General features: G+C 68.6%; 104 protein-coding genes and 3 pseudogenes (1 of these 107 running past the window's edge). 71 read left to right on the top strand and 36 right to left on the bottom strand.

Going from position 1 to position 113,567, the window contains the following annotated elements:
- Both AAG565_RS06085 and AAG565_RS06080 read right to left on the bottom strand, forming a co-directional pair.
- Window positions 1-907, bottom strand: partial view of a hypothetical protein gene (locus tag AAG565_RS06085; protein WP_348818664.1) — the 5' portion only. 29 nt of this gene lie to the left of the window's left edge; the window shows 907 of its 936 coding nt (coding positions 1-907); its start codon is at window positions 905-907; the stop codon falls past the left edge of the window.
- A gap of 75 nt (window positions 908-982) precedes the next feature.
- A complete protein-coding gene (locus tag AAG565_RS06080; RefSeq protein WP_348818663.1) occupies window positions 983-2,689 on the bottom strand; it encodes an FAD-binding protein in 1,707 nt (568 codons plus the stop codon).
- 184 nt (window positions 2,690-2,873) lie between these two features.
- On the opposite strand from AAG565_RS06080, the gene AAG565_RS06075 reads away from it, so the two are divergent.
- The 13 genes from AAG565_RS06075 to AAG565_RS06015 all read left to right on the top strand — a co-directional run bounded on the left by AAG565_RS06075 (window position 2,874) and on the right by AAG565_RS06015 (window position 15,054).
- Window positions 2,874-3,764, top strand: coding sequence for a VOC family protein (locus tag AAG565_RS06075; protein WP_348818662.1), 891 nt, complete (start codon window positions 2,874-2,876; stop codon window positions 3,762-3,764).
- Window positions 3,765-3,900: 136 nt separating this feature from the next.
- Window positions 3,901-4,797 carry a CoA-transferase gene (locus AAG565_RS06070; protein WP_348818661.1) on the top strand — a complete coding sequence of 299 codons (897 nt, stop codon included), beginning with the start codon at window positions 3,901-3,903 and terminating at the stop codon, window positions 4,795-4,797.
- A 2-nt stretch (window positions 4,798-4,799) separates the two neighbouring features.
- On the top strand, window positions 4,800-5,609 hold the full coding sequence (locus tag AAG565_RS06065; RefSeq protein ID WP_348818660.1) for a ketoacid CoA transferase: 810 nt from the start codon (window positions 4,800-4,802) through the stop codon (window positions 5,607-5,609).
- Between the two features lie 100 nt (window positions 5,610-5,709).
- A complete protein-coding gene (locus AAG565_RS06060) occupies window positions 5,710-6,135 on the top strand; it encodes a zinc ribbon domain-containing protein (protein ID WP_348818659.1) in 426 nt (141 codons plus the stop codon).
- A gap of 136 nt (window positions 6,136-6,271) precedes the next feature.
- Window positions 6,272-7,459 (top strand): lipid-transfer protein, encoded by a 1,188-nt coding sequence (locus AAG565_RS06055; RefSeq protein ID WP_348818658.1) that lies wholly within the window; start codon window positions 6,272-6,274, stop codon window positions 7,457-7,459.
- A 55-nt stretch (window positions 7,460-7,514) separates the two neighbouring features.
- Window positions 7,515-8,594, top strand: coding sequence for a nitronate monooxygenase (locus tag AAG565_RS06050; RefSeq protein ID WP_348818657.1), 1,080 nt, complete (start codon window positions 7,515-7,517; stop codon window positions 8,592-8,594).
- The gene (locus tag AAG565_RS06045; RefSeq protein WP_348818656.1) at window positions 8,591-9,343 is read left to right on the top strand and encodes an enoyl-CoA hydratase family protein; all 753 of its coding nucleotides are present in this window, start codon (window positions 8,591-8,593) and stop codon (window positions 9,341-9,343) included. Before AAG565_RS06050 ends, AAG565_RS06045 begins: the two co-directional genes overlap by 4 nt.
- A 139-nt stretch (window positions 9,344-9,482) precedes the next feature.
- Window positions 9,483-10,649, top strand: a complete 1,167-nt coding sequence (locus AAG565_RS06040) for an acyl-CoA dehydrogenase family protein (RefSeq protein ID WP_348818655.1) — start codon at window positions 9,483-9,485, stop codon at window positions 10,647-10,649.
- A 2-nt stretch (window positions 10,650-10,651) separates the two neighbouring features.
- Complete coding sequence (locus tag AAG565_RS06035) at window positions 10,652-11,707, top strand: acyl-CoA dehydrogenase family protein (RefSeq protein ID WP_348818654.1); 1,056 nt, start codon at window positions 10,652-10,654, stop codon at window positions 11,705-11,707.
- 77 nt (window positions 11,708-11,784) lie between these two features.
- Window positions 11,785-12,933 (top strand): acetyl-CoA C-acetyltransferase, encoded by a 1,149-nt coding sequence (locus AAG565_RS06030; RefSeq protein ID WP_348818652.1) that lies wholly within the window; start codon window positions 11,785-11,787, stop codon window positions 12,931-12,933.
- A gap of 100 nt (window positions 12,934-13,033) precedes the next feature.
- Entirely contained in the window at window positions 13,034-13,912 is an 879-nt protein-coding gene (locus AAG565_RS06025; protein WP_348818696.1) for an SDR family oxidoreductase, read from the top strand.
- Entirely contained in the window at window positions 13,912-14,361 is a 450-nt protein-coding gene (locus AAG565_RS06020; RefSeq protein ID WP_348818651.1) for a thioesterase family protein, read from the top strand. Before AAG565_RS06025 ends, AAG565_RS06020 begins: the two co-directional genes overlap by 1 nt.
- Before the next feature lie 390 nt (window positions 14,362-14,751).
- On the top strand, window positions 14,752-15,054 hold the full coding sequence (locus tag AAG565_RS06015) for a helix-turn-helix domain-containing protein (RefSeq protein ID WP_348818650.1): 303 nt from the start codon (window positions 14,752-14,754) through the stop codon (window positions 15,052-15,054).
- Between the two features lie 174 nt (window positions 15,055-15,228).
- Here the strand turns inward: AAG565_RS06015 and AAG565_RS06010 are convergent, their stop codons facing one another.
- The 3 genes from AAG565_RS06010 to AAG565_RS06000 form a co-directional block, all read right to left on the bottom strand.
- The gene (locus AAG565_RS06010; RefSeq protein ID WP_348818649.1) at window positions 15,229-16,068 is read right to left on the bottom strand and encodes a metal-dependent hydrolase; all 840 of its coding nucleotides are present in this window, start codon (window positions 16,066-16,068) and stop codon (window positions 15,229-15,231) included.
- A 222-nt stretch (window positions 16,069-16,290) separates the two neighbouring features.
- Window positions 16,291-16,692, bottom strand: a complete 402-nt coding sequence (locus tag AAG565_RS06005; protein WP_348818648.1) for a type II toxin-antitoxin system VapC family toxin — start codon at window positions 16,690-16,692, stop codon at window positions 16,291-16,293.
- Window positions 16,693-16,701: 9 nt separating this feature from the next.
- A complete protein-coding gene (locus tag AAG565_RS06000; RefSeq protein ID WP_348818647.1) occupies window positions 16,702-16,983 on the bottom strand; it encodes a hypothetical protein in 282 nt (93 codons plus the stop codon).
- Window positions 16,984-17,277: 294 nt separating this feature from the next.
- On the opposite strand from AAG565_RS06000, the gene AAG565_RS05995 reads away from it, so the two are divergent.
- From AAG565_RS05995 to AAG565_RS05985, 3 genes are all read left to right on the top strand, one after another.
- Complete coding sequence (locus AAG565_RS05995) at window positions 17,278-20,115, top strand: winged helix-turn-helix domain-containing protein (RefSeq protein WP_348818646.1); 2,838 nt, start codon at window positions 17,278-17,280, stop codon at window positions 20,113-20,115.
- Entirely contained in the window at window positions 20,112-21,464 is a 1,353-nt protein-coding gene (locus tag AAG565_RS05990) for a radical SAM protein (protein ID WP_348818645.1), read from the top strand. The genes AAG565_RS05995 and AAG565_RS05990 overlap by 4 nt, the downstream gene beginning before the upstream one ends.
- Window positions 21,465-21,578: 114 nt before the next feature.
- Window positions 21,579-23,783: a serine hydrolase domain-containing protein gene (locus tag AAG565_RS05985; RefSeq protein ID WP_348818644.1), complete on the top strand. Its 2,205-nt coding sequence runs from the start codon at window positions 21,579-21,581 to the stop codon at window positions 23,781-23,783.
- 200 nt (window positions 23,784-23,983) lie between these two features.
- On the opposite strand, the gene AAG565_RS05980 is transcribed toward AAG565_RS05985, so the two are convergent.
- Window positions 23,984-26,167: a TonB-dependent receptor gene (locus AAG565_RS05980; protein ID WP_348818643.1), complete on the bottom strand. Its 2,184-nt coding sequence runs from the start codon at window positions 26,165-26,167 to the stop codon at window positions 23,984-23,986.
- A gap of 537 nt (window positions 26,168-26,704) precedes the next feature.
- On the opposite strand from AAG565_RS05980, the gene AAG565_RS05975 reads away from it, so the two are divergent.
- The 15 genes and pseudogenes from AAG565_RS05975 to AAG565_RS05905 all read left to right on the top strand — a co-directional run bounded on the left by AAG565_RS05975 (window position 26,705) and on the right by AAG565_RS05905 (window position 44,742).
- Window positions 26,705-27,397: a helix-turn-helix transcriptional regulator gene (locus AAG565_RS05975; RefSeq protein WP_348818642.1), complete on the top strand. Its 693-nt coding sequence runs from the start codon at window positions 26,705-26,707 to the stop codon at window positions 27,395-27,397.
- 246 nt (window positions 27,398-27,643) lie between these two features.
- Complete coding sequence (locus tag AAG565_RS05970) at window positions 27,644-28,873, top strand: GGDEF domain-containing protein (protein ID WP_348818641.1); 1,230 nt, start codon at window positions 27,644-27,646, stop codon at window positions 28,871-28,873.
- 120 nt (window positions 28,874-28,993) lie between these two features.
- Window positions 28,994-29,623, top strand: a complete 630-nt coding sequence (locus AAG565_RS05965; RefSeq protein WP_348818640.1) for a helix-turn-helix transcriptional regulator — start codon at window positions 28,994-28,996, stop codon at window positions 29,621-29,623.
- 29 nt (window positions 29,624-29,652) lie between these two features.
- Window positions 29,653-30,786, top strand: a pseudogene (locus tag AAG565_RS05960) (acyl-CoA dehydrogenase family protein); the annotation flags it as partial.
- A 75-nt stretch (window positions 30,787-30,861) separates the two neighbouring features.
- Window positions 30,862-32,016: pseudogene (locus AAG565_RS05955) on the top strand (acyl-CoA dehydrogenase family protein); the annotation flags it as partial.
- 7 nt (window positions 32,017-32,023) lie between these two features.
- On the top strand, window positions 32,024-32,815 hold the full coding sequence (locus AAG565_RS05950) for an SDR family oxidoreductase (RefSeq protein WP_348818639.1): 792 nt from the start codon (window positions 32,024-32,026) through the stop codon (window positions 32,813-32,815).
- Between the two features lie 71 nt (window positions 32,816-32,886).
- On the top strand, window positions 32,887-33,342 hold the full coding sequence (locus AAG565_RS05945) for a MaoC family dehydratase (protein WP_348818638.1): 456 nt from the start codon (window positions 32,887-32,889) through the stop codon (window positions 33,340-33,342).
- A 121-nt stretch (window positions 33,343-33,463) separates the two neighbouring features.
- Window positions 33,464-34,669, top strand: coding sequence for an acetyl-CoA C-acyltransferase (locus AAG565_RS05940; protein WP_348818637.1), 1,206 nt, complete (start codon window positions 33,464-33,466; stop codon window positions 34,667-34,669).
- Window positions 34,670-34,789: 120 nt separating this feature from the next.
- Window positions 34,790-35,911, top strand: a complete 1,122-nt coding sequence (locus AAG565_RS05935) for a sialidase (protein WP_348818636.1) — start codon at window positions 34,790-34,792, stop codon at window positions 35,909-35,911.
- Window positions 35,908-38,484 carry an efflux RND transporter permease subunit gene (locus tag AAG565_RS05930; protein ID WP_348818635.1) on the top strand — a complete coding sequence of 859 codons (2,577 nt, stop codon included), beginning with the start codon at window positions 35,908-35,910 and terminating at the stop codon, window positions 38,482-38,484. Before AAG565_RS05935 ends, AAG565_RS05930 begins: the two co-directional genes overlap by 4 nt.
- Window positions 38,485-38,625: 141 nt before the next feature.
- Window positions 38,626-39,726 carry an amidohydrolase family protein gene (locus tag AAG565_RS05925; protein ID WP_348818634.1) on the top strand — a complete coding sequence of 367 codons (1,101 nt, stop codon included), beginning with the start codon at window positions 38,626-38,628 and terminating at the stop codon, window positions 39,724-39,726.
- 106 nt (window positions 39,727-39,832) lie between these two features.
- Window positions 39,833-42,394 (top strand): CoA transferase, encoded by a 2,562-nt coding sequence (locus AAG565_RS05920; protein WP_348818633.1) that lies wholly within the window; start codon window positions 39,833-39,835, stop codon window positions 42,392-42,394.
- Window positions 42,395-42,441: 47 nt separating this feature from the next.
- The gene (locus tag AAG565_RS05915) at window positions 42,442-43,755 is read left to right on the top strand and encodes a GDSL-type esterase/lipase family protein (protein ID WP_348818632.1); all 1,314 of its coding nucleotides are present in this window, start codon (window positions 42,442-42,444) and stop codon (window positions 43,753-43,755) included.
- 196 nt (window positions 43,756-43,951) lie between these two features.
- Window positions 43,952-44,413, top strand: coding sequence for a hypothetical protein (locus AAG565_RS05910; protein WP_348818631.1), 462 nt, complete (start codon window positions 43,952-43,954; stop codon window positions 44,411-44,413).
- A gap of 23 nt (window positions 44,414-44,436) precedes the next feature.
- Window positions 44,437-44,742, top strand: coding sequence for a hypothetical protein (locus tag AAG565_RS05905; RefSeq protein ID WP_348818630.1), 306 nt, complete (start codon window positions 44,437-44,439; stop codon window positions 44,740-44,742).
- Here AAG565_RS05905 and AAG565_RS05900 read toward each other — a convergent pair.
- The 3 genes from AAG565_RS05900 to AAG565_RS05890 form a co-directional block, all read right to left on the bottom strand.
- Entirely contained in the window at window positions 44,731-45,777 is a 1,047-nt protein-coding gene (locus AAG565_RS05900) for a pyridoxal-phosphate dependent enzyme (RefSeq protein WP_348818629.1), read from the bottom strand. The two genes, AAG565_RS05905 and AAG565_RS05900, sit on opposite strands and share 12 nt — an antisense overlap.
- 79 nt (window positions 45,778-45,856) lie before the next feature.
- Complete coding sequence (locus tag AAG565_RS05895) at window positions 45,857-46,687, bottom strand: methyltransferase domain-containing protein (protein ID WP_348818628.1); 831 nt, start codon at window positions 46,685-46,687, stop codon at window positions 45,857-45,859.
- Window positions 46,684-47,163: a cupin domain-containing protein gene (locus AAG565_RS05890; RefSeq protein ID WP_348818627.1), complete on the bottom strand. Its 480-nt coding sequence runs from the start codon at window positions 47,161-47,163 to the stop codon at window positions 46,684-46,686. The genes AAG565_RS05895 and AAG565_RS05890 overlap by 4 nt, the downstream gene beginning before the upstream one ends.
- Before the next feature lie 178 nt (window positions 47,164-47,341).
- Between AAG565_RS05890 and AAG565_RS05885 the strand changes: the two genes are divergently transcribed.
- The gene (locus AAG565_RS05885; protein WP_348818626.1) at window positions 47,342-49,288 is read left to right on the top strand and encodes a transcriptional regulator; all 1,947 of its coding nucleotides are present in this window, start codon (window positions 47,342-47,344) and stop codon (window positions 49,286-49,288) included.
- 43 nt (window positions 49,289-49,331) lie between these two features.
- On the opposite strand, the gene AAG565_RS05880 is transcribed toward AAG565_RS05885, so the two are convergent.
- The 3 genes from AAG565_RS05880 to AAG565_RS05870 form a co-directional block, all read right to left on the bottom strand.
- Entirely contained in the window at window positions 49,332-49,907 is a 576-nt protein-coding gene (locus AAG565_RS05880; RefSeq protein ID WP_348818625.1) for a PadR family transcriptional regulator, read from the bottom strand.
- Window positions 49,908-49,920: 13 nt separating this feature from the next.
- Window positions 49,921-50,886, bottom strand: coding sequence for a nitronate monooxygenase family protein (locus AAG565_RS05875; protein ID WP_348818624.1), 966 nt, complete (start codon window positions 50,884-50,886; stop codon window positions 49,921-49,923).
- A 165-nt stretch (window positions 50,887-51,051) separates the two neighbouring features.
- Window positions 51,052-51,933 (bottom strand): crotonase/enoyl-CoA hydratase family protein, encoded by an 882-nt coding sequence (locus AAG565_RS05870; protein WP_348818623.1) that lies wholly within the window; start codon window positions 51,931-51,933, stop codon window positions 51,052-51,054.
- A gap of 116 nt (window positions 51,934-52,049) precedes the next feature.
- Between AAG565_RS05870 and AAG565_RS05865 the strand changes: the two genes are divergently transcribed.
- The 4 genes and pseudogenes from AAG565_RS05865 to AAG565_RS05850 all read left to right on the top strand — a co-directional run bounded on the left by AAG565_RS05865 (window position 52,050) and on the right by AAG565_RS05850 (window position 57,506).
- A complete protein-coding gene (locus AAG565_RS05865) occupies window positions 52,050-54,425 on the top strand; it encodes a DUF6351 family protein (RefSeq protein WP_348818622.1) in 2,376 nt (791 codons plus the stop codon).
- Window positions 54,426-54,438: 13 nt separating this feature from the next.
- A pseudogene (locus AAG565_RS05860) lies at window positions 54,439-55,219 on the top strand (dienelactone hydrolase family protein).
- 58 nt (window positions 55,220-55,277) lie between these two features.
- Complete coding sequence (locus tag AAG565_RS05855; protein ID WP_348818621.1) at window positions 55,278-56,378, top strand: NADH:flavin oxidoreductase/NADH oxidase; 1,101 nt, start codon at window positions 55,278-55,280, stop codon at window positions 56,376-56,378.
- Window positions 56,379-56,387: 9 nt separating this feature from the next.
- A complete protein-coding gene (locus AAG565_RS05850; RefSeq protein WP_348818620.1) occupies window positions 56,388-57,506 on the top strand; it encodes an AI-2E family transporter in 1,119 nt (372 codons plus the stop codon).
- On the opposite strand, the gene AAG565_RS05845 is transcribed toward AAG565_RS05850, so the two are convergent.
- From AAG565_RS05845 to AAG565_RS05785, 13 genes are all read right to left on the bottom strand, one after another.
- A complete protein-coding gene (locus AAG565_RS05845) occupies window positions 57,457-58,299 on the bottom strand; it encodes a formate/nitrite transporter family protein (RefSeq protein ID WP_348818619.1) in 843 nt (280 codons plus the stop codon). The two genes, AAG565_RS05850 and AAG565_RS05845, sit on opposite strands and share 50 nt — an antisense overlap.
- Before the next feature lie 5 nt (window positions 58,300-58,304).
- Window positions 58,305-58,682: an MAPEG family protein gene (locus AAG565_RS05840; RefSeq protein WP_348818618.1), complete on the bottom strand. Its 378-nt coding sequence runs from the start codon at window positions 58,680-58,682 to the stop codon at window positions 58,305-58,307.
- A 63-nt stretch (window positions 58,683-58,745) separates the two neighbouring features.
- Complete coding sequence (locus AAG565_RS05835) at window positions 58,746-59,621, bottom strand: hypothetical protein (RefSeq protein WP_348818617.1); 876 nt, start codon at window positions 59,619-59,621, stop codon at window positions 58,746-58,748.
- Window positions 59,622-59,636: 15 nt separating this feature from the next.
- Complete coding sequence (locus tag AAG565_RS05830; protein WP_348818616.1) at window positions 59,637-60,557, bottom strand: hypothetical protein; 921 nt, start codon at window positions 60,555-60,557, stop codon at window positions 59,637-59,639.
- 80 nt (window positions 60,558-60,637) lie between these two features.
- Window positions 60,638-61,045: a DUF2946 family protein gene (locus AAG565_RS05825; protein WP_348818615.1), complete on the bottom strand. Its 408-nt coding sequence runs from the start codon at window positions 61,043-61,045 to the stop codon at window positions 60,638-60,640.
- Between the two features lie 24 nt (window positions 61,046-61,069).
- Window positions 61,070-63,052, bottom strand: coding sequence for an alkaline phosphatase D family protein (locus AAG565_RS05820; RefSeq protein WP_348818614.1), 1,983 nt, complete (start codon window positions 63,050-63,052; stop codon window positions 61,070-61,072).
- A 29-nt stretch (window positions 63,053-63,081) separates the two neighbouring features.
- A complete protein-coding gene (locus AAG565_RS05815; protein ID WP_348818613.1) occupies window positions 63,082-64,719 on the bottom strand; it encodes an alkaline phosphatase D family protein in 1,638 nt (545 codons plus the stop codon).
- Window positions 64,720-64,740: 21 nt separating this feature from the next.
- Window positions 64,741-66,063, bottom strand: a complete 1,323-nt coding sequence (locus AAG565_RS05810) for an alkaline phosphatase PhoX (RefSeq protein ID WP_348818612.1) — start codon at window positions 66,061-66,063, stop codon at window positions 64,741-64,743.
- A 94-nt stretch (window positions 66,064-66,157) separates the two neighbouring features.
- On the bottom strand, window positions 66,158-66,649 hold the full coding sequence (locus tag AAG565_RS05805) for an Mpo1-like protein (RefSeq protein WP_348818611.1): 492 nt from the start codon (window positions 66,647-66,649) through the stop codon (window positions 66,158-66,160).
- Window positions 66,650-66,736: 87 nt separating this feature from the next.
- Complete coding sequence (locus tag AAG565_RS05800) at window positions 66,737-67,456, bottom strand: Crp/Fnr family transcriptional regulator (protein WP_348818610.1); 720 nt, start codon at window positions 67,454-67,456, stop codon at window positions 66,737-66,739.
- Between the two features lie 10 nt (window positions 67,457-67,466).
- Window positions 67,467-68,519 carry an aldehyde reductase gene (locus AAG565_RS05795; protein WP_348818695.1) on the bottom strand — a complete coding sequence of 351 codons (1,053 nt, stop codon included), beginning with the start codon at window positions 68,517-68,519 and terminating at the stop codon, window positions 67,467-67,469.
- Between the two features lie 33 nt (window positions 68,520-68,552).
- Entirely contained in the window at window positions 68,553-68,870 is a 318-nt protein-coding gene (locus tag AAG565_RS05790; RefSeq protein ID WP_348818609.1) for a CcdB family protein, read from the bottom strand.
- The gene (locus AAG565_RS05785; protein WP_348818608.1) at window positions 68,870-69,115 is read right to left on the bottom strand and encodes a type II toxin-antitoxin system CcdA family antitoxin; all 246 of its coding nucleotides are present in this window, start codon (window positions 69,113-69,115) and stop codon (window positions 68,870-68,872) included. The genes AAG565_RS05790 and AAG565_RS05785 overlap by 1 nt, the downstream gene beginning before the upstream one ends.
- 138 nt (window positions 69,116-69,253) lie before the next feature.
- Here AAG565_RS05785 and AAG565_RS05780 point away from each other — a divergent pair, with 138 nt between their 5' ends.
- The 11 genes from AAG565_RS05780 (at window position 69,254) to AAG565_RS05730 (ending at window position 83,004) form a co-directional block, all read left to right on the top strand.
- The gene (locus AAG565_RS05780) at window positions 69,254-71,407 is read left to right on the top strand and encodes a PQQ-dependent dehydrogenase, methanol/ethanol family (RefSeq protein ID WP_348818607.1); all 2,154 of its coding nucleotides are present in this window, start codon (window positions 69,254-69,256) and stop codon (window positions 71,405-71,407) included.
- An 86-nt stretch (window positions 71,408-71,493) separates the two neighbouring features.
- Window positions 71,494-73,593, top strand: coding sequence for a TonB-dependent receptor (locus AAG565_RS05775; RefSeq protein ID WP_348818606.1), 2,100 nt, complete (start codon window positions 71,494-71,496; stop codon window positions 73,591-73,593).
- Window positions 73,594-73,752: 159 nt separating this feature from the next.
- Window positions 73,753-74,190, top strand: coding sequence for a Zn-ribbon domain-containing OB-fold protein (locus AAG565_RS05770; protein ID WP_348818605.1), 438 nt, complete (start codon window positions 73,753-73,755; stop codon window positions 74,188-74,190).
- 7 nt (window positions 74,191-74,197) lie between these two features.
- Entirely contained in the window at window positions 74,198-75,364 is a 1,167-nt protein-coding gene (locus AAG565_RS05765; RefSeq protein WP_348818604.1) for a lipid-transfer protein, read from the top strand.
- A 10-nt stretch (window positions 75,365-75,374) separates the two neighbouring features.
- A complete protein-coding gene (locus AAG565_RS05760; protein ID WP_348818603.1) occupies window positions 75,375-76,343 on the top strand; it encodes an alpha/beta fold hydrolase in 969 nt (322 codons plus the stop codon).
- Between the two features lie 99 nt (window positions 76,344-76,442).
- Window positions 76,443-76,757 carry a hypothetical protein gene (locus tag AAG565_RS05755; protein ID WP_348818602.1) on the top strand — a complete coding sequence of 105 codons (315 nt, stop codon included), beginning with the start codon at window positions 76,443-76,445 and terminating at the stop codon, window positions 76,755-76,757.
- Between the two features lie 110 nt (window positions 76,758-76,867).
- Window positions 76,868-78,358 carry a class I adenylate-forming enzyme family protein gene (locus AAG565_RS05750; RefSeq protein WP_348818601.1) on the top strand — a complete coding sequence of 497 codons (1,491 nt, stop codon included), beginning with the start codon at window positions 76,868-76,870 and terminating at the stop codon, window positions 78,356-78,358.
- Window positions 78,359-78,384: 26 nt separating this feature from the next.
- Complete coding sequence (locus tag AAG565_RS05745) at window positions 78,385-79,800, top strand: alpha/beta hydrolase domain-containing protein (protein ID WP_348818600.1); 1,416 nt, start codon at window positions 78,385-78,387, stop codon at window positions 79,798-79,800.
- Window positions 79,801-79,826: 26 nt separating this feature from the next.
- Complete coding sequence (locus AAG565_RS05740) at window positions 79,827-80,288, top strand: SRPBCC domain-containing protein (RefSeq protein WP_348818599.1); 462 nt, start codon at window positions 79,827-79,829, stop codon at window positions 80,286-80,288.
- A complete protein-coding gene (locus AAG565_RS05735) occupies window positions 80,255-81,619 on the top strand; it encodes a CoA transferase (RefSeq protein WP_348818598.1) in 1,365 nt (454 codons plus the stop codon). The genes AAG565_RS05740 and AAG565_RS05735 overlap by 34 nt, the downstream gene beginning before the upstream one ends.
- Entirely contained in the window at window positions 81,613-83,004 is a 1,392-nt protein-coding gene (locus AAG565_RS05730) for an amidohydrolase family protein (protein WP_348818597.1), read from the top strand. The genes AAG565_RS05735 and AAG565_RS05730 overlap by 7 nt, the downstream gene beginning before the upstream one ends.
- Here AAG565_RS05730 and AAG565_RS05725 read toward each other — a convergent pair.
- On the bottom strand, window positions 82,994-83,485 hold the full coding sequence (locus AAG565_RS05725; protein ID WP_348818596.1) for a hypothetical protein: 492 nt from the start codon (window positions 83,483-83,485) through the stop codon (window positions 82,994-82,996). The two genes, AAG565_RS05730 and AAG565_RS05725, sit on opposite strands and share 11 nt — an antisense overlap.
- A gap of 60 nt (window positions 83,486-83,545) precedes the next feature.
- Window positions 83,546-84,112 carry an NnrU family protein gene (locus AAG565_RS05720; protein ID WP_348818595.1) on the bottom strand — a complete coding sequence of 189 codons (567 nt, stop codon included), beginning with the start codon at window positions 84,110-84,112 and terminating at the stop codon, window positions 83,546-83,548.
- Between the two features lie 210 nt (window positions 84,113-84,322).
- Here AAG565_RS05720 and AAG565_RS05715 point away from each other — a divergent pair, with 210 nt between their 5' ends.
- The 9 genes from AAG565_RS05715 to AAG565_RS05675 all read left to right on the top strand — a co-directional run bounded on the left by AAG565_RS05715 (window position 84,323) and on the right by AAG565_RS05675 (window position 92,497).
- Window positions 84,323-85,333: a Rieske 2Fe-2S domain-containing protein gene (locus AAG565_RS05715; RefSeq protein WP_348818594.1), complete on the top strand. Its 1,011-nt coding sequence runs from the start codon at window positions 84,323-84,325 to the stop codon at window positions 85,331-85,333.
- A gap of 22 nt (window positions 85,334-85,355) precedes the next feature.
- A complete protein-coding gene (locus tag AAG565_RS05710; RefSeq protein ID WP_348818593.1) occupies window positions 85,356-85,679 on the top strand; it encodes a 2Fe-2S iron-sulfur cluster-binding protein in 324 nt (107 codons plus the stop codon).
- A gap of 18 nt (window positions 85,680-85,697) precedes the next feature.
- Window positions 85,698-86,414, top strand: coding sequence for a helix-turn-helix domain-containing protein (locus AAG565_RS05705; protein ID WP_348818592.1), 717 nt, complete (start codon window positions 85,698-85,700; stop codon window positions 86,412-86,414).
- Between the two features lie 61 nt (window positions 86,415-86,475).
- Window positions 86,476-87,759 carry a cytochrome P450 gene (locus AAG565_RS05700; RefSeq protein WP_348818591.1) on the top strand — a complete coding sequence of 428 codons (1,284 nt, stop codon included), beginning with the start codon at window positions 86,476-86,478 and terminating at the stop codon, window positions 87,757-87,759.
- An 84-nt stretch (window positions 87,760-87,843) separates the two neighbouring features.
- Window positions 87,844-88,008, top strand: coding sequence for a rubredoxin (rd, locus tag AAG565_RS05695; RefSeq protein WP_348818694.1), 165 nt, complete (start codon window positions 87,844-87,846; stop codon window positions 88,006-88,008).
- A 4-nt stretch (window positions 88,009-88,012) separates the two neighbouring features.
- On the top strand, window positions 88,013-88,489 hold the full coding sequence (locus AAG565_RS05690; protein WP_348818590.1) for a DUF2505 domain-containing protein: 477 nt from the start codon (window positions 88,013-88,015) through the stop codon (window positions 88,487-88,489).
- Between the two features lie 192 nt (window positions 88,490-88,681).
- A complete protein-coding gene (locus tag AAG565_RS05685) occupies window positions 88,682-90,052 on the top strand; it encodes a DUF1329 domain-containing protein (protein WP_348818589.1) in 1,371 nt (456 codons plus the stop codon).
- Between the two features lie 68 nt (window positions 90,053-90,120).
- Window positions 90,121-90,984 (top strand): SDR family NAD(P)-dependent oxidoreductase, encoded by an 864-nt coding sequence (locus AAG565_RS05680; RefSeq protein ID WP_348818588.1) that lies wholly within the window; start codon window positions 90,121-90,123, stop codon window positions 90,982-90,984.
- Between the two features lie 16 nt (window positions 90,985-91,000).
- Window positions 91,001-92,497 (top strand): aldehyde dehydrogenase family protein, encoded by a 1,497-nt coding sequence (locus AAG565_RS05675; RefSeq protein ID WP_348818587.1) that lies wholly within the window; start codon window positions 91,001-91,003, stop codon window positions 92,495-92,497.
- Window positions 92,498-92,559: 62 nt separating this feature from the next.
- Here the strand turns inward: AAG565_RS05675 and AAG565_RS05670 are convergent, their stop codons facing one another.
- Window positions 92,560-94,014 (bottom strand): aldehyde dehydrogenase family protein, encoded by a 1,455-nt coding sequence (locus AAG565_RS05670; protein ID WP_348818586.1) that lies wholly within the window; start codon window positions 94,012-94,014, stop codon window positions 92,560-92,562.
- A 168-nt stretch (window positions 94,015-94,182) separates the two neighbouring features.
- Here AAG565_RS05670 and AAG565_RS05665 point away from each other — a divergent pair, with 168 nt between their 5' ends.
- Window positions 94,183-95,628 (top strand): wax ester/triacylglycerol synthase family O-acyltransferase, encoded by a 1,446-nt coding sequence (locus AAG565_RS05665; RefSeq protein WP_348818585.1) that lies wholly within the window; start codon window positions 94,183-94,185, stop codon window positions 95,626-95,628.
- 145 nt (window positions 95,629-95,773) lie between these two features.
- Here the strand turns inward: AAG565_RS05665 and AAG565_RS05660 are convergent, their stop codons facing one another.
- Both AAG565_RS05660 and AAG565_RS05655 read right to left on the bottom strand, forming a co-directional pair.
- On the bottom strand, window positions 95,774-96,787 hold the full coding sequence (locus tag AAG565_RS05660; RefSeq protein ID WP_348818584.1) for a ParM/StbA family protein: 1,014 nt from the start codon (window positions 96,785-96,787) through the stop codon (window positions 95,774-95,776).
- Window positions 96,788-96,854: 67 nt separating this feature from the next.
- Window positions 96,855-97,259 (bottom strand): GFA family protein, encoded by a 405-nt coding sequence (locus AAG565_RS05655; RefSeq protein WP_348818583.1) that lies wholly within the window; start codon window positions 97,257-97,259, stop codon window positions 96,855-96,857.
- Between the two features lie 44 nt (window positions 97,260-97,303).
- On the opposite strand from AAG565_RS05655, the gene dapF reads away from it, so the two are divergent.
- The 10 genes from dapF to ubiB all read left to right on the top strand — a co-directional run bounded on the left by dapF (window position 97,304) and on the right by ubiB (window position 105,631).
- The gene (gene dapF / locus AAG565_RS05650; protein ID WP_348818582.1) at window positions 97,304-98,143 is read left to right on the top strand and encodes a diaminopimelate epimerase; all 840 of its coding nucleotides are present in this window, start codon (window positions 97,304-97,306) and stop codon (window positions 98,141-98,143) included.
- Entirely contained in the window at window positions 98,131-98,835 is a 705-nt protein-coding gene (locus AAG565_RS05645) for a DUF484 family protein (protein ID WP_348818581.1), read from the top strand. Before dapF ends, AAG565_RS05645 begins: the two co-directional genes overlap by 13 nt.
- Window positions 98,822-99,760 (top strand): tyrosine recombinase XerC, encoded by a 939-nt coding sequence (locus AAG565_RS05640; protein ID WP_348818580.1) that lies wholly within the window; start codon window positions 98,822-98,824, stop codon window positions 99,758-99,760. The genes AAG565_RS05645 and AAG565_RS05640 overlap by 14 nt, the downstream gene beginning before the upstream one ends.
- Before the next feature lie 77 nt (window positions 99,761-99,837).
- A complete protein-coding gene (locus AAG565_RS05635) occupies window positions 99,838-100,125 on the top strand; it encodes a hypothetical protein (protein WP_348818579.1) in 288 nt (95 codons plus the stop codon).
- A gap of 54 nt (window positions 100,126-100,179) precedes the next feature.
- Window positions 100,180-100,722, top strand: a complete 543-nt coding sequence (gene hslV, locus AAG565_RS05630) for an ATP-dependent protease subunit HslV (RefSeq protein ID WP_348818578.1) — start codon at window positions 100,180-100,182, stop codon at window positions 100,720-100,722.
- 26 nt (window positions 100,723-100,748) lie between these two features.
- Window positions 100,749-102,074 carry an ATP-dependent protease ATPase subunit HslU gene (gene hslU, locus AAG565_RS05625; protein WP_348818577.1) on the top strand — a complete coding sequence of 442 codons (1,326 nt, stop codon included), beginning with the start codon at window positions 100,749-100,751 and terminating at the stop codon, window positions 102,072-102,074.
- Between the two features lie 7 nt (window positions 102,075-102,081).
- Window positions 102,082-102,492, top strand: a complete 411-nt coding sequence (locus AAG565_RS05620) for a DUF971 domain-containing protein (RefSeq protein WP_348818693.1) — start codon at window positions 102,082-102,084, stop codon at window positions 102,490-102,492.
- A 72-nt stretch (window positions 102,493-102,564) separates the two neighbouring features.
- On the top strand, window positions 102,565-103,323 hold the full coding sequence (gene ubiE / locus AAG565_RS05615) for a bifunctional demethylmenaquinone methyltransferase/2-methoxy-6-polyprenyl-1,4-benzoquinol methylase UbiE (RefSeq protein WP_348818576.1): 759 nt from the start codon (window positions 102,565-102,567) through the stop codon (window positions 103,321-103,323).
- Window positions 103,324-103,343: 20 nt separating this feature from the next.
- Complete coding sequence (locus AAG565_RS05610) at window positions 103,344-104,006, top strand: SCP2 sterol-binding domain-containing protein (RefSeq protein WP_348818575.1); 663 nt, start codon at window positions 103,344-103,346, stop codon at window positions 104,004-104,006.
- Window positions 104,007-104,011: 5 nt separating this feature from the next.
- On the top strand, window positions 104,012-105,631 hold the full coding sequence (gene ubiB / locus AAG565_RS05605; RefSeq protein WP_348818692.1) for a ubiquinone biosynthesis regulatory protein kinase UbiB: 1,620 nt from the start codon (window positions 104,012-104,014) through the stop codon (window positions 105,629-105,631).
- Here ubiB and AAG565_RS05600 read toward each other — a convergent pair.
- The 3 genes from AAG565_RS05600 to AAG565_RS05590 form a co-directional block, all read right to left on the bottom strand.
- Window positions 105,609-106,436, bottom strand: a complete 828-nt coding sequence (locus AAG565_RS05600) for a divergent polysaccharide deacetylase family protein (protein ID WP_348818574.1) — start codon at window positions 106,434-106,436, stop codon at window positions 105,609-105,611. The two genes, ubiB and AAG565_RS05600, sit on opposite strands and share 23 nt — an antisense overlap.
- 1 nt (window position 106,437) lies before the next feature.
- Window positions 106,438-107,781, bottom strand: a complete 1,344-nt coding sequence (locus AAG565_RS05595) for a S41 family peptidase (RefSeq protein ID WP_348818573.1) — start codon at window positions 107,779-107,781, stop codon at window positions 106,438-106,440.
- Window positions 107,782-107,937: 156 nt separating this feature from the next.
- A complete protein-coding gene (locus tag AAG565_RS05590) occupies window positions 107,938-109,092 on the bottom strand; it encodes a peptidoglycan DD-metalloendopeptidase family protein (protein ID WP_348818572.1) in 1,155 nt (384 codons plus the stop codon).
- Window positions 109,093-109,139: 47 nt separating this feature from the next.
- On the opposite strand from AAG565_RS05590, the gene AAG565_RS05585 reads away from it, so the two are divergent.
- The 4 genes from AAG565_RS05585 to AAG565_RS05570 are packed head-to-tail and all read left to right on the top strand — an operon-like array spanning window position 109,140 to window position 111,389.
- The gene (locus tag AAG565_RS05585) at window positions 109,140-109,565 is read left to right on the top strand and encodes a rhodanese-like domain-containing protein (RefSeq protein ID WP_348818571.1); all 426 of its coding nucleotides are present in this window, start codon (window positions 109,140-109,142) and stop codon (window positions 109,563-109,565) included.
- Window positions 109,562-109,816 (top strand): glutaredoxin 3, encoded by a 255-nt coding sequence (gene grxC, locus AAG565_RS05580; RefSeq protein WP_348818570.1) that lies wholly within the window; start codon window positions 109,562-109,564, stop codon window positions 109,814-109,816. The genes AAG565_RS05585 and grxC overlap by 4 nt, the downstream gene beginning before the upstream one ends.
- Before the next feature lie 7 nt (window positions 109,817-109,823).
- Window positions 109,824-110,330: a protein-export chaperone SecB gene (gene secB, locus AAG565_RS05575; RefSeq protein WP_348818569.1), complete on the top strand. Its 507-nt coding sequence runs from the start codon at window positions 109,824-109,826 to the stop codon at window positions 110,328-110,330.
- Window positions 110,331-110,351: 21 nt separating this feature from the next.
- Window positions 110,352-111,389, top strand: a complete 1,038-nt coding sequence (locus tag AAG565_RS05570) for an NAD(P)H-dependent glycerol-3-phosphate dehydrogenase (protein ID WP_348818568.1) — start codon at window positions 110,352-110,354, stop codon at window positions 111,387-111,389.
- Here the strand turns inward: AAG565_RS05570 and AAG565_RS05565 are convergent, their stop codons facing one another.
- From AAG565_RS05565 to AAG565_RS05555, 3 genes are read right to left on the bottom strand one after another with little or no spacing between them, the layout of a single operon-like run.
- On the bottom strand, window positions 111,390-111,848 hold the full coding sequence (locus tag AAG565_RS05565; RefSeq protein ID WP_348818567.1) for a tRNA (cytidine(34)-2'-O)-methyltransferase: 459 nt from the start codon (window positions 111,846-111,848) through the stop codon (window positions 111,390-111,392).
- On the bottom strand, window positions 111,845-112,150 hold the full coding sequence (locus AAG565_RS05560) for a DUF2007 domain-containing protein (RefSeq protein WP_348818566.1): 306 nt from the start codon (window positions 112,148-112,150) through the stop codon (window positions 111,845-111,847). Before AAG565_RS05560 ends, AAG565_RS05565 begins: the two co-directional genes overlap by 4 nt.
- Window positions 112,151-112,173: 23 nt before the next feature.
- Window positions 112,174-113,316, bottom strand: coding sequence for a tetratricopeptide repeat protein (locus AAG565_RS05555; protein WP_348818565.1), 1,143 nt, complete (start codon window positions 113,314-113,316; stop codon window positions 112,174-112,176).
- Window positions 113,317-113,567 lie beyond the last annotated feature (251 nt).

The raw sequence follows: 113,567 nt of genomic DNA, 5'->3' as shown, positions 1-113,567 counted from the left end.
CGCCCTCGAAGTAGTCGATGTACCAGCGTGCCGTTTCGAGATCGAAGCGGACCGCCTCGCCGGCGAACACGTCGGCGATGTCGAGCGCAGGCGCGGCCAGCAGCGGCACCAGCGCGGCGGCGTCGAGCCCGGCGAGCGCACCGACGTGGCCGGCCTCGGCGCGGCGCAGCACCGTGACGCGGGCGATGCCGTCGCCGCCGGCATAGCGGATCGTGCGCTGGGTGCCGCCGGCGCCGTCCCAGTCCGGCGATCGCGGCTGGCCGCGCGCATCGTGGAAGCTCAGCGTCGCCTGCAACCCGCCGCCGCGCGCGCAGCGCACGACCAGCCGGTAACGGGCGCCGCCCGCGGCGCGGGCCGAGCAGGCCAGCAGATGCGCCTGCGTGCGGCCGTACCAGTTCATCTCCGTGTCGGCCGCGCAGACCGTGGGAATGTCGTCGAGCGCCGCCGCCGGGACGCGGTTGAGGCGATGCCAGGCCGACCAGCTGGCGACGACGACCAGGAGCGCTGTCGCGACCAGCAGGGCGCGCAGCAGCGCCCGGCCGCGCGGCGTGAACTCGTCGCTCTCCTGAAGGGGCGCCTGCGGCGTCGGCGTGGGGGACTGCGCGGCTTCGGGCGCCTTGTGCGGCATCGCCGGGCTGGCCATCATCGCGGCGACATCGGGCGCGACTTCGGCGTCCTCGGCGATGTCGCATTCCAGGCCATGCGCGTAGAGCGCCATCACCAGGCGCTTGGCCGCGTCGAGCGGTTCGCCGTGGATCAGCAGCACGCGGCGGTGATCGAGGAAGTGTCCGAGCCGCTCGTCGTCCGCGTGCGGGAACAGGCGGCGCAGCAGCGCCATGCGCGATTCCGCACCGGCTTCATTGAGCCAGATGCCGGTGAAGTACACGGAATACGTGGGCTCGGGCATCACGGCTCCTGCGGGTGCGCATTCGGCGCGGCGGCTTCATCATCGCGCACGCCTGCGGCTGCTGCCAGCCGTCACTCAGCCCACCGCGAGGTGCCGGGCGACGCGCCGGCCGGAGAACACGCAGTCCGCGTAGGACAGGCCGCTGACGTAGATGTTCGAGCACAGGCCGATCGCGTTGCGGCCGGCAGCATAGAGCCCGGCGATCGGCGCGCCGGATTCGTCCAGCACCTGCCCGCTGGATTCATCGACCCGCAGGCCGCCGACGGTCATCGTCGCCATCGGCAGCAGCCTGCTGTCGATCGAGGCGTCGATCGCGTAGTACGGCCCATCGCCGATCGACGCCATCTCGTCGGCGCGCTTCTCGAAGGCATCGACGATCTCGCCGCGCGCAGCGCGGTTGTAGGTCTCCACCGTTGTGCGCAGCGTCGGCGCGTCGAAGCCGATCTTGGCCGCGAGCGCATCCAGCGTCGGCGCCTTGACCGCGTTGAACAGCAGGTTGAGCACGGCGACGTCACGCTGGAACGGCACGATCCGCGGGTCGCGCGCCTGCGCGAAGGCGTCGGCGCGCAGCTTCGCGTCGAGCAGGATCCAGGCCTTGCCGTCCTGCTTCTCGACGATGGCGTCGCCCAGCGAGGCGCCGTACAGGGTTTCGTTGACGAAGCGCTCGCCGCGGCGGTTGACCAGCAGGCCCTGCGCCCAGGCCTTGGGCGGATTGATGAAGCGCCAGGCGCTGATGCGTTCCATCAGGCCCAGCGCGCCGCCGGCGGACGCGCCGAGCACGATGCCGGCGCCCATGTCGCCGAGCGTGCCGTTGGGCAGGCCGGCGACGTACTTCGGTGCGTAGTGCCGCACCATCGCCGGGTTCATGATGAAGCCGCCGGCCGACAGCAGCACGCCGCGGCGCGCGCGGATCCAGCGCGACCGGCGGTGATCGCGTTCGATGCGCTGCGCACGCTGCAGGTACCAGCGGCCGACCGCGTAGGTCAGCGACGACAGCGGAAAGCTCGGCGGCAGCGCCGCGATCCAGGTCGCCGCGCGTGTGATGAAATGCCCGAAGCGCTGCGCCTCGCGGCTGCCGGCCGGGATCTGCAGCACGCGCACGCCGACGATGCGGCCGTTTGCATCGACGGCCAGCTGTCGCGCCTCCGCGTACTTGTGGAAGCGCAGCCCGCGCTCGAGCGCCGATTCGCGCAGCGGGTCGTAGATCGCACCGCCCAGGCCCCAGGCCTTCTTGCCGTTCGTCGTGTAACCGCGATGGCCACGCGCCGCGGGTTTCGCGTGCTTCGCGTAGGGCGCGGCGAGCGAGCTGTCCGGGTGGTAGAGGAAGCAGTCCAGCGGCGGATACGAGGTCTTCTCCTTCCACACCTTGCTGTTGAGCTTCGCGCCGTGTTCGAGCAGCCAGTCCACCGTCTCGACGCTTTCCTCGCAGAACCGGCGCAGTGTCGCATCGGACACGACGTCGCCGACTTCGAGCTTCATGTACTTGTACATCTCCTCGACGCTGTCGTCCTCGCCGGCCTCGCGCTGGATGCGCGTGCCGCCGCCGGCGTAGAACACGCCGCCGTTGGCGCGCGTCGAACCGCCGCCGTCGTGGCGATCGACCGCGACCACCTCCAGCCCGCGCTCGACGGCTTCGAGTGCCGCCGCGACCCCGGCGCCGCCGAGGCCGACGACGACCAGGTCCGCGGATTCGGACCAGTCGAAACGCTCGACATCCGCGACGCGCTGCGGCGGCTCGATGTCCAGTCCCCACTGCTGCCAGTCGCGCGCTTGCAGGCCCATGTGCTCCCCCCGTCGTCTGCGTCGGCGAGAGGCAAGCTTCGGGGTTGGGTTCCAGATACGGCATCCCCTATGCGGACGAGGGATGCAGCGTGAGCGGCGAACGTCGCTCACCCGGACGGATGAAGATGCTGGAAGGGGGGCTCCGGATAATCCGCACCGTCACTCCCAACCCCGGGCACTCCTCATGAAAATCCAGGCGCTGGCCTATGTGGTCGCCGAATCCACCGACGTCGCCCGCTGGAAGCAGTACGCCGAGCAGGTACTGGGCGCGGCGACCGCCCTGGCGGCCGGCGGCGCGCTCCACGTCAAGCTCGACGAGCGTGCGCAGCGCATGATCGCGGTGCCCGGCGCGGCCGATCGCTACCTCGCGTCCGGATGGGAAGTCGCCGACGCGCAGGCCTACGCCGACACCGTCGCGGCGCTGAAGAAGGCGGGCGTCGAGGTGCAGGACGGCAGCGAGGCGGAGCGCAGGCTGCGCGGCTTCGAGAAGATGGCGGTGTTCACCGATCCGTCCGGCAACCGCCACGAGCTGGTGCAGGGTTATGTCGGCGGGATCGCGCCGTTCAAGTCGCCTATCGGCGTGCAGGGTTTCAAGACCGGCGCGCAGGGCATGGGCCACACGGTGCTGCCGGCGGCGCAGAACTTCGACGCGACGCTCAAGCTGTTCCGCGACGTGCTCGGCTTCGGCCTGTCGGACGTCTTCAACTTCCAGCCGGGTCCGGACGCGCCGGTGATCCGCATCTACTTCCTGCACGCGGCGAGCGGGCGCCACCACAGCCTCGCGCTCGCCGAGATGCCGAATCCGGCCGGCTGCGTGCACATCATGGTCGAGGTCAACTCGATGACCGACGTCGGCCTCGCGCACGACCGCCGCGTCAAGCACGGCGTCAAGCTGATGGCGACGCTGGGCGAGCACGAGAACGACCGCATGACCTCGTTCTACATGCTCACGCCCGGCAATTTCGCGCTCGAGTACGGCTGGGGCGGCATCAGCGTCGATCCGCAGACCTGGAAGACCACCGAGACCAAACAGGTCTCGATCTGGGGCCACGACTTCTCGGTCGGCTTCCAATGATCGCGCCGTCCATCATCGTCATTCCCGCGCAAGCGGGAATCCAGTGCGGCGGAGCGCGCGCTGCGCTGGCTGTGGATGTCCGCCTTCGCGGGCATGACGGCGCTCACTCGCCGTCAGTCACGAGCGGCAAGCAGGCATGACATTCAATAAACAGATGACCGCCGCCGACGTCGTCGCGCAGCTGCGCGACGGCATGACCATCGGCATCGGCGGCTGGGGCCCGCGGCGCAAGCCGATGGCACTCGTGCGCGAGATCCTGCGTTCCCCGCTCAAGGACCTGACGATCGTCGGCTACGGCGGCACCGACATGGGCATGCTGTGCGCGGCCGGCAAGGTCAGGAAGCTGATCTACGCCTTCGTGTCGCTCGATTTCATTCCGCTGGAGCCGTTCTTCCGCAAGGCGCGCGAGGCCGGCAGCATCCAGGGCACCGAGCTCGACGAGGGCCTGCTGCACTGGGGTCTGCGCGCGGCGGCGATGCGCATCCCGTTCCTGCCCACGCGCGTCGGTCTGGCGACCGACCAGCTCGGCAAGGTTTTCCCGGACCTGCGCACGGTGAAGTCGCCCTACGACGACGGTGAAGTCTTGCTGGCGATGCCGGCGATCCCGCTCGACGTCGCGCTGCTGCACGTGCACAGCGCCGACCGGCTCGGCAACCTGCGCCTGTACGCGCCGGACCCGTTCTTCGACGAGCTGTTCGCACGCGCGGCGCAAGCCTGCTACGTCAGCTGCGAGATGTTGGCCGACCGCATCGCCAGCGACGAGGTCGATGCGCGCTTCAATCTGGTCGAGCGCAACCTCGTCAACGGTGTCGTGCACATACCGGGCGGCGCGCACCCGACGTCGAACGTGGACCTGCGTGGTGGCGGCTACGGCTGGGACGCCGCGCACCTGAAGCGCTACTGCGACGCGGCCGAGGCCGAGAACGGCTGGGCGCAGTATGCAGAGGAATTCCTGTCCGGCGACGAAGCGGCGTACCAGAAGGCGGTCGGCGGACTCGACAAGATCGTGGCGCTGCCGCGGCAGGTGTTCTGATCATGAGCACGACCCAAGCAAGCAACGACTTCACGCTGGCCGAACTGCTGATCTGCGCCTGCGCCGAGGTCTGGCGCGGCGACGGCGAGGTGCTGGCCACCGGCATCGGCATCATCCCGCGCCTCGCGCAGGGTCTGGCCAAGCTCACGCACAACCCGGCGCTGATGATCACCGACGGCGAGGCCTACCTGACCGAGGAGCCGGTGGCGCTCGGCGCCAAGAATCACGAAGGCCGCGCGTATGCCGGCTGGATGCCGTATTCGCGCGTGTTCGACAACGTCTGGGGCGGTCGCCGCCATGCGCTGGTCGGCCCGGTGCAGGTCGATCGCTGGGGCCAGGCCAACATCTCCTGCATCGGCGACTTCGCCAGACCCAAGCGCCAGCTGCTCGGCCTGCGCGGCTTCCCCGGCAACAGCATCAATCACACGAACTCGTTCTTCGTGCCCAATCACGGGCCGCGCGTGTTCGTCGACAAGGAAGTGGACGTGGTCTGCTCGGTCGGCTACCGCAAGGAGCGCTGGCCGGAAGGCGTGAAGAACGACTACATGCGCATTCACCACATCATCACCGATCTGTGCGTGATGGACTTCGGTGGTCCCGACCATGCGATCCGCGTGGTCAGCGTGCATCCGGGCGTGAGCTTCGAGGAGGTGCAGTCCGCCACCGGCTTCCCCTTGCTGAAGGCGCCGGAGCTGCGCGAGACCGCGCACCCGACTGCAGAGCAGCTGGCGATCATCCGCCGGCTGGATCCCAAGGACCTGCGCGCCAAGCAGATCAAGGACAACCCGCCGGGCATCCGGAGCCGGTCGTGATGGCGATGCATCTCCAGTCCTCGTCATCCCCGCGCAGGCGGGGATCCAGCGCCGTTGGGCGCAACTGGATTCCCGCGTTCGCGGGAATGACGGTGCTCTGATGGACCACCCTACCGTCATGCAACCCGCGCTGCCGGGCTGGTTCACGCTGGACCTCGTCCGCCCGCAGCTGCTGGGCACGCGCTGCACGTCCTGCGGCACCTATTACTTCCCCCGGCAGACCACTTTCTGTCGCAACCCGGATTGCGCCGGCGAGACCTTCGAGGAAGTGCCGCTGTCGCGCACTGGCACGCTGTGGTCGTACACCAATGCCGCCTACGCGCCACCCGAGCCGTACATCGCGAAAGAACCCTACGAACCGTTCGGCATCGCCGCGGTGGAGCTGGAACGCGAGCGCATGATCGTGCTCGGCCAGCTGGCACGCGGCGTGGATCTGGCGACGCTTACGGTCGGCCAGCGCATGGAGCTGGCGCTCGAGCCGCTCGACGACGGCAAGTACACGTGGAAATGGAAGCCGATCGCATGAGCAAGGACATCGCCATCCTCGGCGTCGGCATGCACGCGGACGAACATGCGGCTGCAGGCCGCGCTTCTGCCCCTCGCCCGTGTAAGGGAGAGGGGAGGGTCGCCGACGGAGTCGGTGGCGGGGTGAGGGCGGATGCATGAGCACGACACGTGACATTGCGGTGCTCGGTGTGGGCATGCATCCGTGGGGCAAGTGGGGCCGGAACTTCGTCGAATACGGCGTGAAAGCCGCGCGCGACGCGCTCGCCGACGCCGGCGTGCGCTGGCGCGACGTGCAGTTCGTGTCCGGCGCCGCGACCATCCGCAATGGCTATCCCGGCCAGGTCGCCGGCGCGACCTTCGCGCAGGCGCTGGGCTGGCAGGGTGCGCAGGTCAACACGTCCTACGCCGCCTGCGCGTCGGGTTCGCAGGCGCTCGCGGCGGCGCGTTCGAAGATCCTCTCCGGCGAGTGCGAGGTCGCGCTCGTCGTCGGCGCCGACACCACGCCCAAGGGCTTCCTCAAGCCGCAGCCCGGCGACCGCCCGGACGATCCGGACTGGGTGCGCTTCCGCATCGGCATCACCAATCCGACCTATTTCGCGCTGTACGCGCGCCGGCGCATGGCGCTGTACGGCGACACGCCGGACGACTTCGCGCGGGTCAAGATCAAGAACGCAGAGCACGGTGCCGAGAATCCGAATGCGCGCTACCGCAAGAAGTTCAGCGCCGCCGACGTCGCCGCCTCGCCGATGGTCGCCGACCCGCTGCGGCTGATGGACATCTGCGCAACCTCGGACGGCGGCGCGGCGATCGTCGTCTCCAGCCTCACGTACGCGAAGAAGATCGGCAAGGGCAACGCGCCGCGCATCCGCGCGATCTCGACGGTGACGCCGACCTTCGCGTCGGCGCTGGTCGAGATGCCGGACATCGCCACCGACTCCGCGGTCGCCGCGCCGCCGCAGTCGTTCCGCGCCGCGCTGCCGAAGAAGGCCTACGAGGAAGCCGCGGTCGATCCGAAGGACGTGAGCGTTGCCGAGGTCTATGACCTGTCCACCGCGCTGGAACTGGACTGGATCGAGGACCTGCAGCTGTGCGCGCGCGGCGAAGCCGCGAGCCTGCTGCGCAGTGGCGCGACGAAGGTTGGCGGACGCATCCCGGTGAATCCGTCCGGCGGCCTGGCGTGCTTCGGCGAGGCGGTGCCGGCACAGGCGCTGGCACAGGTCTGCGAGCTGACCTGGCAGCTGCGCGGCCAGGCCGGCAGCCGCCAGGTCGCGAACGCGAAGGTCGGCATCACCGCCAACCAGGGCCTGTTCGGTCACGGCTCGTCGGTGATCGTCACGTGCTAGACCTCGGCGCCGGAATGTCCCGAGCAACGTCGTCCGCGCTCGCCGGGAGGGGTGCATGAGCCTGCACACCGAACTGACGCGCCTGCTCGGCTGCCGCTACCCGATCGTGCAGACCGCGATGGGCTGGGTGGCGGATGCGAAGCTCGTCGCCGCGACGTCGAACGCCGGGGCGTTTGGCTTCCTCGCCGCCGCGACGATGTCCACCGCGCAGCTGGAGCAGGCGATCGCCGACCTGCGCGCCGCGACGACAGCGAACTTCGGCGTGAATTTCCACATGTTCCAGCCGAACGCGCAGGACGTCATCGAGCTGTGCCTGAAGAACAGGGACCGCGTGCGCGCCGTGTCCTACGGCCGCGGCCCGGACGCGAAGACGATCAGGCGCTTCAAGGACGCCGGCATCCTGTGCATGCCGACCGTCGGCGCGCTCAAGCATGCGCTCAAGGCGGTCGAGCTGGGCGCCGACATCATCACCGTGCAGGGCGCGGAGGGCGGCGGTCACACCGGCTCGGTGCCGACCACGCTGCTGCTGCCGCAGGTGCTGGACGCGGTGAAGGTGCCGGTCGTCGCCGCCGGTGGTTTCCACAGTGGACGCGGCCTCGCCGGTGCGCTGGCCTTCGGCGCCGCCGGCATCGCGATGGGCACGCGCTTCCTGATGACCGCCGAATCGCCGGTGCCGAGGGCCACGCTGCAGAAGTACATCGACGTGAAGGAGCCGGCGCAGATCCGCGCGTCCACCGCGGTCGATGGCATGCCGCAGCGCATGATCGACAATCCCTTCCTGCTCAGGCTGGAGAGCGGGGGCCTGGTGCATCGCCTGTTCGTCGCGCTGAGCAGCGCGTGGAAGTGGCGCGCGCACACCGGCATGTCGATCGGCCACATGGTCAAGACCTTCTTCGCCGCGCTGCGCGAAGGAGATTCGGCGATCCAGACGATGATGGCCGCGAACGCCCCCGTGCTGATCCAGCGCGCGATGGTCGAAGGCAAGCCCGACGAGGGCGTGCTGCCGTCCGGCCAGGTCGCCGCGGTGATCGGTACGCTGCCCAGCGTCAAGGATCTCATCGACGGGATCGTCAACGAGGCGGAAGCGCGCCTTGCGGCGCTCGCCCCCTGTATCTCACTGGACACGACGGCATGAGCAAAGGATTCACGACCACCATCGCCGACGGCATCGCCGAGCTGGTGATCGACCGCCCCCCGGTCAACGCGCTCGACGACGCCGGCTGGCATGCGCTCGCCGACGAGATCGAGCGTCTCGGCCGTGACCCGGCCGCGCGCGTGATCGTGCTGCGTGCCGAGGGCCGTGGTTTCTGCGCCGGTGTGGATATCAAGGAACTCGACAAGCACCCGGAGAAGATCGTCTCGGTCAACGCCGGCAACTACCGCAGCTTCAAGGCGGTGCATCGCAACCCGCTGCCAGTGATCGTCGCGGTGCATGGCTTCGTGCTCGGCGGCGGCATCGGTCTCGCCGGTGCGGCGGACGTCGTCGTCGCCGCCGAGGACGCGAGCTTCGGCGTGCCCGAGGTCGATCGCGGCGCGATGGGCGGCGGCGCGCACCTGCAGCGCCTGTTCCCGGTGCAGAAGGTGCGCATGATGTATTTCACCGGCGAGCCGATCACCGCGGCCGAGGCCCATCGCCTCGGCGCCATTGAAACCGTGGTTCCGCGCGCGCAGCTGCGCGACGCGGCACTGGCCATCGCGCGCAAGATCGCGGCGAAGAGTCCGGCGATGATCCGGCTGGCCAAGGAATCGCTCAACGGCATCGAGGACGGCAACCTCGAGGACAAGTACCGCTGGGAGCAGGGCTTCACGCTGCAGGCCTACTCGGAGAAGGACTCCGCCGAAACGCGCCGCGCGTTCGTAGAAAAGCGCGACGCAAAGTTCTGAAAGTTTGCGTGCACGACATGAGACCGCTGAGCGTATCCCGGTGCTGTCATCCCCGCGAAGGCGGGGATCCAGTGTCGAGGCGCACACCGGTGATTGATTCGCTGGATTCCCGCTTTCGCGGGAACGACGGATTCGCGATATGAGACTCGAATACACCGAGCGACAAAAACAGTTCCGCGCCGAAGTGCGCGAATGGCTCGCGGCCAACGTACCCACGGAGCCGCTGCCGAGCTTCGACACGAAGGAAGGCTTCGAGCTGCACCGCGCCTGGGAGCGCAAGCTGTCGGAGCGCGGCTTCTCGGCGGTGACCTGGCCCAAGGAACTCGGCGGCCGCGGCTGCGACCTGATCGAGTGGCTGATCTTCGAGGAGGAGTACTGGCGCGCCGGCGCGCCGCTGCGCGTCAACCAGAACGGCGTGTTCCTGCTCGCGCCGACGCTGATGGAGTACGGCACGCCAGAGCAGAAGCAGCGCTTCCTGCCGCGCATGGCCACCGCCGAGGACATCTGGGCGCAGGGCTGGTCGGAGCCGGGTGCCGGCTCCGACATGGCGGCGATCCGCAGCAAGGCGATCCGCCAGAACGGCCACTACGTGATCAACGGCCAGAAGACCTGGTCCACGCGCGCGGTCTATGCCGACTGGCTGTTCGGCCTGTTCCGCAGCGATCCGGATTCGCAGCGCCACCACGGTCTGACCTTCCTGCTGCTGCCGCTGAACACGCCGGGCATCACGATCCGTCCGATCAAGCAACTCAACGGCCTGACCGGATTCGCCGAGATCTTCTTCGACGACGTCAAGGTACCGGTCGAGAACCGTCTCGGCGACGAGGGCGCCGGCTGGAACATCGCGATGGCGACCGCCGGGTTCGAGCGCGGCCTGATGCTGCGCTCGCCGGCGCGTTTCCAGCAGACCGCGAGGCAGCTGGTCGATCTCTACCTCAAGCACCGCGACGAGGCCGACGCCGATCCGTCGATCCGCGATGCGGTGATGAAGAGCTGGGCCGGCGCCGAGGCCTACGCGCTGGCGACCTACCGCACTGCCTGCCGTCTCGCCAAGGGCGGTCACATCGGCGCCGAGGCGAGCACCAACAAGATCTTCTGGTCGGAGCTGGACCTGTTGATGCACGAGACCGCGATGGCGATCCTCGGCGCGCGCGCCGAGCTGATGCCCCATGCGCCGGACGCCGGCGACGTCGGCCACTGGCTCGACGGTTTCCTGTTCGCGCAGGCCGGCCCGATCTACGCCGGCACCAACGAGATCCAGCGCAACATCATTGCCGAGCGCATGCTCGGACTTCCGCGAGCCTGACGATGGATTTCACCTTCGAAGAACAACAGCTCGCGTTCCGTGACGCGATCCGCAAGTTCCTGATGGTCGAGGCGGCGCCGGAGATGCTGCGCGAGATCTGGGAGACCGAGACCGGCCGCTCCGGCGAACTACGCGCCAAGCTCGCCGACCAGGGACTCACCGCGCTGTCGGTGCCGGAGGCGTTCGGCGGCATCAACCTGGGCGATCTCGACTGGGTTCTGGTGCAGCAGGAACTCGGCTACTTCGCGATTCCCGACTCGCTGTCGGCGACTGCGTACCTCGCGGTGTACCTGCTCAATCATCTGCCGGCCGATCTCGCGCTCAAGCGCGAATGGCTGCCGCGGATCGCGGCCGGCAAGGCGCGCGTCGCCGTGGGCCATCCGATCAATCCGCTGGTCGCCGACGCCAGGAACGCAGACCTGCTGCTGCTGTGCCACGACGACGAGGTGCACGCGCTGCGCCCGGACCAGGTGCGGCTGCGCCTGAACCCGAGCATCGACCAGTCGCGCCGGCTCTACAAGGTCGAGTGGAGTCCGTCGGCCGAGACGCGCATCTGCAACGCCAATGCCGGCCGCAAGCTGTGGGCCGGCGTGATCGATCGCGCCGGCGCCGCGATCAGCGCGCAGCTGCTGGGCCTGGCCCAGCGCATGCTCGACCTCGGCGTCGATCATGCCGCGCAGCGCAAGCAGTTCGGCAAGCCGGTCGGCAGCTTCCAGGCGGTCAAGCACCACATGGCCGACGTCGCCGTGAAGATCGAGTTCGCCGAGCCGGTGGTGCACCGCGCCGCCTACGCGCTCGCGCATAACAGGCCGCAGGCGTCGGTGTACGTGTCCCAGGCGCGCCTGGCGGCCGGCGAGGCGGCGCTGCTCGCCGCGCGCAAGAGCATCCAGGTCCACGGCGCGATGGGCTACACCTGGGAAGCCGACCTGCAGATGTTCATGAAGCGCGCCTGGGCGCTGGACGCGACCTGGGGCGACCGCAAGTATCACAAGACGCGCGTGGCGGACTTCCTGTTCGCGCCGGGCGCCGTGCTCGGACCGGGCGAAACCTTTTCGTGAGACGTGAGAGGTGAGACGTGAGACGATCGTTCTCCTCACGTTTCACCCCTCACGTCTCACGCCTCACGGAGTTACAAATGGCTGAAGCCTTCATCGTCGATTGCCTGCGCACCCCCACCGGCAAGCGCAAGGGCAGTCTCGCGCATCTGCACGGCGCCGATCTCGGCGCGCACGTGCTCAAGACCCTGGTCGCGCGCAACGCGATTCCGGCCGAGGACTACGACGACGTGATCTTCGGTTGCCTCGACGCGATCGGTCCGCTGGCCGGCAACATCGCGCGCACGTCGTGGCTCGCGGCCGGCCTGCCGTTGCACGTGCCGGGCGTCACCATCGACCGTCAGTGCGGTTCGTCGCAGCAGGCCGTGCACTTCGCCGCGCAGGCGGTGATGTCCGGCACGCAGGATGTCGTCGTCGCCGGCGGCGTGCAGACGATGACGCAAATCCCGATCTCCTCGGCGATGATCGCGGCCAAGCCGCTGGGCTTCGCCGACCCGTTCTCCGGATCGACCGGCTGGAAGCAGCGTTTCGGCGACACGCCGGTGTCGCAGTTCCACGGCGCGCAGCTGATCGCGGACAAGTGGAAGCTGTCGCGCGAGGAGATGGAGGTGTTCTCGCTGGAATCGCACCGCCGTGCGCACCGCGCTCAGCAGGAAGGCCGCTTCGACCGCGAACTCGTCGAGATCGCGGGTCTGAAGCAGGACGAGACGGTGCGCGACACCTCGTTGGAACAGATGGCCAAGCTCGAACCCCTCGGGCCGGGCATGAGCATCACCGCCGGCGTGTCGAGCCAGACCGGCGACGCGTCGTCGGCGATGCTGATCGTGTCCGAAGCGGCGCTGAAGAAGTACAAGCTCAAGCCACGCGCGCGCATCCACCACATCAGCGTCTATGCCGACGATCCGATCTTCATGCTCACCGCGCCGATCCCGGCGACGAAGATGGCGATGAAGAAGGCCGGCATGAAGCTGGAGGACATCGACCTCGTCGAGATAAACGAGGCCTTTGCGCCGGTGGTGATGGCCTGGCTCAAGGAAACCGGCTATCCGCACGCCAGGACCAACGTCAATGGTGGCGCGATCGCGCTGGCGCATCCCCTGGGCGCGACCGGCACCAAGCTGATGACCACGCTGCTGCACGAGCTGGAGCGCACCAAGGGCCGCTATGGCCTGCAGACCATGTGCGAAGGCGGCGGCGTCGCCAACGTGACGATCATCGAACGGCTGTAGAGCCGTCATCCCCGCGCAGGCGGGGATCCAGCTCGGCTGATTACGGCGAACATCCTGGATTCCCGCTTGCGCGGGAATGACGAAGGCAATGGAGGCAATAGTGGGCATCTGCAACAACCGCAACATCATCATCACCGGCGCCGGCGGCGGCCTCGGTCGCGCCTACGCCATCGCGCTCGCAGTGGAGGGCGCGGGTGTGATCGTGAACGACATCCGCCGCGAGGCCGCGGAAGCGGTCGTCGCCGAGATCAGGGCCGCGGGCGGCAAGGCCATCGCCAACAGCGACGACATCACCTCGATGACCGGCGCCGCGGCGATCGTGAAGGCGGGCATCGACGCCTTCGGCGACGTGCACGGCGTCGTCAACAACGCCGGCATCGTGCGCGACCGCATGTTCGCGTCGATGAGCGAGGAAGAGTGGGATCTCGTCATCAAGGTTCATCTCAAGGGCCACTTCTGCATCGCCAACACGCTGGTGAAGCACTGGCGCGACCAGGTCAAGGCCGGCGCCAAGGTCGATGCACGCATCATCAACACCAGCTCCGGCGCCGGTCTGCAGGGCAACATCGGCCAGAGCAACTACTCGGCGGCCAAGGGTGGCATCGCCTCGCTGACGCTGGTGCAGGCCGCCGAACTGGGCCGCTACGGCATCACCGCCAATGCGCTGGCCCCGGCCGCGCGCACGAGCATGACCGAAGGCCCGTTCGGCGCGATGATGAAGAAACCGGAGGATGGCAGCTTCGATCACTACGCGCCCGAGAACGTCGCGCCGCTGGTCGTCTGGCTGTGCAGCCCGCTGTCCGCGCACGTCAGCGGCAAGGTGTTCGAGGTCGAAGGCGGCAAGCTGTCGATCGCCACCGGCTGGAAGACCGGCCCGATCCGCGACAAGAAGGCACGCTGGAATCCCGCCGAGCTGACCGACGTCGTCGATACGCTGATCGCCGAGTCGCCGAAACCGCAGAAGGTGTACGGCACCTGATGGGGGGCCAGGAGCCGGTGGTGCCGGTGGCCACCGACGTGGCCGCCTACCGCTTCTGGATCGACGAGCATGTCCGCTTCGACGATCTGGACATGCTCGGCCACGTCAACAACAAGTCCTTCACGACCTACGCCGAAAGCGGCCGCGCGGCCTTCCTGCGCCACACCGGACTGTGGCGGCCCGGCGCCGCGCCGGTGAACGTCATCGCGCGTCTCGAAGTGGATTACCTGCGCGAGCTGCACTATCCCGCCGACGTGCGCGTCGGCGTGCGCGTGCTCAGGATCGGACGCAGCTCCTTCACGCTCGGTCTGGGCATGTTCTCCGACGGCCATTGCGTCGCCACCGCGGCGACCGTGCTCGTGCACATCGACCCGGTCACGCGCAGGAGCGTCGAACTCGACGCCGACGCGCGCGCGCGGCTGGAAGAGTGGATCGCGCCGTCCGCGTGAATGTCGCGGCGCCCATGGCTGCTGGGCGCTACTGGTACGCCAGTGACGCATAGTACGCCAATGGCGTACTACCAGTCTTTGATCTTCATCGAGTCGTCGTTGTTCACGCGACAGGTGCTGGCGCTGCTGCCCGACGATGATTACGTGAAACTCCAGAAGGCGCTGACCCGTCACTACCGATGCCGGCGACCTGATCCAGGGAACCGGCGGGCTGCGCAAGCTACGCTGGAAGCGCCCCGGCACTGGCAAGAGCGGCGGCGTCCGGGTGATCTGTTACTGGCTCTCTGCCGACAACCAGATCCGTCTGCTCATGATGTACTCCAAATCCGTGAAGGACGATCTGAGCGCAGACCGAGAAGGCTGCTTTGCGGAAGATTGTGGAGAAGTGGAATGGCTAGGAAGAACAATCGTTTCTTCGAGGAACTGCTCGCCAGCGTGCAGGGGATGGACGAGATCGTGCGCGGCGAGAAAGCGCCATCGCGCGAGTTCAGCGTGGACGCCGACAGCGTACGTGCCGTGCGCGAGGCCACGGGCCTTTCACAGGCTCAGTTCGCACGCCTGATCGAGGTGCAGATCGGGACGCTGCGTAACTGGGAACAGGGCCGCCGCAACCCGACTGGCCCTGCACGCGCACTGATCAAGGCGCTGAAGGCCCGGCCCAAGGCGGTGATGGAAGCACTGCAGGAAGCGTAGCGCCGTAGGCGCAAGCTCGTCATTGCGAGCCGCGCAGCGGCGAAGCAATCCAGGGACGCGCGAGCCAAAGTCTGGATTGCTTCGTCGCCTCCGGCTTGTCGCAATGACGTGTATGAAGGGAGCGGCCCCCGGCCGCGATTTCTCGAGCACGTAGCGGCCGGTCCAGACGTGGCGTCAGCGCGGAATCAACTCCCCATACCGCTGCACGAACGCCGCCGGCTCATCGCTGTCCCACGGTTGAAATCCCGGCTTGAAGTAGTGCCAGATCAACCCATACATGCTGCCCATGATCCCGGTCGGCCCCCACACCTCGCGGAACACGCGCCAGCGCGTGCGCCAGGTCCGCAGGCCGTCGGTCTTGAGCAGGTAGCGGTAGCGCGCCTGCACGTGCAGGTAGATGTCGAGCAGCTCCAGCAGCATCGTCAGGCAGCGGCGGATGTAGCCGCCGCCCGCCGCCTGGTACAGGTCGAAGCACACTGCCTTGTGCTCGCACTCCTCGAGCGCGTGCCAGGCCAGCACGTCGCGCGCGGGGCGCTCTGCCTTGTCGATCAGATCGGGGCGCCTGTCGAACAGCAGCTTCGCGATCGATGCCGTGATGTGCTCCGCCGCTGCCGTCATCGCCAGCCGCGTCAGCGCGCCGATGTGCTCGCGCGACCATAGCCGCAGCTTCTTCATCTGCGCCTCGTACTCGGGCATGCGCGTGTAGCCGATGTTGACCAGCGCCATGCACCAGTCCTCGTGCGTGCTGCCATGGCGCGCCTCCTGGCGGATGAAGGCGTCGAGATCGCGGTCCAGCGCTGGCGGCAGCTTCGCCGGATCGACCATCGCGCGCACGTCGCGCGCGCTGTCGATGAAGAAGCGCTCGCCCTCCGGAAACGTCGCCTGCAGTGCATTGACGAAATGCGTCAGCACCGGATCGCCGCCCAACCAGTAGCGCTGGCGCTGCATCAGCGTACGCAGATCCACCTGCGGCTGGCGCGGAATGATCCGCAGGTCGTTGGGGCGTTTGTACATCCGTTCACTCCGTGAATCGGCCAGTGCCTGATCTTACGCGCTTGCACCCGTAGTGGACCGAGCCGTGCCCGGGACAATAGTAAGGAGTGAGCGACCCATCGACTCGTCGATTGCGAGGAGCCCCATGGTTTCCGTGGGTCGACGAAGCAATCCAGCCGATATGGTGCATAACGCGTCACTGGATCGCCGCGGCCGCTACGCAGTCTCGCGATGACCGGCTTGTCAGGTTCCCAACTCCAGCACGCGTAAGCCGGGGATGCGAGCGAACTCCTTCACGTTGGCGGTCAGAACCCCCAGGCCGTGCTGGACCGCAGTGGCGGCGATCAGCATGTCGTGTGCGCCCACCGTGACGCCGCGCGGTATCGCTGCGAGAAGCTGTGCATGGACTCTTGCCGTCTCCAGGTCGAACGGCAGCACCGGAACAGCGCCGAGAATGGCCTCGACCCACGCCGAACGGCGGACCCGACGCGCGTCCGTGTCGGCGCGATGCACGCCAATCAGCAGTTCGGATGCGCTGATGGCCGCCAGGTAAGCGTCCCCTTCGTCCTCCCACCTCGACCAGTCCGGCGCTCGCCCGCGTCGCTCGGCGCGAATCAATACGTTGGTATCGAGCAGAAGCGACATGCGCCACCGTCAGCGCCAGCGATCGCGCGGTGCGCGTAGCCGTTTGCGCTCGGCGGCGATGTCCCTTTCGAGGCGCGCGCTGTCGCCCGGTTCCAGCGGCGGAAGCTGCGCCAGCAGTTCGGAGAGCTCCTTCACGCTGATCGAGCGGGGCGCGGTACGGGCCGGCACCAGCCGCGCGACGACCGAACGTCCCCGCTTGATGTCGTAGCGCGCGCCGTGATGGCTGACGTTGTCCAGCACATCGGAAAAGCGGCGGGCCGCTTCGGTTGCCGTGAGAAGTTTTCTGGTCATTGGTACAGCTCGTATAACGGGAATCAGATTATCAGACTAAAGCAATAGGGTATCGAGATGGCGCATGCGCAGCTTCGATGTGGGGCAAATACCCCCTCCCCAATTGGGGGTATCGCCGCCGGTCCGGGCTTGGCAAAAAGCCGGACCACCAAGGGAGCGAATCTGTGCGGGTTGCTGCGCCGTGACCGACGCGCGCCTGCCGTGCGGAGATGTGCTTGCGCATGCCATAGTCCGTGTGTGTAGACTCGAATCACCAACAGCTGCTCGTTCGCACCGAGGGGGCTCGCAGCGCGCGTGGCAAACAAGGCACACACAGACGTGCCGTCCGGGACAGCAGCCAACGAGTCGCGTCGGTGGATCTTCGGTCGTGCGGTGGTCGACGAGCGCACGCTCGAGCTGCTGGTCGACGGCACGGAAGTCGAGATCGAACGCAAGCCGTTCGAGGTGCTGCGCTTCCTGCTGCAGCACGCCGGCGAAGTCGTGACCAAGGAAGAACTGTTGTCCGGCGTCTGGCCTGGGCGCTTTCTCTCCGACACGGTGCTGGCCAAGGCCATCGGCCGTCTGCGCGAGGTGCTCGACGACACCGACCAGAGCATCATCAGGACCGTCCACGGCTACGGCTACCGGTTCGTCGCTCCGCTGCGCATCGAAGTGCAGCACGCGCATGAAACGGCGCACTTCGACTTCAAGGAGGGCGACCACCCGCCCGAACGCCCGCTGTGGAGCCTGGTGCGCCGCCTGGGCAGCGGCGGTCATGGCGAGGCCTGGCTGGGCCGGCACGACAAGACGCGCGAGCAACGCGTCTTCAAGTTCGCGATCGACGAGCGTTCGCTGGCCGCGCTCAAGCGCGAGGTGACGCTGTTCCGGTTTCTCAACGACAGCATCGGCGAGCGCGCCCGCATCGTGCCGGTAATGGACTGGAACCTGGAGCAGCCGCCCTGCTTCATCGAGAGCGAGTACATCGCCGGCGGCAGCCTGGTCGAATGGGCCGAGCACAACGGCGGCCTCGCCGGGATTCCGCTTGCCACGCGCCTGAACATCGCCACGCAGATCGCCGAGGCCGTCGCCGCCGTGCACTCGGTCGGCGTGCTGCACAAGGATCTCAAGCCCTCCAACGTCCTTATCTCCGCCGTTTCCCCTCTCCCGCAAGCGGGAGAGGGCCAGGGAGAGGGCGCGCGCAGCGCGGACACCAAGCTCCGCGTCCTTCTCGCGGACTTCGGCAGCGGCGGCGTGCTCAACCCGCGCCGGCTCGAAGAGCTGGGCATCACGCGCATGGGATTCACGCGCACAGTCGCCGCCAACACCGCCAGCACGGGCGGCACGCCGCTGTACCTGGCGCCCGAGCTGCTCGCCGGCCAGCCGTCGACGATCAAGGCCGACATCTACGCGCTGGGCGTGATGCTGTACCAACTGGTCGTCGGCGAATTCCGCAAAGTCATGTCGCCGGGCTGGGAACACGAAGTCGACGACGAGCTGCTGCGCGCCGACATCGCGCAGGCGGCCGAAGGCGACGTGACGCGGCGCATGGGCAGCGCCGCCGAACTCGCGCAGCGCCTGCGCACTCTGGGTGAGCGCCGCGCGCATCTGCAGGCCGAGCGCAGCGCGCAGGCGCGGCTCGAACGCGCGCGCCTCGCCGAAGTGAAGCAGCGCGCCCGCCGCGCGTGGATGCTGGCCGCCGGCCTCGTCCTGGCCATCGGCGCGGGCGTCAGCACGGCGCTCTATCTCGATGCCCGCAAGTCGCGTGACGAGGCGGTAAAGGCGGCGGCGGCCAGCCAGGCGGTTGCGGACTTTCTGAGCAAGGACATGTTCGCGGTGGTGTCGACCAAGCCGCTGCGCGATTTGACGGTACAGGAACTGCTCGAGGCGGCTTCCAAGAACCTGGCCGCACGTGAACCGGACATGCCCGAGGCCGCGGCGCAGATTCATGCGGCGCTGGGCGACGCGTTCTGGAAGATGGAGCGCCCGGAGGCCGCGGAGGCACAACTGGATGCGGCGCTCGACTGGTATCTCAAATCGGGCGCCGCTGCTTCCGATTCCGCGCTTGCCGCCGCCGTCCAATTGGCTACCGTCAAATTGGCCCTGGGCTCCTTAGGTGTTTCGCTGCAGCAGCTTGAGCAGGTATTGGCAGAAGGCAGCAAGCACCGGGGGCCAGATGATGGGCGGGTCATGACACTTGCCCAACAGATCGCCTGGGCGAGGTTTCATCTCGGCGACTGGCGTCGCGCTGAAAGCGATCTGGCCGACCTGGTCGAGCGTGCCCAGCACGCGACCGTGCCGGACAAGGCCTTTATCGGCACAACGCAGATGCAACGCGGCTACGTGCTGGTTTCGCTCGGACAGTTCGGGGCGGCGACGGCGGCGCTGCGCGATGCGATCGGCCGGCTGTTGGCTGCACCGGACGCCAGTCCCTTGGCTGTCGGCGGCGCTTACGTGTTGCTGGCCAGCGCGCTGATCGAACAGGAAGCGTTCGCCGATGCCGACGCCGCGCTAAAGAAGGCCGAGGACCTGATGCGCCCTTGGGTTGTCGGCAGCAACAGCGTGATACTGGCTTCGGTCCACTGGTTTCGGGCACGTCTGTGGTCCCGGCAGGGTCGATACGCCCAGGCGATCGCCTTGCGGGAGCAGACAATCGCTTCGCTGGAATCGCAGGACTGGATCAGGACGGTCGATCACACCTACGAGGTGCGCGCGGACCTGGCATTCGACTACCGCGACACGCGCCGCCTGGATGAAGCCGAGTCGGCGATGCGCAAGGCCCTGGACAGCAGCCAGGCGGTGCTGGGCGCGACACACCCGACTACCCAGCGCATCCGCATCGGCCTGGCCGACATCGTGCGCCGGGCCGACGGCGCGGAACCGGCTTCGAAGATCCTGGCCGGCGTCGACATCGACGCCCTGGCACGGCTCGGGCCGGATCACCCGCTGAGCGGTGAGCTGGCGCGCGAGCAAGGTCTCATTGCATCGGCGCAAGGCCGCCTGGGTGAAGCCCGCGCGCGGCTCGAGACCGCGCAGCGCATCTTCCGCACACGCTACGGGGGCGAACACGCTTATACGCATCGCGCCGCGGCCGAGCTTGCCCAGGTCGCGGTGCCGGAGAGTGCAAAGACGCCTCAGGCGGGGGCGACGCCATGAAGCTGTCGCTGATGTTCAGCGCGCGTTGCAACGCGCGCTGCGCCCACTGCAGCACCAGTTGCGGGCCGCACCGCACCGAGGCGTTGTCGCGCGAGCAGATTTTCGGCCTGATGGACCAGGCGGCAGAGGCCTCACACGGGGAGCCGCTGCGCATCGGCCTGACCGGCGGCGAGCCGTTTCTGGACTTTCCGCTGCTGCTCGAAATCGTCGCGCACGGCAAGGCGCTCGGCGCCGACATGGGTTGCGTCACCAATGCCTACTGGGCGACCAGCGACGACAAGGCGCGCGCAGTGCTGTCCGAACTGAAAGACGCAGGCCTGAATCGGCTCGCGATAAGCGCGAGCCGGTTTCACCAGATGTACGTGAACCGCCGCCGCGTCGAGCGTGCCTTGAACGCGGGGCGCCAGGTGGGCCTGCCGTGCGGGCTGAAGTACGTGCACCTCCGCTCTGACCCTGAAGACGAGCGCACCATCGACGCCTGGGCGCGCGCGGCCGGCGCCCGGCACGTGGAAGTCTTCCCGGTGCTGCCGCACCTGCGCGAGGGCGAAGTCCTGCCGGTGGACGAGTACCGACGGCGACCCGGGCTGCCCACGCAACGCTGTCCCGGCATGCTGACGACCGTGGGCTGGGACGGCGAGGCCTACACCTGCTGCAATCCCGGTGCATTCAACCCATTGCTGTCCCTCGGCAATGCCCACGTCTCGCCGCTGCGCGAGCTGCACGACGGCCTGTACTTCGGCGGTACGCAGCAGATCCTGCGCGAACACGGGCCGATCCACTTCGCCCGGGCCGTGCAGGCGCGCGGCGAGGGTGCGCGCCTGCGTCGCGACTACACCAGCGTCTGCGAGATGTGCACGCACATCGCGACCGATCCGGTGATGGCGCCGATCGCGGCCGAGGTCAGCGAGGCGTTCGAGGTGCAACAACTTTCGGAGATTCTCGACCGTGTGGTCGGACCGGCCACCGCCACGGACATAGGCGGCATTCCAGTGACTTGCGAGGGGAGACACAGCATGAAGAAGAGCAGTGGCAAGAAGCGCAGCACGCCGAAGATCAGTGCCGCCAAGGCAAAGAAGCTGAAGGAGCGCAGGGAGCTTTCGTTCATGGTGTTCTCGGACCGGGGCTTTCGCATGCGGTTGCTGCGCAACCCGAAGAAGGTGGCCGCCGAATTCGGGCTCAATTTCACCGACAAGGACGTCGAGGCGCTGCTCGCCGCCAGAGACGACATCAAGGCCTACGGCGAGGCCGTCGACACGCTGGTGCGCCTGGGCAAGAACGTCAACGACCTGTGGCGCGACCGCAACATGATCATGGTGATCGACGGCCTCCTCGACCCGGGCGGCTGGTAGGCGCGCTGGTCCGACAGGCGTGGCCCGCGCAAGCGGGTCCAGGGGGTCAATGCACTTGCGCTCGCGTGCCGGCGGCGTCCGGCAAGCGAGCGGTTGCCAGAGGGGGAACGAATCATGCGCGTGTCTGTTGCGTGGCTTGCTGCCGCGCTGCTGGGGGGCGTGGGGTGCACGGTGATGATGCCGACTGCATGGGCGCAGCTGCCGGACGCGGGTGCCCGCGCCGAAGCGCTGCCCATGGCGGACGACGAGAATCCCTGCGGCTCGGACCGAGCCCGTTTCGATCCGGTGCTGGGTCGCGTGTGCGCGCCGCGCACGGCCAGCCCAATGATGGCGGACCTGTCGCCCCCGGGAACGAATCTGCCCGGCACGCCCTGCGTGCTGCCCGAGCCGGTGGCGCCTCCGGGCTTGCAATATCAAGAGATCCCGGGTGCGTCGCCGGTGTGCGGCCCGCTGCCGCAGACCAAGATCGATCCGGACGATGTTGCCCGCTTCGTGCCGGCGCTGATCGATCGCTATGTCGCCTACGGCCTGGTGGCGGGCGCCGCGGTGGCAGTGGTGCAGAACGGCGAGATCATCTTCAAGTATGGCGCCGGCTATGCCGACACCGCGCGCAAGGAAAAAGTGGATCCCGACCGCACGCTGTTCCGGGTAGGGTCCATTTCCAAGATGTTTACGTGGACCGCGGCGATGCAGCTTCAGGAGCAGGGCAAGCTGAAGCTGGACGCCGACGTCAACGACTACCTGACGGCGTTCCGGATTCCCGACACGTTCCCGCAGCCGGTGACGATGAAGAACCTGATGACGCACACCGGCGGCTTCGAGGACAACAAGTGGGACTACATGCTGGAGGCGGACCCGCAACACCTGCTGCCGCTGGAAAAGGTGCTCGCCAGCCACATTCCCGCGCGCATCTGGCCGCCGACGACCGACTTCGCCGACGGGCGACATGCGTCGTACTCGAACTGGGGCGCGGCCTTGGCTGGTTACCTGGTGCAGGAGATTTCCGGGCAGCCGTTCGCCGAGTACATGGAGAGAAATGTCTTTGAGCCGCTGGGCATGTCGCGCAGCACGTTCCGTGAGCCGGTTCCGGCTGCGCTGCAGGACGACGTGGCCAAGGGATACACGTACCTCGATTTCGCGAAGCCGCAGCCGTTCGAATATTTCTCCGGCATTGCGCCCGCCGGCAGCCTGAGCACGACCGCGGCTGACATGGCGCGCTTCATGATCGCGCAGCTGCAGCTCGGTCAGTACGGCGACCGGCGCATCCTCGACGCGCAGACCGCGCGCCTGATGCAGTCGCGCGCGCTCAGCCCCAGCCCCTACGTCAACGGCTCGGGTTACGGGTATTTCGAGACCTACGTGAACGGCTGGCGCACAATCGGTCACGGCGGCAAGACGGTCAACTTCCGCGCCGAGATGACCCTGATTCCGCAGGCCAGCTTCGGTGTCTTCGTGGTCTACAACACGATGCCGCCCACCGACGTCGCGAAGGGCTTCGTCAACGCCGTCCTCAACCGCTACTTCCCCGCGACACTGCCGGACGTGCCGCCGCCGCCGGACTTCGCCCGTCGCGCGCAGGAATACGTCGGCAGCTACGGCCCGAACTCGCGCTCGTACACCAAGAGCGAGGGACTGTTCGAGATGAGCTGGGGCTTCGATGTCGTGGCCACGCCCGACAACACCCTGTGGATCAAGGGCGCGGAGTGGGTCGAGGTCGCTCCGGACACGTTTCGTCGTATCGACGGACAGGACACGCTGACGTTCCTGCGCGACGAGCACGGCAAGGTCTCGCATCTGGTCGGACCGCAGGCCTTCAATCCGGCGTACAAGCTGCCGCCACGACAGGCCAATGCGGCGCATGCCGTGGCATTGGCGATGGCCGCCATTTCGACCTGGACCAGCGCTTTCCCAGCGCCGCCGCTGAGCTGGGCAATCGTGCTGCTTGGGCTGCTCATGCTGACTCTTGCCTTCGCTCCCAGGCTGAGCGGCGGCGCCAATCCGCTGCCGGCCGCGCGCTGGCTCGCGGTTGGGGTTGGCGTGCTGAACCTGCTGATGGTGGCCGTGCTCGTCAAGACCTTGTCCGATCTGCTCTTCCGTTTCGCGATGCTGCTCACGGAGATTCCATGGTATCTGCAGGCGACGCCGCTGCTGTTTGCGACGTCGGCGCTGGCCACGATCGCGATGGGCTATGTGGCGTTCCGCGCCTGGCGTGCCGGCGCCTGGAGCTTGTACGCCCGCGCCGAGTACACCGTGCTATTCGTCGCGTCGGTCGCCTTCCTGATCTGGTTGTACGGCTGGCAGATCCTGCACCCGGCCTGAGGCTGTGCATCGGCGTCTCTCAAGAAACAGAAGCACAACCCCTTGATCCCGTTCGGGTCGAGTAGCCCGTGCAGCGAGCGTATCGAGACCGTCGCGGCGCTGGCCTCGATACACCGCACGCTGTGCGTGCGGCACTCGGCCCGAACGGGTCAAGGTTTCTTCGCGAACGCCGGGTGCGCGCATGCGGGGGCCTGGGATGCTCAAAACCGCAGGTCGAGCCGGATGTCGAGCGTGCGCGGCCGGTTGTAGATCGTCGTGTAGTTGGTCTCGGACTGCACCAGCGCCGTTGTGACCGCCCGCTCGTCGGTGAGGTTCATCAGTCCGACGCTCAGCTCCGGCGCGCCCCAGAGCTGTGACAGGGCGATGCCGCAGCGCAGGTCGAAGGTCTGGTAGTCGAGGATCTTCATCGATTGCAGGATGTCGCTGACGCCGTCGCCCTGGCGCACGTAGGCGAGCGTGGTCGTGAAGGCGGCGGCGCCGAAGCCGCGCCTGTAGCCGAGGCTCGCGACAAGCTGACGGTCGGCCGAGCCAGGCAGGCGTGCGCCTTTGGGCACGGTGGCGCCGCCGGGCGCGACGTAGGGTTCGGTGATGCGCGCGTCCGCCCACGCCCACGACAGGCCGAGGTCGAGCCCGTCGAGAAACGCAGGAAGGTAGCGCAGCGCCAGTTCGCCGCCGCGGCTGCGGGCGTGGCCGGCGTTGTCGATCGTGTTGAGCGGCACCGCGCCTCCCGTGGTGGTCTGCACCTGCGGGTCGTTCCAGTCGATGTAGAACACGGCGCCGTCAATCTGCAGCGCGCCGTCGAGCCACTGCGTCCGCAGGCCCAGCTCGTAGTTCCAGACGGTGTCGGGCGAGTAGGTCTGCCTGGCATTGGGCGAAGCCGGCGACGGGCCAATGGTCTGCACGCCGCCGAAGCGGAAGCCGCGCGTCGCGCTGACGTAGCTGGCGATGTCGTCAGTGACGTCGACCTGCAGGGCGAGCTGGGGATTGACGCCGGAGGCGCGCACGTTGGCGTCGTTGCGATTCTCGGGGCTGCCGCTGGCGAGGATCAGCACGCCGGAGCTGACCACGGTGCCGAAGGTTTCGACTTGGTAGCCGCGCAGTCCCAGCGTTGCCTTCCAGCGGCGGCCGAGACGCCGTGAGGCTTCGCCGAACAGCGCGTATTCGCGCGCTTCGACGTCGGCGACGAAGTTGAGGGCGTCGGCGTCCTGCCCCGCAATCGGAACGGTCGTGAAGATGCGCTGCGTCGTGAAACTCGAATGGTCATGGCCGAAGGCGCCGATGAGCCATTCCCACTTTGCCTCAGGCGCATCGGGCGAAACGAGACGGAATTCCTGCACCAGGCCGCGGGTGTCTTCGGTCATCGGTGCGCCGATCGGCTGCCCCAGCGATTCGACGCCGAGGATGCGCTCGGCGAAGGCATTGCTGAGGTCGCCCTGCTTGTGCAGCCAGCTCGTGACGGACACGAATTCGCCGAACGACAGCGTGCGCGTGAGGTCCAGCGCGAAGAAGCGGTACTGCGTCTCGTAGGGCGATTGGGTCAGCGCTCGCTGACGCTCGAAGCGGCCATCGGTGGTTTCGGCCAGGGGCACGTCTTCGCCGTGGGTGTACTGGTCATAGGCCTTGAGGCCGACCGACCAGTCGTCGCCGGCGTTCCAGCGCAGCAGTGCGCGCCCGCTGAAGTTGGACGTGCGGTCGGTGTCTTTGTCGCCGCTGCGCAGGTCGTCGATGGTGCCGCCGGTGAGGCGGCTTATGCCGACCAGGCGCAGGGCCGCGTCGCTCTCGCCCAGCGACAGATTGAGCGCGGCGCCGGCGATGCGGTTGGGCGAGCCGTCGGCCAGTGTCTGGTACTGCGCGAAGCCGCGCGATTCCCACGCGCCGGGCACGGCGTCGGCGAGCTTGTAGCGCAACGCGCCGGCCAGCGCCGAGCCGCCGAACAGCGTGCCCTGCGGACCCTTGAGGACTTCGATGCCGGCGAGGTCGAAGGGCGGCAGGTCGGGGCTGACGTGCAGCAGGAAGGGGTCAATGAGCGGGACGTCGTCGATGAACAGGCCGGTCGCGGCCGGGGTGACGTTGCTGACGTCCGTCTGGATGCCGCGGATCGAGATGCGGTTGAGATCGGGCTGGATCTCGCTCTGCCCGACGCCGGGGATGCGGATCAGGAAATCGCGCAGTTCGGCGGCGCCGAGCTGTTCCAGTTCCTCGCCGCTGAGCGCGGCGATGCTTTGCGGCAGGTCGCGCAGGGCGGCGCGGCGCTTCGTGGCGGTGACGATGACGTCCTCGAGCACGGTGGAGTCGTCCGCCGCGGCGGGTGGCGGCGCATCCGGATCGCCTTCGCGGACCGGGATGGTTGGCAGCTCCGCGTCGGCGTCCTGCGCCGCCGCCATGAATGGCGCGGCGCTCAACAATGCCACGCACGCGGCAACGGCGAGGTCCCTCCCGCCGTATGTGTTCTTGATTGTCATCGCGCTCCCCCGCGCAAGTGCGACAGCATAACGGAGCGGGGTCGCGCAGCGCAGGAGGTTTCGGACCGAATCCCATGCGCCCATGGGCGTGTCTCGATATGCCGCTGCGCGTCCGTTCGACACGACGGGCATCGGTCGACGGTCATTGGAGATCTGAAAAGCCCACGACAAACAGAAACTTGGGCGATTCAGGATTCTTTCACGAATTTTCCAGCCCAGCGTCAGGACTTCCACCGGCCGGGCCCGTACGGTGAGCTCAGCCCGGAAGGTCCGGGCTCCCGCGGAGGGATTCTACGGGCAACAGATTCGGCCTGGGGGGTGCAGGGGACACTGAAGCGATGCGCGCTGATGTCGGAGGCACAGGATCGCATCCGATCCGGCGTGACGGCAGCGCTCGCTTCGGTGTCGCACGGCAACCCCGGCGGCGGGGACTCTGAAGCCACTGAGTGGAGTCAGCCCATGAGCGACGATGGATTTTTCAACGAGATTCTGGCGAAGGAATACGACCCGGCAGCGGGAGGTTACTTATCGGACGAGCCCTTGCTGCGGATTCGCGCCGAGAACGCGGCGCTGATTGCGGCACTGGACCTGGTCGAGGAGGCCATTGCGGTACTCGACGTCACCGGGCGCGTGCTGCACGCGAACCGCGCGGCGAGTGTGCTGCTCGGCAAGGAGAACGGAGTGTCCCTCGCGCCGGGCGGGCGACTGCAGGTCGCGGACCGTCGTGCCGCGGATCTGATGCGCTCGGCGCTGGCGCGCCTGGTTTCGCAGGTGCACAAGGGGCAGGACACGCTGCCGGACGTCGAGCGGACCATCGTTTCAAAGCGCGACGGCCTGCCGCTGGTGGTGACCATACATGCGATCGAAGTGCGGAGTCCGCCGCCGAACCAGGCGGTAGCCATCGCCTTCATCTGCGATCCGGAATCACGCCCCGGCGATCACGCCGCGACGCTGAAGCTGGTCTATGGCTTGACCGCAGGTGAGGTGAAGCTGGTGCAGGCGCTGAACGAGGGGCTGACGCTCAAGGAATTCTCGGACTGGAGCGGGCTTTCCTACGAGACGGTGCGCTCGTACGTGAAGCGCGTGCTAGCCAAGACTGGCGCGCGCAGCCAGACCGATCTGGTGCGTCTGACGCAGGGGCTGGGGTCATGATCAGGCGGACGTCGGCGTCCCCCCAGATAGGGGAGAGTTCCCCATTTGGGGGTAGAGAAATCGCACTAACCAGCGGCAATGTGCCAGCACACATAAGCGTGCATGAGCATGCAAGGAGAGGGACTGGTGAAGACGCAAATGGGTGACCGCATTGGATCGACGATGCGGGAGGGGATGGAAGTCCTCGGTCGGGCTGAGGATCGGGCGGGTGGGCGCGGATCGGGCGCGGACCGATCGGACCTCGGCGTGCTGGAAGGACTGTGGCTGCGACGCGCCCGCACGCTGAAGGCCGCGGCCCGGTCGGCCGACGGCGGGCCGACGCTGTCGCCCGAGACGGTCGAGGCGCTCGAGCGGATCGTCGAGCGGCAAGGGCCGCTGGTCGGCTTCCCGGACGAAGTCGAGCCCGACTATCTGAGGGAAATGCACGCCACGTCGCTGCTAACGCGCACGCTGCTGGCCGTGGTGCCCGCGCTGCTGTTCTGCGTGCTGGCGCTGCTTGCGGGGCGCGTGCTGAACCTGTCGGCGGATGCCGCGGACCTGATGCGCGACATCGCGATCATGGTCGTGCTGCCGGCCAGCGTCGTGGCGACCGCGATCGTGTGGTGGTGCAGCAGCAGTCGCGCGACGGAGTTCGCGCTGGCCACCAACGGCCTGGTGCTGGTCATGGCGCTGGAGTGGCTGCGCGCCAACTGCCATGGGCAGGCCTGCCATTTCGATCACACGATCGTCGCCTGCATCCCGATCGCGCTGGTGGCCTTTGGCACCTTCCGCTCCGGGATCGCGTTCATGCTGCTGTCGGGTTACGCGGCGGTCGTGCTGACGACCAGCGCGGTGATCGACGCGCCGGAGCGCACGATGGGCATGTGGACCGGCGAGATGGTGCTGCTGGTCATTGCCGCGATCACGGTGCTGGCCAACGAATCGCAACAGCGGCGCAACTGGGTCGCGCGTCGCCTGATCCAGTTCCAGGCTCTGCGTGATCCGCTGACCGGTCTGCGCAATCGCCGCTCCTTCGAGCAGCTCTACGAGATCGCCTCCGCGCAGGCGCGGCGCGAGGGCGTCAGCCTGTGCCTGGCCATTGCCGATCTCGACCACTTCAAGGCGATCAACGACCGCTATGGACATGGTCGCGGAGATGACGTCCTGTGCGTAGTGGCCGCAGTCCTGTCGCAATTCGGTCGTCGCCCTCTGGACGCGGTGGCGCGCATCGGCGGCGAGGAGTTCGGGATCCTGTTGTACGACTGCGACCACGCCAGTGCCTTGCTGCGCCTGCAGGGTTTGGCGCAGGAGGTGCGCGCGCTGAACGTTGTCAACGACAACGTGCCGCTGGAGATACTGACGATCAGCGTCGGTGGCGTTGTCTCGACCGGACGGATGCCGCTGTCGGATGCCTACGACAGCGCGGACAAGTACCTCTACATCGTCAAGAACGCGGGACGCAACGGCGTGCGTGTGGGGCAGGCCGACAGAGACTGAACGAAGCACCGTTGTTGTAGTTGGTGAGCGGCTCTCTGGCAGATGCCGGGGCCGAGAGCCAAAGCCACGACACATAGGGAGTGGTGGGGCGCAATGGAAAGCGTCGGAGGGGGACCTGGCGTGACTTATCTGGCGGAAGAAGCGTTGCGTCGTCTCAGGACGGAGAAGGCAGCGCTGATCGTGGCACTCGATCTGGTCGAGGAGGCGATCGTGCTGCTTGACGCGGCCGGGAGCGTTCTGCATGCCAACCGTGCGGCGCACGCCATGCTCGACAAGGGCAACGGCCTATCGTTGTCGGCGAGCGGCAAGCTGGAGCTCGCGGATCCGCAGGCGGCGGACGCCGTGCGCAGTGCGATGCTGCGCCTCGCCGCGACGGACAGCGCGCAGCCGGAGCATGCCGAGCATGAGCGGATGATCGTGTCCAAGCGCGACGGGCTCCCGCTGGTGCTGAGCCTGCACGCCGTCGAACAGCGCCCAGGGGCGCAGAACGCTGCGGTGGCGATCCTGACCGTGTGCGATCCGGAATGCCGGCCGGGCGGGCGGGCCGCGACCCTTAAACTCGTATACGGACTGACGCCCGGCGAGGCCAAGCTCGTGCAGGCACTCAACGAAGGTCTCACGCTGAAGGAATTCTCGGACTGGAGTGGCCTTTCCTACGAGACCGTGCGCTCCTATCTCAAGCGCGTGCTGTCGAAGACCGGCGCGCACAGTCAGGCCGACCTGGTGCGCTTGACCCAGACGTTGAGCTGAGCCGCGCCGACCCGTCGTCTCAACGGGTGATGAGCCGTGCGGGAGCGGCCGGAATAATGCCGGCTATGAATCTCGCGCTCACTGAAGACCAGGCCATGATCCGCGATGCCGCGGAGAGCTTCCTCGCGGACGTCAGCGACAGCGCGGCGGTGCGCAGGGCGATGGAGAGCGCGCTGGGCTACGACGAGACGGTCTGGCAGCGCATCGCCACCGAGCTGGGCTGGTGTGGCATCGCCGTGCCGGAGGCGCTGGGCGGGCTTGGACTGGGGCCGGTCGAACTGGCGCTGATCCAGGAGCAGGCCGGGCGCCGCCTGCTGTGCGCGCCATTCTTCTCGACGGTGTGCGTGGCCGCGACGGTCCTGCGCGAGATCGGCACCGACACGGCGCGGAGGCAGTATCTGCCGCGGATCGCGGCCGGCGACCTGCGGCTCGCCGCGCCGCTGATCGCCGGCGCGGAGACCTGGGCCGCGTTCGCCGCGCGCGCGCGGCCGTCCGGCGACGGCTGGCGGCTCGATGGTACCGCGCACCGGCTGATCGACGGCGCCAGTGCGGACATGTTGCTGGTGACGGCGACGCTGGAGGATGGCGCGCCGGCGATCTTCCTCGTGCCGCGTCCGGCGGCCGGCGTGTCGGTGACGCCGCTGCGTACCTGGGACATGACCCGCCGTTTCGCCGATGTAACGCTGCAGGGTGCGGCGGCCGTGCGCATCGACGATCCGGGCCGTGTCGGCGACGGTATCGCGCGTGTCGGAGCGCTCGTGCGCCTGTACCTGGCCGCCGAGCAGCTCGGTGGCGCGCAGCAGTGCCTGGATCTGACCGTCGCGTACACGGCGACGCGCAAGCAGTTCGGGCGCCCGGTCGGCGGGTTCCAGGCGGTCAAGCATCGCTGCGCCGAGATGATGGTGCGCGTCGAGGCGCTGCGCTCCGCGGTGGCCGGCGCGGCGGCCGTGGCCGCGTCCGGCGACGTCGCCGCGATGACGCTGGAATCGGCGATGGCGCGCACGCTCGCCAACGAGACCTTCTTCTGGTGCGCGCAGGAGGCGATCCAGCTGCACGGCGGCGTCGGCTTCACCTGGGAATACGACCCGCAGCTGTACTTCAAGCGCGCGCAGGCGTCCGGCCACTGGCTGGGGACGTCGGACGCGCTGCGCGAGCAAATCGCCGCAGCTCTGCTCGACAGTTCGCCCCTCACCCCGACCCTCTCCCCCCGCGGCGCGGGGGGAGAGGGAGAAAACGAGCGCTTTCGCGCCGAGGTCGCCGCGTGGATGCGCGAGCATCTGCGCGGGCGCTTCGCCGTTCTCAAGCACAGGGGCGGGCCGGGCGACGAGGAGTTCGAACCCGAACTGCGCAAGGCCTGGGAGCGCGAACTCGCTGCCGGCGGCTGGACCTGCGTGGGCTGGCCGCGACAGGCCGGTGGGCGCGGATTGTCGATCGCGCAGCAGGTGATCTTTCACGAGGAATACGCGCGCGCCGGTGGGCCGGGCCGCATGGGCCACATCGGCGAAGGCCTGATCGGACCGGCGCTGATCCGCTACGGCAGCGAGGCGCAGAAGGCGCGCTTCCTGCCCGAAATCGTCGCCGGCCGCGAATTCTGGGCGCAGGGTTACTCCGAGCCGGGCGCCGGCTCCGATCTGGCCAACGTGCAGACGCGCTGCTGGCAGGAGGCCGACGGCTCGTGGCGCGTGCAGGGCCAGAAGATCTGGACCTCGCTGGCGCACGAGTCGGACTGGATTTTCGTGCTGGCACGCTGCGAGCCGGGCAGCAGGGGCAACAAGGGCCTCGCCTTCCTGCTGCTGCCGCTCAAGCAGCCGGGCATCGAGATCCGGCCGATCCGCCAGCTCGGTGGCGGCGCCGAGTTCAACGAGGTGTTCTTCGACGGCGCGCGCGCCGAGCGGGATCACATCGTCGGCGCGCCCGGCGACGGCTGGAAGGTCGCGATGGGCCTGCTCGAGGCCGAGCGCGGCGTCTCCACGCTGGGCCAGCAGATGCACTTCGCACACGAGCTGGAACTGGTCATCGCCGCGGCCCGGCGCAACGGCAAGTCCGGCGACCCGTCGATCCGCGCGCGCATCGCCCAGGCCTGGTGTGGACTGCGCGTGATGCGCTACAACGCGCTGCGCATGCTCGCCGGCGAGCAGACCCAGCTCGGCCGCGAGGCGCTGATCTACAAGTACTTCTGGTCCAACTGGCACCGCGATCTCGGCAAACTGGCGATGGATGTGCTCGGTGGCGACGGCGACGTGATCTCCGACGACGCGGCGGTCCGCCCGCTGCAGCAGCTGTTCTTCTTCTCGCGCGCCGACACGATCTACGCCGGTACCAATGAGATCCAGCTCAACATCATCGCCGAGCGCGGGCTGGGCCTGCCGCGCGAGCCGCGACCCGCGAACTGAACACGACATGATCACCGTACCGCCACCGCCCTACGTGCCCGCCCACGGCTTGCTCAAGGGCAAGTCCATCCTGATCACCGCCGCGGCCGGCGGCGGCATCGGCTTTGCAACCGCACGGCGCTGCCTCGAGGAAGGCGCCCGCGCGCTGATGCTCTCGGACATGCACCCGCGCCGCACCGAGGAAGCCGCCAGAACGCTCGCGCAGGACTTTCCGCAGGCGCAGGTCTTCGGCCAGGTCTGCAACGTCGCCGTCGAGGCCGACGTGCAGGCGCTCATCGATGCGGCCGAGGACAAGCTCGGCGGCACCGACGTGCTGATCAACAACGCCGGCCTGGGCGGCAGCCGGCGCGTCGTTGACATGAGCGACGAGGAGTGGACCAAGGTCCTCGACGTGACGCTGACCGGCACCTTCCGCATGACGCGCGCGATGCTCCGGAAGATGCAGCCGCGCGGGCGCGGCGCGATCGTCAACAACGCCTCGGTGCTCGGCTGGCGCGCGCAGAAGGAACAGGCGCACTACGCCGCGGCCAAGGCCGGCGTGATGGCGCTGACGCGCTGCTCGGCGCTGGAGGCGGCGGAGTTCGGCATCCGCATCAACGCCGTGTCGCCGTCGATCGTGTTCCACGAGCACCTGCGCAAGAGCGCGCCGGAGTCGCTGCTCAACGAGCTGGCGAGCCGCGAGGCCTTCGGCCGCGGCGCGGAGGCCTGGGAGGTCGCCAACGTGATGGTGTTCCTGGCCTCGGACTACGCGTCGTATCTCGTCGGCGAAGTGATTTCGGCTTCTTCGCAGCGCGCGTGACCTCCGCACAACCCGAATCCGTCATGCCCGCGCAGGCGGGCATGACGATTTTCCGATAGGACTGCCTTGCCATGCCCACCGTATTCGATTCCGCAGACGCCATTCTCGCCGCCGTCGGCCAGCCGCTGGGCACGACCCAGTGGCTGACGATCACCCAGGAGCGCATCGACCGCTTCGCCGATGCCACCGACGATCACCAGTGGATCCATGTCGATCCGCAGCGCGCCAAGGACGGACCTTTCGGCGCCTGCATCGCGCACGGTTACCTGACCTTGTCGCTGGCTTCGCGCTTCCTGCCCGAGATCGTCGATGTGAAGATGAAAATGGGCGTGAACTATGGCTGTGACAAGGTGCGCTTCCCGGCGCCGGTCAAGGTCGGCAGCCGCATCCGCGGCAAGGGCGAGCTGATCGCCGCGGAGCGCACCAAGGACGGCGGCGTGCAGGCGACCATCCGCGTGACGGTCGAGATCGAGAACGGCGCCAAGCCGGCCTGTATCGCCGACACCATCTCGCGCTACTACTTTTGAATGAAGCCGGTGCCTGCGCCGCGGCGTAGCGTAGCCGCATATCCACGAGTGGCGGGAGAACAATCATGGCGCTTGCTTTGACGGTCGCGGCAGGGATGCCGCGTTCTTGCACAGGATGCGCATGATGGAAGCCGTCGTGGTCTCCGTTGCGCGGACGCCGATCGGCAAGGCCTATCGCGGCGCGTTCAACGACACCGAGGCGCCGGTGCTCGGCGGCCATGTCGTGCGTGCCGTCGTCGAACGCGCCGGCATTGCCCCGGCGGAAGTGGACGACGTGATCCTCGGCTGCGCTGCGCAGCAGGGCACGCAGGCCTACAACCTCGGCCGCCTGTGCGCCTACACCGGCGGGCTGCCCGACAGCGTGCCGGGCATGACGCTGGACCGGCAGTGCTCGTCGGGCCTGATGAGCATCGCCATCGGCGCGAAGAACATCATGGCCGGCGAGCAGGACATCGTCGTCGCCGGCGGCCTGGAATCGATTTCTCTGGTGCAGAACAAGCACAAGAACAGCTATCGCTTCGTCTCCGAGGCGGTGCTGGCGGCGGCGCCGGCGGCCTACATCCAGATGATCGAGACCGCGGAGATCGTTGCCGAGCGCTACGGCATCGCGCGCGCCGCGCAGGACGAGTACGCGCTGCAAAGCCAGCAACGCACTGCGGCCGCGCAGGCCGCGAACCGCTTCGCCGACGAGATCGTGCCGCTGCGGACGCAGAAGCAGCTCTTCGACAAGGAAGGCCATCCGACGGCGAAGGAAGACGTCACGCTGGCCCGGGACGAGGGCAGCCGCGCCGACACGACGCTGGCCAGCCTTGCCGGTCTCAAACCGGTGTGGAAGGACGGAAAGTTCGTCAAGGAAGGCCGACACATCACTGCGGGCAACGCCTCGCAGCTGTCGGACGGCGCCGCCGCGGTTCTGCTGATGAGCCGCAAGTCCGCACAGGCGCGCGGCCTGCGGCCGCTGGGGATCTACCGCGGCTGCGCGGTCGCCGGCTGCCGGCCGGACGAGATGGGCATCGGCCCGGTTTACGCCGTGCCCAAGCTGCTCGCGCGGCACGATCTGAAGGTTTCGGACATCGGCCTGTGGGAGCTCAACGAGGCTTTCGCGGTGCAGGTGATCCACTGCCGTGACACGCTCGGCATTCCCAACGACCACCTCAACGTCAACGGTGGCGCGATCGCCATCGGGCATCCGTTCGGCATGTCCGGTGCGCGCATGGTGATGCACGCATTGATCGAAGGGCGGCGCCGGGGCGTGAAGTACGTCGTCGTGACGATGTGCATCGGCGGGGGCATGGGCGCCGCCGGTTTGTTCGAGGTGCTCGGCTGACGGCCGCCGCGCTTGCCGGCGACGATCCACGAACTCACACTGCCGGACCAGACAGAGCGCGGCCACGGGGGCAGTCCGGCCGGAGACCGGGCGAGGCCGGCGAATCGAGAGGAGAGACAGATGAATGACGCAAGTTCCGCCGCAGCGTTGCGCGCGCCGGTCCGGCTCGCCTGGCTGCGCAATGGCTGGCCGTCGCTGCTGGTCGCCGCGTTGGTCGTGACTGCGGCGGTTTATTCGTTCGCACCGCGGCCCAAGCCCGAGTTTCCGCCCACCCAGGTCTATCCCGACCGCCTGCTGGTCAACGGCCTCGCGCAGCAGGGCAGCCGCATCGTCGCCGTCGGCGAACAGGGGCAGATTCTCGTCGCCGACGATCCGCGCGGCCCCTGGCACAGCGCCAGGCTCGCGGCCAGCCACGGCCTGACCTTCACGCGCACGCTGTTCGTCGCCGAGGGTGTGGTGCTGGCGGTCGGCCACGACGGCGTGATCGCGCGCAGCACGGATCGCGGCGAGAACTGGCAGGAAGTCGCGCTCGGCACCGAGGGCAGCGATCCGCTGCTCGGCATCGCCGGCCCTTATGACGGCCGCGTGTTCGCGTTCGGCGCCTTCGGCCTGTTCATGGTCTCGGACGATCTCGGCCAGACCTGGCAGCGCCGCGATCTGGTCATCGACGAGGGCGTCAAGGCGGCGGCCGCGGCGGCGGCGGATCCCGATGCGGATCCCTTCGCCGGCTTCGAGGCCGAATCGGTGGGCGGCGCCGAACACCTCAACGACATGACGCAGGCTGCGGATGGCAGCCTGATCCTGGTCGGTGAACGCGGCTTGATCCTGCGCTCGACCGACAAGGGTGAGACCTGGACGCGCATCGGCAAGGACGTCTATGCCGGTTCGTTCTTCGGTGTGCTGGCGCTGCCGTCGCGGACGCTGCTGGCCTTCGGCATGCGCGGCAACGCCTTCCGCAGCACCGATCTGGGCAAGACCTGGACGCAGTGCCGCATTCCGACCGCGACCTCGCTGTTCAGCGGCGCCGCGCTCGGCGGCGCGCAGGTGCTGCTGGCCGGTGCGGGCAACGCCATCCTGCGCTCCGACGACGACGGCGTGAGTTTTCGCGCGGTGTCGCGCTCCGGCCGCACGACCTATGCCGCGCTGCTGCCGATCTCGGCGGACGAGTGGCTGACCGGCGGCGATACCGGCCTGTCGGTCCGACGCCCCGAGGCCATCACTGCCAACGGAGATGCTTCATGAACCGGCTGGATCGCTCGGTGGAGAAGGCCGCCGATTTCCTGATGAACTGGCGCAAGGCGCTGGCCGTCCTGTTCGCGGTGGTGACACTCGGCTTCGGCTACAGCGCGACGCGGGTGCAGCTCGATCCGGGCTTCCTCAAGCTGATCCCGATCGAACATCCGTACATGAAGACGATGTTCCAGTACATGCAGGACTTCTCCGGGGCGAACACGATCCTGGTGAATCTGCGCTGGAAGGGCGAGGGCGACATCTACAACAAGCCCTTCATGGACGCGCTGCAGCAGACCACCGACGAGGTGTTCTTCATCCCGGGGATCAACCGCACCAAGGTCTCGTCGCTGTTCACGCCGGACGTCTATTACATCGAGATCACCGAGGATGGCTTCCGCGGCGAGCCGGTGGTGCCGGCGCGCTACTCGGGGTCGCCCGAGGACCTGCAGCGGGTGCGCAAGAACGTCGAGTACTCCGGGCAGATCGGCCAGCTCGTCGCCACCGACCTCAAGGGCGCGATGGTCAAGGCAGACCTGCACGAGTACGACCCGAATGCCGGCGTGAAGGTCGATTACTGGGACGTGCAGGCCCGTCTGGAGGAGATCCGCGGCCGCTACGAGAGCAAGCTCAAGTACCTGTACCGCATCAAGAAGGCGCAGCCGCCGTTCGCAGCCGGCGAGATCGTCGCCGAAGGTTACGTGGACTACGGCCCGCTGCTGCGCATGCAGACCTTCAAGGTGCTGCGCGACGTGCCCGGACAGGAGGGCAAGCAGGCGTTCCTGGTTTCCGGCAGGGACGTATCGGTCGAGACCGAGCAGAACGCGCAGTACAACCCGGACATCGAAGTCAACGTCATCGGTTTCGCCCGCCTGCTCGGTGACGTCATCAAGGGACTGCTCGGCGTCTTCGCGTTCTTCGGCGTCGCCTTCCTGATCACGCTGCTGCTGCTGTTCTGGTACACGCGCTCGATCCGCGTGACGCTGATCGCGCTGGTGGTGGCGATGCTGCCGGTGCTGTGGCTGATCGGCCTGCTGCCGCTGATCGGCTATGGCATCGATCCGATGTCGATCCTCGTGCCGTTCCTGATCTTCTCGATCGGCGTGTCGCACGCGGTGCAGATGACCAACGCCTGGCGCATGGAGGTCATGGAAGGCCGGACGGCGGTCGAGGCCGCGCACGCCTCGTTCTGCAAGCTGTTCATCCCCGGCGCCGCCGGCCTGCTGACCGAGGCGCTGGGCTTCGGCGTGATCATGCTGATCGACATCCCGATCGTGCACGAGCTGGGCATCACCGCCTGCCTGGGCGTGCTGCTGATGATCATCACCAACAAGATGATCCTGCCGATCATCCTGACGCACCTGACGCTGGAAGAGTCGGCGCGACGGCATGCGCTGGCACAGCAGCAGCAGGGCCGACCGCCGCTGATCCGCATGATCGGCGCCGCCGCCGACCCGAAGGTCGCGCTGGTGATCTTCGCGGCGAGCATCGCGCTGCTCGTCGGCGCGACGTGGAAGTCGCGGGACCTGGTGATCGGCGACAGCGGCCAGGGCGTGCCGGAACTGCACGACGATTCGCGCTACAACATCGACAGCCGCACGATCGCCAGCAGCTACGACATCGGCGTCGATGTGCTGACGGTGATCGTCGAAGCCCCGAACTTCGAGGGCGATTCCTGCCTGCACTACGACGTCGTCAACACCGTGGACCGCTTCGAGCTGTTCATGCGCGGCGTCGATGGCGTGCAGTCGGTGATCAGCGTCGGCGGCATCGGCAAGCTGGTGATCTCGGCGTTCAACGAGGGCAACCCGCGCTGGCGTGCGCTGCCGCGCTCGCAGGTCGGCCTGTCCGCGGGTTCCAAGGCCTTCGACCCGAACCTGGGCCTGAACAACGAAGGCTGCAGGGCGATCCAGGTCATCATCTTCATGAAGAATCACGAGGGCGTGACCATCGCCCACGCGGTCGAGGAGATCAAACGCTTCATCGCCGAGAACCCGGTCGAGGGCGTCAGGCTGCGCCTGGCCAGCGGCAACGTCGGCGTGATGGCGGCGACCAACGAGGCGGTGGCCGCGGCCGAGGTGAAGATGCTGCTGTCGATCTTCGCGTCGCTGGTGCTGTTCTGCTACCTGACCTTCCGCTCGTGGATCGGCGTGATCTGCGTGATGATCCCGCTGACGCTGGTCACGGTGTTCTGCAACGCGCTGATGGCCACGCTGGGCATCGGCCTGAAGGTCGCCACGCTGCCGGTGATCGCGCTGGGCGTCGGTGTCGGCGTCGATTACGGCCTGTACCTGTTCGAGCGCATCCAGCATCACCTCGAAGAGTCCGGCGTCGATTTCCGCGAGGCCTTCGAGCGTTCGATGATGGAGCGCGGCAGCGCGGCGGTGTTCACCGCGATCACGATGTCGGTCGGCGTCGCCACCTGGCTGTTCTCGGCGCTGAAGTTCCAGGCCGACATGGGCGTGATGCTGTCGTTCATGTTCCTGGTCAACATGTTCGGTGCGGTGGGCCTGCTGCCGGCGCTCGGCGCCTGGTTCTATCGCGATCGTCAGGCGGCGGACCGCGCGGCGCCCGCGCATGCGTGAAGTCGGACGCGGGGTGCCGGCTGCGGCCCCCGCGGATTTCCGAAGGCGTTTCGCTAACTCACCCATTTGAGGCAGGCGGGGGGCGCGGGGCCGGCATAAGGTCGCCCGACACCGGGGAATGCAAACCGGAGGAGTCCCGTCATGACCGAACTGGCCACCGAGAAACTCGTTTCCGTCGATTCGCACGTCCACTTCACCGACGAGTGGGTCAAACAGCGCCTGCGCCGGGAGATGCACGCCGTCTGGGACGAGGCCAACCGCAAGGCCGAGGCCTACGCCGCCACGGTGCTGCGCGGCGGCCAGAAGAATCTGGAACTGGAGGACTTCGTCGATCCCGAGGCGTCCAAGGATCCGGGCCACTTCGAGCCCAAGGGCAAGCTCGCGGCGATGGACCGGGATGGCGTCTATGCCGAGGTGATCTTCCCCGAACTCGCCGGCGCCAAGATCGTCAATCCGAATCTGATGGGCAGCGACTGGAAGGAGGTCTTCCAGGGCTACAACAACGCGATGGCGGATTTCGCCAGCTTCGATCCGGTGCGCCTGATGTGCGCCTACCAGCTGCCGCTCTACGACATCGACTTCGCGGTCCAGGAAGTCACGCGACTGGCGAAGGACAAGAAGGCGCGTTGCGTGCAGCTGACGCCGTTCCCGTCGGACCTGGGCCTGCCGGATTTCTATGACAAGTCCTACGCACCGCTGTGGAAGACGATCGAGGAGACCGGTCTGACCATCCTCAACCACCTCGACCTGCGCGCCTCGCTGTGGGACGTGTTCCGCCGCGACCCGACGCCGCAGAAGGGCATCTTCACCGGGCTGGCCTGGGCGCCGCTGGCCGAGACGATCTGCATGTGGATCCTCACCGGCACGCTGGAGAAGTACCCGAAGATGAAGGTGCTGTTCGTCGAGCCGGGTCTGGGCTGGCTGCCGTGGTTCTTCGAGACGCTGCTCGATCCGCGCATGCACCAGCACTACGAGTTCCCGGGCGTGAAGCGCCCGCCGTCGGAGACCTTCCGCGCACAGTGTGGCGCGACCTTCATGTACGAACCCAAGGGTCTGAAGGCCGCGTACGAGTACTTCGGTCCGGACTGCCTGTACTGGTCCACCGACTTCCCGCACCCGGCGACCTGCTGGCCGAACTCCCGCGCGCAGGTGGTGAGCCAGTTCAGGGAAGCGGGTATCCCCGTGCACGACCGCATCAAGATCACGTCCGGCAACGCGCTGCGGACGTTTGGTCTGGGCTGAAGAAGCGCCGTGAGGCGTGAGGTGTGAGACGTGAGACGCTGAAAGGCAATCACGTCGCGCGACCTCGGGCCTCACGTCTCACGTCTCACGTCTCACGAGAAAGCAAATGGCAGGCGTCTACAAAGATCTGAAGGTCCTCGATCTCACCTGGGGTATCGCCGGTCCGATGGCGACCATGCTGCTCGCCGACAACGGCGCGCGGGTGACCAAGATCGAGCCGCCCGGCGGCGATCCATTCCGCAATCAGCTCGGCTATCACGTCTGGCAGCGCGGCAAAAAGAGCGCGATCCTCGACCTCAAGAACGCCGACGACAGGAAAGACTTCCTCGCGCTCGCGCAGGTCGCCGACGTGCTGGTCGAATCGTACGCGCCGGGCACGACGGCCAGGCTCGGCATCGATTACGCGACGCTGTCGAAACTCAACCCGCGCCTGATCTACTGCTCGATCACCGGCTACGGCCGCGACAATGCCCACGCGCAGCGCCCGGCCTACGACGCGCTGGTGCAGGCGCGCACCGGCCTGATGTTCGAGCAGCGCGGCTGGCCGGAAGGTGCGCTCAACCACATGAACGGCCTGCCCGATCCCTACCCGGATCTGGAGATCCCGCAGGACTGGGTGCAGGGCGCACCGCGTCCAGGCCCGCTGTTCGTCGCATCGCACTGGCCGAGCCTGGGCGCGTTCTTCAATGCATCGCTGGGCATCGCCGCGGCGCTGCGCGCACGCGAGATCACCGGCAGGGGCCAGTGGGTCGAGACCTCGCTGCTGCAGGGCGCGCTGGCCGGCGCCGCCGGCGTCTGGCAGCGCGCCGAAAAGCCCGACGCGCCCGGTTTCGATACCTGGATTCTCAACAGCAAGTCGCCCAAGGGCCATTTCCAGGCCAAGGACGGCAAGTGGCTGCACAACTGGGTGCCGAACCCGCGCTTCATCCTGCAGGCCGCGGCCGGCGACACGCTCAACGCGACGCCCGACCTCACCGTGCAGAACGACCCGGACCGCTTCGGCACCGGGCCCGAGGAAATCCTGGTGATGTCGCACTACCAGCCGCTGCTGGCCGAGGCCGTCGCCAAGTTCCCGGTCAACGACTGGGTCGATGCCGCGGCGACCGCCGAGATGACGATGCAGCCGGTGCGCAGCATCGAGGAATCGCTCGCCGATCCGGCGTTCCTCGAAGACGGCTGCGTCACCGAGATGATCGATCCGCAGCTCGGCCCCATCCGCGCCGTCGGCAACGCCTTCAACATGAGCCTCACGCAGGGCAAGCCCGGCCATGCGCCGGTCGCGCCCGGCGCGAACACCGCGGAAGTGAAGGCCGAGGCGGCGAAGATCATGGCCGAGGCGAAGGCCGCAACGGCCGCCACCAACGCGGGCCGCAAACTCAAGGCGCCGCTCGAAGGCATCACCGTGCTCGATCTGGGTCTGGCGATCGCCGGTCCCTTCGGCACGCAGCTGCTGAGCGACCTCGGTGCCACCGTCATCAAGATCAACGGCCTGTTCGACCTGTTCTGGCACCGCGTGCACATCGCCTACATGGCCAACCGCGGCAAGAAGTCGATCACGCTCAACCTCAAGGATCCGCGCGCGATGAAGATCCTGCTCGATCTCGTCGCCAAGGCCGACGTCGTGCAGCACAACATGCGCTACGACGCCGCCGAGCGCCTGAAGATCGACTACGAGTCGCTGAAGAAGATCAACCCGAAGCTGATCTACTGCCACACGCGCGGCTTCGAGCGCGGCGCGCGCGCGAGCCTGCCCGGCAACGACCAGACCGGCGCCTGCCTGTCCGGCATCCAGTTCGAGGACGGCGGCATGGGACGCCCCGGCGATCACGGCGAGGTCGGCCGTCCGCTGTGGAGCTTCACCAGCTTCGGCGACACCGGCAACGGCTTTCTCTCGGCCGTGGCGATCTGCAACGCGATCTACCACCGCGACCGCACTGGCGAAGGCCAGTTCGTCGATACCTCGATCATCAACGCCGCGCTGCTCAACACCAGCTACGCGGTGGCCACGCCCGACGGCCAGGGTTTCGACCGTCCGCGCATCGGCGGCGACCAGGTCGGCTATTCGGCCGGTCATCGCATCTACCCGTGCAAGGACGGCCGCTGGCTGTGCTTCGTGCTGGTCGAGCAGGCGCACTGGGACGAGCTGTTCGCCGTGCTGCGCGCACCGCGCCTGACCGTCGACGAGCACTTCGCGACCTTCGAGGCGCGGCGCAAGAACGACAAGCAGCTCGCCAGCTTCATCGCCGGCCGCCTGCAGACCCAGACCGCCGAGGAGTGGTTCAAGGAGTTCGACGCCGCCGGCGTGCCCTGCGAGATCGTGGACGAGGAGTTCTCGCGCAGGCTGCACGACGACCCCGAGTTCCAGAAACGCCGCTGGGTCGTGTCCTATCCGCATCCGGTCGTCGGCAAGCTCGACCAGATCGGCCTGCTCGTGGACCTGTCCGACACGCCCGGCGTGATCCAGGGCCGCCCGCTGCTCGTCGGCGAGCACACCAAGGAAATCCTCGCCGGCATGGGCTACAGCGAGGACCAGATGAAGACGATGGAGGAGCAGTTCGCCATCGGCTTCGTCGGCATGCCGCGCATGCCGCCGCGCCCGGCCGCGACGCAGGCCACCGCGCCCAAGCCGGGCATGGCGAGCCTGCTGGAGAAGGAAGCGAAGAAGTAGGTGTGCCGGCCCAGGTGGACGGAACCCGCGGGTTCAGGCGCTCGGTGATGGGATGTCTGCGCGCCGTCACGGCCTTGTGCTGTGCGGCGCTGCTCGATGCCTGTGGCGGTGGCAGCGGCATCGACGCTGGCAGCCCGCCCGCGCAGATGGCGGACGGCTGGGTCGGCGCATGGGCTGCCGCGCCCTACGGGCCGTTTCCCTACGGACCGCTGACCGGCGTGGCGCCGGTCGATCCGCTGGCCATCACGGCACGCTTCGACGGCGACCAGGCCCGCGATCAGAGCTTCCGCATGGTCGTGCATCCGACACTGCGCGGCGAGATGCTGCGCGTCCGCCTGTCCAACCTGATGGGCACGCAGCCGCTGCGGTTGGAGCCGGTACGCGTGGCGATCCGGGCCGTGGGGCCGGCGATCGTGCCGGGCACCGACACGGCGGTGCGGTTCGATGGGCAGCCTGCGGTCACGATTGCGCCGGGTGCGGAAGCGGTCAGCGATCCGGTCGCGCTGTCGTATGCCGATGGCGACGACCTGGCCGTGTCGTTCCACGTGGTCGGCGACAGCGGGCCGATGACCTGGCACGCGGTGTCGTTCGGGCTGAACTACGTCAGCCTGCCGGGCAGCGGCGATGTGACAACCGATCCGGCGGGCGTGCAGTTCGGCCAAACCAGCACCGGCTGGTTCTTCATCAGCGGCATCGACGTCCTGGCGCCGGATGCCGGCGCGATCGTCGCGCTCGGCGATTCGATCACCGACGGCGCCTATCAGGTCCCGGAGTCCAACTCGCGTTGGCCCGATCTCCTCGCGCAGCGCCTGGCAGCGGCGGGCGTGGCGATGAGCGTGCTCAACCAGGGCATCAACAGCAACACCGTCACGCGGGCCGGCGAAGGCGGCGATCCGGCCAAGGGGCCGGCGGCCGAGGATCGCTTCGACCGTGATGTCCTCGGCCGCAGCGGTGTGCGTGCGCTGGTGATCTTCGAGGGCACCAACGACCTGACCGCGGGCGTCAGCGGCGCGGACGTGCTCGCCGGCATCCGCCGTCTGATCGAGCGCGCCCATGCGGCGGGACTGTGCGTCGTGGTCGGCACGATCATGCCGCGCGACGATCTGATCTTCGGCTGGGACCGCGCGACGATGGAAGCCGAGCGCCAGCTGATCAACGCAGGCATCCGCGCCATGACCGGCATCGAGGGCATCGCCGATTTCGACGCGGTGATGGGCAGTCCGCTCGATCCGACACGCCCCAATCCGCTGCTGTACGCGCCGGACCTGCTGCATCCGACTTCGCTGGGCTTCCGGGTGATGGCCGACGCGGTGCCGATCGAGGCGCTGGTGCCGCCGCCGGCCGGCAACTGCGGAGCGTGAACTGCAGCTTCGGGACACGGCCATCCGAAGCCGTGTCCGATCGCGGCAATGTCGCCGTTGCTGTCCCTTGCGGGCGCCCGTCCGCTGCCGGGGCCACGCCGTTCGTCACGCCAGATGCGGCCCTCGGCAGACCGCAGCACCCGGTGGGCGGGCGCGCCGCTTAGCGTGCACGAGACCAGTCCGGACGGAAGCGCGCATGACCGACTTGAACACCGACGAGCGCAGAACCTATCTGCTGACCAAGCGCGCCGCCGGCCACCTGACGCTGGAGGAGGTCGGCGCGGTGCGCCAGGCGCTCGGGCAGATCCGCGCCATCGTCGCCGACGCGGTCAAGCCGCTGGCGGAGGCGGTGGAGAAGATGGATGTCGCGCCGGGCATCCGCACCAATGCGGTGCGCTCGCTGCAGTTCGCCGACATGGTCGAGCAGCTCGGCGCCTACTGCGACGCCGAGCTCGACAACGTCGAGCGCCTGGCGCGCGATCTGAATCAGGTCGTCAACGATGTCATCGACGGTCGCGCCGGCGCGCTGGACCGGCTCGTCGAATTCCAGCATGCGCTCGACGAGCGCCTGCACAGCCTGCGGATCCGTCTCGCCGATCGCGGACACAAGTCCGTGGTGCAGCAGAGCATGGCCGAGGGCGACATCGAGCTGTTCTGATCCGGTTGTCGTCGGCGCTTGCGTTGACGCCGGTCATCCAACGACGCCCGCTGCTGCGCTATGATGCGCTGCCTTTTTTGAACAGCTGTACTGCGATGTCGAAACTCCGCATCACCGGCGCCATGTTGCGGCCGCGGACCACCGCACCGCGCGCCGCCGAAGCCCCGGCCGCCGATCTGCAGCCGGTCGAGCCTCAGCAGGACCACGCGCAAGAAGCGGTTGCCAGTCACCCCTTGTTCGTGGCGCCGCAGTTCGGCTATCGGCGCAGCCCCGGCGCACCCGGTGGCCGCGAGGCCAGGCCGCCGCGGCCGCCGCGTTCAGCCCGGTAACTGCGCGCTCGGCGTCGAGCGCGAGATCTCCACTTCCTCCGGCGTCATGTCCGCCGGCACGTCGGCGAACAGCGGCGTCGAGAGATAGCGCTCGCCGGTGTCCGGCAGCATGCACAGCACGTTGGCGCCCGGGGGCGCTTCCGCGCAGATGCGCAGCGCACCGGCGAAGGTGCCGCCGGCGCTGATGCCGACGAAGATCCCTTCCTTGCGCGCCAGTTCGGCGGACCACTTGAGCGCTTCGGCGCCGGGGATCGGCAGGATGCGGTGGATGCCGCCCGTCCGCAGCGCGTCGGCGGTGATCTTCGGGATGAAATCCGGCGTCCAGCCCTGCATCGGGTGCGGCTTGAACGCGGCATGCGGCGCGGCCGGTGAGCCGTCGGCGTGGCGCGGCTGTTCGAGCCCGCTGCCGAGCAGTGGCGCTTCCTCCGGTTCGCAGACCGCGATCCGCGTATCCGGACGTTCGCGGGCGAGCACGCGTGACACGCCGTTGAGCGTGCCGCCCGTACCGTAGCCGGTGACCCACCAGTCGAGCCGGTCGTTGTCGAAATCCTTGAGGATCTCGCGCGCCGTCGTGCGCGCGTGGATGTCGGGGTTGGCCTCGGTCTCGAACTGGCGCGTCAGGAACCAGCCATGCTTTTGCGCCAGCTCCGCGGCCTTCACCACCATGCCGTAGCCGCGCAGCGCCTGCGGCGTGAGCACGACCCGGGCGCCGAGGAAGCGCATCAGCCGGCGCCGTTCGACGCTGAACTGTTCGGCCATCGTTACCACCAGCGGGTAGCCCTTGGCCGCGCAGACCATCGCCAGGCCGATGCCGGTGTTGCCGCTGGTGGCTTCGATCACCGTCTGCCCCGGCTTGAGCTGCCCGGACTGCTCCGCAGCCTCGATCACGCCCAGCGCGAGCCGGTCCTTGACCGAGCCGAGCGGGTTGAAGGCCTCGATCTTGACGAACAGGTTGACGTGCGCAGGCGCCAGCCGGTTGATGCGCACGACCGGCGTGTTGCCGATCGTGTCCAGGATGCTCGGAAATCTGGCCACGCGAATCTCCGTTTCGGCACGAAGCCGAGCATAGCCGAGCGCCGTGCCATGGACGACTCCCGGCCTGCCGCGGGGTCCTTCAGTGGCGCGTGATCACGACTTCCAGGTAATCGCCGGGAACGACCATCGTGCCGTCGCAGGAACGGTTGAAGTGGTCGATCAGCGCCAGCAGGTCGCGTTCCAGCGCCGTCTGCTGCCGCGGTGCGAGCGCCGCGAAGGCCTTCAGCGTCGGTCCGTAGTAGTTGCGGAAGATCTCCAGCCAGTGCTCGGGCGAGCGGTAGCGGAACACGAACTGGCGCTCGGCGCAGGTGATCGCATCCGCGTGCGGATCGAACCAGTCGGCGAGCCGCGCGCGCGTGCCCCACAGCGCCGGTGACCGTGCGCCCGCTGGCGGCGGGACGTGCTTGCCGATGATCCCGAACAGCTGGCCGATGAAGCCCTCCGGCGTCCAGTTGGCGAGTCCGATCTTGCCGCCGGGCCGGCACACGCGCAGCAGCTCGGCGGCGGCGCGCTCGTGGTCCGCGGTGAACATCACGCCGAACGTCGAGACCACCGCGTCGAAGCTCGCGTCCGCGAACGGCAGTGCCTCGGCGTCGGCCTCGCGGAAGTGGATCTCCAGCCGCTCGGCCGCGGCGCGCTCGCGCGCGCGCTCCAGCAGTGCCGGCACATAGTCGCTGGCCACCACATCGCACCAGCGCCGGGCAGCCGCGAGCGCGGCGTTGCCGTTGCCGGCGGCGACGTCGAGAACGCGCTGCCCGGCGCGCAGGTCGAGCGCTTCACACAGTGACTCGCCGACGATCTGCAAGGTGGTGCCGACGACGGCGTAGTCGCCGGAGGACCACGCGCCGTGCTGGCGCGCCTTGAGCGCGGCGAGGTCCGTCGCCGCAGCGGCGGGGATCGCGGAAGTCATGGTGCTCGCCCCGCTCCTCTGGCCGAGACTTCGGCCGGCATCGCGTCGAGCGGCGACTCGAAGGCGATGAACAGCACGCAGGGCGCCCCCTTGGCGCAGACCGCGCTGTGCGGCTTGCCGGCCGGACCGTAGGCGTACATGCCGGCCTTGAGCTTCTTCGTCGGCTCGCCGGCGTAGCTCACGTCCAGTTCGCCGGAGACCAGCACCATGCGCTCGGCGGAAGTGTGGGTGTGGCTCGGAATCGTCGCTCCGCCGGGGACCTTGAAGAACACGTCCACGTTGGGCTGCGCCGGGTCGCCATGCAGCACGGCGATCGCGCAGCCTTCGGGCAGGAACGGCGGGCACGGGCCCCATTGCAGCTGCGCGTCCTTGAACGTGTGCGCGACCGAGGGTTCCGCCGCGCTCGTCGCGATTGCGGCCAGCGTACCGGCGACGAGCAGCAGGGCCGGCGATGCGCTTCGAAGGTGCTTCCACATGTGACGTCTCCTGGATGAGGGTGGGCGGTCGCGGCGGATGCCTGGCCCGATGGCAGGGCCGGCGGCATACTTCCGGCAACCGACGCGATCACCGTAGCGATGCGGCGTGGAGGGCAGCGTGGTAGCCGGCGTGGAATCGTCCGTTGAATCGCCCGCCGGGCGCGGGACGCGCCTGCGCATGCTTGGGGTTTTCGAGATCAGCCGGGATGGCCATGTGCTGCCGCTGCCGGCGTCGCGCAAGCTGCGCGCGCTGGTCGCCTATCTGGCCCTGGCCGCACGTCCGGCCGGCCGCGGCCAGCTGTGCGAACTGCTCTGGGACGTGCCCAACGATCCGCGCGGCGAACTGCGCTGGTGCCTGTCGAAGATCCGCGGGCTCCTCGACACGCCCGGCCACCGACGCGTGATCGCGCATGACGACGCGATCCGGCTCGATCTGGACGACTGCAGCGTCGATGCGATCGAGATCGCGCGCGCCGCGCGCGATGGCATCGAGACACTGCCGCTGGAGCGTCAGCGCGCGCTCGCGGCGCTGTTCACCGGCGACTTTCTCGAAGGCCTCGAAATCGACCGCAACCCGGGATTCGCGGCGTGGCTCACCGCGCAGCGCCGCCGGTTTCGCAGCTGCCATGCCGCCCTGCTGGAACAGCTCGCGCTGCGTCTGCCCGACGACGAGGCGCTCGCCTACCTGGAGAAGTGGCAGCAGCTCGCACCCTTCGACCGGCGTGTGCACGAGCAGCTGCTGGTCACGCTGGCGCGCAGCGGCCGCATCCGTGAAGGCGAGGCGCATCTGGCGGCGACCGTCGCCCTGTTCGAGGCCGAGGGGCTCGATTCGGCGCCGATCCGCGAGGCCTGGCGTGCGAGCCGTGCGCCGCCGCCGCAGGTCGTCGTCGAGGCCGTGGCCCATGCCCAGGCCGCAACCGAGGGTGTCGCGGCAACGGCGCGACGCGCGTCCATCGCGGTCATGCCGCTTGCCGATGTCTCGCCCGCGCCGCAGCAGCGCGGCGGCCTCGCCGCTGCGCTGGCGCACGACATCACCACGCGCCTGGCCAAGCTGCGCAGCCTGTTCGTGATCGCGCAGGGCAGCACCATGGCTCTGCATGAGCGCCGCATCGGCCCGGAGGAAGCCGGGCGCATGCTCAACGTCGATTACGTGCTGGCCGGAGTGGTGCGCGTCCAGGCGGCGCACATCGCCGTCACGGTCGAGCTGGTGGAGACGCGGACCGCGCGCATCGTCTGGTCCGAGATCCTCAACCAGAAGCTCGGCGACACCTTCCTGATGCTCGAACAGATCGGCAATCGCATCGTCGCGTCGATCGCCGCGGAGATCGAGGCGCTGGAGCGCAATCGCGCGATCCTGCGGCCGCCGGCCTCGCTCGACGCCTGGGAGGCGCATCACCGCGGGCTCTGGCACATGTACCGATTCACGAGGGCCGACAACGAGCAGGCGCAGCACTTCTTCGCGACCGCGGTGCGCCTCGACCCGACGTTCTCGCGCGCCTGGGCCGGCCTGTCGTTCACGCACTTCCAGAATGCCTTCCAGGGCTGGCAGCGTTCGCCAGCCGAGATGGACCGCGCCTACCACGCGGCCGGGCAGAGCCTGATGGCCGACGACCGCGATCCGGCCGCGCACTGGGCGATGGGCCGCGCACTGTGGCTGCGCGGTGGCGCCGACCAGGCCGTCCTCGAGCTGGAACAGGCTGTTGACCTGAGCCCCAATTTCGCGATGGCGCATTACATGCTGGCCTTCGTGCGCGCGCAGACCGGCGATGCGGACGCGGCGATCGCCTCGTCGGACCGCTCGCGCACCCTCAGTCCCTACGATCCGTTGCTGTTCGCGATGCTCGGCGCGCGCGCGTTGGCGCTGACGCGTCTGGGACGCTTCGAGGAGGCCGCGGACTGGGCGACGAAGGCTGCCGCGCGGCCCAACGCGCACGTGCACATCCATGCGATCGCGGCGTTCTGCAACGCTCTCGCCGGCGCCGTGCAGCCCGCACAGGCGCATGCCGCTGCCGTGCGGCGGCTCTGGCCGCATTATGGCATCGCGGATTTTCTCGGCGCGTTCCGGCTCGACGACGACGGCGCCGCGCGGTTCCGGCGCGGCGCGGCAGCTGTCGGCATGGCGTGAATCCACGCCGTCACGGCCGGCGCGGTGCGTGACAGCAGGGGACTCAGGAGCGCGCCTGCACCCGCCTGCCGCGCGGCTTCGATGGGGCGCCGGCCAACAGGGCCAGCGCCTCGTCGCACCAGGCCAGCGTCGTCTTCTCGCCCATGATGCCCAGGCGCAGGCCCAGATAACGGCCGCGCCGGCGTGGCGACAGCTGGTCCGGCTCGGGGTAGTGCTCGGCCATCACCGACTCGTACCAGGCCAGGCGATCAACATGGTAGGCGCGGCGGCGCTGCAGTTCGGCGACGATCGTGTCGGCATCGACGTCGCCGAGTGCGAACAGCTTGACCAGCAGCTCTTCCTTGACCGATGGCGGCTCGGTCGGTGTCTCGACCCACGCATCGAGTGCCTCGCGGCCGCGTCTGGTCAGCGTATAGACGATGCGGTTCGGGCGGTCCGACTGTGCGACCGTCTCGCTCTGCACCCAGCCGGCCTTCGCCATCTTGTGCAGCTCCTGGTAGATCTGCTGGTGGCTGGCTTTCCAGAAGAAGCCGACGGTCTGGTCGAAGCGCTTGCCCAGCTCGTAGCCGGTCTGCGGCCGGTCGAGCAGCGACACGAGGATCGCGTGGGCGAGCGCCATCGCGCGGTGCGGTTCAGGCGGCGGCGAGCAGGCGCGTGCGCGCGGCGTCGTACTCGCGCTTCAGCCGCGCGACCAGCTCGGCCGCGCTGGTGACCTGCCGGACTGCGCCGATGCCCTGGCCGCAGCCCCAGATGTCCTTCCAGGCCTTGGCGTCGGTGTTGCCGCCGGAGCCGAAATCCATCTTGCTCGGATCGGACTGCGGCAGGTGGTCCGGGTCGAGGCCGGCATTGACGATCGACGGCCGCAGGTAGTTGCCGTGCACGCCGGTGAACAGGTTCGTATAGACGATGTCCGCGGCGGCGCAGTCCACGATCGCCTGCTTGTAGCGCGCGTCGGCGTTGGCCTCGTGCGTGGCGATGAAGGCCGAGCCGATGTAGGCCAGGTCCGCGCCCATCGCCTGCGCGGCGAGGATCGCGTCGCCGGTGGCGATCGCGCCGGACAGCAGCAGCGGCCCGTCGAACCAGCGGCGGATTTCCTGGATCAGCGCGAACGGCGAGGTCGTGCCGGCGTGGCCGCCGGCACCGGCGGCGACGGCGATCAGGCCGTCGGCGCCCTTGTCGATCGCCTTGTGCGCGAAGCGGTCGTCGATGACGTCGTGCAGCGTGATGCCGCCGTAGGAATGGATCGCCTCGTTGACCTCGACGCGCGCGCCCAGCGAGGTGATGACGACCGGCACCTTGTACTTCACGCACATCTCGAGGTCGTGTTCGAGGCGGTTGTTGGACTTGTGCACGATCTGGTTCACCGCGAACGGCGCCGCCGGTGCGTCCGGATGTGCCTGGTTGTGGCGGTCCAGTTCCTCGGTGATGCGCTTGAGCCACACTTCGAGCTGGTCGGCGGGCCGCGCGTTGAGCGCCGGGAACGAGCCGACGATGCCGGCCTTGCACTGCGCGATGACCAGGTCCGGATTGGAGACGATGAACAGCGGCGAGCCGACGACGGGCAGGCGCAGCGTGCGCAGGATGGGAGGCAGGGCCATGGACGGACTCCGGGGTGGGGAAGCAGGCGATCGCGACTCTATATGCAAAGAGTTTTATATGCAACGATAGGAGCACCATGGCAGGTCCACGTCACCCATGGGCGGTCCGTGAGGACCCGTCAGCCCGCTTTCGCGGGCATGACGGTTGCAGGCCGCGGCCGGCGCCTACTTCGCCCAGTCCGCGTAGAACGGCGGCAGGTCGTCCGGCACCTTCGCGGTGAACGCCGGCGCGCGCTTTTCGAGGAAGGACTGCACGCCTTCCTTGCCGTCCTTGAGGCTGGTGTAGAACACCGCCAGCGAATCGACCTTGTGCGCCTCCAGCGGGTGCGGCTGCGCAGCGTTTCGGTACAGCATCTGGCGGGTGAGCGCGACCGCCACCGGCGAGCGGTTGTCCACGAACCTGTGCGCGATCCGGTACGCCTCCGGCAACAGCTGCTCCGGCGGCACCACCGCCTTGACCAGCCCGCCGCGGCGCGCTTCCTCGGGTTCGAGGATGTCGGCGCCGTAGCACCATTCGAGCGCCTGCGAAATACCGACGATCCGCGGCAGGAACCAGCTCGAACAGGCTTCCGGCACGATGCCGATCTTGCCGAACACGAAGCCGATCCGCGCCTTCTCCGATGCAATGCGCACGTCCATCGCCAGCGTCATCGTCGCGCCGATGCCCACCGCTGCGCCGTTGATCGCGGCGATCACCGGCTTGGTGCAGTTGAAGATCGCCAGCGTCACACGGCCGCCGGTGTCGCGCACGCCGCTGCGGATCGCCGCATCGTCGAGGCGCTCGTTCATGTCGCGCAGCGTCGGCCGCTGCGACTCGTCGAGGCCGAAGACGTTGCCTGGCCGGGTCAGGTCCATGCCGGCGCAGAACGCGCGCCCGGCGCCTGTGACGACGATCGCGCGCACGGACGCGTCGCTGCTCGCGCGCCGGAACGCGGCTTCGAGCTCGTCGGCCATCTCGACCGTGAACGCGTTGAGCTGCTCCGGGCGGTTGAGCGTGAGCGTGAGGATGCCGTCGGCGACGGCCCAGTCGAGGGTGTGGTAGGTCATGGCGCGCGCAAAGGTCTCGTGTGCGTGATGGGTGCCGGATTCTATTGCCTTGCATCGGCGCAGGTGCGGGCCAACAATCGCGTCACGCCGGCGTCGCGCCGGCACGGAGGAGTGAGATGAGGATGCAAACGGCCTGCAGGGCCACGATCGTTGTGCTGGCGCTGGGCCTGGCCGCCTGTGGTTCGCGTTCCAGCCTGCCGTCGGCGAGTCCGACCCCGGGCGCCACGGCCACGCCGACGCCGACGGCGACGCCGACCGGAACGGCCACGCCGAGCCCGTCACCCTCGCCGACGCCGACCGCAACACCGACGCCCACGCCGACCACCACGCCGCCGCCGGGCGCGGCGGTGGAGATCAAGGTGCTGTCGAACCGCGCCGACCTGATCAGCGGCGACGACGCGCTGGTGGAACTGGTGTTCCCGGCGGACGCCAGCCTGGCGACGACGACCGTGACCCTCAACGGCCAGCCGATCACCTCGGCGTTTGCGCTGCGGCCGAACGGCCGCGTGATGGGCCTCGTGACCGGCATGATCACCGGCACCAACGTCATCACCGTGAACACGATCGGTCGCTCCTCGACGGCGACCCTCGTCAATCATCCCAACGGTGGGCCGGTGTTCTCGGGACCGCAGGTCCAGCCGTGGACGTGCCAGACCGGCGCGGTCGATGCGCAGTGCAACCAGCCGGCCGAGTACACGTTCCTGTACAAGTCCACCGATCCGACGGTCACCGAGCTGCAGCCCTACGATCCGCAGAATACGCCGTCCGATCTGGCGATGACGACGACCGACGACGGCAAGACGCTGCCCTTCATCGTGCGCCAGGAGCGCGGCTACCAGGCGCGCGACGAGTACAAGATCCTGATGCTGTACCGGCCGGATCAGCCGTGGGCGCCGTGGGCACCGCAGGACCAGTGGAACCACAAGCTGCTGGTCACGCACGGCGGCAGCTGCGGCACCGACCACGGAGCCGGCAGCGCGCCGCTGGAAGACTATTCCGGCACGATTCCGCCCAACCCGCTGCTGGAACAGAGCTATGTCACCGCGCTCGGCCGCGGCTTTGCGGTAATGTCCACTGCGCTCGACAATCTCGGCCACAACTGCAACCTGGTCACCGCGGCCGAATCGCTGATGATGGCCAAGGAGCGCCTGATCGAGCAGTACGGCGAGCTGCGCTACACCATCGGCACCGGCTGCTCCGGCGGTTCGATCACGCAGCAGCACGTCGCCAATGCCTATCCCGGCATCTACCAGGGCCTGCTGACGATGTGCGCCTACCCGGACGCGCTCAGCACCGGCGCGCAGTTCGCCGACCTGCACCTGCTGCGCCTGTACTTCGAGTTCCCGAATCGATGGGCGCCGGGCGTGGTGTGGACCGAGCAGCAGTGGGCGGACGTCGAAGGGCATATCTCGCACGCCAACGCGGTCGCCGCCGACGAGGGCTTCTTCAAGGCCGCGACCGATCCGACCAACGACTGCGGTGTACCCGCTGATCAGCGTTACCACCCGCAGAACAATCCGGGCGGCGTGCGCTGCGGTCTGATGGACTACATGATCAACGTGCTCGGTCCGCGTCCACCGGAAGTGTGGGGGGCGCAGGAGCAGGCGCTCGGCCGCGGCTTCGGCGGCTTCTTCGCCGACAACAAGGGCATCCCCTACGGCTTCAACGCACTGATGAGCGGCCGCATCACGCCGGCGCAGTACGTCGATCTCAACGTCAAGATCGGTGGCCTGGACATCGACTTCAAGCCCACGGCCGAGCGCCTGGTCGCCGACCAGCCGGCGCTGCCCAACGCCTACCGCAGCGGCGGCGTCAACGTCACCAACAACCTGAATCGCGTCGCCATCATCAACTTCACCGGCCCCGATCCGGGCATCGCCCACGACGTCGTGCACGCCTGGTGGACGCGCTGGCGGCTCGAACGCGAGCACGGCAACCACGACAACCACGTGATGTGGGGTGGCCCGGTGCCGCTGATCGGCGACACCCAGTACGTGTACCAGGGCCTGACGGCGATGGATCAGTGGCTCGCCGCGGTCGAGGCGGACACGCGCGACGTGCCGCTGGCGCAGAAGATCGTCGAGAAGAAGCCGGCGAGCATCCACGACCAGTGCAGCAACGGCGCCGGTGTCGTGCTGCTCAACCAGGTCTGTCCCGAGCTGATCCAGTTCCGCTTCGAGACGCCGCGCGTCGTCGCCGGCGACCTCAAGGAAGCCGACACGATGAAGTGCGCGCTCAAGCCGTTCAGCCGCACCGACTACGGCGTGCTGCAGGCACTGTTCACCGAGAGCCAGTGGACGCAGCTCGAAACCCTGTTCGCCGACGGCGTCTGCGATTACAGCCAGCCGCCGGTCGATTTCCAGGGCACGATCCCGTGGCTGACCTACCAGAACGCGCAGGGCGAAGTGATCTACGGCGGCACGCCGCTGCCGGCGGTGCCGGAGAACTCCGGCACGGGCTGGTTCAGTCCGGCGTTCTCCGGCACGTGGTGACACTGCCCTGCGGATGAGCGTCCCGGGCTTCGACTGCGCGCCACTCTCGCTGCTCGGCCAGACGCGCGACGTCCATCGGCGCGGCAGCGGGCCGGCGGTGATCGTGCTGTCGGAGATTCCGGGCATCACACCCGAGGTCGCGCGCTTTGCGCACTACGTCGCCGACGCCGGGTTCACCTGCTACCTGCCGCAGCTGTTCGGCACGCCGATGAAGCCGCTGACGCTGGCCTATGCCGGGCAGGTGACGGCCCGCGCCTGCATCAGCCGGGAGTTCGGCCGCCAACCGGTCGAGTCCGATCGTCGAATGGCTGCGCGCGCTGGCGCGGTATGCGCATGCGGAGTGCGGCGGTCCCGGCGTCGGCGTCGTCGGCATGTGCCTCACCGGCAACTTCGGCCTGGCGATGATGCTCGACGCGCCGGTGATCGCGCCGGTGCTGTCGCAGCCCTCGCTGCCGGGCGGCTTCACCGCCGCGCAGCGCGCGGGACTGCATGCCTCGCCCGAGGAGATCGCGGCGGCGAAGGACAAGATCGAGCACGAGCGCGCACGCATCCTCGGCCTGCGCTTCAAGGGTGACCCGATGTGTCGCGCCGAGCGCTTCGAGCACCTGCGCCACACCTTTGGTGATGCTTTCGAGGCGATCGAACTCGATGACCGCCATGCCAAGCGAGGCACGCCGCTGCCACCGCACAGCGTGCTGACCACGCACCTGATCGACCGCGACGGCGAACCGACGCGCGCGGCACTCGATCGCACGCTGACATTCCTGACCGAACAGCTCAAGCCCGCAGTTTGACACCGATGGTGCGGAATCCCGCACACTGCCGCACCTGTCGAATGCTCGGGATGCCGCCGTGAGTCTTCTGTTTTCGCCACTCCAGCTCGGCGCGCTGGAGTTGGCCAACCGCATCGTCATCGCGCCGATGTGTCAGTACTCGGCTGAGGACGGCTGTGCGACGGACTGGCACACGATCCACCTCGGCCATCTGGCCTTGTCCGGCGCCGGCCTGCTGATCATCGAGGCCACGGCGGTCGAGGCGCGCGGGCGCATCTCCTGGGCGGACCTGGGACTGTGGAACGACGCCAACGAGGCGGCGCTGGCGCAGGTGCTGGAATCGGTGCGGCGTTACAGCGCGATGCCGATCGGTATCCAACTGGCGCATGCGGGTCGCAAGGCCTCGACCGCGCGGCCGTGGGATGGTGGCGGCGTGATCGCACCGGACGACCCGAAGGGCTGGCAGACCCTGTCGGCATCGGCACTGCCGTTCAGCGACGGTGATCCGCCGCCGCAGGCGGCGACGGTCGAGGATATCGACGACGTCGTGCAGGCGTTCGTCGATGCCGCGCTGCGCGCGGAGCGCGTCGGGCTGGACGTCATCGAGATCCACGCGGCGCATGGTTATCTGCTGCATCAGTTCCTGTCGCCGCTGTCGAACCGGCGCGACGACGACTACGGCGGCAGCCTGGAGAACCGCATGCGCCTGACGCTGCGCGTGTTCGACGCGGTGCGCGCTGCGGTCCCTGCATCGCTTCCGGTTGGCATCCGCATCTCGGCGACGGACTGGGTCGAAGGCGGCTGGGATCTCGATCAAAGCCTCGTGCTGGCCCAGGCGCTCGACCGGCGCGGCTGTGCCTACATCCACGTGTCCAGCGCCGGCCTGAGTCCGCGGCAGAAAATCGCCGTCGCGCCCGGCTTCCAGGTGCCGTTCGCCGAGGCGATCAAGCGCGCGGTGCACATGCCGGTGATCGCGGTCGGTCTGATCACCGAGCCGCAGCAGGCCGAGCGGATCCTCGCCGAAGGACGCGCCGACGCCGTCGCGCTGGCGCGCGGCATACTCTACGACCCGCGCTGGCCCTGGCATGCCGCCGCGGCGCTGGGCGCGAGTGCCGTGGCGCCGCCGCAGTATCTGCGCGCCGAGCCGCACGCGCACAAGGGCCTGCTGCGTGCGGGTTAGGCTGCGGCGATGAGTGCGACTGACCCCGAACCGCGCGGCCTGCCGGCTGCCGGTGACGAGATCGCGGCGGCGGCAGCGTCGCGTCCGACCAGCGATCGCGTCCTGCAGTGGGTGCTGATCGGCCTGCTCGTCACCGGCTGCTGGCTGGTGCTCAAGCCGTTCTTCACCGCGATCATGTTCTGCGCGGTCGTCGGCATCTCGACCTGGCCGGCGTATGAGTGGCTGCTGCGCAGGCTGGGCGGTCGTATCGAACTGGCCAGCGTGCTGGCGAGCGTGGCGGTCCTGCTGCTCGCGGTGACACCGCTGGTGCTGCTGTTCAGCTCGCTGGTGGACGGCTTGCGCATCGCCGCCGACCTGCTGGAGCCCTGGCTGACCGACGTGCCGGCGACCCCGCCGGCCTGGCTCGATTCGATTCCGCTGGTCGGTTCCGGACTGTCACACTGGTGGCACGACGCGACGGCCCGCGGCACCAGTGCCGGCGAAATCCTGCGCGATCTCGCCGGTCCGGCGCGCAGCATCGCGCTGGCCGGCGGCCGCCAGGCCGGCAATGCGCTGATGCAGGTGGGCCTGATCGTGATCCTGCTCTACTTCGTGTACCGCCACGGACCGGTGTTCGCCGGCCAGATCGTGCGCGCGGCCGAGCGCACGGGCGGCGAGTTCGCGCGCGAGATGCTGGCGACGGCGCGTCGCTCGATCGTCGGGGTGATGTTCGGCGTCGTCGGCGCCGGCCTCGCGCAGGCGATGGTCGCCTCGCTCGGCTTCTGGATCGCCGGTCTGCCGAATCCCTTCCTGCTCGGTGCATTGACCTTCGCACTGTCGCTGGTGCCGCTGGGGCCGCCGATCCTGTGGGGCGGCGCCGCGGTGTGGCTGTTCCACGGCGGCGAACCGGGACGTGCTCTGTTCATGCTGCTGTACGGCTTCTTCGGCATCAGCTCGGTCGATAATCTGGTCAAGCCGCTGATCATCAGCCACGCCAACCGCATGGCCTTCGCGCTGACGCTGATGGGCGTGATCGGCGGCCTGATCGCGTTCGGCGTGATGGGCGTCTTTCTCGGGCCGGCGCTGCTGGCGCTGGCGATCAGCCTGACCCGCCACTGGCTCGATTACGGGGCGGCCGCCGGTAGATGATGTGATAGACCAGCGCGACCAGCAGCGCGCCGCCGACCAGGTTGCCGGCGATCACCGCTCCCAGGTTGTGCAGCAGGCCCCATCCGTCGAGCCGGTCGATGCCGGGAATCGGCGCGGCGACCGCATCCTTGAGCAGCATCGCCAGCGGGATCAGGTACATGTTGGCGATGCTGTGTTCGAAGCCGGCGGCGACGAAGGCCGAGATCGGGAACACGATCGCCACCGCCTTGTCGATCACGCTGCGGCCGGCCATCGCCATCCACACGGCCATGCAGACGAGCATGTTGCACAGGATGCCGTTGAAGAACAGCTGGCCGGCCGGCGCGGCGCACTTGGCTGCGGCGATGCGCACGACCGTCTCGGCGACGCGGCCGCCGTTCATCGCGGGGTGATGCGAGAGCCACACCAGCAGCGCCAGCCCGGCGGCGCCGACGAAGTTGGCGAGGCAGACGACGACCCAGTTGCGCAGCACTTCGTGGGTGGCGATGCGCCCGTCGGCCCAGGCCATCACCAGCAGGTTGTTGCCGGTGAACAGCTCGGCGCCGGCGACCACGACCAGCAGCAGGCCCAGCGAGAACACCACGCCGCCGAGCACGCGGCTCGCCGCGAAACCCAGCGTCGGATCGCTGACGACGAGCACGTAGTAGAGCGCGCCCAGGCCGATGAACGCACCGGCGAGGACGCCGAGCATGAGCATCTTCAGCAGCGGCATGCGCGCCTTGGCGACGCCGACGTGCTGCACGCGCTCGGCGATCTCGGCCGGGGCGAAGGCGTCGAAGCCGTAGATCGCCATCGCGCTCAGGCCATCAGCCGCGCGGCGATGACCAGGCAGCCGACCAGTTCGAACAGGTAGGTCACCCCGGCGGAGAACTGGCGGAAGCGGAACACGCCGGCGAGCATGCCGTAGGCGTGCAGCAGGCGCGCGGCGAGAAAGCCGACCACCAGCACCGCGAGCAGCGATGCCGGCGCCAGCATCTGCGCGAGTGCGAGCACGATCAGCCCGAACGGCAGTGCGTGTTCCAGATGATTCAGGTGCGCGCGGATCGCTTTCTTCATCTCGACGTTGTCGCCGTCGCCGTTGCCGATGCGCAGTTTCATGCGCAGCCGCGACACGTTCAGCGCCAGCAGCGTCAGCAGCAGCATGCTGGCCGCGACATAGCCGTGGAAGTAGGTCATGTGTGCCCCCGGTCGTGCGATGGCCGCCAGACTAGCGCATCCATCGCACGACCGGGGTGGGGCTCAATCCGATTCGGCGATCTCGACCGACAGGCTGGCGATGATGTTGTCCAGCACCCGCGCCTTCAGCTCGGCGTTGTCCTGCAACCCCGCCTTGAAGTCGTCACGGGCGGTCCTGCAGGCGGCGGCGTCGTACGTGGCGGTATCGGCCGTGTTGCAGGGCGGGTTGTTGATAATGGGTGCGTAACCGTCGAGCGCCGAGAATGCATCGTCGTCGGCACCGCGGTCCATCCAGCGGTCGTAGTGGACCACGACCGCCAGCCCCAGGTGACGCCGATCGGGACCGAGGGTCACCGCTTCCGGCAGGTCGAGCACGACGCTCTGCGCCGACTCGGCCAGCTTCAGGGTGAAGCAATAGTGTTTCGCCGTGTCGGCGGGGCTGTCGTAGTAGTCGCACTGGGTCAGGTAAACGGCGTGGCCACGCATGTCGACTTCCCCCTCGCCGGGCGCGGCGGTGACCGGCACGAGTGCGATCCTGAGCCCGCAGTAGGTGCCCGGCGCGGCGCCGACTTCGCCCAGATCGACATAGGTGTCGTCCGGCTGGCTGACGTCGAGAATGCCGCCCGGCGCGTGCTCGTCCGCGCCGTGTGCCCAAGCGCCGGACAGGATCGAGCCGAGGACCTCGCCTGCGACGCGGGCGAGGCCGCAGCCGACCAGTGCGACGGGTTCGAGCTTCAGCAGGCCCGTTTCCAGCTGGAACTGCCGGTGGTCGGGTGTGCGCGTGAACTGCTTGGTCGTGCCTTCGCCGACGTCGATCGTGTCGCTGCGCGACTTCAGGTTCTTCGCGCCGACCTGGGCGTGGATGCCCGCGATGCTCTGATTGTCCGCGCAGGCCTGCACGGCCAGCGCGGTCAGAGCGACGGCAATGATCTTTTTCATGTCGTGATTCCGGATTCAGTTCGTGGAAAAGTCGTAGGCGATGCCGACGCGGAGGTCGCCGCGCTCGTCCTGATCGCCATGCAGATTGCGGATGACGGGCAGTTGTCCTGAAACGTGGACGAGCCAGTCGGTGGCCGGTGCCCAGACCAGGCCCGGCGCGACGAACATGGCCGTGCCGCCGCTGTCGTCGTCGCGCACGCCGCCGAAGCGGTTGTAGTCCGCGATCCGGCCTTCGAGGCCGAGCTGCAGACTCCAGCGCGGGGTCAGCGCGTACTGGCCGGTGACGGTGCCCAGCACCGCGGTGCCCTGCTCCAGTCCCTGGTAACCGGTGTCGAGCGGCTCCAGCACGGACAGGCTGGCGTAGAGCATGCGCGGGAAGCGGAAATAGCCGTACCAGAGGCCGGCGCTCGCCGCCCAGGCGCCGGTGCCGGGCTGCGCGTCGATGTCGATGGGCTCGCCCGCGTCATTCTTTTGCTCCGACGCGGTCGGCAGGCGCAGGCCCGCCTGCACGCCCCAGAGATGGCGCGCCGTCATCTGGCCGCTGCGGCCGAGCGTGTACTTCGCGGTGAGCTCGGCGTCGCCCAGGCCGGAGGCCTCTTCGCGCGCCAGCGTGCGGTTCGATGCGGACTTGCTGGACAGCGGCACGCGCAGCGCCAGGCTGAAGTTCTCGCTGAAGGCATAGGACGCGCCGAACACGGTGCGGTCCTCCTGCAGATGCTGGCGTTCCAGGCCCGTGCCCTGGTGTTCCGAACGGTTGCTGTAGTCGAGTGCGAAACGCAGGCGCCCTGCGTAGGACTTCTCGACGCCCATCAAGGTGAGGGTCGGATCGCCGCACTGGCAGCTGGCGCAGGCCAGCGCCGCCGCCGGCCAGGCGGACGCGATCCAGATCGCGGCGAACGCCATCGGCGCCCGCCCGCGGGTGGTGAAGGTGTGCATGTTGTCTCCCGAAGCCGCGCGCGGCGGCCAGATCGATGAAGGAGCCGCGCAGCTTGTGCGCGGTCCGGTGCGGTGATCGATCAGGCGACGGCAGGAGGTCCGCGTGACGGCGGCAGCCGCAGGTGCGGCGCGGATGCGGGAACGGGGGCGATCGGGATTGGCGCGGCCGCATCGGTGCCGGCGGCCGCCACCGCGACCGCGACACTGGCGAGCGGTGCGCCGCCGTGTACGGTCAGGCACAGCGTGCAGTCGGCCGCGGACTGCGGCGCCCGATCCTGCTGCAGCTTGCGCAGGACCTCGTGCGGCGTGACGCGGCGCATCTCGCGCAGCAGCGCCGGATTGATGTTGCCGCAGATCGCATACAGCAGCGGATCGCCGCGCTGCCGTGCCCAGGCCTGCGCGTGCAGCGTCGGCAGCAGCAGCTGGCCGAGGATGGCCAGGCCGCCGAGCAGCGCGACGAGGGGACGATGGCGGCGGGCGGGCTTCACGCCGCGATTATGCCCGAGCCGGCTTCAGCCCGGCGTCAGTGCGCCTTCCGGCGCCGGCTCGGCGGTGCGTGTGCCGGACGTCGGCGCGACCGGCATGCCATGCGCGACGACATCGTCGAGCTGATCGGGGAAGCGTGGCGGAATCGCGCCGCTGTCCAGCTCGGCCCAGGCGATCATCTGCCGGCCGAGCACGTCCGGCGCGTCCGGTGTGAGCTTGTCCTGCCACCAGTACTCGAACACGGCGCGGTCAGCCGTCAGGTGCACGATGCCGTAGCCGTGATCGACCCACTCGATGAACTGCACGTTCTTGTTGCCGTCGATCAGCGCGTACTCGATCGCGCGCGCGCCGACGATGGTCGGCGCCGAGCCGACCGGCAGGCCGGCGCTGTTGGCGACCAGTTCGTCGGCGCCGCCGCGGCCCATCGAGGTCGGCGCGAACTCGACGCCGACCGAGGCCGCGCGCGTGCTGACCGGGCCGGCTGCGCCGGTCGTGGCGCGGCCGTAGCCGGCGGGGAAGTTCGCCGCGGTCGAGCCGGGGCGCGGATTGGGCACCGGCAGGCCGGGCACGTAGGTGCCCAGCAGCGCGTTGTCCTCGACCAGGTCGGAACCGAAATTGCCGTGCGCGTCGCCGGACACGACGATCGTGTTGCGCACGCGCGTCGATGCCGGGTTGTCGCCGCGCAGGTAGCCGAACAGCGCCGCGCGTTCCTCGGTGTAGTCGGCCCAGCGCGAGATGCCGAGCTTGGGCGTAGGCACGCCATCGACGAGGTCCGGAATGTCCGCCGGCGCGATCCAGGTCTGGTTGTTGATCAGCTTCCAGCGCACGCCGGCCTGCTGGGACTGCAGCAGCGACTGCGTCAGCCACTCGAACTGCGCACGGCCCATCAGGCTGTTGCCGGACGGCAGGTGCGAAGCGTCCATGCTCAGGCCGTGGCCGGGCAGGCCGATCTGCGTATCGACGCCGAACACGTCGAGCATCGGACCGTAGGGCAGGCGCCGCCACAGCAGCGTCGTGTCCTGCGGCTCCGGGTACGAGCCGTCCTCGACGAGGATGAAGTTGCCCGAGCCGTCGGCCCTGACCGGCCGCGACGGCGTCCATTCCCAGAACGCGCGCGTGGTGTCGGCGAGTGGCGTCCGCGCCGGTTGATCGTCGAAGGGCGTGTCGAGTTCGTTGCCGTAGTCCTCGTCGATGTCGTGGTTGTCCCAGACGATGAACCACGGGTGCTGCTGGTGCGCGCGCAGGTTGTTGGGATCGCTGCGCCACAGCGCGTAGCGGCGGCGCAGTTCGGCGAGATTGCGCCAGTCGCGGTAGTCGGGGTGCGCGGTGTCCTGGATGCCGTTGCGGCCGCGCACGCCCTCGTCCTCATCGACGAAGTCGTAGATGTAGTCGCCGCAGTGGATGACCAGGTCCAGATCGTTGCGCTTCGCCAGATGACCGAGGCCGCTCCACCAGCTCGACCAGTAGCTGGAGCAGGACAGGACGGCGACGCGGATCGATTCGACGGCGCTATCCGGCGCTGTGCGCGTGCGGCCGGTGATCGACGTGCCGCCTAGCGCGCCGAAGCGGTAGTAGTAGGTCGTGCCCGGCGAAAGGCCGGTGACATCGACCTTCACCGTCCAGTCGCGGCCGGCGTTCGTGGGCTGCGTGCCGGACCGGATGACGTTGCTCATCGCCGGATCGGTGGCGACGGACCACTGCACCGGAATCTCGGTTGCGCTGGGCGTGACCTCGGTGATGCGCGTCCAGATGATCACGCGGTCCTTGAGCGGATCGCCGCTGGCGACGCCGTGCGCGAACGGCAGCGGCGTGATCGTCGGGAAGTCGAAGCCCAGTGGCGGCGTCGCGGTCGGCGTCGGACCGGGGGAAGCCGTCGGTCCCGGCGTCGGCGTGACGCCCGGGCTCGGCGTCGGGCCCGGTGCATCGCGCGAGCCGCCGCCGCAGGCGGTCAGCGCGGCCGTGCCGGCGGCCGCAGTCAGCCCGCGCAGGAAGTCGCGGCGTGTGGTCATCGCTGTATCCGGTCCGAAGTGTCCGCCGATTATGGCGCCAGCGGCGCCGGGTCGGGTTTCGGTGCCGAAGCGGTGCCGACCGCGGCGAACTCCAGATGATTCTCGCCGGACAGCGCCTGGTAGGCGGTGGCGAAACTCTCGGTGGCACCGGGTTCGGTGAAGGTCGAGACGTACCAGTACTCGCCCTGCGCGCGGTTGGCGTCGAAGTCGAGCAGGAGATAGCCCTTGCGGTCCCAGTCCGTGTAGCGGATGTGCGGATTGGTCAGCAGCATCGCCTGCTGGCCTTCCGGGATGTCGATCGCGAACGGTGAGGTGATCGAGGTGGCGACGAACTCGACGCCGACGCTGCCGGCACCGGTCAGCGGATTGTAGGCGAGCGGATTGGCCGGGTCCGGTGTGAGGTCCGCGCACCACGACGAGTGCACGTCGCCGCTGAGCACGACGAGGTTGTCGATGCCGCGATCGGCGAGGTGCGCGAACAGCTCGGCACGCTCGGCCTGGTAGCCGTCCCAGGCGTCGCCGTTGAGCTGTTGGCCGCCGCCCAGCGCCAGCGGTGCGCCCGCGAGGTTCCACTGGTGCATGACCACCTGCTGGCCGACGATCTTCCACTGCGCCGTCGAGGCGGCGAGGCCGTCCTTGAGCCACTGCATCTGTTCGGGGCCGAGCATGCGTCGATCGGCTTGCTTGCCGGTGGCCGACACCGGGATGCCGTCCGGCTCGTCGCGGTCGTAGAGCCGCGTGTCGAGCATGAACAGGTCGGCGAGGTTGCCGTAGGAGAAGCGGCGCCAGATCCGGCCGACGTTGCCGGCCTGCGGGTAGCGGATCGGCATCCACTCGTCGTATGCCTGCTGGCCACGAGCCTTGCGATCGACCCAGCGGCCTTCGGCGCCCTCGGTGTGATTGTTGGCGCCGTCGCGCCAGGAATTGTCGGCGGTCTCGTGGTCGTCCCAGATGGTGATGAACGGGAACTGGCGGTGCAGTTCCATCAGGTCCGGGTCCTGCTTGTAGTACGCATGGCGCGCGCGGTAGTCGGCGAGCGTGACCATCTCGTGGTCCGGCTGGTACGGACGCACGTCGCCGTACTCGCCGGTGCCGTACTCGTACACGTAGTCGCCCAGGTGCAGGATCGCGTCGAGGTCGGCGCGCTGGGCGAGCAGGCGGTAGGCGTTGAAGTAGCCGTGCGCGTAGGACGAGCAGGACACCACGCCGAAACGCAGGCGATCGACGGTGCCGGATGGCGCGGTGCGTGTGCGGCCGATCGGCGACAGATGGCCGAGCGCTTCGAAGCGGTAGTAGTAGGTCGTTCCCGCGGTCAGGCCGCCGAAGTCGAGCTTCACGGTCCAGTCGCGTGCTGCGCTGGTCGTGAAGTCCATCGCGCCCTGCAGCTGGGTCAGCGCCGGATCGAGATACATCTTCACGCGGCCGTTCGCTGCGGAGGTCTGCGCCGGCACGGTCAGGCGCGTCCACAGGATCACGCGGTCGGCGAGCGGATCGCCGCTGGCGACGCCGTGCCGGAACGGCGACTCCGGTGCGATCGTGCCGCCGCCCGGCTCGCTGCTGCTGCAGGCGGCGAGCGTGACGACGGCGGCCGAGGCCGAGGCGTGCTTGAGAAAGTCGCGGCGGGACAGGCCGCGGCGGCGCTGGCGGGGTGTGCGGGAAATGCCCATCGGTACGGATCCGTCGAAGGTTCAGGGGCAGGCGTTCGGACAGGCCGAGAACGGCAGCGTCACCTCGAAGGTGATGCCGAGGCCGGGCAGGCCGTTGCGGCCATTGCGTTGCGAACTGAAGTACAGGCGGGAGCCGTCCGGCGAGAACGCCGGGCCGGTGATCTCCGACTGCTGGCTGTGGTCCACGAGCTGCAGCAGCGGCAGCACGCGGCGGTCCGGCAGGATCACGCAGATCTGCATGTCGCCGCCATCCTCGGCGACCAGCACGTCACCGAACTCGCTGACGGTGAGATTGTCCACGCCGCTGAGCACCGGGTTCTCCGCGGTGGCGAAATCGTAGATCACCTCGATCGTCTCGCGGCCGATATCGTGGCACCAGATGCGGTTGTCGCCCTTGGTCGAAAAGTAGATCAGGCCTTCGTGGTGCCAGATGCCCTCGCCGCCGCGGAAGCGCGAACCCGGCGCCTCGGCGCCGAGCGCGCTGCGCACGCCGGCCTGCGCCTGGTCGGGCTGGACCACGTCCTCCCAGATCACGGCGTGCATGCCGTTCACGTTCAGGCCGGCGTCGTCGAGCGTCGCCCCGCGCGCACCTTCGGCGAAGCGCAGCACCTGCAGCCGGCCTTCCTGCAGCGCCGGACGCTCCGCGCCGGCCGGCCAGTCGGCGGCGCTGGGCACGAAGCGGTAGAAGCGGCCGTCGCCGGCGTCCTCGGTCAGGTACAGCGTGCGGTCGGCCGGATCGACGGCCAGTGCCTCGTGCGCGAACCGGCCCAGCGCCGGCTTCGACGTGCCTTCGCTCTTCTCGAACGGGTTGCATTCCCAGACCAGGCCGCCGTCGCGTTCCTCGCCCGACAGCCAGGTGCGCCATGGCGTGGCGCCGCCGCCGCAGTTGGAACTGCTGCCGGTCAGGATCGGGTAGGCCGACTGCAGCGTGCCATCCGCTGCGAACTTGAGTGCACCGACGCCGCCGCTGACCAGGCCGGATGCGGGCACCTCGGAGTTCGAGACGTAGATCCAGCCGCCGTCCGGCGTCGCGTAGGTCGCGCCGGCGTCGGGGAAGGTGTGCCAGAGATACGTGCTGCCGGGCAGCGGCGGCACGCCGGACACGGCGACCACGCGCGAGCGGAAGCCGGCCGGCAGGCGCAGGCCGTTCGCGTCCGCGTCGGTCAGTGCACCGATGTCGGCGAAGCGCGAGCGGACCGCGCTTCCGCCCGAACCGCCGCTGCCGGAACCGGCGCAGGCCGGCAGCAGGGCCGCGGCACCGGCCGCAGCGGCCGAGCCGAAGGTGTAACGGATGAAATCGCGGCGCGACAGCGCGCGCCGCGCGGCGAGGATGAGCTTGGACATGGCTTCCTTGAACGGCCTCTGCGGGGCCGATCCACTGCTGGGGACAGCGGATCAGCCTACGCAGCGGCCGTGAAAGCCTCGTGACAGCCCCGCGTCAGGCGCGGGCGCGGAGCGTCCCGGTGGTGACGAGCCGCACCAGCTTCTCCTGCACGTACAGCGGACCGACCAGCAGGAAGACGAGATCGTCGAAGAACGAGGGCTTGGCGCCTTCGAGCTTGTGGCCGTAGAGCTGCGCGACCCAGGCGACCAGCCACAGCGCGATGCACAGGCCCACGACGGGGGCGTGCGCGGCCTGCAGGGCGAGGATGCCCAGTACGCTGAGGATCATCCAGCCGAGGCCCGTCAGCAGGCTGCGCAGGCCCAGGCGCGCGTAGAACGCGGTGATCGGCAGCGCTGCCAGCGTCGCCAGGTTGAACCAGCCCTGCGAATCGAAGCCACCCGGCATGATCCAGTCCATCGGCACGCTCCACAGCACGCCGGTGCTGGTGAAGAAGATCAGCGGCACGCAGATCAGGTGGATGATCTGGTTGGTGCCCTGGCGGTGGCTGGCGGCGTACTCCTGCATGAACTGTTCGCGGTTGCGCATCGATGCTCTCCTCGGAAGATGTTGACGACGGCGCCATTGTCGGCCGCTGCCGCTGGCCTGTCTGTCAACTCGCCGACACTGGGGCGGTCACAGCCCCTGCGCGTCCATCAGCGCCGCGCCGCCGCGCGCGCGGACATGGCGGCGCAGCGCGCCGGCGTCCGTGAGCGTGATGCGGCCGCGGTGCAGGCGCAACCAGTGCTGCGCCTGGAAGCCGCGCAGTTCCTTGTTCACGCTCTGCCGCGTCAGTCCGAGCATGCGCGCCAGATCCTCCTGCGGCAGCGACAGGTCGATCAGCATGCCGTCGGCGGCCGGCCTGCCGTAGGCCTCGGCCAGATCGAGCAGGCGCAGGCCGACGCGCACCGACACCGGCAGCATCGTGCTTTCGATGTGGGTCAGCGCGAGGCGCAGCTTGTGGCACAGCACGCGCGCGAAGTCGCGATACCAGCGCGGGTTCTGTTCGAGCGCGGCGTGCAGTTTGGCGGCCGGCACGACCAGAACCTCGGTTTCGCCGACGGCGATCGCGTCGGTCGGCCGCGGTAGCTCGTCGAACAGCGACACTTCGCCGAACCAGGTGCCGGGCCGGTACAGGCCGATGAGGCCCTCGTGCCCGTCCGGCGTCAGGCCGACGAGGCGGATCAGCCCGGAGACGACACCGATCAGCTCCGATCCGCGCTCGCCGCGTGCGTACAGCATCTGGCCGTCGCCGAGCCGCCGGCGCTGGCCGAGCGCGGTCAGCGCCGCGGTCAGCTCGGGGCTGGCGATGTCGCGCCAGCTCTCGCTCCACAGCGCCTTGCGGCCAGCCGGCATGGTCGCGGCTTCAGCGGCGGCGCAGGATGCCGTCGTCGAGCACCTGCTGGAAGTGATCGACCAGCGTCTGTTCGAGCGGCCTGTAGCTCATGCCCAGCTCGCGCCGGCTCTTGGCGTTGTCGAAGCCGATGCGATAGCCGACGTTGAGCGTCACGAACTTGCGTGTCAGCCCGGCCATCGGTGCGACCAGCCAGACCAGGGCCTTGGGCGCTGTGAACAGCGGGAACTTGAAACCGCTGCCGAACTTCTTGCGCAGGACGCGGCCCATCTCCAGCGCATTGGTGTTCGCCGCGTTGGTGATGTAGCGGCCCTTGGCGGCCGGCGTGAAGCCGGCCTTGATGTGTGCCTGCGCGACGTCGCGCACATCGACCACGCCCATCCACAGGTCCGGCGCGCCAGGGAACATCGTGCCGTTGGCGAGCTGCTTGATGAACACCAGGCTGGTCGATGCGCTGGCCTTGGTCAGCGACGGGCCGAGCACCAGGCCCGGGTTGATCGTCACCAGATCCCAGCGGTCCTGCTTCTCCTGCATCGCCCAGGCTTCCTTCTCGGCGACGACCTTCGAATACGGATACGGCTGGTGATCGACCGTGCTGGTGGTGTTCCAGTGCTCCTCGGTGAAGGTGTGCTTCGGGACGTTCTGGCCGTCGATGCTGTCGCCGTAGATCGCCACGACGCTGCTGGTCAGCACGACGCGCTTGACGCTCGTGCAGCGGTTGCAGCTTTCGAGCACGTTGCGCGTGCCTTCGAGTGCCGGCCGCACCAGCTGCTCGTAGTTGTCCTTCAGGCCGCTGATGACGAACGGCGAGGCGGTGTGCATGACCAGCTCGCAACCCTGCATCGCCGCGTCGTAGGCGCCGGCGTCGAGCAGATCCGCCTTGAACAGCTTGAGCTTGCCCGGATGCGATTCAGACAACTCGTGCAGGTGCTCGAGCCCGGACTTCTTCTGCGGGTCGCGCACCGTGCCGTGCACGGTGTAGCCGGCTTCGAGCAGATCCCTCACCAGCCAGCTGGCGACGTAACCGCTGGCGCCGGTGACGAGCACCGGTGCGGCGGGATTGATGGTGGTCATGTGTTTCTCCCCGGAGTGGTGTGGTCAGATGCCGGTGATCAGCAGGTCGAGGGCTGCCAGGATCTCGTCGCGGTGCTCGCCGAGGTCTGCCACCTCGGTGCCCAACTGCTTCTTCGAAATGCCGGCGAGCTGCGGTGTCAGCATCGCATAGGACTTGCCTTCGATTTCGAGCGCCGGCATGAGCGTCCTGATCAGCTTGTCGCGCATGGACGCCGCGAGGCACAGCGGTACGACCACCCGCGTTTCGAGATCGGTGACCAGATCGCTCTGGACGTCCAGCAGCAATGGAAATCGGGTCTTGCTGGCCGGATTGGGATTCCGATACACGCGGAACTGCGGCATCAGAAGCCTCGTAGTTCGTCGCTGAAGACGCCATGTTTCTCGACATGGCTGTTGTAGGCATCGATGGCTTCCCGGTTGTCGGCCAGCCATTGCTCGCGGCGCTTGCTTCGCAACGCGTCCGCCAGCGCGCGCTCCAGCGTCGCGGAGAGGTTGATCTCCAGTGCGCGGGCCTTGCCGAGCAGGTCCGCGTTGATGCTGAGATTGGTCGCGCGTTTCGGCGCCTGCGGATCGAAGAGTCGGGACATGTTCGGGCCATCGGTTGGTATGCGCATATCTTATGCGCATCGATCGCGTGTGCCAAAGCGCGTGGCCACGCTACTGCGTTCGGCCGATGGGCGTCGCCCGGCGCTCCGCGACAATGGCGCCACACCATGGGGGAGACCATGAACCATCGCTTCAAGCAGGCGGTACGGGCAGCCGCGGTCCTGTGTCTGGCGCAGACCGCGCACGCGCAGACCGTCATCGACAACGCCGCACTCAACGACGAGGCCGATGGCACCAACTGGGCGGCCTGGGGCCGCACGTTCAGCGAGCAGCGCTACAGCCCGCTCGACCAGATCAACACGCAGACGGTGTCGCGCCTGGGCCTGGCCTGGTCGCTGGAGTTCGACGACGTCTGGAACGTGTCGAGCCAACCGCTCGCGGTCGATGGCGTGATCTACACGGCGGTCGGCTACAGCCGCATCTATGCGATCGACGCGCGCAGCGGCCGCGTGCTGTGGCGCTACGATCCCAAGGTCGAGTCGCGCAAGATGCGCATGGCCTGGGGCAGCCGCGGGCTCGCGTACTGGAACGGCAAGGTCTATGCCGGCGTGCAGGACGGCCGCCTGTTCGCGCTCGACGCGAAGACCGGCGCACTGGTGTGGGAGACGCTGACCACCGAGCCCGGCGACAACCGCTACATCACCGGCGCGCCGCGCGTCTGGGGCGGACGCGATGGCCGCGGCCGCGTCATCATCGGCCACGGCGGCGCCGACTTCGGCCGCGTGCGCGGCTATGTCACCACCTACGACGCCGAGACCGGCGAGCAGCTGTGGCGCTGGTGGGTCGTGCCGGGCAACCCGGCCGACGGCTTCGAGAACGCGGCGATGGAGGCGGCGGCGAAGACCTGGAGCGGCGAGTGGTGGAAGTTCGGCGGCGGCGGCACGGTCTGGAACGCGATGACCTACGACCCCGAGTTCAACCGCATCTACCTGGGCACCGGCAACGGCTCGCCGTGGAACGCACAGCTGCGCAATCCCGGTGGCGGTGACAGCCTCTACCTGTGCTCGGTGGTCGCGCTCGACGCCGACACCGGCGAATACGTCTGGCATTACCAGACCACGCCCAACGAGTCCTGGGACTTCAACTCGACGATGGACATGGTCACGGCGACCATCGAGCTGGACGGCAGGCCGCGCAAGCTGCTGCTGCACGCGCCGAAAAACGGTTTCTTCTACGTGCTGGACCGCGAGACCGGCCAGCTCGTCTCCGCCGAGAAGATCGGCAAGGTGACCTGGGCCGAGAAGATCGACCTCGCGACCGGCCGCCCGGTCGAGGTGCGCGGCGCGCGCTACGAGCACGGCCCGGCGCTGACCTGGCCCGGTTCCGGCGGCACGCACAACTGGCATCCGATGGCCTACAGTCCGGACACCGGGCTGGTTTACATCCCGGCGCGCGAGATGGCCGGCTACTACGACGGCGAGGGGCGCAGTCCGAAGACCTGGACGATGAGCGTGGACGACCCGATGGGTCTGCGCGGCTTCTTCGACGACATTCCCAAGAACGCCGGCTCGACCTCGCTGCTGGCCTGGAACCCGGTGACGCAGAAGGCGGCCTGGCGCAATCCGACGCCGGGTGCGACCAACGGCGGCGTGATCGTCACGCGCGGCGGGCTGGTGTTCCAGGGGCGCGCGGACGGCCAGTTCGTCGCCACCGACGCGCGCAGCGGCGCGGAACTGTGGCGCTACGCGATGGGCGTCGGCACGCAGGCGCCGCCGCTGACCTACAGCGTCGATGGCCGGCAGTACGTGTCGGTGCTGGCCGGCTGGGGTGGCGCACCGGCCCTGCTCGGCTCGCTGTCCGCGCAGCACGGCTGGGTCGGCCGCCAGTATCCGCGGCGCCTGCTGAGCTTCGTGCTCGATGGCGACGCCAAGCTGCCGGCCTCGCCGCCGCCGGTCGAGAAGGTCGTGCCGGTCGATGATCCTGCCTTCGTCGTCGATGCGGCGCTCGCCGAGAAGGGCAAGCACCTGTACAAGGCCTGCGTGATCTGCCACGGCACGGCCGCGGTCGCCGGCGGCTACGCGCCGGACCTGCGTGCCTCGCCAGTGCCGCTGTCGGCCGCGGGCTTCAAGGCGATCGTGCAGAACGGCGCGCTGGAGCCGCGCGGCATGCCGAAGTTCGATGACCTCGGCGACGCCGACCTCGAAGCGCTGCGCCACTACATCCGCGAACGCGCGCGCTACGAGCCCTCGGCCTGGGAGCAGATCAAGTCGATCTGGAACTTCGTCGTGCTGATGCTCAGGATGGAGCTGCTCAAGCACGGCTGGCTGGACTGAAACGGACACGACGGCCTGCGCGCCGGAGCAAGGACGCATCGGCGCGCCGTGCTATTCAAGCGCAACCTCTACGACGAATGAACGACATGACGATTCGAGGAGCGTGCTGCGGCCTGGTGCTGATGGTGGCCGGCGCGGTCCGTGCGCAGGAGCTGCCCGCCGAACTGAGTCCGGTCATCGTCATCGGCACCGCGCAGCCGCGCAGCGAATTCGAGATGCCGGCGTCGGCCGCGCGGGTGGACGCAAACGCGCTGCACGATGGCCGCGCGCAGATCTCGCTGGCCGAGAGCCTCGCGCGCGTGCCGGGCCTGACGGTGCGCGAGCGCAACAACTACGCGCAGGACCTGCAGATCCAGTCGCGCGGCTTCGGCGCGCGTTCGAGCTTCGGCGTGCGCGGCGTGCAGCTGCGCATCGACGGCATTCCGGTCAGCGCGCCGGACGGGCAGGGGCAGTCGTCGAGCTTCCTGATCTCGTCGCTGGACCGCGTCGAGGTGCTGCGCGGGCCGCTGGCCTATCTGTACGGCAACAGCGCCGGCGGCGTCGTCGCCGCGTGGAGCGTTCCGGTACCGGCCGCGACCGAGCTGCGCGCGCAACTCGGCGCGGACGGCGCCGGCACCTGGCGCATGGGCGGCGTCGCGGCGGACTCGTTCCTCGACGGGCGGCTCGGCTATCGCACCGAGCTGGCGCGCTTCCGCGGCAACGGCGAGCGCCCGCACAGCGCGGCCGAACGCACCCAGTTCGCCGGCCAGCTCGACACCGGCTTCGGCGGCGACCGGCAGCTACAGCTGCGCGTGTCCAGCCTGATGCAACCCGAGGCGCAGGATCCACTGGGCCTGACGCGCGCGCAGTTCGATGCCGATCCGCAACAGACCGATGCGTCGGCGATCACCTTCGACACGCGCAAGCGCGTCGAGGACCGCACGGTCGGTCTGCGCTACACGCAGCCGCTGGGCGCCGGACAGCGGCTGGAGCTGACCGGCTACGGCGCGCGCCGCGGCGTCGTGCAGTTCCAGGCCATCCCCAAGTCCGCGCAGCAGGCGCCGACCAGCGCCGGCGGCGTCATCGACTTCGACCGCGACAGCGTCGGCGCCGAAGGGCGCTACGTGCTCAGCCTCGCCGACTGGACGCTCAGCCTCGGCCTGCAGGCGCAGGCGCTCGACGAGGACCGGCGCGGCTACGAGAACTACGTCGGCGACAGGCTGGGCGTGCGCGGCGCGCTGCGCCGCGACGAGACCAACCGGGTCAAGGTGTTCGACCAGGTGCTGCTGGCCGAATGGCAGATGACGCCGGACTGGCTGCTGCTGGGCGCGCTGCGCCACAGTGCGCTGCGTTTCGCGTCCGACGATCACTACGTCACCGACGGCAATCCCGACGACAGCGGCCGGCGCGGCTACGACGCGACGATTCCGGCGCTGGCACTGCAGTACCGGCTCAGCGACGACGACCGCCTGTACGCGAGCTGGGGTGACGGCTTCGAGACGCCGACGATCAACGAGCTGTCGTACCGACCGGACGGCAGCAGCGGCCTGAATCTCGATCTCGACGCCGCGCGCAGCCGCAGCGCCGAGGCCGGCTGGAAGCGGCGACTGGGCAGCAGCGGTCTGTTCACGCTCGCCGCCTACGAGACGCGCACGCGCGACGAGATCGTGCCGGCGCTCAACAGCGGCGGCCGCACCAGTTTCCAGAACGCGCGCGGCGGCACGCGCCGGCGCGGCGTCGAAGCCGCGGCGGACTGGCGCTTCGCGCAGGACTTCAGCGCGACACTCGCCGCGGAGTACCTGGACGCGCGCTTCCGTGACGGCTTTTCGTACAGCAGCCGCGGCAGCATCGTCACCGTCGCGGCCGACAACCGCCTGCCGGGCGTCGCGCGCAGCAACGCCTTCGCCGAGCTGGGCTGGCGGCGCGGGCGCAGCGGCTGGTCGGCTTTCGTGGAAGGCCGCTGGTCGTACGACGTGCCGGTCGATGACGTCAACAGCGATGCGGCCGGGCGCTACGGCGTGCTGGGCGCGCGCGTGATCTACGCGCGCAGCGCGGGCTGGGGCGAGTACCGGACCTTCCTGCGCGGCGACAATCTGCTCGACCGCGACTACGCCGGCTCGGTGATCGTCAACGAGGCCAACGGCCGCTTCTTCGAGCCGGGCGCCGGACGCTCGCTGTTCGCGGGTATCGAGCTGACGTTCCGGTAGTTTCCAAGATCGATGTCATGCCCGCGCAGGCGGGTATCCAGCATTCGCAGCGGCTTCTGGATTCCCGCTTTCGCGGGAATGACGGGGAATCACCCGTTTGAGGCAGGCGCCTGCGTCGCGCGCGCCGCTATCGTCGTGTCGAAACGCGAGAACCCGCTCATGACCCAGACTCCCGACGCGCCGCAGCCGGCGCCCAAGCCCACGCGCATCGCGCCGATCGTCACGCCCGACGCCAAGTTTTTCTGGGAAGCGGCGGATCGCGAGGAGTTCGTCGGCCAGAAATGCGCTGACTGCGGCCGGTTCACGTTCCCGCCGCGGCCGATGTGCCCGCACTGCCACAGTCTCAAGCGCGAGATCGTCCCACTGTCGGGTCGCGGCAAGGTGATTTCGTGGACGCTGCCGCGGCATCCGCCGCCGTTCGGCTTCCGCGAGCCGCCGATCATCGCGGTCATCGAGCTGGACGAGGGCATCCGCTTCGTGTCGAACGTGGTCGGCACGACGCTCGACCAGATGCGGCACGACATGGCGGTCGAGGTGCTGTTCGAACCGACGATGAACAATCACAAGGTGCCGGTGTTCCGGCCGAGCGCGAAGTAGGACCCCCATGGCACGCACCTTCCACGAAGCCGCGATCGCCGGCATCGGCGCCACCGAGTTCTCCAAGGAGTCCGGCCGCAGCGAGCTGCAGCTCGCCGCGGAGTGCTCACTCGCCGCCTGCCAGGACGCCGGCGTCGATCCGCGCGACATCGACGGCATGATCACCTTCACGATCGACAACAGCGACGAGATCGGTCTCGCGCGCTGCCTGGGGGTGAAGGATCTGGCCTATACGACGCGCATCCCCGGCGGCGGCGCCGCTGCGGCCGCGACGATCTACCAGGCGATGGCGCTGGTCAACGCCGGGCTGTGCAACAACGTGCTGATCTGGCGCGCGATGAACGAGCGCAGCCAGTACCGCTTCGGCCAGAACCCGACCAACATGCAGGGCTACACCGGCGGCCACGGCACCGGCACGCTGCTGTGGTGCATTCCCTTCGGCGCGATGACGCCGGCGAGCTGGGCGGCGCTGTCGGCCGGCCGCTACATGCAGAAGTACGGCGTCACCAACCGCGACCTCGGCTACGTGACGGTGCAGCAGCGCGCCTATGCGGCGACCAATCCGGCGGCATGGTTCTACGGCAAGCCGATCACGATCGAGGATCACCAGGCCTCGAAGTGGATCCAGGAGCCGACGCTGCGCCTGCTCGACTGCTGCCAGGAGTCCGACGGCGGCGTCGCCATCCTCGTCACCAGCCTCGAACGCGCGCGTGACCTTCGGCAGAAGCCGGTGCGCATCCTCGGCGCCTGCCAGTCGATCCCGTACAACGTCGAGGTCATCTCGAACTTCTACCACGACGACCTGACGGTCATGCCGGAGGCGCACGGCGTGGCGAAGCGTCTGTATCGTCAGACCGGCCTGCGTCCGACCGACATGCAGGCGGCGATGATCTACGACGCCTTCACGCCGCAGGTGCTGATGCAGCTGGAAGCCTTCGGCTTCTGCAAGCCGGGCGAGGCGGCGGACTTCGTCAAGTCCGGCGCGCTGGCGCTCGACGGCCAGCTGCCGACCAACACCCACGGCGGGCTGATCGGCGAGGCCTACATCCACGGCATGAACAGCATGGCCGAAGGCGTGCGCCAGGTGCGCGGCACCTCGGTCAACCAGGTGCAGCGCGTGCAGCACGTGCTGGTGTCGTCCGGCATGGCCGGCGCGATCCTGGCGAAGGACTGACGCAGTCCCCGTGCGCGAGCCCGTCCAGCTCGGACTCGACATCGGCGTCGAACTGGCCGGCGAGTCCGCCGTGCAGGTCGCGGCGACGGTCTGGCTGCCGGACGACGCCGCGCACGCGCGGGCGCTGCTGGTCTGCCTGCCCGGCGGCAACATGAACCGCCACTACTTTGATCTGCGCCCTGACGATGGCGACGAGACCTTCTCGTTCGCCGCGCAGATGACCGCGCGCGGCTTCATCGTCGCCGCGCTCGACCATCTGGGCCTGGGCGACAGCAGCAGGCCACAGGATGGCTGGCAGCTGACGCCGGACCTGCTGGTCCGCGCCAACGCCGCGGCAACGCGCCAGCTGAGGTCGCGTCTGCACGCCGGCCGCCTGGCGCCGGACGTGCCGAGCCTGCCGACGCTGCCGAGCATCGGCGTCGGCCATTCGATGGGCGCGATGCTGACGATCCTGCAGCAGCACGCCGAGCCGTCCCATGCGGCCATCGTGCTGCTCGGCTTTTCCACGCGCGGCCTGCCGGAATACCTGCCGCCGGCGCTGAAGACCGTCGCCGATCCGCTGAGCGTGCGACCGCAACTGCTCGAACACGCCCGCCGCATGTTCGGCCAGCCCTACCCGGTCATTCATGGCCGCGGCGGCAATGGCGACAACGCCGAGCTGTTCGGCAGCCGCAAGGCCGATCCGCGCGGGATCCAGGCGCTCAAGCGCGCCACCGACTGCGTGCTGCCGATCCCTGCCGTGATGTCGATGATTCCGGGCAACGTCGCCCCCGAAGCCGCCGCGCTGGCCGTGCCGGTGTTCCTGGGCATCGGCGAGCGCGACATGGTCGGCCCGCCGCACCAGGTGCCCGCAGCGTTCGCCGCGAGCCGCGACCTGACCCTGTACCTGCTCGCCGAGACCGGGCACAGTCATTTCCTGTTTCCGGCGCGCACGGCGCTGTTCGACCGGCTGTCGGCCTGGGCCGACGCGGTCCTGTAGGGCAGCCCCCGCGGCCTCGTGCAAGTGGACGGTGCCGGACCGGCGCCGCTCGCCTAGAGTCGCGCGATACTTCGTTCTGGACTTTGCAAGGAGACTGAGATGGCAGCGGTACTCAAGGCCGGCGCGCGCTTCAAGAGCGCGGTGTGCGACACGCAGGTGATGGTGGTCAAGGCGCCGGCCGGCGAGCACGACCTGCGCTGCGGCGGTGTGGAAATGATCGGCGCGACCGCCGCGGCCCCGGCCGGTGCGGTGCTGGATCCGGCGCACGCCGCCGGCACGCTGATCGGCAAGCGCTACGTCAATGCCGACGAGTCGCTGGAGCTGCTGTGCACCAAGGGCGGCCAGGGCTCGCTGTCGCTGGGCGGCACTGCGCTCGAGGTCAAGCAGGCCAAGCAGCTGCCGTCGTCGGACTGAACGGCCGGGAATCGGCAATGGAGAATCGGGAATCGTAGAAGCGACGGCACGAGATGCCGCTCGCTTCTTCCCGCACTGACGATTCCCCATTCCCGATTCCCGTCTTTACCATGAACATCTCCACCATCCTCGACATGGCCGCCGAAGCCTTCGGCGAGCGTATCGGCGTCGTCGCCGGCGACACGCGCTACAGCTACGCGCAGCTGCGCGAGCTGGCGTATCGTGCGGCGCGGCGCTTCAAGGCCAGCGGTGCGCGCTATGTCGCGCTGCTCGACGTCAACAGCCCGGCGGCGCCGGTGGCGCTGTTCGGCGCGGCCTATGCCGGCATTCCCTACGTGCCGGTCAATTACCGGCTGACGCGCGCCGAGATCAACGAGCTGCTCGCGCGCGTCGCGCCGGCGGTCGTGGTCGTCGGGCCGGAGCAGCGCGCGCAGATCGACGCGCGCGCCGACCTGCAGCTGCTCGATCGTGCCGAGCTGCTGAGCCTGCCCGATGACGGCGGCGAGGTCCCGGTGCCGGAGGAAGATCCGCGTGCGGTGGCCGTGCAGCTGTTCACCAGCGGCACGACCGGCAAGCCCAAGGCGGCGATCCTGCGCCACGAGAACCTGATGTCGTACATCGTCGGCACGGTCGAGTTCGCGTCCGCCGACGAGAACGACGCGATCATCGTCTCGGTGCCGCCGTACCACATCGCCGGCATCTCGGCGGTGCTCAGTTCGACCTACGCCTGCCGGCGCATGGTGCAGCTCGAAAGCTTCGAGCCGAAGTCCTGGCTCGCCGCCGCGCGCGCCGAGGACATCAGCAACGCCTTCCTCGTGCCGACCATGCTGCAGCGGATCGTCGAGCATCTCGACGCGAGCGGCGAGGCACCCGATCTGCCGGCGCTGCGTGCGATCGCCTACGGTGGCGGCAAGATGCCGCTGTCCACGATCCAGCGCGCGATGGCGCTGTTCCCGAACGTCGATTTCACCAACGCCTACGGCCTGACCGAGACCAGCTCGACGATCGCGGTGCTCGGCCCCGAGGATCACCGCGCGGCCTACCAGAGCGCCGATCCGCAGGTGCGCCGCCGCCTCGGCTCGGTCGGCAAGCCGGCCGCGGTCGAGATCGAGATCCGCGACGAGTCCGGCCAGGTGCTCGGTCCCGAGCAGGCGGGCCTGGTGTTCGTGCGCGGTCCGCAGGTGTCGGGCGAATACCTGTCGCTGGGCAGCCAGCTCGACGCGGACGGCTGGTTCCCGACCAAGGATCGCGGCTACCTCGACGCCGAGGGCTATCTGTTCCTCGACGGCCGCGCCGACGACGTCATCGTCCGCGGCGGCGAGAACATCTCGCCGGGCGAGATCGAGGAGGTGCTGCTGTCGCACCCCGCGGTGGCCGACGTTGCCTGCGTGGCGATGCCGGACGAGCAGTGGGGCGAGGCGGTCGCTGCGGCGGTCGTGCTCAAGGACGGCGCCAAGGCCAGCGCGCAGGAACTGCAGGAACTGGTGAAGGGCAGGCTGCGCTCGTCGCGCGTGCCGCAGAAGATCGTGTTCAAGGACGCGCTGCCGTACAACGAGACCGGCAAGGTGCTGCGCCGCGTGATCCGGCAGGAGTTCGCCTGATCCGCGCCGTCCGGAGGAGCGAGGCGATGAGATCGAGGATCGGTGCGGGCATCGCGCTGCTGGGAACGTTGCTGGCGGGCTGCGGTTCCGGCGGGAATGGCCAGCCTGCGGCGGCGCCGTCCAACGTGCCGGTGCCGGTCGTCGTCGGTCCGATCGGCGACGCCGGATTGCAGGGCCATGCCCTGTGGGACAGCTGGTACGACCTCGCCGAGCTCGGCTACGCGGAGGAGGAGTACTTCGTCTCCGGCAGCGCGAAGAGCCACGCCGATCCGGCGCAGTCCGCGGCCTACACGACCCGCATCCTCGTGCGCCGCCCGCTCGACGCGACGCGGTTCAACGGCACGGTGATTCTCGACTGGGTCAACGTCACCGCGCAGTTCGAGAACGCGGTCGATACGCTGGAAGCACACCAGCTGTTTCACCGCGACGGTTACGCCTACGTGCACGTCAGCGCGCAGGCCGCCGGTGTCTGCTGCACGCCGCTGACACCGCAGGTCTGGGATCCGGTGCGCTACGCGGCGCTCGACCATCCGGGCGACGACTACGCCTTCGACCTGTTCTCGCAGATCGCGCAGCTGATGAAGACGCCGGGCGAGATCGACCCAATGGCGGGTCTGCCGGTGCGGCGCGTGATCGCCGTCGGCCAGTCGCAGTCCGGCACGCGCCTGCGCGACTACCTGATCGAGGTCCAGCCGCAGGCGCGCGTGATCGACGCCTTCCTGATCCATGCCGACGGCGGCGGGGTGAAGACCTACCCGGCCGATCCGGCGGTGCCGACGATCCAGCTGCTCAGCGAGCGCGAGGCGACGCCGGATGCGCCCACCGTCACGCGCAACTACCGGTTGTGGGAGATCGCCGGCGCCGCGCATCAGGACTTCTGGATCGGCGTGCACCAGGTGCAGGGGCAGGGCCCGCGCGCCGTCGGCGGCGTCCAGCGTCCCGCGTCCGCGGACGAGGATCTGCACGTGCAGGCCGGCAACTACGGCGAGCAGGTCGATCCGGGCCAGTTCGTCTGCATCGTCGAAGGCACGCAGTTTCCGCTGCGCTATGCGGTGATGGCGGCGATCCACTACCTCGATCGCTGGGTACGCGACGGCACGCCGCCACCGCAGGGGCCGCGCTACGAATTCGATGCCAGCGGCAGGCTCGCACGCGACGCCGACGGCAACGCGCTCGGCGGCATCCGCCTGCCGCCGATCGAGGTGGCGGTGGCGAGCTACCGGTCCGACCTGTGCAATCTGGGCGGCATCACGATTCCGTTCACCGAACCGCAGCTCTGGCAGCGCTACCCGACGCACGCCGACTACTACTGCCGGATGCAGGCGGCGACCGCGCGCTCGCTTGCCGAAGGCTTCCTGCTGCCGGAAGATGCGGCCGACCTGATGCAGCGCGTCGAGCAGTCCGCCAACCGCTGGCCCGTGGCCGGCGCGCGCGACTGCTGAACCTCAACCACCGACACGGTATCGCCATGTTCGTCATCGACAAGACCGTCGAGATCGCTGCGCCCGCCGCGGTGGTCTGGGACGTCATCACCGACCTCAAGCGCTATCCCGAGTGGAACCCGTTCTGCCTGGCCTGCGAATCGACCCTCAAGCCGGGCGATCCGATCGACATGACGGTGAAGCTGATGGCACGGCCGCAGCGGCAGCGCGAATGGATGCTCGAGTACGTCGAGGGCCGGCGCTTCGCCTACCGCATGAAGCCGGTGCCGCTGGGGGCGCTGTCGAGTTTCCGTTCGCACGACGTCGAGGCGCTCGGCGCCGACCGCACGCGCTACCGCTCGTACTTCCATCTCAAGGGCTGGCTGCGCGGTCTGGTGCTCGGACTGTTCAGGACCAAGCTCGAAGCCGGATTCGCCGGCATGACCGACGCCATCAAGGCGCGCGCGGAAATGCTGTGGGCGCAACGACAGAAGACGCCGGCGGTCTGAGCGCCGCCGCTTACGCGTGCCAACTGCTGGCTGATCTGGCGATCGCGCCGCTGCGCGCGCCGGTGTGCGCGGACGAGCATCCCGCAGTGGGCTGGGCACGCAGCGGCCTGATGGCGCTGACCGGTGCCGCCGAAGGCGCGCCGCAGCTGTGCCCGGTGCCGCTGACCACCTGCGCCGACGGCGCGCTGGCCGCATTGGCGAGCCTCGCGCCGGCCGGCGCCTTCGACGGTCTGCGCGGCGCGCAGCTGCTCGCCGAGCGCGCCGCGATCGCCGGTCATACCCGCCAAGGGCGCATCGCGCCCGGCGGCGCCTGCCGGCTGTTCGACACGCAGGACGGCGCGATTGCGCTCAATCTGACGCGCGACGACGACTGGAGCCTGCTGCCGGCCTGGCTCGAAACCGATGTCGCGGCCGACTGGGAGGCGCTCGCCGCCGCGCTGCGCAGCCGCACGATGCACGACCTGGTCGAGCGCGGGCGCGAACTCGGCCTCGCCATCGCACCGGTCGTGCCGCCGCTGACCAGAACCGCGCCGTGGTTCGAGTGGACGGTGTCGGCGCCGCGCCGGATGGCAGCCGCTGCGCGCCGGGCCCGTGTCCTCGACCTGTCCGCGCTGTGGGCCGGCCCGCTGTGCAGCCACCTGCTGCAGCGCTGCGGCGCCGACGTGGTCAAGCTCGAAAGCACGCGCCGCCCGGATGGCGCGCGCCGAGGGCCACCGGCGTTCTTCGACCTGCTCAACGCCGGCAAGCGCAGCGTCGCGCTCGATTTCGCCACCGCCGCGGGCCGCGCGCAGCTGCATGCCCTGGTCGCGCGCGCCGACATCGTCATCGAGGCCTCGCGCCCGCGCGCGCTGCGCCAGCTCGGCATCGACGCCGAGCGGCTGGTGCGCGAACGTGGCGACCTGATCTGGGTCAGCCTGACCGGCTACGGTCGCGCCGAGCCGCGGGCGCAGTGGATCGCCTACGGCGACGATGCCGGCGTCGCCGCCGGGCTGTCGTATCTGATGCGCGCCACGACTGGATCAGCGATGTTCGTCGGCGATGCGATTGCCGATCCGCTCGCCGGCCTGCATGCGGCGCTCGCGGCGTGGTCAGCCTGGCGGTCTGGCGCTGGGCACTTGATCTCGATCGCGCTGGTGGATGTCGTGCGCCACTGCATCGGCTTTGGCGCGCCCGCGAACCTCGACGGCTGGCGCCGCCGCGCGCAGCACTGGAGCGCCCTGATCAGTCAAGACGAGCCCCGTGCGCCGACCGCGCGCGTTGCCGACGGTGTCGCGCCGGCGCTGGGCGCGGATCACGCGGCCGTGTTCGCCGAATGGGGACTCGCATGCTGATCCAGCGCGCCGAGATCGCGCCGGGCGAGATCGTCGATGTGCGCATCGCCGGCGGACGCATCGCCGAGCTCGCGCCGCGGCTGACGCACCACGTCAACGAGGAACTCATCGACGCCGCCGGTCATGCGCTGCTGCCGGGGCTGCATGACCACCATATCCATCTGCGCGCGCTGGCGGCGTCGCTGGCCTCGGTGCGCTGCGGGCCGCCACAGGTCGAGGATCTCGATCACCTCGCTGCCGCACTGCGCGCGGCCGACGCGCGTCTCGGCCCCGGCGACTGGCTGCGTGGCATCGCCTACCACGAGTCGGTGGCTGGCGAACTCGACCGCGCTGCGCTCGATGCGCTGCTGCCCGATCGCCCCCTGCGCATCCAGCATCGCAGCGGCCGGCTGTGGATGCTCAACAGCGCCGCGCTCGACGCACTCGCACCGGATGCCGACGCGCCGCTCGAATCCCGCGACGGCCGCTGGACCGGCCGGCTCTACGATGCCGACGACTGGCTGCGCGCGCGGCTGCGCGGCACGCCGCCGAGCCTGTACGCCGCGAGCCGCTGGCTCGCCAGCCGCGGCGTCACCGGCGTCACCGACACGACGCATCACAACGGCGCGATCGAACTGCACACGTTCGCGCAGGGCCGACGCAACGGACAGCTGCTGCAGCACATCCGCCTGATGGGCAATGCCCAGCTCGATGCCTGCGCCAACCTGCCCGGCACTCAGCGAGGCGAGCACAAGTTCCACCTGCACGAACACGACTTGCCGGACATCGACGGGCTGGTCGCGGCAATCCGCGCCAGCCACGCGGTCGGACGTTGTGTCGCGTTTCACTGCGTCACGCGCACCGATCTGGTGTTCGCGCTGGCGGCGCTGCGCGAAGCCGGGCCGCTCAAGGGCGACCGCATCGAACACGCCGCGATCGCGCCACCGGAACTGGTCGACGAGATCGCGGCACTGAACCTGATCGTCGTCACCCAACCCAACTTCATCGCCGAGCGCGGCGACGACTATCTGCGCGACGTCGATGCCGCCGATCAGCCGTGGCTGTACCGCCTGCGCGGCTTCGTCGATGCCGGCGTTCCGCTCGCCGGCAGCACCGATGCGCCCTTCGGCGAGCCCGATCCCTGGGCGGCGATGCAGGCTGCAGTCAGCCGACGCACGCCGGCGGGTATCGTGCTCGGCGGCGCCGAAGCACTCGACCCGCACGCGGCGCTGGCGCTGTTCCTCGCCCCGCTCGAAGCGCCCGGCGGCGCGCCGCGCCGCGTCGTCGCCGGCGCGATGGCCGACCTGTGTCTGCTCGATCGGGCGAGTGACAGTCTGCACGTCGATCCGTCTGCAGCGCGCGTCCGCGCTACTTTCATCTCGGGAAAGCTCTGCTTCAGCGCGTAGCTTCGGTGTCGGCCGGGGTTTGTTCGGTCTTGCGGTAAACCTGCGCATCTTGGTCCCAGACGTGGCGCACCCGTCGGCTCGCGCCGGGACAACACGATGCATCGCCCGGCTTCCACTGTCCCGTCGACAACACGATCGACGTTTCCGAGACCTGCTCAAGACGCACGCCATAGAGGTATGCCTCGGCAAGGACGATGCGCAGGTCGCCACTGACGCAGGCAAAGACGATCAGGTGATCAATGCTGCCGGTGCCGGTCAGATGGTTCGCATTCGCCACGAGCAGACGGCGATGCGGGCCGATGGGCTGGTCGTGCGTGATCGTCGTCTCCCAGTCACAACCGAGATCGCCGTCCTCATAGCAGCCGACTCCTTGGGACAGCCTCTCCGTACTCGCTGCCGGTTCGATCGTGGCGAGCAGCCGGCTCGGCGAGAAATGCTGAAGATCGCCGCAGCTCGGTGCGCCGTAAGCGCTCAGGGGCATCGCTGCGACACACAGCGCAACGGCGATGCCTGACCTGAGAGCCAACGTTTCCCTCGCAGGCTAGCGCGGCATCAGCGGTACGCCGGCGATCCAGACGTGCGAGTAGACGAGCACCGCAGTCAGCACGAGGCCGATCGCCGCGCTGATCGCGGTCTTCGCCGCGCCCACCGGCGCCGGCTTCTTCCACGCGCCGTCGCGGCGGTTGATGAAGATCACTTCCAGCACCGCCCAGGCGAGCAGTCCGGTGAACAGGACCACGGAGCGAACTTCGCCATTGGAGAGCAGGTGGGCGACGGCCCAGAGCTTGACGCCGGTGAGCTGGGGGTGGCGGATGAACTGCTTGATGTCGGTCGGCGCCCGTGCGCTGATGAACAGGATCACGGCGAACGGCATCAGCAGCATGGTGACGTGGCGCAGGAACGCCGGTGGGTGCCACAGTGCGGTCGGCAGCGTCGATTTCCAGCCGGCGACGATCAGCACCAGCGCGGCGACGATCAGCAGTGAGAACAGGCCCTTGTACGGCATCTCGCCGATGCGGCCGATCAGGCCGGCGCGGGCGTCGGCGCCGATGGACTTGAACAGGTGCGTCGCCGCCCACAGCGCGATTCCCGCAATCAGCAGCAGCATGATGCATCCCCCGGTGGCAGTGGCTGCGGGCGAGCATACTGACGCGCCAGCCCTTTGTCCCGTCGCGCGGGTGAATTTGTGAACGACCATCACCTAAATGGGTGAGGACGGGGTCCCGGTCCGGCGGCAGGATGCGGTCCACAGCACAAAGCCGGCATGGGGCCGCGCTCGCACCGTCAAGCACCGCAAGCCGCAGGAGGGCTCGCTGCCATGGGTACCATCGATCTCAAGCAACTCCTCGAATCGCAGACGCTGGAGCGCGCGCCGTTCCCGATCCCGGCGGGCTGGTTCTTCATCGACTACTCGGACGCGCTCAAGCCGGGCGAGCTGCGCAACGTGTTCGTCTTCGGTCAGGAGTGGGTGCTGTTCCGCACCGAATCCGGCAAGCCGGGCATGTCGGACCCGTACTGTCCGCACCTGGGCGCGCACATGGGGCATGGCGGCAAGGTCTGCGGCGAGCATCTGCGCTGCCCGTTCCATCACTGGGAGTACGACACCGCCGGCTGGTGCAAGGCGATTCCCTACGCCAAGCTGATGCCGCCGATCACCAAGAAGCAGGCGATCCTGCGCACGCTGCCGATGGTCGAGAAGTACGGGATGATGTGGGCCTGGTATCACCCGCAGTGCGAGCCGCCGAGCTTCGATCTGCCATACATCCCGGAGATGGAGGACGCCAGCGGCTACGCCGGCACGCGCCGCGGCACGTGGACCGCGAACACCTGCATCCAGGAGATCGCCGAGAACGGCGTGGACGTCGCACACCTGAAGTTCCTGCACGGCGCGCCGATGATTCCGCCGGTCGAGGCGACCTACGACGGCCCGCGCATGAAGCTGGACATCGGCAAGGGCTACATCGTCGGCGACATGTACGGCCCGGGGCTCAACGTCATGCGCTTCACGCAGGAGGGCGTCGTCGCGACGATGATTTCGTACTCGGTGCCGGTCGCCAAGGACAAGACGCAGATGAACATGTCCTTCCGTCACGTCGATTACCCGGCGGGCACCAAGGAACTCGCGATCTCCAAGAAGCTGATCGACCACATGATCGGCGCCGCCGAGGGCGAGGAGAGCGCGGGCTTCGAGAGCGTGGACTTCATCGTCTGGAACCACAAGAAATACCGCCCGAACCCGCTGCTCTGCGACGGTGACGGCCCGGTGCTGCAGTTCCGCAAGTGGTTCCGCCAGTTCTATCCGGGCTTCGAAGGCTCGGCCAAGGCCTGACGTTCAGCAGGGAGAGCCGACGATGGCCGTGGTGCGTGTGACGGGCCGTGACGGCGTCGAGCGGATGCTCGATGCGGCCAACGGCAGCCAGCTGATGGACACGCTGCGCGATGCCAACACCGGCATCGACGGCACCTGCGGCGGCATGATGTCCTGCGGCACCTGCCACGTGTATGTCGATCCGGCCTGGGGGGACAAGCTGCCCCCCAAGTCGGACGACGAGCAGATGATGCTCGATGCGATCGGCGAACTGGTGGAGGTGCGGCCGAACTCGCGGCTGTCCTGCCAGATCCAGGTCAGCGCCGCGCTCGAAGGGCTCGAACTGGAGATCGCGCCGCCGGTGTAGGCGCGGGATGGATCGACGATGAGCGCGTCCGCACAGCGTGCAGCGATGTGTGCAGCCGACCCGGTGGCGGCACCGCGCGTCGGGCGCCCGCCGCGGGTGAACGCGCAGGCGATCATCGACGCGGCGATCGAGATCGGGCTGGACGGCGTGACGCTCAAGCAGGTCGCGGACCGGCTCGGCGTCGCTGTCGCCACCTTGTACCGGCATGTGCGCAACCGCGACGAACTGGTGCGGCTCGCCGCGTTCCGCGTCGCGCTGACGCGACGCCTGCCGGCGCCGCACTCGAACAATGCGATGCACTGGTCCGAGATCGCCACCGGCTATGCCGAGAGCCTGTTCGAATCGTTCACGCGCGAGCCGCAGCTGATCCACGAGCTGGTGCGCGGCCGCCTCGGCCCGGACGTGGAGATCGACTTCGTCGAGCAGTTCATGGCGGCGCTGCGGCCGCATGGCTTCAGCGCGGCCGAGTGCATCCGTCTGCACCATGCCGTCGCCATGCTCGCGATCGGCGCCGCCGCGGGTGCGTCCGCGGTGCTCGCCGGGCAGGCGCGCGGACTGCCGATGGCCGCCGCCATGCGCCGCGCGCTCGAAGAGCGCGATCCGGCCGAGCTGCCGCTGCTGCGCGCGTCGCTGGCCGAATACCTGAACGTCGATCCCCGGGCCTGGTTCGCGGCGCTGCGCAATCTGCTGGCCGGATTCGCGCTGGCGCGCGGCGAGACCCTGCCCGTCGCCTGAGATCCCGGATGCCTAGTTCCGCGCAGCGCGCCGGAACACCGAGTGAGAGGAGAACCGCGTCATGACTCAAGCCGCAACGGTCGCCGGGCGTGTCGAGATCAACGCCCAGATCTTCAACCCGTATTCGAAGGACTTCATCCGCAACCCGGATCCGGTCTGGCAGACGCTGATCCGCGACTACCCGATCGCCTGGCACAAGGATCTGCAGATGTGGATCGTCAGCAGCCACGAGCTGTGCGACCGCATGCTCAAGGACAACCGCTTCACGCCCAATTTCCGTGCCTGGGAGCTGGCGCCGCCGCCCAAGGCCGAGGCGGACAAGAACGACTTCGATCTCGCCTTCGAGAAAGGATTCTTCGCGGTCAGCCCGCAGGAGCACCTGCGCCTGCGCAAGCTGACGATGCCGGCGTTTTCCAAGCCGGTGATGGGCAAGATCGACGCGAAGATCCGCGATCTCGTCGTCGGCTGCTTCGACGCGATCGGAGACGCCGAGGAGTTCGACGTCTATTCCGCGCTGGCGGTGAAGATCCCGGCGCGTTCGATCGCGCGCATGGTCGGCGTGCCGACCGACATGGAGGATTTCTTCCACGAGTTCGCCGTCAACGTCATCAAGTCCACGCGCATCAACCTGAGCGCGAAGGAGCGCGAGGCGTCGATGCAGGCGACGCTGCCCGGCTTCAAGTATTTCCGCGAGGAGATCGCCCGGCGCCGCGCGCTGCCGCAGCCCGGCGATGACTTTCTCGGCAGCCTGATCGCCGCGCGCGAGAACGGCTCGCAGCTCGACGACTACGAGATCCTGTCGGTGATCTTCGCGCTGATCACCGCGGGTTCGGACACCGCGACCGACCTGCACACCTACCTGCTGCACGCGCTGCTCAGTAACCCGGACCAGCTGGCGCTGCTCAAGCAGAAGCCGGAGTTGATGGAGAACGCGATCATCGAATGCCTGCGCTGGGGCTCGTTCGGCAAGGTGCCGTTCTTCCGTTTCGCCACCGAGGACATCGAGTTTGCCGGGCAGCTGATCAAGAAGGGGCAGGCGATCGGCGTGAACATCCAGGCGGCCTGGCACGATCCGGCGAAGTGGGAAAACCCGCTCAAGCTCGACATCACGCGCCGCCTCGACGGCAACATCGTGTTCGGCGCCGGCGCGCACTTCTGCATCGGCACCTACCTGGTGCGCGTGCAGGGCAGCCTGATGCTGCAGGAATTCATGAAGCGATTCCCCGATGCGACGCTGGCCGATGGTGACGGCCGCATCGACTACGAGTGGACGCACCACAATGCGCGGCGCATCAATCGCCTCATCGTGAAGACCAACCGCCAGGCCGCCCGCAAAGCCGCGTAGGGCCAATATGGAGAACAGGATGCTTGTATTGAAAGTCGCGGCAGGGATGCCGCGTTCTTGTGCAGGACGCACACGGTGAGCGTCATGGGAAAATGGATCTGTGTGATCTGCGGCTACATCTACGACCCGGCGGTCGGCATCCCCGATCACGGCGTGGCGCCGGGCACGGCCTTCGAAAGCCTGCCGGCGGACTGGACCTGCCCGGAATGCGGCTCTCCCAAGGCGTCATTCGAACCCTACGAGGGCTGAGGCGATGAAGCACGAAATGCAGGCGCGCTATCCGGCGCCGGCCGACGTCGTGATCCGCATGATGACCGACCGCGAGTTCCACACGCGCCGGCTGGAGCGGCTGGGCACGAGCAGGTATCGCGTGCTCGAACATGCCTTCGACGGCCAGGACTTCCGCATCCGCATCGAGCGGCACGTGCCGGTGCGGATGCCGGGACTCAAGGGCGGCGCCGAGACGGTCGTGGTCAACGAGGAACGCTGGAACGTGGCGACGCGTGCCGGCAGCGTGGTCGTCGAAGCCGGCGGCATGCCGGTGCAGATGTCCTGCACGACGCGCATCGCCGACGACGGCGACGGCTGCGTGCTCCGCTTCGACTGGGACATCGATGCCTCGATTCCGCTGGTCGGCAAGACCCTGGAGAAGTTCATCGTCGCCGACATGGAGCAGCGGGCCGAAGGCGAGACGGCGGCCGGAATCAGCCTGCTCGACGCCTACCGCTGACGGACGCTCGCACGGAGGCCCGCCTCGCGGGGATACTCGGTTCGGGTGATGTCGCCCGCGGCGGGCCGATTACCATGTCGGCATCTGGCGAAGGCCGGTTGCGTCGGTGGGGGCTGGCAGCGCGCGCAAGCGCCGGACGGCCCGGTGACGGGCCAGGAACCTGCACAGTCGTATTCCTTCGAGGAGAGCTCAATGAAAAGCAAAGCGTTTCTGGCGGCCTGCGCGCTGGCCTGTGGTCTCGGCCTGCCGCTGGAGGGAGCCTGGGCCAAGGTTACGGCCGAAAAGGCGGCAGAGCTGAACGGACCCAAGCTGACCTGTATGGGCGCCGAGCGCGCCGGCAGCGCCAGCGGCATCCCCGAGTACAGCGGCAAGTGGGTCGGCAAGTGGCCGGGCGTCAAGAATGACTATGGCTACGACCCGGGTCCGTATGCGGACGAGAAGCCGCTGTTCACGGTCACCGCGCAGAACATGGCGCAGTACGAGGACAAGCTCACCGAGGGCCAGAAGGCGCTGCTCAAGCAGTACCCGCAGTCCTACCGCATGAACGTCTATCCCAGCCACCGCGACTTCGGTTTCAAGGATTGGGTCTGCGACACGACCAAGAAGAACGCGGTGACGGCGGAGTTGATCGACGACGGCCTGGGCACCACCGGCACCGGCGGCACGATTCCGTTCCCGTTTCCGGCCAGCGGCCAGGAAGCGGTCTGGAACATCATCAACCCGCACCGTGCATGGACCGAGAAGGCGGTGTGCGACATCGCCGACGTGTATGCCAATGGCAGCATCGCCTGGGGACGCAACATCTTCAAGACGATGAACCTGATGAACGATCCGAAGGAGCGTCGTCCGTACACCGACAAGATCAACGCCTACTTCTTCACCAGCTACCTGCTGCCGGAGCGCGACAAGGGTTTCACCGGCGTCGGCTTCCAGCCGAACAACTTCAAGAAGGATGCGACCCAGGCCTGGCAGTACCAGCCGGGCATCCGCCGCGTGCGTCAGGCGCCGGAGGTCTGCTGCGACTACCCGGTGCCGCCCGCTGGCCTGCGCACGGTGGACGACGACTACGTCTTCAACGGCTCGCCCGAGCGCTACACCTGGAAACTGGTCGGCAAGAAGGAGATGTACGTGCCGTACCACAACTTCAAGATCAACGATCCGGCGCTCAAGTACGCGGACATCATCAAGCCCAATACGATCAATCCGGACTACGTGCGTTATGAGCTGCACCGTGTCTGGATCGTCGAGGGCTATCTGCGCGACGGGTATCGGCACATCTACTCCAAGCGTCGCCTCTACGCCGACGAGGACACCTGGCTGGCGCTGTGGGCGGACAACTACGACGCGCGCGGCGAGCTGTGGCGCGTGGCCTTCGTCAACTACTTCTACTCGCAGGAATCGGCCACCTTCCACCGCGGCACCTCGGTCTATCACGACCTGACGGCCAAGGCCTACGAGGCCGGCTACATGGTCAACGAGCGCGGCAACGACTGGTGGCGCATCAATGTGCCGCTGTCACCGCAGGAATTCAGCCCGCAGGCGGCGGCGCGCGGCGGACACTGAGTCGAACGCTTCGCGTTACTTTCAAACGGGGCGGGCTTCGGCCCGCCCCGTACACGAATGAGGGTTTCATGAAGAATGCGTTTATTACCGGTGCCAACGTCGGCCAGGCCAACCTGCTGGCCAAGGCGCTGGCGCAGCGCGGCTGGCGCGTGTTTGCCGGCGTTCTGCCGGGCGCGCCGACCGATCTGGTGACCGGCGGCAACCTGACGGTCGTTGATCAGGACGTCTCGAACACCGAGTCGGTGCGCCGGAGCGCCGAGATCGTCACCAGCGCGCTCAAGGGCGACGGTCTCGACTTGCTGATGAACGTCGCCGGCGTCGCCAACATCGCCGTCGGCGTGCTCGAAGGTGCCGATTTGCAGCAGGCCGAGCGTCTGTTCCACATCAACATGTTCGGCCAGCTGCGCGTGATCCAGGCCTTCCTGCCGCTGCTGCGCAAGAACGCGCCGGGCTCGCGCATCGCCAACTACAGCTCGGGCGCGATCATCGCCAACCCGGTCGGTGCCGGCATCTACAACATGACCAAGCACGCGATCCACGGCATGACGCTGACCCTGCGCCACGAACTCGCGCCGTTCGGCATCCAGGTGACGTCGATCATTCCCGGTGGTGTGCTGACCGGCATGTCGGCGAACTCGCACGAGAACACCAAGAAGACCTGGGCGATGCAGCCGGAGGAGATCCGCAAGGTGTACGAGCCGCTGCGCAACGTGATGTGCCAGGTCCTGCCGGACATGCTGGAAAAGACCGGCAGCACGCCCGAGCAGGCACTGGAGGGCACGCTCAAGATCCTCGACAAGAAGAAGTGGGCGCCGATGGAGCTGCTCGGCAAGGACGTCAAGCCGATGGGCGTCATGCGCCGTCTGCTGTCCGACGGCCAGCTCGAAGCCATCATGCGTTCGACCTTCAAGATCCCGGCGGCGGCGCGCTGACGGCCCGGAGAGAGACATGAATGCCGTACTCAAGGAATCGAACCGTTTTCAGCCGCTGTTCGACCGGCTGACGGTCAAGGCGCAGGAGCTGGCGCTGACCAGTGCCGAGCAGCGCGCCGAGAAGATCCGCAGGCTGCTGAAGGCGACGCTGGATGCGCGCCCGGCGATTCTGGAGGCGGCGCACAAGGAGCTGCGCGTCAACGCCACCGACGTCGATGCGCAGCTGCTGATGATCAAGTCGGAGGCCGAGTTCATCGCCCGCAATCTGGCCGGGTGGATGGCGCCGCAGCCGGTGCAGGGCTCGTTGATGACGCTCGGCAAGAAGAGCTACATCCGCTACGAACCCAAGGGCGTCGTCCTGCACCTGTCCACCTGGAACGCGCCGATCGCCGAGGCCTTCGTGATGGCCTATGGCGCAATCGCGGCGGGCTGCCCGTTCGTGCTCAAGCCGTCGGAGCTTGCGCCGCATTCGGCGCAGGTGCTGGCCGACATCTGCGCGAAGGTGCTGCCGGATGACGAGCTGGCGGTGCTGATCGGCGCGGCCGATGTCGCATCCGACCTGCTCAAGCTGCCGTTCAATCACATCTTCTACATCGGCGGCCATGCCGTCGGCCGCATCGTCATGCGTGCGGCCGCGGAGCACTTCGCCACCGTGACGCTGGAGATGGGCGGCAAGAATCCGGTGATCGTCGATGCCAGCGCCGACCTCGACGAGGCGGGCCGCAAGATCGCCTGGGGCCGCGTCGCCAACGCCGGCCAGGTCTGCCTGGCACCGGACTACGCGCTGGTACACGAGAGCATCGCCAAGGACTTCGTCGCCTCGCTCGGCAAGCACATGACGGCGATGTACAACGCCGACGGCAAGGGCTTCCAGAAGTCCGGCGACCTGCCGCGCATCGTCAACCGCCGCCATTTCGACCGCATCAAGGGCCTGCTCGACGATGCGCTGGCCCGGGGTGCGACGCTTGCGTTCGGCGGCGAGACCGACGCCGACGACCTGTATATCTCCCCGACCGTGCTGACCGGCGTCACCGAGGACATGCGCATCATGCAGGAGGAGATCTTCGGGCCGATCCTCTGCGTGCTGCCGTTCAGGCAGCGCGAGGAGGCGATCGCGACGATCCGCCGCCGGCCCAAGCCGCTGGGTTCGTACATCTTCGCCAAGGATCGCGCGGCGATCGACTGGTTCATGGCGCGCACGACCTCGGGCAGCCTGGTCGTCAACCACAACCTGATCCAGTCCGGCACCAATCCCTACCTGCCGTTCGGCGGCGTCAACGCCAGCGGCATCGGCCGTGTCGGTGGTCGCTACACCTTCCTCGAATGCTCGAACGCGCGTTCCGTGGTCGAGGATCAGTACCCGGCGGGCGATCCGAACATCATGTTCCCGCCGTACTCCGACAAGTACAAGAAGATGATCGCGCAGCTCCTGTCCAAGGAAATCAAGATGCCGGACGCCGCGATCAACCTCATCAACGGCATCATCAAGGTCACCGGCGCGTTCAAGCGGTAGCAGCACGCCAGACGCAAACGAAACGGGCCGGGAATGCGGCCCGTCTGTTCATCGCCGGACGCTCATTGCGTCTTGAGCATGATGTTCAGCATCTTCGCCTTGAAGTCCGTGTACGGCGGGAACAGGACCCGCGCCATCATGAAGCGCGTGCGCACCACGGCGCGTTCGTGCGAGAACGCCTTGAAGCCGAAGATGCCGTGCGCGCTGCCGATTCCGGAGTTGTTGACGCCGCCGAAGGGCAGGTTGCCGTGCGCGTACTGCACCACGCAGTGGTTGATGCAGGTGCCGCCGGCGCTGGTCCGCTTGAGCACCTTCTCGATGTTGCCTTCCGTCTTGCTCCAGATGTAGAGCGCGAGCGGCTTGGGCTGGGCGTTGATCTCGTCGATCACGCGGTCGAGATCGGTGTAGGCGATGATCGGCAGCAGCGGGCCGAAGATTTCCTCGGACTGGATCTTGGCGTCCGCCGGGATGTTGTCGAGCAGCGTCGGCTGGATGAAACACTCCGACTCCACCGCCTCGCCGCCGCAGAGGATGCGCGCACCGCGCGCCCTGGCATCGGTCAGCAGTCCGTTGATGCGCTTGGTGTGGCGCTCGTTGACGACGCGCGCTAGATAGGGCGAGCCCATCTGCTCCTTGGCGCTGCGGCCGTAGTTCTCCTCGATCACGGCGACGCATTCCTTGATGAACGCGTCCTTGATCGAGGCGTGGGCGTACACATAGTCCGGTGCGATGCAGGTCTGGCCGTTGTTGGTGTACTTGCCCCACATCAGCGTGCGCGCCGCGAGCTTGAGGTCCGCGGTCTCGTCGATGATCGTCGGCGACTTGCCGCCCAGTTCCAGCGTCACCGAGGTCAGGTGCTTGGCCGCCGCCGCCATCACCACCTTGCCGACCGCCGGCGAGCCGGTGAAGAAGATGTGATCGAAGGGCAGATCCAGCAGCGCCGTCGAGACGGCGACGTCGCCTTCGAACAGCGCGACTTCGTCCTCAGGGAAGATGTCCTTGACGATCTTCGCCATCAGCGCCGACAGATGCGGCGTCATCTCCGAGGGCTTGAGGATCGCGGTATTGCCCGCCGCGATGCACGACACCAGCGGGCTGAAGCACAGGTTGACGTTGTAATTCCACGGCGAAATGATCAGGCAGCGGCCCTTGGGTTCGTACTGGATCCACGACTTCAGGCCCACGGTCAGGCTGGTCGGCCAGACGCCCTTGGGTTTCATCCAGCCCTTGAGCGCGCGCATCGCGTGCTTGGCTTCGCTGATCACCGGCAGCACCTCGGCCAGATCGACTTCCGCCGGCGGTTTCTTGAAGTCCTTGTACGCGGCTTCGTGGATCGCCGTGCGATGCGCCATCACCGCGTCGTGCAGGCGCTTGATCTTGGCGATGCGCTCCTGCGCGGTCGAGGTGCGCAGACGGATCGCCGTTTCGCGCTGGCGCTCGAACACGCGCTGGATCTCGGCCTCGACGCCACTGGGTGTTGGCGTCACGCCAGGAAGATAGGAAACGACTGTGCTCATCGCGCTCTCCGGATCCGCAGCGGGCCGGCATGGTCATCCCCGACCCGTTAATTGAACGAGAGGTCGAGTATAGGCCGGCGCTACAATCGGCAACAGCCCCGCTGGTCGGTTCGGCGCCAACCGCGCCATCGCCGGCGGCGGACACAGAATTCCAAGGAGGAGAGCAGGATGCGCGCCAAGACCCTGAAGCCACTGGACGCCGCGTGGCTGTACGTCGATACCGCAGACACGCCGATGCAGGTCGGCTGCCTGGCGATCTTCTCGCTGCCGCCCGATGCGCCGGATAGTTTCCTGCGCGAGCTGTTCGCGCATCTGCGTTCGGTGGAGCGTTTCGCCCCGCCGTTCAACCTCAAGCTCGCCGCGCCGCGCCTGAAGGCGGTGATGCCGGCCTGGGTCGAGGCGCCGCGCATCGACCTCGACTACCACCTGCGCCACTCCGCGCTGCCGGCACCCGGCGGCGAGCGCGAACTGGGCGTCCTGATCTCGCGCCTGCATTCGCATCCGATGGACTTCAACCGCCCGCTGTGGGAGGTGCACGTCATCGAGGGGCTCGAAAACGATCGTTTCGCGCTGTACATGAAGATGCACCACTCGCTGGTCGATGGCGTCGGCGGCATGCGCATGCTGCAGCGCATGCTCTCGCCCGATCCCGCGGAGGAAAACCTGCCGCCGCCGTGGGCGGTCGGATCGGGGGCACGCCGGGAGCGCACGAGCGGGCCGCGCGGCTTCGACGCGCAGCTGCGCAAGCTGGCGGAGACGGCCCGGCAGCAGGCGCAGATCGCACCGGCCGTCGCCAGGGCGCTGGGCCGCGTCGTGCGCGAGTCGGTGCGGCGCACGGATTATCAGGAAGCCCTGCCATTCGACGGCCCGCGCTCGGTGCTCAATGCCAAGGTGTCGGCGCAGCGCCGCTTCGCCACGCAGCACTACGACCTGGAACGCGTCAGGAAGATCGCGGCGGCCGCCGAGGTCACCGTCAACGACATCTTCCTCGGCATCTGCGCGACCGCGCTGCGCCGTTACCTGCTCGAGATCAACGCGCTGCCGGATCGTTCGCTGACCGCGGGCGTGCCGGTGTCGGTGCGCCCGGCCGACGATCAGAACGCCGGCAACGCGATCAGCTTCATCATCGCCAACCTGAACACCACGGTGGCCGATCCGCTGGAACGCCTGCGCGCGATCCACCATTCCACCGCGATGGCCAAGGAGCACCTGCAGGCGTTGCCCAAGGCCGGGATCGACAGTTACACGATGATCTTCATGGCGCCGTTCATCCTGCAGCTGCTCGCCGGCCTGGGCGGCCGCCTGCGGCCGATGTTCAACGTCACCATCTCCAACGTGCCGGGCCCGAAGAATTCGCTGTACTTCAACGGCGCGCGCATGGAGCAGATCTACCCGGTGTCGCTGCTCTCGCACGGCCAGGCGCTGAACATCACCTCGGTCAGCTACGACGGCCAGTTCAACATCGGCTTCACCGGCTGCCGCGACGCGCTGCCGTCCATGCAGCGCCTGGCGGTCTATACCGGCGAGGCGCTCGACGAGCTGGAGCAGGTGCTGGGACTGGTGCCGGCGAAGGCGGGGGGCAGGAAGAAGACGGGCACGAGAAAGGCGGCGTGAACGCCTGCTGTTATCTCACGAGCGACGGCCCGGGTTGCCGTCCTGGGCGCGACCGTCGTGAGTTTTCCAACCCCCTGGGCGGCCTTCCCTGGCCGCCCGGCTTGGGCCGCACGCGAAGTCCACTGGACTTCGCGTGGCTTGTGGCCTAAGCCCCCCACAGGTTCTGGCCGTATTTCCAGTAGCCGTAGACGTTGTTGAGCCGCGCGTCCTGGTCGGCGGGCATCGGCAGCACATCGCCTTCGAGCAGCGAGGCCAGGTAGGGGGCGAGTGACGCGCCGCCGCCGCCGGTGATGACGATGGCGTCGATGTCCCAGTCGTCGGCCCACAGCCGGTTCACTTCCTGGGCGATGCGTGTGGCCAGCTGCTGGAACGCCTGCTGGACGATGCCGGTGAGGTCGTAGCGCTTGCCCTTGATCTTGATCGTGCCCTTGGACACGCCGTCGTAGAGCCGGTACAGCTCGATGTTGACGCCGCTTTTCTCCTGCAGCAGGTTGGCGATCGCCGTGTAGGCGATGGCGATGCCGGAGTCCGAGGACTGCGAGCCGCGTTCGGAATAGCGGGTCTTGTCGCTGATCGTGTAGTCGGCGGTGCGGAAGCCGATGTCGATGATGCCGATCTTCTCGGTGATGAAGCGCTGGCTCGCCGGCTTGCCGATGTCGTTGAGCATCAGGTTGAACATCGAGCCGAAGGGCTGCGGGATCACGCGCACCTTCTCGATGTTGATGACCTTCTCCTCGCGTTCGGTCGTGCCCGGCTTGACCACGGTGATGGTGTGGCGGTTCTGCAGCAGTGTCGCCAGCGCATCCTTGTACTTGCGGAAGAAGCTGATCGGCAGCCCGGTGACGAGGCGTACCGGATCGCCGCTGGCGACGAACGGCGCGAGCGCCGCCAGCGCCAGCGTCTTGGCGTACTGGGTCAGGAACTGGCTCTGGTCGAGCGTGAAGCCGCGTCCGCGCGACTGCTGCTCCGCGAGTTCGCCGACGAAGTAAGACTGGGTGCCGATGGTGATCTGGCGCGGGAACTGGGGCACACCGGGGAGCAGGCTCTCGCCGAATTGCGGCTCGGTGGCTTCGCCGACCACCGACTTGAACACCTGGAACTGCTTGCCGTCCGTGGCCTTGGTGTAGCCAAAGCCGATATCCGCGCCGAGCACCTTCACGCTGATCCCCCAATGCCAATCCGCGCGCAGTATAGGGGCTGCGCCGCCCGTCCCGCTCGGCGGCAGTTCAGCCTCGTTTCGACAGCCCGGCCAGGGTGTGGCCGTGCCGTTCCCAGTTCTGCCCGTCGAAGTCCTCGTACTCGACGGCGCCGACCGTCGCCGGATCGAGGCAGCGCAGGTTCACCGAGTAGCCGTCCGGGTTCGAGCGCGGCACGTAGAACGACTTGATGCCGCAGTGGCGGCAGAACAGGTGTTTGGCGACCCCAGTGTTGAACGTGTACTCGGTGAGGTCGCCGGCACCGGACAGCAGGCGGAAGTCGGCCGCCGGCACGATCAGATGCTCGAAGCCGGTCATGCGGCAGATCGAGCAGTTGCAGCGTTGCACACGCAGCGTTGCCGGCGCCTGCACCTCGAAGCGGACACGGCCGCAATGGCAGCCGCCGGTGCGGGTGATCGTGCGGGTCGTGGTCATGGCGTTACCTGCGGGAATCGGGTGCGCGATTGTAGAATCCATCCATGAAACTGCGTTTCACCAAGATGCACGGTGCGGGCAACGACTTCGTCGTCATCGACGCCACGCGCCGACCGTTTGCGCCGACGCCGCAGCTGCTGCGCAGGCTGACCGACCGCCGCTTCGGCGTCGGCTGCGACCAGGTGCTGGTGATCGAGCCGCCATCGACGCCGGACGTCGATTTCGACTATCGCATCTTCAACGCCGACGGCTCCGAGTCCGGCCAGTGCGGCAACGGCTCGCGCGCGCTGGCGCGCTACGTGCGCGAGGCCGGCTTGTCGGCCAAGGACCGTATCCGCGTGCGCACCTCGACTTCGGTGCTGGAGCTGGCGTGTGTCGATGGCGGTCTGTTCCGCGTCGATATGGGCCTGCCGCGCCTGGAGCCGGCGCAGATTCCGTTCGCCGCGGCGGCGCGCGCGCCGCGCTACACCTTGACGCTCGCCAACGGCGATGCGGTCGAGATCGGCGCGGTCAGCATGGGCAATCCGCATGCGGTGCTGCGGGTCGATGCCGTGGACGATGCGCCGGTCGAGCAGATCGGCAAGGCCTTGCAGGCGCATCCGGCGTTTCCGCAGAGCGTCAATGTCGGCTTCCTGCAGGTGCTGTCGCCGGCACGCGCGCGGCTGCGCGTGTACGAGCGCGGCGTCGGCGAGACCCTGGCCTGCGGCAGCGGTGCCTGCGCCGCCGCCGTGGTCGGACGCTTGTGGGGTCTGCTCGATGCGGTGGTGGATATGGAGCTGCGCGGTGGTACGCTGCGCATCGAGTGGCAGGGGGAGGGTCAGCCGGTGCTGATGACCGGACCGGCCGAGGCGGTATTCACGGGGGAGATCGAATGGCCGAATTGAACGTGGCGACGGACGGCGGCGCCGAATCCAGGCTCAGCGAGCGCGAGCTGGTGGCCTATCTCAAGGCGCACCCGGATTTCCTCAGCCGCCACCCCGATCTGCTCGAGGCGATCGAGCTGCGCCACAAGTCCGGCTCGGCCGTGTCGCTGATCGAGCGGCAGGTGGACATGCTGCGCGCGAAGAACCAGCGGCTGGAGGATCGTCTGAAGCGGCTGATGGATGCGGCACGCGACAACGAGGCGCGTGTCCTGAACACGCAGCGGCTGGCGCGCACGCTGATCCGCGCGCCCTCGCTGGCCGCGGTCGCCGCGGGTCTGCTGAAAAGCATGCGGGAGGACTTCGGCATCGACGAGGTGTTCGTCGGCATCGCGGCCGCTCATTTCAAGCGCCACGACATCGAGGGCATCCATCCGATCGAGGCGGATGGGCGCCTGGCGCGCGCCTATGAGAATTTTTTCCGCACGCGCCTGATCGAGTGCGGGCCGATCGCCGCGGACCGCGCACTGCTGCTGTTCCCCAAGGCGGCGAAGCCGATCCTGTCGGCGGCGGTGGTGCCGCTCGAAAAGGAGAAGAGCCTGGGAATGCTGGCGCTGGGCAGCGCCGACGCCCAGCGCTTCCAGCCGCGCCAGGGCAAGCTGTTCCTGGAACTGGCGGCGGATCTCGTGGCCGCATCGATCCGTGCGCGGATCTGAGCATCCGGACGCGGCCGGCACGCCGGATGTCCTGCAGCCTCTGATCGTCCAATACGTCGAGCGGCTGCGTCACCACAAGCGCTACTCACCGCACAGCTGCGCTGCCGCGCACCGCGATCTGGAGTCGTTCGCCGGGCACTGCGCGCGCGCCGGCGTGACGCGGCTGGAACAGATCGACCTGCACCTCGTGCGCGGCTATGTCGCCGCCCGGCATCGGGCAGGGCTGCAACCGTCGAGCCTGCAGCGGCATCTGTCCACGCTGCGCGCGTTCTTCCGCCAGCAGGTTCTCGACGGGCGTCTGACGGCCAACCCGGCGCAGACCGTGCGCGCGCCCAAGCGGCAGCGCCGGCTGCCGGCGGTCCTCGGCGTCGAGGCGCTGACCACCGCACTGGACCGGGCACCAGACGGAGAGCTGGCGAGCCGTGACCGCGCCATCGTCGAGCTGTTCTACTCCACCGGCCTGCGCCTGGCCGAGCTGCACGGACTCGATGTCGCCGACGTTGCCGGCGATCGCGCCGAGTTCACCGTGACCGGCAAGGGGCGCAAGCAGCGCATCGTCATGCTGGGCGGACCGGCGCGCCGGGCCCTGGCGGACTGGCTGGCGCAGCGCGCCGACCACGCCGCTGCCGACGAGCCGGCGCTGTTCGTGTCCACGCGCGGCCGGCGTCTTTCGCGCACCGCGATCGCCGCCGGCCTGAAGCGCTGGGCGCGGCAGGCGCAGCTGGGGGCGGAACTGCACCCGCACCGGCTGCGGCATTCGTTCGCCACGCATCTGCTCGAATCCAGCGGCGATCTGCGCGCCGTGCAGGAAATGCTCGGCCATGCGCATCTGGCGACGACGCAGATCTATACCCAGCTCGACTGGAAGCGCCTCGCCGCGGTGTATGACGGCGCACATCCGCGGGCGCGGCGCAAACCGGAGTAGGTTGTCAGGCGCGACTTTGTGCGTATGATCCGCGGCCGCGCCGCCGCACACGGTTCTGGAGATCGGGGAGTCTGGGGATGAAACACAGGGTGATTCTGGCCACGGGGACGGCGCTCGCGCTGCTGCTGGGTGCCTGCAGCGGCAGGGACGCCGCTCCGACCGCGGTGCCGGTCGAGACGCCGAACCCGGGGGTGGTGGCGCAGGAGCTGCAGGCCGACATCGCCGCCGCGGCCAACGCCTGCACGCAGGACTGCGGCGACGGCGTCATCGCCGCGATCCAGTGCGCGCCCACCGAGACGCCGGTCTGCGACTGCGCGGCGCAGCCGCAGGCGCGTTGTGCGCCTGGGGCCGTGCCAGCGCCTTGAAAGGGCGGCGTCACGCCCCCACGATGGGAGTTCCGATTCCAAGGAATTCCCGACATGCAGCAGTTCGACGGCACCACGATCCTGTGCGTGCGGCGCGCAGGGCAGGTGGCGCTGGGGGGTGATGGCCAGGTCTCTCTGGACAAGACACGCATCAAGGGCAACGCCCGCAAGGTGCGGCGCCTGTACGGCGACCAGGTGATCGCCGGCTTCGCCGGCGGCACCGCCGATGCGTTCACGCTGTTCGAGCGTTTCGAGGGCAAGCTCGAAAAGCACGGCGGCCAGCTGGTGCGCGCCGCAGTGGAGATGGCCAAGGACTGGCGCACCGACCGGTACCTGCGCCGGCTGGAGGCGTTGCTGATCGTCGCCGACCGCGAGCATTCCCTGATGGTCAGCGGCAACGGCGACGTCATGGAGCCGGAGGAACACGGCGTGCTCGCCATCGGCTCGGGCGGCGCGTATGCCAACGCCGCGGCGCGCGCGCTGGTCGAGAACACCGACCTGCCGGCGCGGACGATCGTCGAGAAGGCGCTGCACATCGCCGCCGACATCTGCATCTACACCAATCACCATCTGACCATCGAGACGATCGGATCGTGAACGAAGTGAACCACACTCCCCACACGATGACGCCGCGTGAAATCGTCGCCGAGCTGGACCGCTACATCGTCGGTCAGCAGGCGGCCAAGCGCGCGGTGGCGATCGCGCTGCGCAACCGCTGGCGGCGCGCGCAGCTCGATGGTGCGCTGCGCGCCGAGATCCACCCGAAGAACATCCTGATGATCGGTCCGACCGGCGTCGGCAAGACCGAGATCGCGCGGCGCCTGGCGCGGCTGGCCAACGCGCCCTTCGTCAAGGTCGAGGCGACCAAGTTCACCGAGGTCGGTTACGTCGGCAAGGATGTCGATACGATCGTGCGCGATCTCGTCGATGCGGCGGTGAAGATGACGCGCGAGCGTGCAATGCAGGGTGTGCGCGACCGCGCCGAACTGGCCGCCGAGGAGCGCATCCTCGACGTGCTGCTGCCGCCGCCCAAGGATTTCGGCGAGCCCAGCCCGCAGCGCCAGCAGGAAAACAGCGCCGCGCGCCAGGTGTTCCGCAAGCAGCTGCGCGAGGGCAAGCTCGACGACAAGGAGATCGAACTGAAGCTGTCGGCACCGTCCGCGCGCGTCGAGCTGCTCGGGCCGCCGGGCATGGAGGAGATGACCCAGCAGCTGCAGTCGATGTTCGCCAATCTCGGCCAGGCACGCAGCAAGACGCGCAAGATGAAGATCCGCGAGGCGTTCCAGCAGCTGGTGGACGAGGAAGCCGCCAAGCTCGTGGACGAGGAGGCGATCAAGGCCGAGGCGGTGCGCAACGCCGAGGAAAACGGCATCGTCTTCATCGACGAGCTCGACAAGGTGTGCAAGCGCGGCGAATACAGCGGCGCCGATGTCTCGCGCGAAGGCGTGCAGCGCGACCTGCTGCCGCTGGTCGAGGGTTGCACCGTGTCCACCAAGTACGGACCGGTGAAGACCGATCACGTGCTGTTCATCGCCTCCGGGGCCTTCCACCTGGCCAAGCCGTCCGACCTGATCCCGGAGCTGCAGGGCCGCCTGCCGATCCGCGTCGAGCTCGACCCGCTCAAGTCCGAGGATTTCCTGCGCATCCTGTCCGAGCCCGACTACTCGCTGACCGAGCAGTACCGCGCGCTGATGGGCACCGAGAAGGTCGAGATCGACTACACGGCGGATGGTCTGCGGCGCATCGCCGAGATCGCCTGGCAGGTCAACGAGCGCACCGAGAACATCGGTGCGCGGCGCCTGCACACGGTCATGGAAAAGCTGATGGAGCAGATCGCCTTCGACGCGCCGGACCAGGCGGGCGCCAAGCTGGTGATCGATGCGTCCTACGTCAACGAGCGCCTGGCCGCGCTCGCCGGCGACGACGATCTGTCACGCTACATCCTGTGACGCGGAAATCGTGAACAGCGCCGCGCCGACGACGATCCGGCTGCACCGCAAGGCGCGCATGCTGGAGGTCGCGTGGGCCGACGGCACGCGTTTCGAGCTGCCCTGTGAGTATCTGCGCGTGTTCTCGCCGAGCGCCGAGCTGCGCGGTCACGGGCTGCCGGAGCCGATGCTGATCGGCGGCAAGCGCGACGTGAACGTCGTGCGCATCGATCCGGTCGGCCGTTACGCGGTGAAGCTGGTGTTCGACGACGGCCACGACACCGGCATCTACTCCTGGGACGTGCTGCGCGAACTGGGTGCCGGTCAGGCGCGGCTGTGGGCACGATACCTCGAGCGGCTGGCCGAACACGGCATGTCGCGCGACAGCGAGGTCGTCAAGCTCTCGGCACTGGTCAAGACCTGGACGCCGCCGGCCTGAGCGGGTGAGGGTCGCCCGGTCCGGCTGCGGGTCGCGCCCGCTACAATGACCGCCCCACGAGCAGGCACGGTCATGGCCTCAGACGACAAATCCGGCTATACGCACTTCGGCTACGAGCAGGTGCCGGTCGGCGACAAGCAGAAGCGCGTCGCCGGTGTGTTCACCTCGGTCGCGCGCCGCTATGACCTGATGAACGACCTGATGTCGATGGGCATCCACCGGCTGTGGAAGCGCTTCGTCATCGACCTGGCAGGCGTGCGCGCCGGCGAGCGCGTGCTCGACGTCGCCGGCGGCACGGGCGATCTGACGCGCGAGTTCGCGCGCGCGGTCGGTCCGCAGGGCCTGGCGATCCTCTCCGACATCAACGCGGCGATGCTCGGCGAAGGCCGGCGCCGCCTGCTCGACCGCGGCGTGGTCGGCGTGCCCGTCGTGCAGGCCAATGCCGAGAAGCTGCCCTTCGAGGATGCCAGCTTCGATTGCATCACGATCGGCTTCGGTCTGCGCAACGTCACCGACAAGGACGCCGCGCTGCGCTCGATGACGCGCTGTCTCAGACCCGGTGGACGGCTGCTGGTGCTGGAGTTTTCCAAGCCGCTCTACGAGCCGCTGTCGCGCATCTACGACCAGTACTCGTTCAAGGTGCTGCCACTGATGGGCCGTCTGGTTGCGCAAGACGAGGATTCCTACCGCTACCTCGCCGAGTCGATCCGCATGCATCCGGACCAGGCGACGCTCAAGGGCATGATGGAGGCGGCCGGTCTTGCCCGCGTGCAGGTCTATAACCTGACCGGTGGGATCGTCGCGGTGCACCGCGGGTTCCGGCTGGAATGACAAGTTCGTCGGGAACGAATTTGGACGGCCGCCAGGCTGGCGCCGAAGGCGCGGACTCCAGGGATGGAGTCCGCAACACGCCGCCATTGCTGTGCGCGGCGCTCGAGATCGCGCTCAACCGCTATCTGGGTCTGGAAGCGGGGGCGCTGCAGGCCTGCGCGCAGATGAGCGGGCGCTCCATCGAACTGCGCACGTTCTCGCCGGACGGCTCGTTCTTCATCGACTTCCACGCCGGCGGTGTGCGCGTCGCGCCGGACAGCCCGCGCGCGGCCGATGTCCGCGTAGCGGGGTCTGCCGCGACGCTGCTGCGGCTGGCGTGGACGGCGGCGCAGGGCGACGGCGGCATCCCGCAGGGCCTGCAGGTGGAGGGCGACGTCGAACTGCTGCACCGCTTCAACCGCGTGCTGGCCGGCGTCGGCTTCGATCCGGAGGAGCTCGCCGCGCGCCTGTTCGGCGACGCCGCCGGCCACCGCCTGGCCGGCGGGCTGCGCCACGTGCTGGCCTGGGCCCGGCGCAGCATCGACACGCTGGGGCTGGACACCGCCGAGTACCTGCGCGAAGAGACGCGCGACCTCGCACGCGCCGCGGACGTCGAGGAGTGGCTCGCCGGCGTCGAACGCCTGCGCGACGACGTCGCGCGCTTCGAGATGCGCCTGCGCCGTGCCGAGGCGCGCCTGCCATGAGCGGCATGCTCAGCTTTTCGCGGCTGCGCCGCGTGCTGCAGATCCGCGCCGTCGCCGCGCGCTACGAGCTGCGCGAGTTTCTCCGGCCCGGGCATCGCGCGCGCGACCCGCGACCGCGCGGCGAGCGTCTGCGCCTGGCGCTGGAGGAGCTGGGGCCGGTGTTCATCAAGTTCGGTCAGGCGCTGTCCACGCGACCCGACATCGTGCCGCCGGACATCGCCGAGGAGCTGGCCAAGCTGCAGGACCGCGTGCCGCCGTTTCCGAGCGAGCAGGCGCGCGCGGTCGTCGAGCAGGAGCTGGGCAAGCCGATCGAAGCGCTGTTCGCCGAATTCGATCCGGTGCCGCTGGCCTCCGCCTCGGTCGCGCAGGTGCACGCCGCGCGCCTGCACCCGGGTGCGGATGGCGGCGCCGGTCTGGAGGTCGTCGTCAAGATCCTGCGTCCCGGCGTGGAGGCGGCGATCGAGGCCGATATCGAGCTGCTGCACACGCTCGCGCTGCTCGCGCACCGCTATTCGGCGACGGCGCGGCGCCTGCGTCCGCGCGAGGTGGTCGCCGAGTACGAGAAAGTGCTGCGCGACGAACTGGACCTGATGCGCGAAGGTGCCAACTGCGCGCAGCTGCGCCGCAACTGGCTCGGGTCGGACCTGATCTACCACCCGCTGGTGTACTGGGACTACACGCGCACGCGCGTGCTGGTCATGGAACGCATCCGCGGCATCTCGATCCGCGAACTGGACCGTCTGCGTGAGCTGGGCGTGGACTTCGGCGTGCTGTCCGAGCGCGGCGTCGAGATCTTCTTCAAGCAGACCTTCCGCGACAACTTCTTCCACGCCGACATGCATCCGGGCAACATCTTCGTCGATGCCACGGACCCGAAGCGGCCGAGCTATCTCGCGGTGGATTTCGGCATCGTCGGCCAGTTGACGCCGTCGGACCAGCGCTACCTCGCCGAGAACTTCTACGCCTTCTTCAACCGCGACTACCGGCGCGTCGCCGAGCTGCATGTCGAGAGCGAGTGGATCCCTTCGGACACGCGCGTCGAGGAATTCGAGGCGGCGATTCGCACGGTCTGCGAGCCGATCTTCCAGCGCCCGCTCAAGGAGATCTCGTTCGGCTTCTTCCTGCTGCGCCTGTTCCAGATCGCGCGCCGCTTCAATTACCAGGTGCAGCCGCAGCTGGTGCTGCTGCAGAAGACGCTGCTGCAGATCGAGGGCCTGGGCCGCCAGCTCAATCCCGATCTCGACCTGTGGAAGACCGCCAAGCCGATCATGGAGGAGTGGATGCGCAGGCGCCTGGGGCCGGCGGCGACGCTGGAGCGCATGCGCACGAACCTGCCGTCGCTCGCCGAGACGCTGCCGGATCTGGCGCAGCAGGCGCTGCGTCAGCTCGCGCGCGGCGAGGGTCTGGGCGGCGTGTCGCGCAAGGAGTTCGAGGCGCTGCGCGCCGAGCTGGACGCCGCGCACCGGCGCCAGCTGCGCATGACGGCGGCCGCCGCATTGGCGGTCAGCGCGGCGCTGGTGCATGCGGCGGGCACGGGCTGGACAGTGGGCGGCGTGTCGGTCGTCAGCCTGCTGCTGGCTGCCGCGGCCGGGGCGCTGGCGTTCAGGGCATTGCGCCCGCGCTGAGCGCCGGCTCCGGCGCCGGCGACAGTGTCGTCGCCATCCGCAGTGGCATCGGCAGCGGCGGCGGCTGGCGCTCGACACGGCGGATCAGGACCGACGGCTCGACCAGGGCGACGCCCAGCCCATCGAGCTGCGGCAGGAGCTGCGCGAGCGCCTTGAGCGTCTCGGGATACGGATGGCCGATCGCCAGCGCGCCGCCGGTCTCCTTGGCGATGCGGACCAGGCGCTGGAACTGCGCGTGTGTTTCGGCTTCGCCGCGCTGGTGATCGAGGAACACGCGCCGGCGTGTCGCCGGGATGCCGTAGGCGCGCGCCAGCGGATAGGCGACGCTGTCCGTCGACGTCATGCTGTCGATGAAGAACGCGGTGCTGCGCAAGGACAGCTCGCGCATCAGCCAGTGCATCGCGCCGCGGTTGCTGGTGGCGAGACTGCCCTGGTGGTTGTTGACGCCGGTGGCGTAAGGCACGGCGGCGAGCATTTCCCCGAGCCAGTCGCTGCGCTGCGGCGTCGCCAGCTGCGCGGACAGGGCCAGGGGGTGCGCCCTGCCGGCGACCGGCTCCAGCGGCAGGTGCACGAGGATTTCCTTGCGCGCCGCGTGTGCCAGCTCGGCCAGCCGGCGCGTGTGCGGCGATTCGGGCAGGAAGGCACAGGCGACGGCGCCGGGCAGCGCGATGGCCGCCTGACCCTCGGCCCAACTGTCACCCAGATCGTCGATGACGATGCTGATCAGCGGAACCGCCGCCGCCGGGGTGGTGGCTCCTCCGATCGTCAGCGCCAGCAGTGTCCCCCACAGCTGCCGGCAGCGCATGTCATCGGGCCCTGGCGATCACCAGACCCTTGAGCAGGTTCAGCGACTCGTACAGCGCGTAGTCGCTCTCGGCCAGTTCGCGTGCCTGCTTCGCCTGCGCCTCGGCGGCGGCGCGCTTCTTGGCGACCTCGTCCTTGTGCGCCGGATCGCCGTTCTCGTTGGCCAGGCTCTTGGCGAGGTCGGCTTCGGAGATCGGATCGAAGGTCTTGTCGGCGCCGTCCTCGGCCTTCTGCACGCGCAGCGGGCGGATCGCGATGTCGGGCTCGATGCCCTCGGCCTGGATCGAACGGCCCGACGGGGTGTAGTAGCGCGCCGTCGTGATCTTGATCGCGCCCTCGTTGGACAGCGGCAGGATGGTCTGCACCGAGCCCTTGCCGAAGCTGCGCGATCCGACCAGCACGCCGCGGCGGTGATCCTGCAGCGCGCCGGCGACGATCTCCGAGGCCGACGCCGAGCCGGCATTGATCATCACCACCAGCGGGTTGCCGTCGAGCAGATCGCCGGCGCCGGCGTCGAAACTGCGGCCGCCGTCGCCGTTGCGGCCGCGGATGCTGACGATCGTGCCCTTGTCGAGGAAGCTGTCGCTGACCTTCACTGCGGCGTCGAGCACGCCGCCGGGATTGTTGCGCAGATCCAGGATCAGACCCTTGAGCGAGCCGCCGGCGTCCTTCTTGAGGCGCGCGATCTCCTTGTCCAGGTTGGCGCCGGTGTCGGTCGTGAAGCTGGAAATGCGCAGATAGGCCAGCCCGGGCTCGAGCATGCGGCCGCGCACGCTGGCGACCTTGATCACGTCGCGCTTGAGTTCCAGCACCTTCGGCGCGGGCTCGCCTTCGCGCACCAGCGTCAGCGTGACCTTGGTGCCCGGATCGCCGCGCATGCGCGTGACGGCGTCGCTGAGCGTCAGCCCCTTCACCGGCGTCTCGTCGATCTTGACGATCAGGTCGCCGGGCTGGATGCCGGCCTTGGCGGCGGGGGTGTCGTCGATCGGCGCGACCACGCGCACGAAGCCGTCCTGCATCTGCACCTCGATGCCCAGGCCACCGAACTTGCCGGACGTGGCGATGTTCATGTCCTTGAACTCGTCCTTGTCCAGGTAGGCGGAATGCGGGTCGAGGCCGGTGAGCATGCCGCGCACGGCGTTCTCCAGCAGCGTCTTGTCGTCCACCGGCTCGACGTAGTCGGTCTTCACGCGGTTGAGGATCTCGACGAAGGTCTGCAGATCCTTGACCGGCACGGTTTCGGCGGTCTTCGATTTGTCGGCGAGCACGCCGGAAGTCAGGCTGACCGAGGTGCCGATCAGGATGCCGGCCAGCAGGGCCAGCGGTACGCGGTGCGGGAGGGACATGAGGTCAGGGGTTGGAGGTGAAGCGGCCTGGGGCCGACGATAACAACTGTGAGACTGCGCGCAAAGCAACCGGTTCCGGCGCGCGGACGGGCCGCTCGCGGCGGGCGACGGACGGCGGCGCCGGGCGCCAGTCTATCGCGGCGGCTCGCGGCTGTGTCAGCGCGCCAGCCACTTGCGCGGATCGATCGGTTCGGTGCCCTTGCGCAGTTCGAAATAGACACCCGATTCCTCGTGACCGCCGGTGTTGCCGGCACGGGCGATGACCTGGCCGGCGCGGATCGCGTCGCCGACCGCCACGGCCGCCGACTGAGCGTGGCCGTAGAGGCTGTAATAGCCGCCCTCGTGTTCGAGCAGCACGATCAGGCCATAGCGGTGCATCCAGCCGACATAGGCCACCCGGCCGCGCGCCACCGCCTTGACCGGCGTCCCCTCCTGCGCCGCGATCCAGTGTCCCTTCCAGCTCAGCTTGCCGCCGGCCTTGTCCTCGCCGTACTCGGCGAGCAGCTTGCCGCGGAGCGGCCACGGCAGCCGGCCGCGCAGGGTCACGAACGGCTTGTCGCTGTAGCCGGCTTCCTGCGGCACGTCCGCCAGGGTGTCCTGCAGGCGGGTGATCAGCTCGGTCAGCGAACGCTCGTCGGCGCGCAGGCGCTGCAGCTCGCCCTGGGCATCGGCGATGCGCTCGCGCAGCTGCGCCAGCACGCGCTTGCGTTCAGCCGTCGAGTCGCGCAGTTGCGCCAGCGCGACCTCCTGCTTGTTCTTCAGGTCGGCCAGGCGCGTCATCTCCGACTGCATGCGCGCGGACAGCCCTTCGAGTTCGCTGACGCGGTTGCGGATGCCGGAGATGGCCGCGGTGTGCGCGCGTTGCAGGTAGTCGTAGTAGACCATCACGCGGCCGACCTTGCGCACGTCGTTCTGGTTGAGCAGGAGCTGGGTCTGGGCCTGGCGGCCGATCACATAGGCCGCCCGGATCTGACGGCGCAGGTTCTCGCTGCGCTGGGCGATGGCCTTGTTCGATGCCGCGATTTCCTTCTCGCTGTCCTGGATGCGGCTGCGCTGCTCGCCCGCCTGCTTCTGCAACGAGCGGATCTCGGCGCCGATCGCGGCGATGCGGCGTTCGGTCGCCTGCAGGTCGCGTGCCAGCGCGTCGCGCTCGGCCTGGCTGGCCTCGATCGATTGCGACAAGGTTTCGATCCGCGAGCGCACCTCCGCCAGCGACTCCTGGCGGCTGCGCAGCGCGCCGTCGTCGGCCGCCGGTGCCGGCGCGGCGACGAGGAGTGCGGCCAGCGTCAGGGCGGCGGCGAGACGGTTCATGCGATAATCGTAACGTGTCCGGTCCGCACTCCGCAGCGACTTTCCTGATGTCCCAGTTCGTCGAATTCCTTGGCAACCACCCCGGTCTGTTCGCCGCACTCGGCGTCGTTCTGCTCCTCATCGTCGCCAACGAGGTGCACGGCGCCTTCACCGGCGGCAAGCGCCTGTCGGTGGCGGAGGCGGTGCGGCTGATCAACGACCGCGATCCGATCATCCTCGACGTGCGTACGCCGGCCGATTTCAAGAAGGGCCATCTGCTCAACGCGCACAATGCGCCGCTGACGAAGCTCGACGAGAGCCTCGGTGCGGCGGGCAAGGACAAGTCCAAGCCGGTGCTGGTGTATTGCGCGCTGGGACCGACTTCGGTCAGCGCCGCCGAACGCCTGCGCAAGCTCGGCTTCGCCGAGGTCTATCCGTTGCGCGGCGGCCTCAACGCCTGGCTCGGTGCCAGCCTGCCGGTGACCGCAAAATGAAAGCGGTGCGCATGTACAGCACGCATTACTGCCCGTTCTGCGTGATGGCCAAGCGCCTGCTGTCCGCCAAGGGTGTGCAGGTCGAGGAGATCCGTGTCGATGACGCGCCCGAGCGGCGCGACGAGATGGTCCGCATCACCGGGCGGCGCACCGTGCCGCAGATCTTCGTCGGCGAAACCCACGTCGGCGGCTTCGACGACCTTCACGCCCTCGACCGTGCGGGGCGGCTCGATCCACTTCTCAACGACTGACATGACGATGAGCGACAAGCCCAATTCGAACGCCGGCGCCGCGCCGGGAGCGGTGCAGCGCCAGGTGCTGCTGCAGAAATTCTATGTCCAGGACGCCTCGCTGGAAGTGCCGCTGGCGCCGCAGATCTTCACGCGTCCCTGGCAACCGCAGCTGGACGTGCAGGTCAACGCCGACATCAAGCCGCTCGACGGCGACAACTTTCACGTCGTGCTCGCGGTGACCGCCACCGCCAAGCTCGGCGAGGACGTCGCCTTCCTCGCGGAAGTGCATCAGGCCGGTGTGTTCGTGCTGCGCGGATTTCCCAACAATGAAGAGCGCCAGGCGGTACTCGGCGCGTACTGCCCGGGCCAGCTGTTCCCGTTCGCGCGCGAGGCGATTGCCGACCTGGTGCAGCGCGCCGGCTTTCCGCAGCTGCTGCTGCAGCCGATCAACTTCGAGGCGCTCTACCTGGAGCACCTGAACCGCGCGCGCGCGCAGAACCCGCAAGCCGCGGCCGCCCCGGCGACGCACTGAAGCCTGCAGGTCAGGCCCGCCATGACCGACCCGCAGACCTCCCTGCAACCGCGGTCGGGCCTGCATCCGGTCAGTGTGATCGGTGCCGGATCGTTCGGCACTGCGCTGGCGATCCATCTCGCCCGTCGCGGCGCATCCGCGCTGCTGTGGGGACGTGACGGCGAGCGCATCGCCGCGATGCAGGCAGCGCGCGAGAACGCGCAGTACCTGCCCGGTTGCGCCTTCCCGCTGCTGCTGGAGGCGACCGCCGATCTGAGCCGCACCGTCGCCGAGTCCGAGGATCTGCTGATCGCCACGCCCTCGCACGCACTGCGCCAGACGCTGGATGCGCTGGCGCCGCTGCTGCGGCCGGGACAGGGGCTGGTCGCCGCCTGCAAGGGCCTGGAGCCGGGCAGCGGGCGGCTCGTGCACGAGGTGATCGCCGATCGCTTCGGCACGGCGGTCCCGATGGCGGTGCTGTCCGGGCCGACCTTCGCCAAGGAGCTGGGCATCGGCCTGCCGACCGCGGTCACCATCGCCTCGCCGGACCGCGACTTCGCCGAGAAGATCGCGATGCGCCTGCACGGCGGCGGCTTTCGCGCGTACTGGACCCAGGACTTACCCGGTGTCGAGATCGGCGGTGCGGCCAAGAACGTCATGGCGATCGCCGTGGGCATCGCCGACGGCCTGCAGCTGGGCGCCAACACCCGCGCGGCGTTGATCACGCGCGGCATGGCCGAGATCATGCGCCTGGCCGAGCCGCTCGGTGCGCGCGCCGAGACCTTGATGGGGCTGGCCGGCATGGGCGATCTGGTGCTGACCTGTACCGACAACCAGTCGCGCAACCGCCGCCTCGGTCTGCTGCTGGCACAGGGCAAGTCGGTGGCCGATGCCAGCCACGAGATCCGCCAGGTCGTCGAGGGCGTCAAGGCGGCGCCGGAGGTGCTGCGCCTGGCGCGGCGCCACGGCATCGAGATGCCGATCACCGAGGCCGTGTCGGCCGTACTCGATGGCCGCATGAGTCCAGTCGAGGCGGTACGCGCGCTGGCCACGCGCCCGGCCAAAGCGGAAGCCGGCTGATCAGGCCGGGAAGCCGAGCTGCCGCCAGGCCTCGTAAACCGCCACGGCGACCGCATTCGACAGGTTGAGGCTGCGACTGGCCGCCCGCATCGGCAGGAACACGCTCTGCTGCGGCGGCAGCGCTTCGAGCACGTCCCGCGGCAGGCCGCGCGTTTCCGGGCCGAACAGGAGCACGTCGCCGTCGCGATAGCGGACCTGGTCGTAGCGTGTCACGCCCCGGGTGCTGAACGCGTAACGGCGCGCGTCGGGCAGGGCGTCGCAGAATGCCGCGTAACTGCGGTGTTCGGTGACGCCGGCCAGATCGTGATAGTCGAGCCCGGCGCGGCGCAGCGCCTTGTCGGTGAGCTGGAAACCGAGCGGATGGATCAGGTGCAGCTGCGCTCCGGTATTGGCACACAGGCGGATGAGGTTGCCGGTGTTGGGCGGAATCTCCGGCTGATACAGCGCGATCCGGATCATCGGACCCGCTCGACGCCGCAGGCCCAGCAGGTCTCGAAGGTGACCGGGGACTCCTCGCCGCAGGCGCAGCGCCACAGCGCCTGCGCATGACGGCGGCGCTCGTACTGCTGAAGCAGGTTGCGCGCACGCGCATCGTCACGGCCATCGCAAAGGACCAGCCGCGGATAGTCGTTGACCGGCAGCTCGCCGCGCGCGCCCCACAGCGACGCGCCCAGCACCCGAGCCTCGATGCCATGGGCGGCCAGATAGCCGCGCAGGATCTCCGCTTCGACCGGATCGGCCGCGGTGTAGAGCGTCTGCATGGCGCATTGTATCCAGCGCCGCGCTACGGCAGGTCCTTGAGCCGATCCAGTTTCGCCGCGTACAGGTCGTGGCGGCTGCGTGTCGTGCTGTTGTGCATCGCCAGGCGGAGGTGCGCGCGCGCCTCTTCGACATCGCCGCGGCGGAAGCTGGCCACGGCGATGGCGAAATGCAGCTCCGGGTCGTACGGGATGCGCTGCAGCTCCTTGCGGAACTGCGCCATCGCCGCGTCGATGTCACCCGCGGCGAGCGCGGCATTGCCGCGATCCAGGAAATGGAACGGTGGATACTTGGAGATCTCGCTGAGTCGCTGCTGCACGAGCCGCGCTTCGTCCGTCTCGCCCTGGACGGTGAGTACGCGCACCAGGTTGGTCAGTACCTGCGCGTTGCCGGGTTCGCGCTGCAGTGCGCGGTCCAGCACCTGGCGCGCCTCGGGCAGATCGCCGTGACGCAGATATACGACGGCGAGCGTATTGAGCGCGCTGACGAAATCGCGTTGCGTACCCACCGCCGCCCGTGCGTGCCAGTAGGCGCCGTGCAGGTCGCCGGCGAGCAGCAGCTCTGCGGCGCGGTTGTTGAGGTACATCGCCACGATCATCGCTTCGGAGATCTCGCGGGCGCGCCGGTCGGTGTCGCGCGCGTTCTCGACGAAGTCGATGACCAGGGGGCGGTCCATCACCGTCGATGCGAAAATGCCGTCGGCGTCGTGCCGGCCGAGCACGAGATTGACGTGGCCGCTGAGCAAGACCAGGCCGCCGTCGCGGCTCCAGGTGTCGTAGCCGCGCACGCTGCGGTAGGTCACGGGGATGTCCAGCTCGCGGGCGAGCGCGCCGGCGAGGATCACCAGCGACAGGCAGTTGCCGGCGCGCGCCGCGAAGGCCTGCCGCGCGGTGCGCGTCATCGCGGTGTCGTAGTCGAGGGTGAGGCTGTCGCGCAGTGCCTCGTGCAGCGCCAGGCGCGGTCCGATCCAGCGCGCACGCGGCTGAATCTGCCGGCGCACGAAACTGCGCATCGCATCGTCGAGCGCGAACAGCTCGTCGGCGTCCGCCACGGCGATGCCCGGGGCAAAGCGCTCGTCGGCGAACAGCGGGTCGATCGTCAGCGGTGCCGGCGCGGACGCGCAGCCGCATACGAGCAGGACCGCCGGCATGACCCAGCCGAGCTTCATCTGCGCCCTCCTTCAGAGGTCTGAAAGAGTCCGGCAGGCACCCCTGCCGGGGCTGCCCTGCAGTGTACGCCGCCGGCGGCGCGGCGGTGTGCGCGATTCCGGCAGGCGTGGCGGCGCTTCGCGGTGCGTGCACGGACCACGTCGGGGCTTCGAGTCCTTTCCAATCCAGAGATGAGCCTGAAGGGCGGATCTGAGTGAGGGGCTGTCAGGCGGCGGGACGCTGGGCTTTGCTGATGGAAAGGAACAACTGA

The sequence above is a fragment of the Fontimonas sp. SYSU GA230001 genome, assembly GCF_040066175.1.
Lineage (GTDB): Bacteria > Pseudomonadota > Gammaproteobacteria > Nevskiales > Nevskiaceae > Solimonas.
The sequence above is the reverse complement of the archived record's forward strand: the minus strand, read 5'-3'. Positions and strand labels throughout refer to the sequence as shown.

Excerpts from the sequence above, each read along its gene's own strand:
- AAG565_RS06080 (WP_348818663.1), bottom strand. The coding sequence starts at position 2,689 with ATGGGCCTGCAAGCGCGCGACTGGCAGCAGTGGGGACTGGACATCGAG.
- AAG565_RS06075 (WP_348818662.1), top strand. The coding sequence starts at position 2,874 with ATGAAAATCCAGGCGCTGGCCTATGTGGTCGCCGAATCCACCGACGTC.
- AAG565_RS06070 (WP_348818661.1), top strand. The coding sequence starts at position 3,901 with ATGACATTCAATAAACAGATGACCGCCGCCGACGTCGTCGCGCAGCTG.
- AAG565_RS06065 (WP_348818660.1), top strand. The coding sequence starts at position 4,800 with ATGAGCACGACCCAAGCAAGCAACGACTTCACGCTGGCCGAACTGCTG.
- AAG565_RS06060 (WP_348818659.1), top strand. The coding sequence starts at position 5,710 with ATGGACCACCCTACCGTCATGCAACCCGCGCTGCCGGGCTGGTTCACG.
- AAG565_RS06055 (WP_348818658.1), top strand. The coding sequence starts at position 6,272 with ATGAGCACGACACGTGACATTGCGGTGCTCGGTGTGGGCATGCATCCG.
- AAG565_RS06050 (WP_348818657.1), top strand. The coding sequence starts at position 7,515 with ATGAGCCTGCACACCGAACTGACGCGCCTGCTCGGCTGCCGCTACCCG.
- AAG565_RS06045 (WP_348818656.1), top strand. The coding sequence starts at position 8,591 with ATGAGCAAAGGATTCACGACCACCATCGCCGACGGCATCGCCGAGCTG.
- AAG565_RS06040 (WP_348818655.1), top strand. The coding sequence starts at position 9,483 with ATGAGACTCGAATACACCGAGCGACAAAAACAGTTCCGCGCCGAAGTG.
- AAG565_RS06035 (WP_348818654.1), top strand. The coding sequence starts at position 10,652 with ATGGATTTCACCTTCGAAGAACAACAGCTCGCGTTCCGTGACGCGATC.
- AAG565_RS06030 (WP_348818652.1), top strand. The coding sequence starts at position 11,785 with ATGGCTGAAGCCTTCATCGTCGATTGCCTGCGCACCCCCACCGGCAAG.
- AAG565_RS06020 (WP_348818651.1), top strand. The coding sequence starts at position 13,912 with ATGGGGGGCCAGGAGCCGGTGGTGCCGGTGGCCACCGACGTGGCCGCC.
- AAG565_RS06015 (WP_348818650.1), top strand. The coding sequence starts at position 14,752 with ATGGCTAGGAAGAACAATCGTTTCTTCGAGGAACTGCTCGCCAGCGTG.
- AAG565_RS06010 (WP_348818649.1), bottom strand. The coding sequence starts at position 16,068 with ATGTACAAACGCCCCAACGACCTGCGGATCATTCCGCGCCAGCCGCAG.
- AAG565_RS06005 (WP_348818648.1), bottom strand. The coding sequence starts at position 16,692 with ATGTCGCTTCTGCTCGATACCAACGTATTGATTCGCGCCGAGCGACGC.
- AAG565_RS06000 (WP_348818647.1), bottom strand. The coding sequence starts at position 16,983 with ATGACCAGAAAACTTCTCACGGCAACCGAAGCGGCCCGCCGCTTTTCC.
- AAG565_RS05990 (WP_348818645.1), top strand. The coding sequence starts at position 20,112 with ATGAAGCTGTCGCTGATGTTCAGCGCGCGTTGCAACGCGCGCTGCGCC.
- AAG565_RS05985 (WP_348818644.1), top strand. The coding sequence starts at position 21,579 with ATGCGCGTGTCTGTTGCGTGGCTTGCTGCCGCGCTGCTGGGGGGCGTG.
- AAG565_RS05980 (WP_348818643.1), bottom strand. The coding sequence starts at position 26,167 with ATGGCGGCGGCGCAGGACGCCGACGCGGAGCTGCCAACCATCCCGGTC.
- AAG565_RS05975 (WP_348818642.1), top strand. The coding sequence starts at position 26,705 with ATGAGCGACGATGGATTTTTCAACGAGATTCTGGCGAAGGAATACGAC.
- AAG565_RS05950 (WP_348818639.1), top strand. The coding sequence starts at position 32,024 with ATGATCACCGTACCGCCACCGCCCTACGTGCCCGCCCACGGCTTGCTC.
- AAG565_RS05945 (WP_348818638.1), top strand. The coding sequence starts at position 32,887 with ATGCCCACCGTATTCGATTCCGCAGACGCCATTCTCGCCGCCGTCGGC.
- AAG565_RS05940 (WP_348818637.1), top strand. The coding sequence starts at position 33,464 with ATGATGGAAGCCGTCGTGGTCTCCGTTGCGCGGACGCCGATCGGCAAG.
- AAG565_RS05935 (WP_348818636.1), top strand. The coding sequence starts at position 34,790 with ATGAATGACGCAAGTTCCGCCGCAGCGTTGCGCGCGCCGGTCCGGCTC.
- AAG565_RS05930 (WP_348818635.1), top strand. The coding sequence starts at position 35,908 with ATGAACCGGCTGGATCGCTCGGTGGAGAAGGCCGCCGATTTCCTGATG.
- AAG565_RS05925 (WP_348818634.1), top strand. The coding sequence starts at position 38,626 with ATGACCGAACTGGCCACCGAGAAACTCGTTTCCGTCGATTCGCACGTC.
- AAG565_RS05920 (WP_348818633.1), top strand. The coding sequence starts at position 39,833 with ATGGCAGGCGTCTACAAAGATCTGAAGGTCCTCGATCTCACCTGGGGT.
- AAG565_RS05915 (WP_348818632.1), top strand. The coding sequence starts at position 42,442 with ATGGGATGTCTGCGCGCCGTCACGGCCTTGTGCTGTGCGGCGCTGCTC.
- AAG565_RS05910 (WP_348818631.1), top strand. The coding sequence starts at position 43,952 with ATGACCGACTTGAACACCGACGAGCGCAGAACCTATCTGCTGACCAAG.
- AAG565_RS05895 (WP_348818628.1), bottom strand. The coding sequence starts at position 46,687 with ATGACTTCCGCGATCCCCGCCGCTGCGGCGACGGACCTCGCCGCGCTC.
- AAG565_RS05890 (WP_348818627.1), bottom strand. The coding sequence starts at position 47,163 with ATGTGGAAGCACCTTCGAAGCGCATCGCCGGCCCTGCTGCTCGTCGCC.
- AAG565_RS05885 (WP_348818626.1), top strand. The coding sequence starts at position 47,342 with ATGCTTGGGGTTTTCGAGATCAGCCGGGATGGCCATGTGCTGCCGCTG.
- AAG565_RS05880 (WP_348818625.1), bottom strand. The coding sequence starts at position 49,907 with ATGGCGCTCGCCCACGCGATCCTCGTGTCGCTGCTCGACCGGCCGCAG.
- AAG565_RS05875 (WP_348818624.1), bottom strand. The coding sequence starts at position 50,886 with ATGGCCCTGCCTCCCATCCTGCGCACGCTGCGCCTGCCCGTCGTCGGC.
- AAG565_RS05870 (WP_348818623.1), bottom strand. The coding sequence starts at position 51,933 with ATGACCTACCACACCCTCGACTGGGCCGTCGCCGACGGCATCCTCACG.
- AAG565_RS05865 (WP_348818622.1), top strand. The coding sequence starts at position 52,050 with ATGAGGATGCAAACGGCCTGCAGGGCCACGATCGTTGTGCTGGCGCTG.
- AAG565_RS05850 (WP_348818620.1), top strand. The coding sequence starts at position 56,388 with ATGAGTGCGACTGACCCCGAACCGCGCGGCCTGCCGGCTGCCGGTGAC.
- AAG565_RS05845 (WP_348818619.1), bottom strand. The coding sequence starts at position 58,299 with ATGGCGATCTACGGCTTCGACGCCTTCGCCCCGGCCGAGATCGCCGAG.
- AAG565_RS05840 (WP_348818618.1), bottom strand. The coding sequence starts at position 58,682 with ATGACCTACTTCCACGGCTATGTCGCGGCCAGCATGCTGCTGCTGACG.
- AAG565_RS05835 (WP_348818617.1), bottom strand. The coding sequence starts at position 59,621 with ATGAAAAAGATCATTGCCGTCGCTCTGACCGCGCTGGCCGTGCAGGCC.
- AAG565_RS05830 (WP_348818616.1), bottom strand. The coding sequence starts at position 60,557 with ATGCACACCTTCACCACCCGCGGGCGGGCGCCGATGGCGTTCGCCGCG.
- AAG565_RS05820 (WP_348818614.1), bottom strand. The coding sequence starts at position 63,052 with ATGACCACACGCCGCGACTTCCTGCGCGGGCTGACTGCGGCCGCCGGC.
- AAG565_RS05815 (WP_348818613.1), bottom strand. The coding sequence starts at position 64,719 with ATGGGCATTTCCCGCACACCCCGCCAGCGCCGCCGCGGCCTGTCCCGC.
- AAG565_RS05810 (WP_348818612.1), bottom strand. The coding sequence starts at position 66,063 with ATGTCCAAGCTCATCCTCGCCGCGCGGCGCGCGCTGTCGCGCCGCGAT.
- AAG565_RS05805 (WP_348818611.1), bottom strand. The coding sequence starts at position 66,649 with ATGCGCAACCGCGAACAGTTCATGCAGGAGTACGCCGCCAGCCACCGC.
- AAG565_RS05800 (WP_348818610.1), bottom strand. The coding sequence starts at position 67,456 with ATGCCGGCTGGCCGCAAGGCGCTGTGGAGCGAGAGCTGGCGCGACATC.
- AAG565_RS05790 (WP_348818609.1), bottom strand. The coding sequence starts at position 68,870 with ATGCCGCAGTTCCGCGTGTATCGGAATCCCAATCCGGCCAGCAAGACC.
- AAG565_RS05785 (WP_348818608.1), bottom strand. The coding sequence starts at position 69,115 with ATGTCCCGACTCTTCGATCCGCAGGCGCCGAAACGCGCGACCAATCTC.
- AAG565_RS05780 (WP_348818607.1), top strand. The coding sequence starts at position 69,254 with ATGAACCATCGCTTCAAGCAGGCGGTACGGGCAGCCGCGGTCCTGTGT.
- AAG565_RS05775 (WP_348818606.1), top strand. The coding sequence starts at position 71,494 with ATGACGATTCGAGGAGCGTGCTGCGGCCTGGTGCTGATGGTGGCCGGC.
- AAG565_RS05770 (WP_348818605.1), top strand. The coding sequence starts at position 73,753 with ATGACCCAGACTCCCGACGCGCCGCAGCCGGCGCCCAAGCCCACGCGC.
- AAG565_RS05765 (WP_348818604.1), top strand. The coding sequence starts at position 74,198 with ATGGCACGCACCTTCCACGAAGCCGCGATCGCCGGCATCGGCGCCACC.
- AAG565_RS05755 (WP_348818602.1), top strand. The coding sequence starts at position 76,443 with ATGGCAGCGGTACTCAAGGCCGGCGCGCGCTTCAAGAGCGCGGTGTGC.
- AAG565_RS05750 (WP_348818601.1), top strand. The coding sequence starts at position 76,868 with ATGAACATCTCCACCATCCTCGACATGGCCGCCGAAGCCTTCGGCGAG.
- AAG565_RS05745 (WP_348818600.1), top strand. The coding sequence starts at position 78,385 with ATGAGATCGAGGATCGGTGCGGGCATCGCGCTGCTGGGAACGTTGCTG.
- AAG565_RS05740 (WP_348818599.1), top strand. The coding sequence starts at position 79,827 with ATGTTCGTCATCGACAAGACCGTCGAGATCGCTGCGCCCGCCGCGGTG.
- AAG565_RS05730 (WP_348818597.1), top strand. The coding sequence starts at position 81,613 with ATGCTGATCCAGCGCGCCGAGATCGCGCCGGGCGAGATCGTCGATGTG.
- AAG565_RS05725 (WP_348818596.1), bottom strand. The coding sequence starts at position 83,485 with ATGCCCCTGAGCGCTTACGGCGCACCGAGCTGCGGCGATCTTCAGCAT.
- AAG565_RS05720 (WP_348818595.1), bottom strand. The coding sequence starts at position 84,112 with ATGCTGCTGCTGATTGCGGGAATCGCGCTGTGGGCGGCGACGCACCTG.
- AAG565_RS05715 (WP_348818594.1), top strand. The coding sequence starts at position 84,323 with ATGGGTACCATCGATCTCAAGCAACTCCTCGAATCGCAGACGCTGGAG.
- AAG565_RS05710 (WP_348818593.1), top strand. The coding sequence starts at position 85,356 with ATGGCCGTGGTGCGTGTGACGGGCCGTGACGGCGTCGAGCGGATGCTC.
- AAG565_RS05705 (WP_348818592.1), top strand. The coding sequence starts at position 85,698 with ATGAGCGCGTCCGCACAGCGTGCAGCGATGTGTGCAGCCGACCCGGTG.
- AAG565_RS05700 (WP_348818591.1), top strand. The coding sequence starts at position 86,476 with ATGACTCAAGCCGCAACGGTCGCCGGGCGTGTCGAGATCAACGCCCAG.
- rd (WP_348818694.1), top strand. The coding sequence starts at position 87,844 with ATGGGAAAATGGATCTGTGTGATCTGCGGCTACATCTACGACCCGGCG.
- AAG565_RS05690 (WP_348818590.1), top strand. The coding sequence starts at position 88,013 with ATGAAGCACGAAATGCAGGCGCGCTATCCGGCGCCGGCCGACGTCGTG.
- AAG565_RS05685 (WP_348818589.1), top strand. The coding sequence starts at position 88,682 with ATGAAAAGCAAAGCGTTTCTGGCGGCCTGCGCGCTGGCCTGTGGTCTC.
- AAG565_RS05680 (WP_348818588.1), top strand. The coding sequence starts at position 90,121 with ATGAAGAATGCGTTTATTACCGGTGCCAACGTCGGCCAGGCCAACCTG.
- AAG565_RS05675 (WP_348818587.1), top strand. The coding sequence starts at position 91,001 with ATGAATGCCGTACTCAAGGAATCGAACCGTTTTCAGCCGCTGTTCGAC.
- AAG565_RS05670 (WP_348818586.1), bottom strand. The coding sequence starts at position 94,014 with ATGAGCACAGTCGTTTCCTATCTTCCTGGCGTGACGCCAACACCCAGT.
- AAG565_RS05665 (WP_348818585.1), top strand. The coding sequence starts at position 94,183 with ATGCGCGCCAAGACCCTGAAGCCACTGGACGCCGCGTGGCTGTACGTC.
- AAG565_RS05655 (WP_348818583.1), bottom strand. The coding sequence starts at position 97,259 with ATGACCACGACCCGCACGATCACCCGCACCGGCGGCTGCCATTGCGGC.
- dapF (WP_348818582.1), top strand. The coding sequence starts at position 97,304 with ATGAAACTGCGTTTCACCAAGATGCACGGTGCGGGCAACGACTTCGTC.
- AAG565_RS05645 (WP_348818581.1), top strand. The coding sequence starts at position 98,131 with ATGGCCGAATTGAACGTGGCGACGGACGGCGGCGCCGAATCCAGGCTC.
- AAG565_RS05635 (WP_348818579.1), top strand. The coding sequence starts at position 99,838 with ATGAAACACAGGGTGATTCTGGCCACGGGGACGGCGCTCGCGCTGCTG.
- hslV (WP_348818578.1), top strand. The coding sequence starts at position 100,180 with ATGCAGCAGTTCGACGGCACCACGATCCTGTGCGTGCGGCGCGCAGGG.
- hslU (WP_348818577.1), top strand. The coding sequence starts at position 100,749 with ATGACGCCGCGTGAAATCGTCGCCGAGCTGGACCGCTACATCGTCGGT.
- ubiE (WP_348818576.1), top strand. The coding sequence starts at position 102,565 with ATGGCCTCAGACGACAAATCCGGCTATACGCACTTCGGCTACGAGCAG.
- ubiB (WP_348818692.1), top strand. The coding sequence starts at position 104,012 with ATGCTCAGCTTTTCGCGGCTGCGCCGCGTGCTGCAGATCCGCGCCGTC.
- AAG565_RS05600 (WP_348818574.1), bottom strand. The coding sequence starts at position 106,436 with ATGCGCTGCCGGCAGCTGTGGGGGACACTGCTGGCGCTGACGATCGGA.
- AAG565_RS05595 (WP_348818573.1), bottom strand. The coding sequence starts at position 107,781 with ATGTCCCTCCCGCACCGCGTACCGCTGGCCCTGCTGGCCGGCATCCTG.
- AAG565_RS05590 (WP_348818572.1), bottom strand. The coding sequence starts at position 109,092 with ATGAACCGTCTCGCCGCCGCCCTGACGCTGGCCGCACTCCTCGTCGCC.
- AAG565_RS05585 (WP_348818571.1), top strand. The coding sequence starts at position 109,140 with ATGTCCCAGTTCGTCGAATTCCTTGGCAACCACCCCGGTCTGTTCGCC.
- grxC (WP_348818570.1), top strand. The coding sequence starts at position 109,562 with ATGAAAGCGGTGCGCATGTACAGCACGCATTACTGCCCGTTCTGCGTG.
- secB (WP_348818569.1), top strand. The coding sequence starts at position 109,824 with ATGAGCGACAAGCCCAATTCGAACGCCGGCGCCGCGCCGGGAGCGGTG.
- AAG565_RS05570 (WP_348818568.1), top strand. The coding sequence starts at position 110,352 with ATGACCGACCCGCAGACCTCCCTGCAACCGCGGTCGGGCCTGCATCCG.
- AAG565_RS05565 (WP_348818567.1), bottom strand. The coding sequence starts at position 111,848 with ATGATCCGGATCGCGCTGTATCAGCCGGAGATTCCGCCCAACACCGGC.
- AAG565_RS05560 (WP_348818566.1), bottom strand. The coding sequence starts at position 112,150 with ATGCAGACGCTCTACACCGCGGCCGATCCGGTCGAAGCGGAGATCCTG.
- AAG565_RS05555 (WP_348818565.1), bottom strand. The coding sequence starts at position 113,316 with ATGAAGCTCGGCTGGGTCATGCCGGCGGTCCTGCTCGTATGCGGCTGC.